This window comes from Pseudomonas sp. GD04058 (assembly GCF_029836855.1).
Lineage (GTDB): Bacteria > Pseudomonadota > Gammaproteobacteria > Pseudomonadales > Pseudomonadaceae > Aquipseudomonas > Aquipseudomonas bharatica.
This window is the reverse complement of record NZ_JAOECN010000007.1, coordinates 1-111,800: the sequence shown is the minus strand read 5'-3', so window position 1 is coordinate 111,800 and position 111,800 is coordinate 1. Positions and strand designations below refer to the sequence as shown.

Genomic DNA, 111,800 nt, shown 5'->3' with positions numbered 1-111,800 from the left:
GGCTGCGAGCCCTTTTCATAAAGGGCGCGGTTGTCGTGCGCCCTGCTGCGGAGCAAGCCAATGTCCGAAATCAATCTGTCCACCGACGAAACCCGCGTCAGCTACGGCATCGGCCGTCAGCTGGGTGGCCAACTGCGTGACAACCCGCCACCGGGTGTGAGCCTGGAAGCCATCCTGGCCGGCCTGACCGACGCTTTCAACGGTGCGGCCAGCCGCGTCAGCGAAGAAGACCTGTCGGCCAGCTTCAAGGTCATTCGTGAAGTCATGCAGGCCCAGCAGGCTGCCAAGGCCGAAGCCGCTGCAGCGGCCGGCAAGGAATTCCTGGCCCAGAACGCCAAGCGCGAAGGCATCACCAGCCTGGCTTCCGGCCTGCAGTACGAAGTGCTGACCGCAGGCGAAGGCGCCAAGCCGACTCGCGAAGACAGCGTGCGCACCCACTACCACGGCACCCTGATCGACGGCACCGTGTTCGACAGCTCCTACGACCGTGGCCAGCCGGCCGAATTCCCGGTTGGCGGCGTGATCGCCGGCTGGACCGAAGCCCTGCAACTGATGAACGCCGGCAGCAAATGGCGCCTGTACGTACCGAGCGAGCTGGCCTACGGCGCCCAGGGCGTCGGCAGCATCCCGCCGCACAGCGTACTGGTGTTCGACGTCGAGCTGCTGGACGTTCTGTAAGGCTTCTGGCCCGAGGGCAATGTCTTCATTGCTCTCCCGGGCCTCATCGCTGGCAAGCCAGCTCCCACAGGTTATGCGATCCCTGTGGGAGCTGGCTTGCCAGCGATGAGGCCCTGAAGAACAACACAGGAATCAGCTAGAACCCCGTATGCGGCGTGTTCGGGCGCAAGGCCCGGGCATAGCAGAACAGGAACAGGTTCCTCACCAGTTCCTTGAGCACGATCGGCTCACTCGAGTTCAGTCCGTTGAAATCCAGGTCGCCCTGTTCACGCAGTTCGTCCAGTGCCGCTTCTTCGAGCACGGCACAGACTTCGCCGGTTTCACGGTGGAGGATGCGCAGGTAAGGGTGGGGGCGGTCCAGCCAGGCGTCGATCAGATAAGTCATGGCTATTCTCCTTGAAAAACTCTCAGTGAGAATAATTCTTATTATCGAAATAGCAAGTGGCAATTGGGAATAGTTTGCATTTTCTGCCGAAGTGCGCGCCCGTATGGCAGCGCGCACCTGGAATGAGGCGGGGTTCAGACCTTGCGGACGAACTCGGACTTCAGCTTCATCGGACCGATGCCGTCGATCTTGCAGTCGATATCGTGGTCGCCATCGCACAGGCGGATGTTCTTGACCTTGGTGCCGACCTTGACCACCAGGGAGGTGCCCTTGACCTTGAGGTCCTTGATCACGGTGATGGTGTCGCCGTCCTGCAGGACGTTGCCCACCGCGTCCTTCTTCACTACGTCATCGTTGGCCGCCTCGGCGTCGCCGCCGGCCGACCACTCGTGGGCGCACTCGGGGCAGATCAGCTGGGTGCCGTCTTCATAGGTGTATTCGGAGTTGCATTTGGGGCAGGGTGGCAAGGTGCTCACTAAGTTTCCTCGGGTCATGCGTGCAGAAAGCCCACATTGTATAGGGTTTTGCCCAGCAGAGGAAAAGCAGGCCCGTCGAGCGACGGGCCGGAGGGGTGTCAGTGGGTGCGGGCTACGGCGAATTCGCTGAGCTCGACCAGCGCATCGCGGTATTCGCTGGCCGGCAGCACTTCGAGGCAGGCAATGGCGCGGGCCACGTAGTCGCGGGCCAGTTTTGCCGTGTAGTCCAGCGAACCCGAGGCTTCCACGGCTTCGCGGATGCGCTCCAGGTCCTCGATCCCGCCTTTCTGGATCGCCTGGCGAACCAGTGCGGCCTGTTCAGGGGTGCCTTCGCGCATGGTGTAGATCAGCGGCAGGGTCGGCTTGCCTTCGGCGAGGTCGTCGCCGACGTTCTTGCCCAGGGTCTGCGCGTCGCCCTTGTAGTCGAGCAGGTCGTCGACCAGCTGGAAGGCCACGCCCAGGTGGTCGCCGAAGGTGCGCAGGGCCTCGCGCTGCTCTTCGCTGGCATTGGCCAGGGCGGCGGCGCTGTGGGTCGAGGCTTCGAACAGCATCGCGGTCTTGCCGCGGATCACGTCCATGTAGATTTCTTCGGTGGTGCTGGCATCGCGCACCCGCGACAGTTGCAGCACCTCACCCTCGGCGATGACCCGGGTGGCCTTCGACAGGATCTGCATGACCGGCATCGAGCCGAGCTCGACCATCATTTCGAACGAGCGCGAATAAAGGAAGTCGCCCACCAGCACGCTCGGCGCGTTGCCCCACAGGGCGTTGGCGGTGGAGCGGCCACGGCGCATGCCGGACATGTCGACCACGTCGTCGTGCAGCAGGGTGGCGGTGTGAAGGAATTCGATGGTGGCGGCGAGCAAGCGCAGGTCGTCGCCTTCACGACCCAGGGCCTTGCCGCAGAGCAGTACCAGCAGCGGACGCAGGCGCTTGCCGCCGGCCGAGGTAATGTAGTCGCCGATTTTCGATACCAGCGGAACGCGCGAAGTCAGCTGTTTCTTGATGATCTCGTCAACGGCGCTGAAATCGTCCGCTACCGCGCGGTAGAAAGCTTGGGGTTGCATCGGCCACAGGTGCTCCATATAGGTTGCGCGGCATGCTAGGTTGCGGGTCCCGGCCTGTCAAGGCGCCCGGCCCGGCGGCCCCGGGCGCCACTTGCAAGGCCCGGCGGGCTTGCGTACAATCGCGCACCCTACTTCCTGGGCAGCACCTGCCTTACGCAATTGCACCGGGCCGTTCCAGCCTCGTGCAGCCATGCCAGCCAATACTCTTCCTATAAAGCGCTGGGTGAGCAGGATTATCGGAGAAATACCATGTCTTACGCAGTAATTGTTACCGGTGGCAAGCAGTACAAAGTCGCCGAAGGTGAATACCTGAAGATCGAGAAACTGGAAGTCGCCACCGGCGAATCCGTTACTTTCGACCGCGTTCTGCTGGTTGCCAATGGCGACGACGTGAACATCGGCGCTCCAGTCGTTGCTGGTGCAAAGGTTGTTGCTGAAGTGATCTCCCAAGGTCGTCACGACAAAGTGCGCATCATCAAGTTCCGCCGCCGTAAGCACCACATGAAGCGTATGGGCCACCGCCAGTGGTTCACCGAGATCAAAATCACCGGTATTCAGGCTTAATTCCAGCCTAATCCCCCTTCAGGAGAATTGAACTCATGGCACACAAAAAAGCTGGTGGTAGTACCCGTAACGGTCGCGACTCAGAAGCCAAACGCCTTGGCGTGAAGATGTATGGTGGCCAGGCTATCGTTCCAGGCAACATCATCGTCCGTCAGCGCGGCACCCAGTTCCACGCTGGCTACGGCGTTGGCATGGGCAAGGATCACACCTTGTTCGCCAAGATCGCTGGCAAGATCAAGTTCGAAGTAAAAGGCGCCTTCGGTCGTCGTTACGTGAGCGTTGTCGCCGAGTAATCGTGCGAACGCTGGGAAAGCCCTGTCTTGCGACGGGGCTTTTTCGTTTATGGAGTGAGTCTCTTGCAAAGCTGTCCGCATGGGCTGCCGGCGCTGTATTCGCTTGACGGGTTAGCCGCGCTCATTTTTGCAAGAGCCTTACGTATCTGGTCATTCAGCTCGTCGGTCTGACGAGAGGCGGTTTTTATGAAGTTTGTTGACGAAGTATCGATCCGGGTCAAGGCCGGTGATGGCGGGAACGGTTGCATGAGCTTCCGCCGCGAAAAGTTCATCGAGAACGGCGGCCCCAACGGCGGTGACGGTGGTGACGGCGGTTCGGTGTTCATGGTTGCCGACGAAAACCTCAACACCCTGGTCGACTATCGCTACACCCGTCACTTCGAGGCCCAGCGTGGCTCCAACGGCGGCAGCACCGACTGCACCGGCAAGAAAGGCGATGACCTGATCCTGCGCGTTCCGGTGGGTACCACCGTGATCGACGCCAGCACCCAGGAAATCATCGGCGACCTGGTCAAGCCAGGCCAGAAGCTGATGGTGGTGCAGGGCGGCTGGCACGGCCTGGGCAACACCCGTTTCAAATCCAGTACCAACCGTGCGCCACGCCAGACCACCCCGGGCAAGCCGGGCGAGCAGCGTGACCTCAAGCTGGAGATGAAGGTCCTGGCCGACGTTGGCCTGCTGGGCCTGCCGAACGCCGGCAAGAGCACTTTCATCCGTGCCGTCTCGGCCGCCAAGCCGAAGGTCGCCGACTACCCGTTCACCACCCTGGTGCCGAACCTGGGCGTGGTCAGCGTCGATCGCTGGAAGAGCTTTGTCATCGCCGACATCCCCGGCCTGATCGAAGGTGCTTCCGACGGTGCCGGCCTGGGCATCCGCTTCCTCAAGCACCTGGCGCGTACCCGCGTGCTGCTGCACCTGGTGGACCTTGCGCCGCTGGACGAAAGCAGTCCGGCCGATGCCGCCGAAGTCATCGTCAACGAGCTGGAGCGCTTCAGCCCGTCGCTGTGCGAGCGCGAGCGCTGGCTGGTGCTGAACAAGGCGGACATGATCCCGGAAGACGAGCGTGAAGCACGGGTCAAGGAAGTGGTCGATCGCCTGCAATGGGAAGGCCCGGTCTACCTGATCTCGGCTATCTCGCGCCAGGGTACCGAGCAGATCAGCCACGACCTGATGCGCTACCTGGAAGACCGCGCCGACCGCCTGGCCGCCGACCCGGCCTACGCCGCCGAGCTGGCCGACCTCGACCAGCGCATCGAAGACGAGGCCCGCGCCCAGTTGCAGGCCCTGGATGATGCACGCACCCTGCGCCGTACCGGCGTCAAGAGCGTCGACGATGTCAGCGACGACGATGACTTCTGGGACGACGAGGACGACGAGGACGGCCCGGAAATCATTTACGTGCGCGACTGATCCGTTGCAGTACACTGAACGCCGCTTTTTCAAGCGGCGTTTTGTTATCTACAGAATCTACAGAATCCACACAGATCGATAGGTTGGAAGAAGATGCGGAGCAAGGTGACAGGTGCCCAGCGCTGGGTCGTGAAGATTGGCAGTGCCCTGCTGACGGCGGATGGCAAGGGCCTGGATCGCGCGGCGATGGGTGTCTGGGTTGAACAGATGGTGGCCCTGCGCGAAGCGGGCGTCGAGTTGGTGCTGGTCTCCTCGGGAGCCGTGGCTGCCGGCATGAGCCGTCTGGGCTGGACCAAGCGACCGAGCGCGATGAACGAGCTGCAGGCCGCCGCCTCCATCGGCCAGATGGGCCTGGTGCAGGCCTGGGAGTCGAGCTTCGCCGAGCACGGCAAGCACACCGCGCAGATTCTCCTGACCCACGACGACCTGTCCGATCGCAAGCGTTACCTCAACGCCCGCAGCACCCTGCGCACCCTGGTGGAGCTGGGCGTGGTGCCGGTGATCAACGAGAACGACACGGTGGTCACCGACGAGATCCGCTTCGGCGACAACGACACCCTGGCGGCGCTGGTGGCCAACCTGGTCGAGGCCGACCTGCTGGTGATCCTCACCGACCGCGACGGAATGTTCGACGCCGACCCGCGCAACAACCCCGAGGCCCAGCTGATCTACGAAGCCCGCGCCGACGATCCGGCCCTGGACGCCGTGGCCGGCGGGACCGGCGGCGCCCTTGGTCGCGGCGGCATGCAGACCAAGCTGCGCGCCGCGCGCCTGGCGGCCCGGTCCGGCGCCCATACCATCATCATCGGCGGGCGTATCGAGCGCGTGCTGGATCGTCTCAAGGCCGGCGAGCGTATCGGCACCCTGCTGTCGCCGGAGCGCGGCATGCTGGCCGCGCGCAAGCAATGGCTGGCCGGCCATCTGCAGACCCGTGGCACCCTGGTGCTGGATGCCGGTGCCGTGCAGGCCCTGCGCCAGGCCAACAAGAGCCTGCTTCCGGTCGGCGTGAAGACCGTGCAGGGCAGCTTCCGCCGCGGCGAAATGGTGGTGTGCGTCGGGCCGGACGGCGCCGAGGTGGCTCGCGGTCTGGCCAACTACAGCGCCTTGGAAGCACAGAAAATCATCGGCCAACCGTCGGACGCCATCGAAGGCCTGCTGGGCTACAGTGCCGAGCCGGAGCTGGTGCACCGCGACAACCTGATCCTGGTCTGAGGAGTGAATTGCGTGTTCAAGGGACTGTTTGCCGCCGCCGTGCTGGCGTTGCCGCTGCTGGCATCGGCTGAAGAAATTGGCCAGGTATCCACGGTGTTCAAGTTCGTCGGGCCGAATGACCGGATCGTGGTCGAGGCGTTCGACGATCCCAAGGTGGAAGGCGTGACCTGCTACCTGTCGCGAGCCAAGACCGGTGGCTTGAAGGGCGGCCTGGGGTTGGCCGAGGACCGCGCCGAGGCTTCCATCGCCTGCCGCCAGGTCGGGCCGATCCAGTTCAAGGGCGAGCTCAAGGATGGCGAGGAAGTGTTCAAGGAACGCACCTCGCTGGTGTTCAAGACCATGCAGGTGGTGCGCTTCCTCGACAAGAAGCGCAACACCCTGGTGTACCTGGTTTACAGCGACCGGTTGATTGAGGGCAGCCCGCAGAATGCGGTGACGGCGATTCCGATCCTGCCCTGGGCCAAGTAAATCTTCAGTGTTCTCTCGGGCCCTATCGCTGGCAAGCCAGCTCCCACAGGTACAGCACAAGTCTCAAGGTCTGTGCTGAACCTGTGGGAGCTGGCTTGCCAGCGATAGGGCCCTGGAGAGCCCTGCCTCACTTTCAGGCTGAAGTCTCTTCCGCCTCCTCCCGCACCACCGCCTTCTCCACATCCCGCCGGCTGATGTATTTCCAGTCCGCCTCGTCGATGTAGATGCCGTTCGGGCCGCTACCCCCTTCCAGGTCGATCGCCACCCGCGCCGACACCTGCGGCTTCACGCTTGCCAGGATTGGTACGAAGCCCAGTTGCAGGCTGGTTTCCAGCAATGCGGCCTGGTTGCGTTCGTCGATGTCCGCCGCTTCGTCGAGGTAGTAGGGCAGGCGCACGCGACCGGCGAGGTCGCGGTCCATCAGGTGCAGCAACAGGTACATGTTGGTCAGCGCCTTGATGGTCATGGTGGTGCCGTTGGACGCCGCGCCATCGATATCGGTGTGGATCACCGGCTGGCCATTGACCTTGGTGATCTCGAAGGCCAGTTCGAACAGGTCCTTCAGGCCCAGCTGGTTGTGGTTCGCCGCAACGAGGCGGGCCAGGTACTCCTTGGCTTCCTCGTTCTTGTTGTCCTGCTCGGCGCTCTGGCTCAGGTCGAACACCGACAGGGTCTCGCCTTCCTCGTACTGGCCGGCGCTGTGGATGATCTGGTCGATGTGCTTGAGCGCTTCCTTGTTCGGCGCGAGGACGATGCGGAAGCTTTCCAGGTTGGACACCTGGCGCCGGTTGATCTCGCGGTTGAACAAGGCCAGCTGGTGTTCGAGGCTGTCGTAGTCGCTGCGGATGTTGCGCAGGGTCCGGGCGATATCGGTGACCGCCGCGCGGCGCGCCTTGCCCAGGGTCAGGGCTTCGTCGGTACGGTGCGCGTAGGCGTTGATCAGTAGTTGCAGGCGGCGCTCCATGTCGTCTTCGCTGTCGAACTTGGCCACGCCCTTGAGGCGCACCTGCGCGTACAGGGCTTCGATCTGGTTGTCGATGCGCAGCAGGCCCTGCCAGCTGTCCTGGTAGTCATTGAGCAGCGGCAGCAGGTTGTCCATGGAATCGTCCACCGGCTCCATGAACGGCGTGCCGAATGGCAGGTCCGCCGGCAACAATTGGCGGCGGCGCAGTGCGTCGTCGAGGGTGCGCTGCTTGGCTTCCATATCGGCGATCTGCCGGCCCACCAGCTGCAACTTGGCAGAGAGCTGCTGGACGCGCTCGGTGAAGGCATCGCTGGAACGCTTGAGCTCGTCCTGGGCGGCTTCCAGTTGCGCCAGCTGTTCCAGCTTGTCGCCTTCCTCGGCGCTCAGGGTCTGGCTGCGGCGGAAGTCCTCGAGGGCCTTCTGCGCATCCAGCACCTGCTGGTACAGGGCTTCGGTGCGGGTCTTGCTGGCGGCGCGGTCGGCGGCCACGGATTGCTGGGTCTTGAGCTGCTTGAGTTCTTTCTCCAGGCGCTCCTTCTGGTCGCGCAGGGCGGCGCGGTCGGCCAGGGCCTGCAGGGCCGGCGGCTCGATATGAGACAGGTCGACGGAGATCCCCGGCACTTCGAAGCGCTCGCTCTTGAAGCCGTCGAGCAGGGCTTCGAGGGTCTTGATCCAGACGTCGCTCTCGTCCAGCTCGATGCCGCGCTCGCCCAGCGGCAGGCTGAACAGCGCGCCGTTGAACAGGCGCATCAGGCGCTCGACGTCCTGCTGCGAGAACTCCTCGCGCAGGCGGGCATAGCTGTTGTTGTCGGCGTGATCGAGTTGCTGCTTCACCGATTTCAGGCGCTTTTCCAGCTCGCGCAGGCGCTCGTCGAGGTCCTCGGCGCTGAACTGGCGGGATTGGGCCAGGGCACCGGCCAGCTCGTCGTGGGCGTCCTTGGCGGCCAGCAACTGCTGCTCCAGCACCTTGACGTCATCGACCAGGGCGAAACGGTTCTTCAGCACCGACAATTCGCCGAGCCAGCGCTGGATACCGCTGATCTCGCGCTCCAGGCGCATCAGCTCCTGGGTACCGTTGCGCTGGTCGTTCTGCAGGGCGTCCTGCTCGTTGCGGTAGTGCTCGGCCTGGATGACCAGCTCTTCCTTGCGCGCGCTGGAGTAGTCCTGCCAGGTGCCCAGCAGCGAGTCGAGCAGCGGCGACAGGCGATGCAGCTTGCCGCGCAGGATGTCGCGCTGGGCCACGCCGTTGGCCAGGGCTTCGACCAGCGGTCCGGCGGCGACCAGCGAGTTGTAGTCCTGCTCCATCCGCCGTACGTCGCGGAAGGCTTCGTCGCAGGCGGCGATGTAGTCGACGCTGCCGGAGCGCAGGCTGTGCTCGAAGGCATCGAGGAACAGCTGCTTGAGCTTGGCCGCGGTGATCTCGCGCATGTGCAGCAGGTTGATGAACAGGGCGCGGAAGGTCTTCAGGCTCTGCTCGCTGGTGGAGCGCAGCGGGATCAGGGTCAGGTCCAGCGGGATCGAGGTGTGCCCGCCGACCAGCAGCCGGCGCAGTTCGTCAGGCTTGAGTTCGTAGGCCTTCAGGCCGTTGCGCTCGAGGTTGCTGAACAGTTCTTTCTGGCGCAGGCAGGTGTCGTTCTTCTGGTAGTGGCCCAGGTCCAGCTCGCCGGCATAGGCGAAGAACTGGTGGCCGAAGCCGCCGCCCGGGCCGCGCCCGACCACCCCGATCACATGCGGACCGTGGGGCAGGTTGACTTCGCAGAGGATGTAGCTGGTGTCGCTGGCGAAGTAGAAGCGCCGCGACTGCTCCAGGCTGTACTTGCCGAAGCTCATGTCCGACATGCGCGCCAGGATCGGGAACTGCAGGGCGTTGATCGAGGCACTCTTGCCCAGGTTGTTGGCGCCATAGACCGACAGCGGATGCTCCAGCGGGAACAGGCCAAGGCTGTAGCCGGCGGTGTTGAGCAATGCGAAACGGCGGATGCCGTAGCGTTCCTGGCTCATGCGTCAATCTCCTGTTGCTCTTCGGCGATGGCCCGGGCCAGCGCTTCTTCTTCGCTTTCCTCGGCGAAGGGCGCGAGGTCCAGCGGGTCGTCGGTACGGTTGAGTTCTTCCGGGGTTTCCTCGACCACCAGCACCGGGGTCGGCAGCGGCAGGTTGCTGTGCAGGCTGGCGGCCAGGTCGCGGTCCTGCTGGACCGACAGGCAGACATCGAGGAAGCGGTGCATCGGCGGCAGGAAGCGGTAGATGCCGTTCTCCTCGAAGGCGAAGCCGAGCTGGGTCATGCGGCGCATGATCTTTTCTTCCAGCTCGTCCGGGGTCTGTACCTCGGCCTGGAGGAACAGGTCGCGGTACTTGTCGAGCATCGATGGCAGTTCGTCGCGGCCGAGGCTGCCGCCGTCGAGCACCGACATCGGGTCGCGGCCCTGGTCGGCGAGGTGCTCGACCAGGATGAAGGTGAACAGCGCCAGGCGTTGCGCGGTCTTGTTGACCTGGGCGGCAGCCTGCTCGGGGACGAAGTAGTAGAAGCCGCGGGTATCGCAGACCAGCTCGAAGCCCAGGGCCTTGAACAGGCCGCGGTACTGGTCCTGGAAGTTCGACAGCTGGGCGTACAGCTCGGGGTCGCGCCGGCTGATGTGAAAGCCCTTGAACAGCTCGCGGAAGATCGGTGCGAGCTGGGACAGTTCGGAAAGATCAAGATGCATGGGCAGGGCTCGCAGCAGGTTCGGGCGAAAGTTGGGGCGAGGTTTCGCGGCTGGAAGTCAGGGCGAAGGAGCGCAGGCTGACCAGGTGTTCGCGGGTGGTGTACTCGCGGCGGTCGAGGCGTTCGCGGGTGAAGCGTTTTTCCCGCGAGAGTCGCGAGAACCAGTACAGCAATTCGTCGGTGGCGCCTTCCGGCTCCTGCTCCAGCAGCCAGACCATCAGGTCGGGCAAGGGCAGGGCGTCCTCGCAGCGCTCGAGCATTTCCTTGACCGTGCGCGGCGCGCGCGGCGGCTCGCCCTTCTGGGTCTTGTGCGCCTTGGGGAACCGCGCAGGCTTGGGCTCGAAGCGGGCCAGGGCATAGACGTAGGCCTCGACCTGGCTGGCGCTGCCGAGGAAGGTGCTCTGCGGCCGGGTGAACAGCGGCATGGCAGCCTGCGGCACGGCGTCGATGCCCTTGCGCCGGATCACCGACAGAGCCAGCGCGGCGCCGCGGGTCACGGCATTGTGCCGACGCGCCTCTTCACGCAGGGGCAGCAGCAGCTCGCGGGCGTGGCGCAGGGTCAGCTGGGCGCTGGTCTGCATTTCGAGGATGCGCGCGTGGGTGCGCAGGAGCATGTCGTCATCGACCAGGTGACCGAGCCGGGCCTGTTCGCCAAGCAGGCGCAGCAGCACCGTCTCGACCTTGCGCACGCCTTGCTCGAAGGCGCCGTCGGCGTTGACCAGCTGGATCATCGGCTCGACGTACTCGTCCCAGGTCGCCAGGACCTCGGCATAACGCTGGCGCAGGGGTATCTGCCGGTCGCTGGTCTTGGCCCGTTCGGCCACGGCGACCAGGGCCTGTTCGTCGTTGTCGAGCTTCTTCAGCACATCGCGCACGCGCATGTCGAGCAGGCGCAACTGGCGCGCCAGATCGTGGCCGTCGCGAATGTCGAAGGCGTCCTGGATATGCCCGGCCAGGCGCTCCAGGTGGCGCAGGTAGGCCTCGATCTCCAGGCACAGGCCGAGGCGGTGCTCGCGGCGCAGGTAGGCGAGGAAATCGTGGATCTGCGCGTTCAGTTCGAAGCGGTTGGGGCTTTTCGCCACCGGAACCAGGATGTCCAGGCGGATCCACACGTCGAGCAGGGCGGTGATGTCCTGCGGCGTGCTCTCCAGCTGCTGGGCGGCCAGTTGCTGGCGCAATTCGCCCAGGCTCAGGGTGCCGCCGTCAAAACGCTCCGACAAAGGTTCCAGCAGGTTCCAGTGTTCGGCCAGGGCGCGCAGGACGCGTTTGGGTTCGATCATTGGCGGGTCGACTCGCTGCCAAATAAAACGCCGGATTGTACTGCATTGAACCGCAATGGTTTCACCCTTGATCGATTCGGCGGTTGTCCGGCGGATTTGTGCGATCGACAGCGGCGCGACCAGCGCAACGGCGTTAGAATGTGCGCCCTGACTTATCCACAGATGGCCGAACTTCCTTGCTGACCGAGTCCCGCCGCCGCGCCTACCTCAACGCCATGCAAGTGGTGCACTGGCTGCCGCGTACCGAACTGCCGTTCGCCGCGCCGTCGCGGCCCGAGCTGTTGCTGCCGCTGGAGCCGGTGCCGGAAGCGCTGCCGGTGGAAATGCCGAGGCAGGCCGCACCGGCTGCCGTGCAGCCGACGGTGAAGCCAGCGGAACGGCCGAAGATCGAGATTCCGCGCCCGGGCGCCACGGCCAAGGCCGTCAGCAAACCGGTGGAAAGCGAGGAAGAGAAACCGGCCCCGGCCAAGGTGGTCGCAGCGCCGCCCCCGCGTTTTTCCCTGCAACTGCTGCGCGCCGGCAATTGCCTGCTGCTGGTGGAACTGGCCACCGGGCAGCCGTTCCAGAGCCGCGATCCTTCCTACCTGTTGCTCAAGGACATGCTGCGCGCCGCCGGTCTGCCGGACAGCCCGCAGATCCTTGGCGAGCCGATCCGCTGGCCGCTGCTGGCCCGCGGCAGCCTCGACCAGGGCCCGGACGCCGCCCGCGACTTCGTCCACGGTTTCACCCAGGTGCAACTGGAGCGCGAGCCTGCGGCCTGCCTGTGGCTGGTCGGCCTGCCCGCCATCCGCCATGCCGGCGAGCGCGACGAGTCTGTGTATTACCAAGAATTTCCGGTCGAGGGCCTGGGCACCGCCTGGGCGCTGCCCGGTCTTGAAGTGTTGATGGACGAGCCGCAGCGCAAGGCGGACGTCTGGAAAGCCATGCGCCGGCTGATGGCGCGCTGGAAAACGAGCAATGAGTGACACCCTCAGCTTCCGCCGGATGACCGAGGCAGACCTGGATGCCGTACTGAAGATCGAATATGCCGCCTTCAGCCACCCGTGGACCCGCGGGATCTTCCTCGACGGCCTGAAGAGCTACGAAATCTGGCTGATGTTCGAAGGCGAGCAGCAGGTTGGGCACGGTGTGATCAACGTGATCATCGACGAAGCCCACCTGCTGAATATCACCGTGAAGCCCGAGAGCCAGGGCCGCGGCCTCGGCTTGCGCCTGCTCGAACACCTGATGAAGCGTGCCTATGAACTCAATGGCCGCGAATGCTTCCTCGAAGTGCGTGCCAGCAACCAGTCGGCCTATCGCCTGTACGAGCGCTACGGTTTCAACGAAGTCGGGCGCCGCCGCGATTACTACCCGGCCCCGGGTGGGCGGGAAGATGCCCTGGTGATGGCCTGCACCCTGATCGACTAAGAACGGCAGCGACCCTGCGCAGGTCGCTGCCTGTCATAACAGCGCATCAATCCATGAGGCCTTGATCATGCACGACCTGCAGGAACTGATCGACAACAACGCGCGCTGGGCCGACGGCATCAAGCAGAAGGACCCGGACTTCTTCGCCAAGCTGGCCCGCCAGCAGACCCCTGAATTCCTCTGGATCGGCTGCTCGGATGCACGCGTCCCGGCCAACGAGATCGTCGGCATGCTGCCGGGCGACCTGTTCGTCCACCGCAATGTGGCCAACGTGGTGCTGCATACCGACCTGAACTGCCTGTCGGTGATCCAGTACGCGGTGGATGTGCTCAAGGTCCGCCATATCCTGGTGACCGGTCACTATGGCTGCGGCGGCGTGCGGGCCTCGATGCAGGACCGTCAGTTCGGCCTGATCGACGGTTGGCTGCGCTCGATCCGCGACCTGTACTACGAGCACCGGGTAGAGCTGGGCAAGCTGCCGACCGAAGAGGCGCGGGTAGACCGCCTGTGCGAGCTCAACGTCATCCAGCAGGTCGCCAACGTGGGGCATACCACCATCGTCCAGAATGCCTGGCATCGCGGCCAGGAGCTGTCGGTGCATGGCTGCATCTATGGCATCCAGGATGGTCGCTGGAAAAGCCTGGACGTGACCATCAGCGGGCTGGAGCAGTTGCCGCCGCAGTACCGGTTGCGCCCGCAGGAGTAAACTTCCGGCCACTGTGGGAGCTGGCTTGCCAGCGATGGGGCCGGTACTGACAAAGATGTGGTCTGTCAGGGCCCAATCGCTGGCAAGCCAGCTCCCACACAGGGTTTTGTGTTGTTTCAGAGGGTATCGGCAGGTTTCTGCAATGCTCTCAACTCCCGCGTCACCGACCCCGTATTGCACTTCGCACTGGCCTGCTCCGGCGTCATGTTGCGAATCGTCCGATAGAACAGTTCACAGGTCTGCTTCTTCGCCGTCACTTGCCACTTCTGCGTACAGGCATTGAGCGTCAGTTGCGGGTCGGCGCTTGGGTTACGCCCCATTCCGGCCTGCCAGCAGGCGGCGCTGAGGTCCTGGCCCATCATTTTCAGGCCCGCCGCATCGGCCTTGTCCTGGTCACCGCCATTGTTGTCCTTGTCTGCCGCATACCAGATCGCGCTCGGGTGGTTGGAGCCCAGTACCGGTACCTTTTGCCCGGCATTCGGGTTGATGATGGCCAGCCCCAGCACCTTGAGGTCGGCGCCGTACTGCTGCTTGATCCAGTTGCGCACCGGCGCGCCGAAGGCCACCATCGGCAGCGACTGGCCTTTCGAGGTCAGGGTAACGTCCTTGACCATGCGCACCTGGTAGTCCTGGAAGTAGCCGTAAGTGCCTTCAAGCGTCGAGCCCGCGCTGGCCGGTGCGGCGATCGGCGCGATATCGACGATGGTCTGGTAGGCCGGGGTCTGCTCGGCGGGGATGCCGTTGAAGGTCAGCAGGCTGGCCCAGCGGTCGGTGGTGTTGGAGCGCAGGTAGTCCTGGGCCTGGGTCAGTGAATAATCCGGCGGGAAGTGCAGCAGTTCGATGCTGCGGCGGTTTTCCAGGGCCATGCCCAGGGGCAGGAACAGGTACCAGTCGTACGCCCACTTGCCATCACTGTTGAGTTTTTTCGCACCGTTGTAGGCCAGTTCGCCGGCATCGAGCAGGGCGTCCAGGGGCTTGTGGTAGTCGCCGGGAACGCCGGCGATATCGGCGTAGTACCTGTCGTTGTCACGGCGGACCGTCACCGTCGCGGCCGGGTAGCCGTCGCGCTGTACGCTCTGCTTCAGGTAGTGCTCGACGGTCTGTTCCAGCGTCCAGTCGCGGAAACAGATCACGCTGCAATTGTTGGGGTAGGCGAACAGCCGGGTGACCCGGGCCTGGTCGCCCAATTCGATGCGGGCATCGGCGACGGACTGTCCGGCAATGCCGAGGGCGAGCAGGCCCAGGGCGATCGGTGCGATCTTCATGCTTAACTCCTTGTCAGATGGCTCCCTGCGCAGGGGAGGCTCGCCATACTGGAGGACATGCCATGGTCGTGGGAAGAGGGGCGGTGGCGCTGGTGACCCTGTTGATGCTTGGCGTCGTCCGTGCGGACGAGCGGGATCCATGGATGTTCGCCCAGTGGACCGGCGATCACGCCACCCGCGGCTTTCGTGAGATGCTGGTGGATGCGCGGCTGTATGGGGTAGTGCCGCTGTATCAGTTGCTGCGGTCGGCGAGTGACTGGCGCAAGTGCCGGGGCCAGCCGTTTGCCGTGCCGCCGCAGGCGCAGTGGGCGGATGTACGCAGTACCTTGCGCTTGCTCGATCTGTTGCAGGACGAGCGGGTTATCGGGGCGTTCGAGGTGGTGTCCGGGTATCGGGATCCTGCGCTCAACCGCTGTGCCGGCGGTGCTGCAGGCAGTGCCCATATGCGCGCCTTCGCGGTGGATCTGTTGCTGGCGAACAACGGCGATGCACAGGCGCTGTGCCATTTCTGGCAACACTACGGCAAGGCCTGGAACATGGGGCTGGGGCGGTATCCGACCGGCAGGATCCATATCGATACCGCCGGCTATCGCACCTGGGGAATGGAACCCGGTTGCAGCTGACTACAGCTCCCACAGGTTTATGTGTTGTGCTTGCTAGCGAGGCTTGGCCTGCTCCGTCACCCATTCGATGAAGCGCTGAACCTTCTCGGTCTCCGCCAGCACCTGCGGACACAACAGCACATACGCCGACCCATCCGGCACAAACCCATAAGGCGCTACCAACTGCCCGCTGGCCAGTTCATCGCTCACCATCAAACGCGATGCCATCGCCACTCCGAGCCCCGCTACCGCCGCCTGGATGCACAGGTAGAAATGTTCGTAATCCGCCCGCTCGGTACCACGCCCGGTCTTCCTGTTCAGTCGCAGCCAGGTCGCCCAGGCTCCCGGCCGGGTAGCGCTATGCAGCAGGCGCTGACCGGCAAAGCCCCTGGCCGGCAACACCAGGTTGGGGCTGGCCACCGGCCCGACCCACTCATCGCAGATCTTCTGCACATGCAGGCCGTCCTCCCACTGAAAATCATCCCGCCGCAGCGCCAGATCGACCCCGCTGCGGACGAAATCCACCGGCCCTCCGGCCGTCATCAGGTGCACCTGGATATCCGCATGGCGCGCCTGAAAATCCGCCAGCCGCGGGATCAGCCATTTCATCGCCAGGGTCGGTTCGCAGGACAGCACCAGCACGTTTTCCCGCGAGTGTTGCTGCAAGCGCGAAACCGTGCCTTCCAGTTGTTCGAAGATCGATTGGGTGGTGCCCAGCAAGGTGCGTCCGGCGGCTGTCAGGAAAATCGCGCGGTTGCGCCGCTCGAACAGTTCCACCCCGAGCGACGCCTCAAGCAGGCGCACCTGGCGGCTGACAGCACCATGGGTGACGTGCAGCAATTCGGCGGCACGGACGAAGCTTTCGGTGCGGGCGGCCGTGTCGAAATAGCGGAAGGCGGTGAGGGCGGGCAGTTTCATATTGGTGAGGAAAACTAGCGGATTTGTCGCACTATAAATCGCTTTTTCCAGGCCAGTAAGGCTTTCGATAATGGCAAACATCTAACCCATCTGCGTTATTTCATCGCTTATCGAAAACAGGGAAAGCCTGCGTGAACGAACTTATCGCCGTCGCTCTATTCACCGTGCTGGCCGTTATCAGCCCCGGCCCGGACTTCGCCATGGTCACCCGCGCCAGCTACGCCTTCGGGCGACGCAACGGACTGTTCGCCGCCCTGGGCATCGCCTGTGGCGTGCAGGTGCATGTGCTCTACACCGTGCTCGGCGTTTCCCTGCTGGTGCAGCATTCGCCTAAGCTGTTCCTGGTGATGAAGGTGCTGGGTGCCGGATACCTGATCTACCTCGGCTACAGTTCGTTGACCAACACCAGTCGGCTGTCGCTGGAAGGGGAAGGCGGGCACAAGGCCAGAGGCGCTTTCCTCTCGGGGTTCCTCACCAACGCTCTCAACCCCAAGACTCTGCTGTTCGTGGTCAGCGCCTACACCCAGGTGGTCGGGCCGGACAGCTCGCTGACCCGGCAATTCGCCTACGGGCTGTTCATGTCGGTGGCGCACTGGGTGTGGTTCAGCCTGGTGGCGCTGTGCTTCTCCAGCACCTCGTTGCGGCGCCTGATGATCGACCGCCAGCGCCTGGTGGACCGGGTGATCGGCATGGCCCTGCTGGGGCTCGGCGTGACGGTGCTGTTCGCCAGCGTGCGCTAGCGTGGCTGGTCGGGGCTCAGGTCGGCGGCCATGGCGGACGCAGCCTGCTCTGCGCCAACCGCAAACCATTCCGGCCACGAGCTACGCTGCCGTCCCTCTACCTCGACGCACGGAATCAACCGCTGCGTCAGCACCGCCGTCTGCCCCACCGACTTGGCCGTGCGGTACTTGATGCTGTGGATGCATTCGCGGTCGCCGAACTCGCAGCGGTTCAGCCGGGTGCCGCCGCAGGGGCCGTTGGCCAGGCCCTTGGGGCAGGTTTCCGGGCAGATATAGAGCGTGTCTTCGAGGCGGCAACTGCCACAGGTGTCGCAGCCCACCAGCGGGCGTTTCACGCCGCGTTCGAGGCGGTGCAGCCAGCGCTGTCCGGCCTGCGTAGACCACAGGGGCCGGCGCACCGTCCAGGCGAAAGCCCGGCTCAATAGCGTCGTGCGGTTGAACAGGGTCGAGTGGAGCGTGGAGAGCAGGTGATACCGAAGCTTTTCCTTCGGTGTAGCGCTCACCCTTGATTCCCCGGCTTTCCAATCCGACTCCGGCGGATTGAAGGTCACCGCGGGCACGCCCGGCAACTGCCAGCTTCGGGCCCAGGCCAGGGCCCACTCTTCATCGGTGCGGATCTTTTCCCGCCAGGCGTCCAGCGCCTGTTCGAGCGCCAGCAATTGCGCGATGTCATGCACGCCGGACAGGTTGATCCCGGCATAGCCCATCCGTTGCAGGCCGATGATCTGCAAGGCCAGGCGATCGACACTGCGAGCCTGGGCATGGGCTTTCGAAACCGCCTCTTCCGCCGCCACCAGTGCCAGCATTGACGGCGATACCGTCACGCCTGCCACATGCTCGAGCATTTTCGCCCGGCCATGGGTCAGGCCCATGATGCAGGCGAGCATCGGGCGCGGCGTTGGCTGGCGCTGCATCCAGTGCATGGCATCGCGGTACCTGGCCATGTCGAAACCCAGTTGCAGGATCAGGAAGTCGGCACCGGCGGCCAGTTTTTTCTGGGCCTTGAAGTACTGCGCGCCGCCTTCTTCCTCGCAATACTTGAATGGATTGAGCGCGGCGCCGAGCAGCCAGTCCGGACGTGCCCGGCGGACGATGCCGAGGGCCGCCACCGACTCCAGGTAGCGCACCGGTCGCTGGCCCGGTTCATGGCCGTGCAGGCGGTCGCCGGTGAGCAGCAGGAGCTGGTCGAGCCCCAGCCGGTCCATGCGCTCCAGTTGCGCCAGCAGGTCCTGGCGTTCGCGGTCCTTGCCGGAAAAATGCGGCATCACCGGCACGGGCGTGGAGAGGGCGGTGAAGGTATCCAGGGGCGACAGGTCGAGGTTGCTGCCTACCCGGTCGGCGATGCCGGCGAGCATCGGCCAGCCGCACAGGTGGCCGCGCTGCATCAGTTGCTCGAAGGCGGCGAAACGTTGTGGCTTGGGGACGAACTCCATCACGCAGACGAACTGACGGTCGCGGAGCGCCTGTTTCAACGAATTCATAAGCTGCGCCATGGGGTCAGGACATGACGGTGCATTGTGGGCCAGTGCATCGAGAGCCCCTTGTCCGGGAGCGCAGGAAAATGTCGTGAAAAAGACAGGGCGCGTCCCTGACAGGGAAAAGCCCGAACGACAGAAACGAAAAAGCCCGCGCTAGGCGGGCTTCTTCGTTTGCCATCGAATCCGGAGACTCTCTGGCGGTGTATGGTGGCTACACAGGGACTTGAACCCCGGACCCCAGCATTATGAATGCTATGCTCTAACCAACTGAGCTATGTAGCCAAGTGGCGCGCATTATTCGCTCGAAACGGGTATCTGTCAACACTCTTTTTCAAAAAATTTTACGCGCATTCAACCGCTTAGCCTGACTCACCGGCCGGGCGGCCTGCACAGGGCAGTTCCGCCAGGTTGCGCCGGATTTGCCCGCGAGGGCTTCGATCCAGTAACGTGGCGTTTTGCAATTGCCTGGTCGTTCGTCGAAGTCGCCTTCCATGCCCAACGCTTCCGTACCCGAGCCGCTCCCCGAGGAACAGGAAGTCCTTCGTCTGCGGGAAATCATCGCGCACAACTCCGACTGGCTCTGGGAAGTCGATAGCCAGGGCCGCTACACCTTCTGCTCCGAGCACAGCCGGCAGATGCTCGGTTACGCGCCGAGCGAGGTGCTGGGCAAGACACCCTTCGATTTCATGCCGGCCGAAGAGGCGGCGCGGGTCGGTGCGATCTTCGCCGGCATCGTCGCCGAGCAGCGGCCGTTCGCCGGCCTGATCAATCGCAACCTGCGTGCCGATGGCCGTCTTGTAGTGCTGGAGACCAGCGGGGTTCCGCTGTTCGATGAGCGGGGCAGCTTGATCGGCTATCGCGGCATCGACCGCGACGTGACACCGGCCATCGGTCCCCTGGACCGTCGCGAAGTGCAACTCGAAGCCTTGTACGCCGCGGCCTCGGTGGCGCTTGGGCTGGTGGACCGGCAAGGGATACTGGTCAATGTCAACCATGCCCTGGGCCAGTTGCTCGGTGGTGATGCGACGCAACTGGTGGGGCAGCCCCTGCTGATGCCGCAGCTCGATCTGGCGCAGTGCCTGGCCGAGCTGGAACTCGGCCGGACCGTTGCCGATCGCGAACTGGACTGGCGCGAGCGCACCTATCTGCTGAGTATCGGCGCGGTCCGGGACCTGGACCAGCAGATCCTCGGCATGACCCTGGCCTTCAGCGACATCACCGAGCAACGCCTGATGCGCGAAGCCCTGGCACAAAGCAACGCGCAACTGGCCGAGGCCAATGCGCGCCTGCAGGCCCTGGCGAGCGAGGATTTCCTCACCGGATTGCCCAATCGCCGACGCTTCGACGAAGCGCTATTGCAGGAAAAGGCCCGCGCCCGCCGCGAAGGCCGGCCGCTGTCGCTGCTGATGGTGGACGTGGACCACTTCAAGGTGTTCAACGATCACTATGGGCACCAGGCTGGAGACGAATGCCTGCGGCGTATCGCCGTGCTCCTGGGCCAGTCCTTGCAAAGGCCGGGCGACCAGGTCTGCCGCTACGGCGGCGAAGAATTCGCGGTGATCCTGCCGGACACCGACGTCCATGGCGCTCGCAGCGTTGCCCGGGATCTTTGTCGGGAGGTCTTCGATGCCCATCTGGAACATCTGGCGAGTCCGCTGCAGCGGGTGACCCTCAGCATCGGCAGTGCCAGCCACGACCCTGACCGCCCCGATAACAGCGTCGCCCTCGGTGCCTTGTTGCGCGTGGCCGACCTTGCGCTGTACCGGGCCAAGCAGGGCGGACGCAACCGGCTGGTGCAGGGCGGGCAGGAAGAGCCCGCTGCGCCTCACTGAGTCATAGGTACCGGGCAGCCCACGTTGGAAGGTACCAGCAACTCGCTGGCCAGTGGCGAGCGGGAAATGCTCAGGAAGGCGTCCACTCCCAAGTGCACCCAGGCAACCGTCGTTGGCCGCACCCACAGCAGGCAAGAGCCGCTACGGGCATTGAAGCGGTCGCCCAGGGTGCCTTCGAGCATCAGGCGGCCATCGGCCTCAAGCTCCAGCGACAAATGGGTCACATCGCGGGCAACATCAGCAGCGATACGCTGGATACCGGCGTCGCCGAAGGTTTCGTCCAGTGCGCCATTCTTCAGATGGCGAGCCAGCATGAAGGCCTCGGCGTCCCGGTCGATGCCGGCCATGAGGATCTTGCCGTCGGGCAGCCGCACCGACTGTTCCCAGTGCGTGTTGGACGGCAGCGGCAGGAAATCGGCGGAAGCGAACGCGGCTTGGTTGTTGTTTTGGGTTGCCATGGTCGGGCCTGCGGAGCTTGGGTACGGAGTCTGTTTTTTAAGCCTTGGAATGATGGCCGTCTACTGACAGAAATATCAGGTAGGCCTGCCCGCTTGTCCTTCAGCCAAGGTAACGTGCTACGAAGTAAGCGGTTCCATTCGGGTTCAGGCGGCTTGCTCCGCTGGCCAGGATCTTGCCGTCACGCTGGATTTCCACCTGGTAGCATTCATCCACTCCACCCAGGTTGGTCATTACCTGGCCATTGTTGCCGAAGCCGTTGTCCAGCTCGCCGTTGGCCAGGAAGCGCATCAGCACAACGTTGTAGGTTTCCAGGCTGCCCAACGAGTGACCACCCGTTACGATCTTGCCGTCGCCTTGCAGTGCACAGGCCAGGCTGATGGTTTCGTACCCCGGAAACGCCGTAAGCCTTGGATTGCCATTGTTGAAGCTTTCATCCCGACTGCCATGGGGATTAAGGCGCGTGGTCAAGGTGTACAGGTCGGCGCCATAGTCGCCTGAGCCCGCAGCCAGCAGTTTTCCATCGGCTTGTCGCACCAGGCTCTGGATATCCACATGGCCGTCGGCCAGGGTCAGGCTTGCCATGCCATCGTCGCCGAATGCCGGATCTGGGCGTCCATCGGCGAGGAATTGCAGGAGCAGCACTTTTACGTAGTCGAAGTCCGTTGGGGCGACCAGCATCACGCCATCGTTCGGCAGCACGATCACGCTGCTCACCAGGTCTTCGCCGACATGGATCAGCCCCGAACCGTTGTCGCCGAACGACGGGTCCAGATGCCCGTTGTCCAGACGCGCCAGATAGATCCACGGGGAGGGAGAGCCAGGCCTCTGGGCCAGCAAGGCAAGAATAATCCTGCCATCGCTCAGAACACCTCCGCCGGCGATGTTGGTAGTCCCGCCGCCCAGGTTGAGGACGCAGTACCCGGCAACGCCAAAGCTGGTGTCCAGGTCACCATTGGGTGTTACCCGCAGGACGAGCGCGTCGTTCTGTACGAGATTGCCAACGCCGCAATGGACCAAGGCGCTGCCGTCGGGCAGCAGCCAAAGCCCTTTGGGCAGGAGGTCTCGCGCAAAAGGCGGAGTGATGTACGCGATGCCCTGCTCGGCGTACGAGGTGTCGAGCAGGCCGGTAGTCAGGTGGCGAACCAGCACGAGGGTCTGGCCGTCCCTGCGCGAGCCGGCGGTCAGGATCCTGCCGTCCTGCAGCAATCTCGACTGGCCAAAGTCAAGGTGCTCGGGGAAGGGCATGAAGCCGTTCTGGCCGAAATCGATGTCGAGGTCTCCGGGATTTTTGCCGCTGTGTTGATTCGCCATGATCGTTCCTTGTTCTGGAGTAGGGGCTTGTTTACAGGGTGCCGGGAAGAAATGACCGGCGACCTCGCTCCGTCAGCCCAGATACCGGGCAAGGAACATCGTCTTGTTCGGCGTTTCCCGGTTGCGCTGTCCGGAAGCCAGGATCTTGCCGTCGTCCTGCAGCTCCACGACTTCGCAAATCTCCTGCCCGCCGAGGTTGCTGACTACCTGGCCGCGGATACCGAAGTCCATGTCGAGGTTGCCGTTGGCTTCCATGCGCATCAGGATCACGTCGCGCGGATCGTAGGTATGGCCGGCTACCAGGAGTTTGTCGTCAGGCAGAAGGGCAACGCAGGTAGCAAGGGTTTCGTATCCCTGAAACACCATGATCTTCGGTTCGCCGTTGTTGAACGTGCTGTCCAGGCTGCCATCGGTGTTCAGGCGGGCGACCAGTGTATGTGCGCCCAGACCAACACTTGCACCGCCGACGCCGACGATCTTGCCGTCCGCGCGCACCTTGACCTGGAAGATTTCCGCCTCGCCGGGCGGAAGCGGGAGGGCGACTTCGCCGTTTTGTCCGAAACCGAGATCGGGGCTGCCGTCGGGGTGGTATTGGCGAAACACGGCCTTGCTGAAGTCATCGGAGTGACCGGCTAGCAGGTAGCCGCCGTTGGCGGTCACTGCCAGCCTGCGCAGTGGGGTGTCGCTGGCCTCTACGTAGCCCAGTCCGTTGTCTCCGAAGCCAGGGTCCAGAATCCCGTTATTCAGCATGACCAAATAAGTGCCATAGAACGGCGGGTTGTTCCGTTGCGAAATCACGCAGGCGATAGCCTTGCCGTTATCCAGCGGCTCCAGGGCCGTGATGAGGTTGCTGACGTCGCCAAGGCCGAAGATGCAGAAGCCGTTCACGCCGAAGCTGCGGTCCAGTTCTCCACTGGGTAACAGCTTGCAGACGAAGGTGTTGTGGTCGCCCAGCCGGCCCAGCGCGCCATAGACCAGGACGCTGTCGTCGGCCAGCACACGCAGTTGCAGCAGCTCGAACATATCCCATTCCTGCAGGCGGATCCGGACTACGCCTTCATCACCGAACGACGTATCGGGCGCACCGTCCTGCAGGTGGCGCAGCACGATGAGGAGGTCGGCTTCGAGGCCATTGCAGACGCTGAGGATCTTGCCGTCGCTAAGTCGCTTCGACTGGCCAGTGCGGGTGTCGAGTGGGAAGAAGAGCTGGCCCAGGGTGCCGAAATGGAGGTCCAGATCCCCAGGTTTGCGGGTGTCTTGGGTGGCGTTCATGAGAGGTTCCTTTGCGGAGTTGGATAGAAATCCAGTTTCTACGCCCAGGCTTCGCTTTCATCTACTGACAGAAATATCAGGTCTGCCGGCCCTTGCCTTGTTGCAACCGGGCAAGGGCCGGCGTTACAGACGAGTCAGCCGAGATAGCGGGCAAGGAACAAGTGGTTGAATGGCAAGTCGGTGATACGTCTACCGGATGCCAGGATCTTGCCATCGTCCTGGACCTCCACGCCCTCGCAGGTTTCCTGCCCACCCAGATCGCTTATGACCTGGCCGTTGATACCGAAGCTCATGTCCATCATGCCGTTGGGTTCCATGCGCATCAGAATCACGTCGATCGGGTAGGTGGTGTAGCCTGCTGTCACGATCTTGCCGTCGGGCAGAAAATCGACGCCGGTACTCTGTGTTTCGTGGCCCTGGAAGACCATGATCTTCGGTTCGCCGTTGTTGAACGTGCTGTCCAGACTGCCGTCGGGATTCAGTCGGGTGGTCAGCGTGTGATTGCCGAAGCCGACGTTGGCCATGCCGACCCCGACGATCCTGCCGTCCGTTTGCACTTTCACCTGAAGGATTTCCGCCTGGCCCGGGGGAAGGGGCAGAAGCACCTGGCCGTTTTCACCAAAGGCGAGATCAGGGCTGCCATCGGCGTGATACTGGCGGAACTCGGCCTTGCCGAGGTCATCGGAACGGCCGGCCAGCAGGTAGCCGCCATCTGCGGACACTGCCAGATGGCGCAGTGGATGGTTGCTGGCCTCGACGTAGCCCATGCCGTTATCGCCGAAGGTGGTGTCCACGACCCCGTTATCCAGCCGTACCAGGTAGCTGCCGTGAAATGCGGGGGCAGTGGTTCTGTGCGAGATCACGCACGCCATGATCTTGCCGTCATCCAGCAACTCCAGCGCGGTGATGATGGCGCTTTGGTCGCCAAAATCGAGGATGCAGAAGCCGTCCACGCCAAATGCGCCGTCCAGTTCTCCGTTGGGTAATACCCGGAACACGAACGACTTCTCCTTATCCATGGCCCGTAATGCGCCATACACAAGGGCGCTATCGTCGGGCAGTACCAGGAGCTCGACCAGATTGGCCGTGTTCGGGGCCGGACCCTCCGGTAGCTGGATGTGGACAAGGCCCGATGGGCCGTATGAAACATCAAGGTCGCCGGTCCACAGATGGCGCGCCATGGTGATCATCGGGGTCACGGTGTCGGAGCAGGCGCTAAGAATCCTGCGGTCACCGAGGAGTTTCGATTTGCCGCTGCGCATGGCTGGCGGAAAGGGGGCCCTGCCCGAAAATCCGAAATCGACATCGAGATCGCCTGGGTTTCTGGTGGTTTGGGGAGCGTTCATCAGCAGTTCTCGTAGAGATGGGTTGAGATCAATTTTCTACGCCCGCAAGCCAACACCATCTACTGGCAGAAATATCAGGTCCTCCGAAGTTGCCGGTGTGGGGCGAGGGCGATTGACGGGCGTGTCAGCCATGGCCTAGAGTGCCGACCCTCTTTTCCGTCCTTGCTGTTGCCGAACATGAACGCCGTTGTCCGTCCTTTCACTGCCAGGCTGCCCCTTTTCCGGGCCCTTCGCCGTGCCTGGCCGCAGGACACCGTGCTCAAGCGCCGGCGCAGCGTGCTGTTCGCCTTCACCTTCTCGCCACACCGCCTATTCGCCTGACCTCTGCGGGCCTTTCGGGCTCGTTCGTCTTCTTTCGATTTCAGCGTCTGTGCGCCCACGCGCAAGGCTTCGAGCCTGCGCGTCGGCGGTGGTGGAGTGAGTTGTGAACAAGCGTTTTCTCGTGGGTGTGCTGTTCGTCGTTTCCGTGGTCGGTTTCTCGCTGGGGGCGACCTTGCCGCTGGTGTCCCTGCGTTTGCTGCAGGCCGGTGCCAGCAGTCTGCAGATCGGCATTCTTTCGGCGATGCCGGCTGCCGGCATGATGCTCTCGGCGTTTCTCGTCGATGCCTGCTGCAGGCACCTGACCCGGCGCACTATCTACCTGCTCAGTTTCAGTGTCTGTGCCCTTAGCGTCGGCCTGATCGAGTGGGCGTTTTCCTCGATCTACCTGTTGGCCGGGCTGCGCCTGGCGCTGGGCCTGGGCATGGGCGTGGCGATCATCCTGGGCGAGTCCTGGGTCAATGAACTGAGCGAAGAACACAACCGCGGCAAGATCATGGCCCTGTACGCCACCGCTTTCACCGGCTGCCAGATGCTCGGCCCGGCCATGCTCTCGCTGCTCGGGGCCGAGGGGCCGTGGCTGGTGCTGATGGTGTCGGTGGGCTATGCGCTGGCGCTGGCCTGCATCGTCTGGACGGTGCCCAACGACCATGTCGAACATGGAGAGGACGGCGAAAAGAGTTTCTCCCTGGCCGGCTTCTTTCGCGTCGCCCCGGCGCTGTGCATGGGCGTGCTGTTCTTCTCCTTCTTCGACGCGGTGATCCTCTCGCTGCTGCCGGTCTACGCCACCCACCACGCCTACGCGGTCGGCGTCGCGGCGCTGATGGTGACGGTGATCCTCACCGGCGACATGCTGTTCCAGTTGCCCATCGGCTGGCTCGCCGACCGCTGCGAGCGAACCACGGTGCACCTGGTATGTGGCGTGCTGGCGATGCTGATCGGCCTGGCCCTGCCGTGGCTGATCCAGGTGCAATGGCTGCTCTGGCCGGCGCTGGTGTTGCTCGGGGCGGTGGCGGGTGGGGTTTATACGTTGGCGCTGGTGCTGATCGGGCAGCAATTCAAGGGGCAGGACCTGGTCACGGCCAATGCCAGTGTCGGCTTGTTGTGGGGCGTGGGCAGCCTGGTCGGGCCGCTGGTCAGTGGCGCGGCGATGGACGTGGCGCCGGAAGGGCTGCCGATGGCGCTGGCGGTGATGGCGGCGTTGTTCGTGTGCTTTGCGCAGTCGGCGAGCAGGAGGGTTTGGCGGGTTTCGGCGGTGGAGTGAGCCGCTGGACGGCGGGATCAGCGGCTGTCTTGCCCTAATGTTTCCACTGATCGTCTATCTGCTTGAGGAGCTCCGCTTGTTCGACCGTGGTAAGAGAATCCAGACCCTGAATGTCCTTTAACGTGCTTGTGTTGGTGCTTTCACGGATAGATATGTTGGCCTCTGCGGAGGCCACATTCCTCAGTGCGCGTTCGGCTGTCTGAAGGTCGGGGGCAGTCAAGGTCCCGTTATTTATGACGGTTCCGCTCTTTGTGGTTATTTCATAGATAAACTCCGGCATTTTCTATCTCCTGGCGTTCGTATCATTTGTTTACTGACCTGCTGTACGCGTCGTAAGCACAAGCTGGCCGGTTTTCCATAATGAATGCCTGATAAGAGTTGTCTACTGGCATAAATAACAGGTTGCCTGTTGGGAGTTAAGCGTGGGCATTACCAGGCAGAGATCGACCTGGTCGCTCGTAGGATGTTGCATAAAGCCACGAAAAACCGGACATTTCCGTCCTCTGTGTAGGTAATTTCCCAAGTGTACTTCCGCGCCTGATTGACCGTTGCGCTCTTGGAGATCAGTGCCTAGTCTTGAGCGGTCGTTGCGCAAGTGACGATGGGCTTTGACAGGCCCTGTGGATCTAAGACGCTGGTTGTCCTTATGGCGGCTGTGCGTGTGGGCACCTTTTGGTGCGCCGGGTTCTTAGTCCCTGGTCTGTCAGCCCGCGCACAGTTGCCATCCTCGTGTGACGGCTACTGCACGATTCATCGCTTACCAGCGGTCAGCAGATGCTGATCGATGGATTGATCCAGGTGGAGAAGCGGGTAACGTCCAATGTCGGTGTTACAAACCAAGTTTCAACGCCGGACCGTCTCCATGCCAGTGAGGTCCGTTACATGGGCGAACGTGTCGTCGAAGCTGGCGAAGATATGGGCAACGCCGAAGCCTATTTCTGATCTGCTCCATTCTTTCAAAGTGACTTCCAATTCCTGGGCGAACAAAGACTCGCTTCGCGTTTGCGCGTCTTTCTCATCGACGGCTGATTTGGTTTTGAAGCGTCGATTCCCGTTTTTTGCGGCGCGTTTGGAGTTACGCATTTCCAATCTCCGTGATGGGGACGTGGTCGGTACTGCTTTGGATGAGCGATCAGGTTCCTATCTTGGGCGCATGCAGCCTGCTGTCTACTGGCAGAAATATCAGGTCGGTCGTTCGGCGGCGCGTTGGGGATTGTCTGGCGAACGCCGCCCTGTTTGAACGAAAGGTGTCGTATTCAGCTACGAAAAGCCGGACATTTCCGTCTTTTGTGTAGGCAATTTCCCAAGCATACTTCCGCGCCTGATTGTCCGTTGCGCTCTTGGAGATCAGTGCCTAGTCTTCGGCGGTCGTTGCGAAAGTGACGACCGGCTTTGACAGGCCGAGGAATACTTCAGTTGACGCAAACGGTCGTTATGGCGGCTGTGCGTGTGGGCACCTGCGGGTGCGCCGGGTTAATTCTCCTGAAGTCCCTGGTCTGTCAACCCACGCACAGTTGCCACCCTCTCGTTTGACAGCGAGCCGATGGCAGCCCCGATGACTTCAGGAGATGCCCATGAAAAGCTCGTCCCCGATCCACCCCCGGTCCTCTGCATCCGCGAAGGGCTGTCCCTCGACGAGGCGCTGTACCTCGCTCGCCAGCATTTGACCAGAGCCATCGATAACGCCCGCGAGGCAGCGGAAGACGCGCCGCTCAAGCAGGAAACCCTGATTGGCGATTCCGTGTTGCAGATAAGGATTGCGCAGGCGTTGCTGAACGTGTGCGTAAACCACCGGGCGGTGGTGGTCTGATCCCAAGATCAAACGCATCATCATTGATTGGCGCAAAACCCTGTAGGAGCTGGCAAGCCAGCTCCTACGCGATTCATCGCTTACCGGCTGCTGCCCTATAGATGCTGATCGGTGATTGATCCAAGTGCAGGCGGCCACTACAGATTTCGGGAAGTCGTGGGGCGTGGGCAGCCTGATCGGGCCGCTGGTCAGTGGCGCGGCGATGAACGTGGCGCCGGAAGGATTGCCGATGGTGCTGGCGGTGATGGCGGCGTGTGCGTGTGCTTCGCGAGTCGGCAGGCCGGAGGGTGTGGCGGGTTTCGGCGGCGGAGTGAGCCGCTGGACCGCGGGATCAGCGGCTAGGCGTGGGAGGATCTAGGCATCAAGAGCCGTTGACTATTCGCTGCCACCCACCGGGTCGCCGGAGAGATACGGTTTTGTAAGGGGGGAGGGGGTGTCAGCCATGAATACGACATTCACTTCACCACTACCAGAGGGAAACAGGGCTATGACCTTTTTTTCCGCTTCTTCCTTGTTGGCGGCCGTCAAGGTTCCATATTTTCTTTGACCGCTCTGCAGTGCTACTGCTGAGTAAGTGAAATCTGGCATTTTGTATCTCCTTGGGCATGTGAGTTCTAGGTCTTGTCCATTGACTTGGACATGACGCCTCCATATTGAATGCCAGACATCCGTTGTCTACTGGCAGAAATGTCAGGTAATGCGGTTCGATTGGGTGTGGGAATCGTTTGGCAGATATTGTCCCCGATCCACCCCGGTCCTCGGAATTCTCGAAAGGCTGTCCCTCGACAAGGCGCTGTACCTCGCTCGCCAGCCCGGCAGCCATCATTCCGGCGATAGATTGCGTAACAGCAGATCCAGCGCCGCTCCGGCCTGCTCCAGTCGCGCTGCATCATCTTCCCCGCGAGCAATCCAGAACGCTGCTTCGGTGAGGCTTCCATGGACCATCCTTGCCAGCGCCTCGGCATCGACGCCGACGATTGCGCTTTGCTCGATCAACTCCCGCATTGACGCAATGCAGCGCTCCTCCTCCCGGGCGCCCAGCACCACCCGCGCATCGCGCAAGACGATGCGCTGGATCTCCGGCTCCAGGGCCATGCGCAGGTACGCCCGGCAGCGTTCGAGAAACCCGTCCCACGGTGTTGGCGCCTGGTCGGAAAGCGCTTTCAAGCGTTCATCCATTTCTGCGTCGATTTGCGCCACGACCGCCGCCAGCAAGCCCTGCTTGTCGCCGAAATGGTGATACAGCGCACCCCGGGTCAGCCCGGCACGGGCGGTGAGGTCGTCCATCGAGGCCTCGGCATAGCCGGTTTCGCTGAAGAGCTGACGGGCCACGGCCAGCAAGGTGGCGCGGGTTTGTTCCATATCGGCGCGGGTGCGACGGGCCATTGGCACACTCCTTTGGGGGTTTACATACGTACCGTATGTAAATAGGCTTTTAAACATACGCGTTGTATGTATCTTCCCCGCATGCCTGTTCGAAGGCAAGCGGACAGGCAAAGGAGCGCAAGATGGCCAACCCTTACCGATCACTGTTCAACCTTCCCGGCACCCGCGGTTTTGCCCTGGCTGGATTGCTGGCGCGGCTGCCACTGCCGATGACCGGAATCGGCATCATCACCCTGGTTTCCCAGTTGCGCGGCAGCTATGCGTTGGCCGGCGCGCTGGCCGCGACCTTCGTGATGACCTATGCGCTGCTGTCGCCGCAGATCTCGCGGTTAGTGGATCGCCAGGGGCAATCCCGGGTGTTGCCTTTGGCGACGCTGGTCAGCGTTAGCGGATCGGCCTTGCTGCTGGCCGGGACCTGGTGGCCGCTGGGGGATTGGAGCCTGTTCCTCGGCGCATTGCTGGCCGGCGCCATGCCCAGCCTGTCGGCAATGGTGCGGGCGCGCTGGACCGTGCTCTATCGCGGCCGAGCGGAGTTGCAGACCGCCTATTCGCTGGAGACGGTGCTGGATGAACTGACCTTCATCGTCGGGCCGCCGTTGTCGGTGGGCCTCTGTGTCGCGCTGTTTCCCCAGGCCGGGCCGTTGCTGGCGGCGCTATTACTGACGCTGGGCGTGAGCGCGCTGGTGATGCAGCGAGGCAGCGAGCCGCCGGTCCTGGCACCCGGGCAGGGCGAGCGTACTTCACTGATCCGTGTTGCCGAGGTTCGCCTGCTGACCCTGTTGATGATGGCGATGGGGGTGATCGTCGGCACCGTGGATATCGCCAGCGTGGCCTTCGCCAGTGGGCGCGGGCAAGCGGGGGCGGCGAGCCTGGTGTTGTCGGCGTATGCGATGGGGTCGTGCCTGGCGGGGTTGGTGTTCGGTGCGTTGAAGTTGAACCAGCCTTTGCCGCGGTTGCTGTTGATCGGAGCCCTGGCGACGGCGGCGAGCACCTTGCCGGTGTGGTTCGCCGGGTCGATTCCGGGCCTGGCGCTGGCGGTGTTCATTGCCGGACTGTCTTTCGCGCCGACCATGATCGTGGCGATGTCGCTGATCGAGCGCAGTGTGCCGGAGCAGCGCTTGACCGAGGGCATGACCTGGTTGCTGGCGGGGTTGAATATCGGCGTGGCAATGGGCGCGGCGCTGGCGGGGCAGGGGGTGGATCTGGGGTGGTCGGGGTTCGAGGTCGCGGTGATTGCAGGGGTGATGGTGGTGCTGGTTGGTGGGTGGGGATTCAGACGCCTGGGAGGGTAAACTCGAGGGCCTAATCGCTGGCAAGCCAGCTCCCACAGGTGTGGCGAAGACCCTGTGGGAGCTGGCTTGCCAGCGATAGGGCCATCAGCAACAGCACAAATTCGGAAGATCAGACGTGCTGCAGAATCGCCCCGATCAACCCCGGGAAACGCCCGTCCAGCGCCTCGATGCGCAGGGAGTTCATGTGGGTGGTGCCCACCGCGCGCGTTTGCACCAGCCCCGCATCGCGCAATACCCGGAAGTGGTGGGACATGCTCGACTTCGGCCGCCCTCCGTCCAGGTCGCCGCAACTGGCTTCGGTGCAGTTGGCCAGGGTCCGGACGATTTCCATGCGCACGGGATCGCTCAGCGCATAGAGCACGCGCTCGAGGACGAAGTCTTGTGGGTCTGGATGTTTGTAGGCACGCATGGGGCGGATCATACCGGAGGCTTCACTAAATGCCAAAGTTCGAATACTATCGAACAATCGTAACTATCCATGTCCTCTCCCAGGAGCTTCCGCATGACTGCACTTTTCCAGCCTTTCACCCTCAAGGACGTCACCCTGCGCAACCGCATCGCCATTCCTCCGATGTGCCAGTACATGGCCGAGGACGGCGTTATCAACGACTGGCACCAGGTTCATTACGCCAGCATGGCCCGTGGCGGCGCTGGCCTTGTCGTGGTGGAAGCCACGGCGGTCGCCCCTGAAGGCCGCATCACCCCGGGCTGCGCCGGGATCTGGAGCGATGCCCATGCCCAGGCCTTCGTGCCGGTAGTCAAGGCGATCAAGGCGGCAGGCTCGGTGCCGGGCATCCAGATCGCCCACGCCGGGCGCAAGGCCAGCGCCAACCGCCCATGGGAAGGCGACGACCATATGGCCGAGTCCGACGCCCGCAGCTGGCAGACCATCGCCCCGTCCGCCATTGCTTTCGGTCATCATCTGCCGAAAACCCCGCGTGAAATGACCCTCGACGATATCGCCCGGGTCCGCCAGGACTTCGTCGATGCCGCGCGCCGTGCCCGCGACGCCGGCTTCGAGTGGATCGAGCTGCACTTCGCCCATGGCTACCTGGCCCAGAGCTTCTTCTCCGAGCACTCCAACCAGCGCACCGATGCCTATGGTGGCAGCTTCGACAACCGCAGCCGTTTCCTTCTGGAAACCTTGGCCGCCGTGCGTGAAGTCTGGCCCGAGCACCTGCCGCTGACTGCCCGTTTCGGGGTGATCGAATACGACGGCCGCGACGAGCAGACCCTCGCTGAGTCCATCGAACTGGCCCGTCGTTTCAAGGCCGGTGGGCTTGACCTGCTGAGCGTCAGTGTCGGCTTCACCATCGCTGAAACCAACATTCCGTGGGGGCCGGCCTTCCTCGGTGAAGTATCGCGCCGGGTGCGTGACGAAGCCGGTATCCCGGTGACCTCGGCCTGGGGCTTTGGTACCCCGCAACTGGCGGAAGAAGCGGTCAGCTCGCGGCAACTGGATATCGTTTCGGTGGGCCGCGCCCATCTGGCGGATCCGCATTGGGCATACTTCGCGGCCAAGGAGCTGGGTGTGGACAAAGCGTCGTGGACCCTGCCGGCGCCTTATGCGCACTGGCTGGAACGCTATCGCTGATCACGGTTGGTGCAACCGCTCTAACCTAGGCAGAGTAAGCGTCCTGTGGGGGTTTACCCGCGATTGCTGTAGTGAATTCACTATAGCCATCGCGGGTAAACCCGCTCCCACAGGGTACGCGTTGTGCCTTGGAACTGTTCTCTGTGCGACAGCGCAGCCCGAAAAGGCTGGGCGGATTCCCACAAGTACTCGTCAGTCCACCGCGACCAGGGGAATGGTCGTCACGGCGTGCTGGTGCTGCAGATAACTACAGATCTCCAGGTTCAGCCGCACAAACTCATCCCAACTGTAGTCACGGGCATAACGCTCGGTGAACTGCAGGTCCACCCGACAGATATCCGGGCGGTCCTGGTAGATCCCGCACCCCTTGCTGTTGGCGTCGTAGTGCCGGCAGGTGCCGTCGCCACGGTCGAGGAAACGGGTTTCATCGGCCATGTCCACGTGCTGGCAGCACAAGCCGCACTGGGTGCAGGGGAAGGGCGAGGTGATCTGGCAAGGCATGGCGGTCGCTCGAAGTGGCCCGCGCCAGGCGCGGGCCATTGCCTTACGCGACAGGTGCGTCGAGGCTGGCTTTCTGTCCGCTGGCTACCGCGGCGACATCCTTGATGCGCTTCTCGGTCGACAGCACCAGGTTGCCGGCTTCGTCGAGGATGGCGGTGTCGATCATCGCCTTGATCAGCTGGGCGAACTTGACCGCGCGGAACACCACTTTCTTGCTTTCTTCAGAGAAGGCGCGGTAGTCGACGCCGTTGTTCTCGATCACCTTCTTCAGCTCGCTGACGCTACGCCGCAACTGCGAGCTGATGTTGGAGAAGGTGGTGTTGGCCAGCGAGGTCACCGCATCGATGGCTTGCAGCTTGCCGGCCATCAGCTTGGCCTGCTCGTGGATGGTCCGGGCCTGTTCCATGTTGCTGCGCGCAGTGTTCAGGGCTTCCTCGCCCTTGCTGCCGAGCACGTGGCCGAAGATCGCGAGGGCCGGGCCGGCGACGATGCCGCCCAGTACCATCATGCCGCCGGCCATGCCATAGCCACCGGCCGCCAGCGACCCGCCACCCAGCCAGGCCAGGGTGGCGTTGGTCGCGGCTACGCCGCCCAGGGAGGAGATGGCGGTACCGGTGCTCGCCGTGGCCAGCAGCATGGTGCCGTTGTAGGCGCCGAAGGCCAAGGCCGCGCCGCCGGTCATGCCGGCACCGAGGCCGAGGCCGGCGTCCTTGAGGGCCTGGTAGTCCTGGCGCAGGCCGGCCAGGGTCTTGCCGGTGAAGTCGCCAGCGTTGAGCTTGTCCAGTTCCGGGCTCTGGCTGAGCTCGACGTTCTTCAGGCGTTCGAAGGTTTCGATGAACTCGTCGACCACGCCGTTGAAGGCACGCAGCTTGCGCTGGCCGTAGTCTTCGAGGGTGGCGTTGGTCTTGGTGCGCTGCTCCTCGACCTTGGCGTTGGCGGCATCGACCATCGAGCCGGCACTGGCATTGAGGTCCTTGGCTTCGCTGTGGTCCATGGCGCCGCTGACGCCTTTGACCGCGCCGTAGATGCCGGCCGCCGCAGCGACCGCACCGATGATGAGTGGAATTGGCATGGGCTCGTGTCCTTATTCGAGAATGAGCGAGATGGTTTTGCTGACTTCACGGTTCATGGTTTCGGCACGTTCCAGGAGGTCGTCGAAGATGAAGTCTTCCAGCTTGTGGTGCAGTTGGAATTCCTTTAGCAGGGCCCATTCCACGCTGGAAATGTGGCCGTCGCGCAGGGCCACCAGGAACAGTTCGAACAGCACCACCTTCGATGTGGACGGCAGTTCGAACCTGGTCGCATTGAGCAGCTCGCGCAGTACGCTGGTGGCTGCCTGGACGCGATATTCCGGTTTCTCGGCGACGATCATCGGCAGCTTCTTCAGCGCATCGATCAGGCGCCGTTCCACGTTGCAGGACGAGGAGAAGAAGCTATCGAAGGCCGAAGCACTGCCGGTGGACTGCACCAGTTCGTCGATCAGCTCGCGTTCGGCATCGCCGGTGACGATGGTCAGGGCGTCGAGGTTGCTGCTGGAGGTGAGCTGGTCACGGGTCTTGCCATCCCAGCGCAGCGGCTTGTCGGCGATGGCGAGCAGTTTCGCCAGGTCGATGAGGTGTTGCTTGTCCGATCGGGACAGGAACTTCATGAGCATTGCATAGGGTCCTTTTTCCGGGAGCAGGCGTAGGGTCAGAGCACCAGAGGGGCATCGCTGTCCATGAAGGTGTCGAATTCGCTCTGCGAGCTGAACGCCAGCTGTTTGCCCAGCAGGGTGGCGTACTGGTTGATGGCGACGGCGAAGGCATCGCTGTCCGCGCCGTTCACCGCGACGAACAGCTGCGCGGTTTCCGTGCGCAACTGCGGGATCTCGCGGCGGGTGAATTCATCGAGACGGGCTTGTTCCTCGGCGATACGCTCGCGGGCGGCTTCCTGGATCATCTGCACGCGGGCCAGTTGCCGGCGGGACAATTCCACGTCGCGGGCGGCCTCGAAGGCGCACTGGTAGAAGCTCGACGACAGGGTGTAGCCGATCATGCCGCCAATGGCAGCGCCGACGAAGGGAATCGGCACGGCAATCTGGCCCAGCACCGCCATCATGCTGCTCGACAGCATGCCCGCGCCTTTCTCGCCGATTTCTTCGAGCAGTTGCGCTTCGCTGATCTCATCCTTGATGTAGCGATGAATGGAGGTCGTCAGCGACAGGCAGATGTTCACCACCAGCGCGGGCGCGTTGGTGCCGGCGAGGGTGCGCAGGGTCTGGCTGCTGGACTGCTGCATGGCGCCCTTGAGTGCGGAGCCGGCGAACGCGGTGCCATAGCCCAGTGCCGCTGCCTTGGCGGTGTCCAGCACTACGTCCTGGGCGGCCTCGCCCAGCTCCTTGGTGTCCTGGGCCACCTTGAATGCGTTGGTCAGCAAGGAGATGCTGCCGCCGATCAGCGCACCATACTTGGCCCCTTCGACACCGGCGCGGTGGCTGGTACGGGCGATGTCCTTGAGGGTTTCGCGCAGCGGACGCTCGGCGTAGTCGATGGCCTGGGCGGTATCCAGGCCGAGGTCGACGATGTCTTCGTCGGCCAGCTTGTCGAAGCGCTCGGCGCGCTCGCGGAACTTGGCGGCCACTTCGGGCTTGCCTTCGCTATCGAGCTTGTCGGCGCGGTTTCGCAGGTTCTGCGCACGGGTACGGCAGTAGGTCTTGGCTTCCTCCACCTGTTCGGTGGGCAGTTCGAGCTTCTTGCCGAAGTACTTGCTGTACTTGTGGTCCTCGTGGCTGACCTGGTTGGCCACCCGGTTGCCGTTGGCCTCGACCTTGGTCTGGGCTTCGTAGACGATCTCGCCGTCCTTCACCCGTACCCGGTCCACCGCCTCGCGGTACTTGCCGTCGGTCTCGATGCCGTAGTGCTTGAGATCATCGCTGCGAATGCTGCGCTCGCTCGACTTGTTGATGATCGCCTCGGCGTTCTCGCGGCTGGTGCTGGAGACTTCCGCCGCCCAGCCGGCGCGGTGCTTGACCCCGGTGTTCTCCTGGCTGATGCCCTTGAGGCCCTTGCTCAGCTTGACGCCGTGTTCGTTGTCGACGCCGGTGTAGGCCTTGACGAATTCGGCGTTGGCGCTGCCGTAGCGCGACACGGTTTCGCTGGCCGACAGCGCGGTGGCGGTGTTGGCCCGGTCGCGGGCGATGGCCTCGCGATCCGCTGGCGCGAGCGGTTGCTCCTCGGTGTCCGCGGTAGGCACGGGGGCAATGTCATTGAAGTTCATGCGCGCTCCTCAAAACGGGTCGCAGGTGGAAGAGGGCTGGCCGGGGTTGGCCGGCGTTGCATACAGGGCGGTGACTTTGTCCAGCTTGTCCTTGATCGCGTCGATCCAGGGTTGCGGCTCGTGCAGGCGGATGCTCTCGCCGAGGCCAAAGACCCACCAGAAGGTTTCCTGGTCGTCCGGTACCGTGGCCTGCAGGCGCTGCCAATCGCTGCCCGCAAGCGGCGTGAGGGACTGTTCGGCGCTCAGCGGGGTTTCGTGCAGCATCCAGGCGATCGACGGCGCGACATCGGCAACCAGGCGCTGCTGGCCGATCTGGCCCTTGTGGTTGAAGCCGCTGCGGATGAAGGTGTCCAGCTCGAAGCCGGCCGGCTCGACACAGGCCTGGTCCAGACAGGTCGCCTGCTGGATGCGGTGCATCGCGAACTGGCGCACGTCGCTGTAGCCTTCGACCCGGCCGACCAGGTAGCTGACCGCATGGCGCGACACGATGCCGCTGGGGTGAATGCGCAGGGCCTTGTGCTCGGCCTTGCTGCGGCTGTGGTAGCGGATGTCCAGTTGCCGCCTTTCGAGCACTGCCATGGCCACCTCGCTCCACACCGTGGCTTCCACGGCTGCCGGCAGCAGGGCCTTGCCGTTCGGGATCACCCGCACGCGCCCGGGCCAGTTGGCCAGGGGGTTGTGCTCCAGGCCCTGCAATTGCCGGTGGGCCAGGTCGAAGTGCGGCGCGAGCAGCTCAAGGATGCTCGGCGGCAACACCTTGTTCAGGTGGCTTTGCGCGAGGGCGAAGGCCAGTGCCGTCGGGGTGTCCAGCGCCGGGAAATCGAAGCGCGGCATGTCGCTGGGAAAGCTCCAGCGAAACGGCTTGCGGCTTTCATCGCAGTCGAGGGGGAAGTCCAGGCCCAGGCGTCCGATCAGGTCGCGTTGCAGGGTTCGCTGGTCGATATCGAAATTTTCGGCCTTGAGCTTTTTCAGCAGCTCGGTGGTGGAGATGCTTTTCGGCGCACGGGGAATCAGGCGTAGCAATGCCAAATGCCTGAACAACCGGTCCTTGGGATCTGACATGGGGGAAGAATCCGATCTGCCTTGAAAGTTCGCGGGTGCGACGAACATTCCTTTGTGGCCTTTTAACATCATCTTGTGCACTCCGCCAATAGTTCATCCGTCGAAGGTTCAGGCTGCGCCGTGTTGTCCGGCGCTATTACGGGACTTTTCCCGCTCCAGTTCCTTTTCCAGCTCGCTGAAGGCCTGGCGGTTTTTCATGGTGATCACGCCGATGACCACGCCGAGGGTGAAGCAGATCAGTTCTTTCATGACGGTTCGCTCGTTGACCGGGGTTGAGGCGATCATCCGGCGGGGCTGCGACAGCCTGCGTCGCACCTTGCAAAAAAAGCGAAAAAAACCACGACCGGACCAACCGGCTTTGCGCACGGCGCACCGCAGTTTTGCCGTGCGGACGGATTCCGTGGTGGCGCCAGGCCCTCTACTCTGGTGCCATTCCGTTCAGCCCTTTCGATGAGGTCCGCCATGTCCCTTGGCAATCCTGTCGCTGCCGAGTCCCGCTCGGCATTGGCGACACCCACGCTGTCCAGTTCCCTGGTGATCTTCCTGGCCATCTGCTGTGGCGCGGTGGTCGCCAACCTGTATTACGCCCAGCCGATCGTCGAGCTGATCGCCCCGTCGATCGGCCTGTCCAGCGCCAATGCCAGCCTGATCGTGTCGCTGACCCAGTTCGGGTACGCGATCGGCCTGCTGTTCCTCGTGCCCCTGGCCGACCTGCTTGAGAATCGCCGCCTGCTGGTGGGCTTCACCCTCGCGGCAGCCGTGTGCCTGGCGGGCGCAGCGCTGAGCACCACGCCATCGCTGTTCCTGATCAGTTCCTTGCTGATCGGCCTGACGTCGGTGGCGGTGCAGATCCTCGTGCCACTGGCTGCGCATATGGCGCCGGAAGCCTCTCGCGGACGGGTGGTCGGCAACATCATGAGCGGCCTGCTGCTGGGCATCCTGCTGTCGCGGCCGATCTCCAGCACCCTGGCCGAAGCGTTCGGCTGGCGCGGGGTGTTCTTCGGCGCTGCTGGCCTGATGGCGTTCATGGCCGTGGTCATGGGCCTGCTGTTGCCGCGCCGGGTGCCGACGCACCAGGCCAGCTACGCGCAACTGATCGGCTCGGTGTTCACCCTGGCCCGGCGTTACGCGGTGCTGCGCGAGCGCTCGCTGTACCAGGGGTTGTTGTTCGCCGCGTTCAGCAGCTTCTGGACCATCGCTCCGATCGAGCTGGTGCGGCATTACGGCTTCAGCCAGACCGAAGTGGCGATCTTCGCCCTGGTCGGCGCGGTGGGCGCGATCGCGGCGCCGATCGCCGGGCGCCTGGCCGACGCCGGACATGGCGTGCGCGGCACCCTGGCGGCCTTGCTGCTGGCGCCGCTGTCGCTGATCGCCGGTTCGCTGTCCGGGGCTGGCTGGTTGTGGATGGTGGTCACGGCGGTGGCCCTGGACTTTGCCGTGCAACTGAACATGGTGCTTGGCCAGCGCGAAATCTATGCCCTGGATCCGCATAGCCGGGCCCGACTGAATGCGGTGTACATGACCAGCATCTTCGTGGGCGGCGCCCTGGGCTCGCTGATCGCCAGCCCGCTCTACGAGCACGTCGGCTGGCCATTGTTCGCCTGCATGGCGGCCCTGCCACCGCTGGCCGCGCTGATCCTGTTCATCCTCCGTCCGCGTGGCTGAGCACGCTCATGCAAGCGCAGCGCGACGCTTTGCGGCACACTGCCCGGCCAGAGACATCAGCCGAAGCCAGGAGCCGGGCCGTGGACAAATTGCAGGCGTTGAGCATGTTCGTCGAAACCGTGCGCTGCGGTGGCTACTCGGCGGCAGCGCGCAAGTTGGGCGTGGCGACCTCTTCGGTGACCCGCCAGGTCGCCGCCCTCGAAGCCCAGCTGGGCACCACGCTGCTCAACCGCACCACCCGCCACAGCAGCCCGACGGTGGCCGGCCAGGATTACTACGACAAGGCCGTGGCCATTCTCGAAGCCCTGGCCGAGGCGGATGGCGCGGTCTTCGATCGTGGCAGCGAAGCGCGAGGGCGGTTGCGGGTGAACGTGCCGGTGGAGTTCGGTCGCCGGGTTATCGCGCCGCACCTGGGTCGTCTGCTGGCGCGGCATCCGGAACTGGAGATCAGCCTGACCCTCAGCGACCAGATGACCGACCTGCTCACCGAGCGGGTCGATTTGTGCGTGAGACTGGGCTCGACCCTCGGCAGCGAGGACGTGATCAGCAAGCCGATCGGGCGCTTCGAGCGCTGGCTGGTAGCAAGCCCCGCCTATCTGGAGCGAGCCAGCATCCCACGGCATCCGCTTGATCTGCTGGAGCACCAGTGCCTGGTGTTCGATTACGGCCCGGCGGTACAGAACTGGGTGTTCCGTGAAGGGGGCGACAGTATTCCGATCAATGTGCAGGGGCGCTTGCGCAGCAACAACGCCGATGTCCTGCGCGAGGCGGCAATTGCCGAGGGTGGCCTGGCGCTGCTGGCGGACTGGCTGGTTGCCGAGGACGTGCGGCGGGGCAGGTTGCTAAGGGTGCTGGAAGGGTTCGAGGCGAGTCCGGGCAGTGCCAGTTGTGCGATCAATGCGCTGTATCTGCCGAGCCATCGGGATTCGAGCCGGATTCGGGCGTTCGTGGGGTTTCTGGAGGAGATTCTCGCAACAGGTGCACCGTCGAGCTGAGAAGAAAGTTGACGGCCGGACACGGACTCTGTGGGAGCTGGCTTGCCAGCGATGGCGATAGTGAATTCACTACAGCTATCGCTGGCAAGCCAGCTCCCACAGGGTACGCGTTCGGCCATTTACCGCCTGCTTAATCCAGATGTTTCCCACGGTTCAGGCAGAATCCCCTCATTGCTGGGGAAATGCCCCCCAACGAGCATGCACGTCCCTCATTCAAGGAGACGTCCATGTCCAATCTTTCACTGCCAAACGTCGATCTACCCCGCGTCAGCCGCAAGACCATCGCCCTGGCCGCTATTCCCCTGATTGCCATCGGTGCCTGCGCCGCGTTGTTCAACCAGGTGTTCTTCTACAACGAAGCCGGCCAGATGGCCCACGTGCGCACGATCTTCGGCGAGGAGAAAGTGGTCGAGGACGTCGGTTACGCCACCCAGTGGTTCGGGCGCACAACGGTGTGGAAGCGCACCATTGGCGTCCAGTCGGCGTTGCAGGGCGATACCCATGCCAGCGGCAATCCGACGGTGACGGTCGGCACCTTGCCGATCGTGTTCCTTGGCAACGTCGATGCCAAGGCCGAGTTCAGCACCCAGTTCCGCATGCCGAGCGGCGAAGCCTTCCTGACCATCGCCCATGAGTACCGCACGCCGGAGAACTTCCTGCAGCGCGCCTTGCTCCCCGCGGTCAAGGAAACCCTGCAGGCCACCGCCTCGCTGATGAGTGCCGACGATTACTACGCCGGCGACCGCAACCAGTTTGGCGCCGAGTTCGAGAACCAGTTGCGTGATGGCCTGTACCTGACCAAACGCAAGGAAGTGCGGGTCCAGCGTGACCACTCGCCGGCGCAGACGGCGATCCTCCAGGCCGGCACCGATCAGGGGCAATACGGCGACAGCATCTCCACGCGCTTCGTCATCGAGAAGCTGCGCGACGAGCACGGCGTGGAAATCCGCAAGCAACAGCAGTTCCGCCTGTTCGGCGTGGATGTGGTGGACGCCCGGGTCACTCACATCGACCCAAATCCGCAGTATCAGGAGCGTATGGTCCGTGTGCAGCAGGCTCTTGCCGAGCTGGCCGTGGCCCGGCAGAACCGGCTCAAGGAAGAGGAGGAGAAGCAATTGGTCTCCGCCCGCGGTGCCAAGGATGTCGAAGCCAAGCGCCAGGAAAGCCTGCGCCAGCAGATCGAGCGCACCACCCAGGCCGAGACCGAAAAACAGCTCACCCTGATCAATGCCGAACGCGAGCAGCGCCGCGCCGAGATCGAGAAGAAAACCGCCGAACTGCTGCGGGACAAGGCCCGGGTGACAGGTGAAGCGACCAAGATAACCGCTGATGCCGAAGCCTATGCCCGGGCGGCGTCGATCAAGGCCGACGGTGCGTTGCAGGCGAAGCTCGATGCGTTGGTGCGGATCAACCAGGCGTGGGCCGAGGCGGCAGCTCGTGCACCGGTGCCGTCTGTCATGATGGGCGCCGCTGAAGGCGGAGTCGGACGCCAGGATGAGATGGGCAATCTGATGAGCGTGCTGGCGACCAAGGCGGCGCGGGATCTGGCGGTGGATCTGCGAACCGAGTAAGTCTCGGTACTGGCAATTGACCCTTCCCACACAGGCATGCTTTGCTCCGAAGGCTTGCAAGCAACCAACGGCTACGCGGTCACTGTAGGAGCTGGCTTGCCTGCGATGGACCGCAAGGCGGTCCCGAAACCTGCCGTATCGGATCGGCTGTCCAAGCGCGATCAGATCGGCGCTGAATCCAGAGTTGCTGGCTGGCTCCTGCTCGTGCTGGAGGGTTCCAAGACCGCTTTGCGGTCCATCGCAGGCAAGCCAGCTCCTACCTGGAACGCGTCGTTTTCCAAGGGGAAAGGGAGCGTCATGTCAGAGTTCAAATTGCATTGTTTTGCCGAGTCCGGGAACGCCTACAAGGCTGCGTTGATGCTCGAACTGAGTGGCCTGGACTGGGAGCCGGTGTTCGTCGATTTCTTCCACGGACAGACACGCCAGGCTGGCTGGCGCGACGAGGTCAACGAGCAGGGCGAGGTGCCGGTGCTGGAACATGCCGGGCAGACGCTGACCCAGTCGGCCTTGATCCTCGACTACCTGGCCGGGTACAGCGGTCGTTTCGGGCCGCAAAGCGAGGAGGAGCGCCGCGAGATCTGGCGCTGGATGCTCTTCGACAACCACAAGTTCACCTCCTACTACGCCACCCTGCGCTTTATCTACGGGCTGAAGCACAGCGGCGAGACGCCGGTCACCACCTTCCTTCGCGAACGCGCAAAGGCGGCCTACGAGATCGTCGATGCGCACCTGGCCAAGCGTTCCTTCATGCTCGGCGAGCGCCTGACCATTGCCGACCTGTCCCTGGCGGGCTATGTCTTCATGCCGGAAGACACGGGCATGGACCTCGCCGTATACCGTCATATCGAGGCGTGGAAAGACAGGATCCGCGACCTGCCGGGCTGGAAGTCACCCTATGAGCTGATGCCGGGCCGGTCGGCGCAGGCCTGAAAACGAAAAGCCCCCTGGAGCCGAGGCTCACAGGGGGCTTTTCATTTCAGCGCAGGAATCAGACGTTGAAGCGGAAGTGCATCACGTCACCGTCCTTGACGATGTAGTCCTTGCCTTCCAGGCGCCATTTACCGGCTTCCTTGGCACCGCCTTCACCCTTGTACTGGATGAAGTCGTCGTAGGCGACCACTTCGGCGCGGATGAAGCCTTTTTCGAAGTCGGTGTGGATCACGCCGGCAGCCTGTGGCGCGGTGGCGCCGACGCGCACGGTCCAGGCGCGGACTTCCTGCACGCCGGCAGTGAAGTAGGTCTGCAGGTTGAGCAGGGCGTAGCCGGCACGGATCACGCGGTTCAGGCCAGGCTCTTCCAGGCCCAGGGCCTCGAGGAACATGTCCTTCTCTTCGCCTTCGTCCAGCTCGGCGATTTCAGCTTCGATCTTGTTGCATACCGGCACCACCACCGCGCCTTCTTCTTCGGCAATGGCACGCACCACGTCCAGGTGCGGGTTGTTGTCGAAGCCGTCTTCGGCCACGTTGGCGATGTACATCACCGGCTTGCTGGTCAGCAGGTGGAAGCCGCGGATCACCGCCTTCTCGTCGTCAGCCATGTTCTTCATCAGGCTGCGCGCCGGCTTGCCTTCGGTGAAGTGCGGAATGAGTTTCTCGAGGATGGCTTTCTGCGCCAGGGCTTCCTTGTCGCCGCCCTTGGCGTTGCGCGCGACCTTCTGCAGTTGCTTCTCGCAGCTGTCGAGGTCGGCGAAGATCAGTTCCAGGTCGATGATCTCGATGTCGCGCTTGGGGTCGACGCTGTTGGAAACGTGGATCACGTTCTCGTCTTCGAAGCAGCGCACCACGTGGGCGATGGCGTCGGTCTCGCGGATGTTGGCGAGGAATTTGTTGCCCAGGCCTTCACCCTTGGACGCGCCCGCCACCAGGCCGGCGATGTCGACGAACTCCATGGTGGTCGGCAGGATGCGCTGTGGCTTGACGATGGCCGCCAGGGCGTCCAGGCGGGCGTCCGGCATCGGCACGATGCCGCTGTTCGGCTCGATGGTGCAGAAGGGGAAGTTCTCCGCCGCGATGCCGGATTTGGTCAAGGCGTTGAACAGGGTGGACTTGCCGACGTTGGGCAGGCCGACGATGCCGCAATTGAATCCCATGGTGAATCCCTCTTCGTGAAGTCAGGCCTTCTGGCTGTGCAGCTCTCTCATCGCACGCGCCCATTCGCCGGCGAGGATGTCCGGCAGCACGCCGAGGGCAAAATCGATACTGGCGTCGAGCTTGTCCTGTTCGGCGCGGGGCGCCTTGCCCAGGACGAAGTTGGACACCAGCTTGGCATCACCCGGGTGGCCGATGCCAAGCCGCAGACGGTGAAAGTCGTTCTTGTTGCCGAGCTGCGCGATGATGTCGCGCAGGCCGTTGTGCCCGCCGTGGCCGCCACCCTTCTTGAGTTTGGCGACGCCGGGAGGCAGGTCGAGTTCGTCGTGGGCCACCAGGATGGCATCTGGCTCGATACGGAAGAAGTTGGCCAGAGCGGCAACGGACTGGCCGCTGCGGTTCATGTAGGTGGTGGGGATCAGCAGGCGAACGTCGTGGCCCTGATGGCTGAATTTTGCCGTCAGGCCGAAATACTTGCGGTCAGCGGTCAGGTTGACGCGCTGGGCGCTGGCAATGCGTTCAACGAAAAGAGCCCCTGCGTTATGCCGGGTCTGTTCGTATTCGGGGCCCGGGTTTCCCAGGCCGACGATCAACTGGATGGCGGTCACGTCAGGGGCTCTTCCTTGGAGTTGGGGATTGCGGCATCAGCACCGCAATCCGGGCAACACCGGCGAACCGAGTGGGTTACTCGGCAGCGCCTTCTGCTTCAGGAGCAACGCGCGGAGCGTGAACGTTGGCAACGGCCTTGTCATCACCGTGGGCCAGAGCAACGAACTCTACGCCTTTCGGAGCTTTCAGGTCCGACAGGTGGACGATGGTGCCGATTTCAGCGTTGGCCAGGTCAACCTCGATGAACTCAGGCAGGTCCTTGGCTTCGCAGGAAACTTCGATCTCGTTCAGGGTGTGGGAGATCTCGCCGCCTTTCTTGACCGGAGCTTCTTCGTTGATGAAGTGAACCGGAACAACGGCGGTCAGTTTCTGGCCGGCAACGACGCGAACGAAGTCAGCGTGCATGATGAACTGCTTGGCTGGGTGACGCTGCATTGCCTTGACAATGACGTTCTGCTTTTTGCCATCGACGTTCAGTTCGATAACGTGGCTGAAGGCAGCTTCGTTTTCGAACAGCTTGGCGATTTCCTTGGCCAGGATGGTCACGGACTCGGCGTCCTTGTTACCACCGTAGACAACGGCAGGGATGCTGGCGGCATGACGCAGGCGGCGGCTCGCACCTTTCCCCAGGTCAGTACGCGCTTGGGCGTTCAGGATGAAATCGGTCATTTTGTATCTCCAAAATTAGCCTGTTCCGAATGGGGCTTGCGACCAGCGCCAAAGCGGAAAGGGCAAAAAAGCCCCGCCCCAACAACCGGTGTTGGGGCGGGGCGCTTTACGTCAACGGATGTTCGCGAGGCTGATGCCTTAGCGGAACATCGCGCTGATCGATTCTTCGTTGCTGATGCGGCGAACCGCTTCGGCGACGACCGGTGCGATATCCAGTTGACGGATACGGTCACAGGCTTGTGCAGCGGCGGACAGCGGGATGGTGTTGGTCACCACCAGCTCGTCGAGCACGGAATTCTCGATGTTCTCGATCGCGCGACCGGAGAGTACAGGGTGCGTGCAGTAGGCGTAAACCTTGGCAGCGCCGTGTTCTTTCAGGGCCTTGGCCGCATGGCACAGGGTGCCGGCGGTATCGACCATGTCGTCGACCAGAATGCACGTACGTCCTTCGACGTCACCGATGATGTGCATCACTTCGGAGTGGTTGGCCTTCTCGCGGCGTTTGTCGATGATACCGAGATCCACGCCCAGGGACTTGGCGACGGCGCGTGCACGCACGACACCACCGATGTCCGGGGAGACGATCATCAGGTTCTCGAAACGCTGGTCTTCGATGTCATCCACCAGGACGGGGGAGCCGTAGATGTTATCTACCGGAATATCGAAGAACCCCTGGATCTGGTCAGCGTGCAGGTCGACGGTGAGAACACGGTCGATACCTACGACGGTGAGCATGTCAGCGACGACTTTGGCGCTGATTGCAACACGCGCCGAACGCGGACGGCGGTCCTGGCGGGCATATCCGAAGTAAGGAATCACAGCGGTGATTCGGGACGCTGAGGAGCGGCGGAAGGCGTCGGCCATCACTACCAGTTCCATCAGGTTATCGTTGGTTGGCGCGCAAGTCGGCTGAATGATGAAGACGTCCTTACCGCGAACGTTTTCATTAATCTCAGTGCTGATTTCGCCGTCGGAGAACTTGCCGACAGAAACATCACCCAGTGGGATATGCAGCTGACGTACGACACGCCGAGCCAGATCGGGGTTGGCGTTCCCCGTAAAGACCATCATCTTGGACACGCGCAGTACCTGAAGGCTGAGGGTATACCTGGATGAGTATAAGGAAAATGGCAGGGGCGGCTGGATTCGAACCAACGCATGGCAGGATCAAAACCTGCTGCCTTACCGCTTGGCGACGCCCCTGTATCTGTTGCTGCGAGTACCTGGTACTCGATTCCTAGCGCAGACTTCGTAGCTTGCGATGCAACATCGAAACATTGCTTCCCTTTGCCACGAACCCTGTTTGGGTCTCTGCAAGAAGGGCCAAAACTCTATCAGCTTCAGCTTTGTCTGGGAAGGCCCCAAACACACAACTTCCAGTGCCGGTGAGTCTTGCTTCAGTGAATTTGTTTAACAAATTCAAGGCGTTACGTACTTCTGGGTAACTTTGCTCAACTACCGCTTGACAGTCATTTCGACTGTTTCCCTCGGGAACGGGGCGCACTTTAATGGGCTTTGAATTACGTGTCAACAAAGGATGCGAAAAAATTTCCGCCGTACTTACAGACACTTGCGGAACCAGCACGACGTACCAGGGCTCGTGCGGATCGACGGGCGTGAGCTTTTCCCCCACGCCTTCGGCAAAGGCCGCATGGCCGCGAACGAACACCGGCACGTCGGCGCCCAGGCCCAGGCCGAGCTCGGCGAGCCGGTCTTCACCGCAGCCGGTCTGCCACAGATGATCGAGGGCGAGCAGGGTGGTCGCCGCATCCGAGCTGCCACCGCCGATGCCGCCGCCCATGGGCAGCACCTTGTGCAGCCAGATGTCGGCACCCAGCGTGGTGCCGGTCATTTGCTGCAGCTTGCGCGCGGCACGGACGATCAGGTTGCTGTCGTGGGGAACGCCGGCGATGTCGGTGTGCAGGCGGATCTGGCCATCCTCGCGCACGGCGAAGTCCAGTTCGTCGCCATGGTCGAGGAACTGGAAGAGGGTTTGCAGCTCGTGATAGCCATCGGCGCGGCGCCCGAGGATATGCAGCATCAGGTTGAGCTTGGCCGGGGCCGGCAGGGTCAGGCGCTCGCTCATTTCAATGCCCCAGCTGGCGCGGTTGCCATTCCTTGAGGACCACGGTCACGTCCAGATCCTGGCCGTGCATCTTGATCCGCTCGGGCAGCCAGTAACCATTCTGTTCGGTGTAGCGGGTGTATTCCACTTGCCAGCCGTCCTGCTCCAGGCTGGCCAGGCGGCTGTCGCCGTCGAGGGTCAGCCGGCTCTTGCTGTCCGGCGCAGGCAGGCCGCGGACCCACCAGACCAGGTGCGATACCGGCAATTCCCAGCCGAGTTGCTCGGCCAGCAGGGTTTCCGGAGTCGGTGCCTCGAAGCGGCCCTGGTTGGCGACTTCCAGCACCACCTGGCCCGGGCGCCCGGTCAGGCGTGCGGCGCCGCGGCCCAGCGGGCCGGACAGGCGGATATCGTAATAGTCCTGGCGTTGCAGCCAGAACAGTGTGCCGCTGCCGGAGTCCTTCGGCGCGCGGATGCCGACCTTGCCGTTGATCTGCCAGCCGTCGAGGGTGCTCAACCGGGCTTTATGTTCTTTCCACAGTTGTGGACTGCCCTGGCCCTGGACGGCTTCCTTGGAACCGAAGCCGGCGCAACCGGCGAGCAGGGCGATCAGGCTGAAGGTGAGCAGGTGGCGCAAAAACATAGGCTTAAAGGGTCTCGGATCCGGTCAGGCGCAGGATGGTCTTGCGCAGGATAGGGCTGTCGGGCTGGGCTTCGAAGGCCTTGGCCCAGACCTGGCGGGCTTCGCGTTGCTTGCCGTTGGCCCAGAGCACTTCGCCCAGGTGGGCAGCGACTTCGTGGTCGGGGAAGCGCTCCAGGGCACGGCGCAGCAGGCGCTCGGCCTCGTCCAGGTTGCCCAGGCGGTAATTGACCCAGCCCAGGCTGTCGAGCACGGCCGGGTCGTCGGGGGTCAGTTGGTGGGCTTTTTCGATCAGTTGCCGGGCTTCGGCGTAGCGCGTGGTGCGATCGGCGAGGGTGTAGCCAAGGGCGTTGAGGGCCATGGCGTTTTCCGGCTCGCGGGCGATGATGGCGCGCAGGTCTTTTTCCATCTGCGCCAGATCGTCGCGCTTTTCGGCGAGCATGGCCCGGGTATAGAGCAGGTTGAGATCGTCCGGATACTGCTTGATGGCGCTATCGAGGACGCGTCGGGCCTGGTCTTCCTTGCCGTTGTTGCCCAGGGTCTCGGCTTCGATCAGGTACAGCTGGATGGCGTAGTCGGGCTGGCTGTCGCGGGCCTGGTCGAGGCGGCGGATGGCTTCGTCGGTGCGGCCGTTGGCGATGAGGATATCGGCCTGGCGCAGTTGCGCCGGCAGGTAATCGTTGCCGGCGCCGACCTGGGCGTATTCGCTGAGGGCACCTTCGAGGTCGTTGCGCTCTTCGCGGATGCGCCCGAGGTTGAGGTGCGCGGCATCGACGTGGCTGTCACGGTCGATCAGGTCCTGCAGGTAGCCGGACGCCTCGTCGTAGGCCTTGGCCTCGAGGCTGACGAGGGCCAGGGAATAACGCAGTTCGTCGTCGTCCGGGTATTGCTGGAGCAGGCTGGCGAATTCGTTCTTGGCATCGTCGATGCGGTCCTGCTCGACCAGCATGCGGGCGTAGGTCAGGCGCAGGCGCTTGTCGTCGGGGTTGCGCGCGATGCTCTTGCGCAGCAACGGCAGGGCTTCACCGCCGCGGTCGAGGCTTTGCAGCAGGCGTGCGCGCAGCAGGACCGGGGCGATTTCGCTGTCCTGCTGCGGCGGATGGGCTTCGAGCAGGGCCAGGGCCTCCTCGGATTTGCCGTCCTGTTGCAGAAGCAGGGCCTTGCCGAATACCAGCTGGCTGTTGTCGGGGTATTTCTGCAGCAGGCGATCGAAGCTCTTGAGCAGGCCGTCGCGGGTGTCCTGGTCGGTTTCCGCGGCCGACAGGGCAAGGAAGTCGAAATGGGTATCGCCTTGGCCCTGCAGGACCTTCTCCATGTAACTCATGGAATCGTCGTAGCGCCCTGCGCGGGCAAGCTGGATGGCCGCGGCGCGCTGCGCATCGATGTTTTCCGGGTCGTTCTTCGCCCACAGCAGCGAAGCCTCCAGCGTCGACTGGTCGGCGCCCAGGTATTCGGCAATGCGGAAGGCGCGCTCGGAAACGCCGGCGTCCTGGGTCTTCTCGGCCTGGACCATATAGTTGTCCAGGGCGATGTCGAAGCGATTGCGCTGCCCGGCCAGTTCCGCGACCAGCAGGCTGTAGAGCGTGTCCTGGGTGAACGAGCCGTACACCGTCGGCTCTGGCCTGGCCGCCGGCGCGGCGGCTTGCTCGGCGGCAGGCGACGAGGCCTCCCCGGAACCCGGCAGGGCCTGGCAGCCCTGGAGCAGGGCGAGGGCGAGCAGCAACGCGGAAGATCTATTCATAATGAGGATTTTGAGCGACTAACCTGCGGTCGGGCCATCATGACACAAGCGCCTGGGCAAACCCACTTCGCGATGGCGTTATGCATACAGTCTATAGAGACAATCGCGAGCGGTGGTTGTTCTCGATCCAGCGAAGTAGGACAATTATCGGCTTCACGTCACAACCAGCGACCTTGAATGGCCTTTCTTGCCCTCGGTATCAACCATAAGACTGCCTCGGTAGACGTACGCGAGCGCGTGGCGTTTACCCCCGAGCAGCTGGTCGAAGCCTTGCAGCAGCTCTGTCGACTGACCGCCAGCCGCGAAGCCGCGATCCTTTCGACCTGCAATCGCAGCGAACTGTACATCGAGCAGGACCACCTGGCGGCCGACAGCGTCCTGCGCTGGCTGGCCGATTATCATCAGCTGAGCGTCGAGGAGCTTCGGGCCAGCGCCTACATCCATGAGGACCACGACGCGGTCCGGCACATGATGCGGGTCGCATCCGGGCTCGACTCGCTGGTGCTCGGCGAGCCGCAGATCCTCGGCCAGATGAAGTCGGCCTACGCCGTGGCGCGCGAGGCCGGTACTATCGGCCCGCTGCTGGGGCGCCTGTTCCAGGCCACCTTCAACGCGGCCAAGCAGGTACGCACCGACACCGCGATCGGCGAGAACCCGGTATCGGTAGCCTTCGCCGCGGTGAGCCTGGCCCGACAGATCTTCAGTGACCTGGGGCGCAGCCAGGCGCTGCTGATCGGCGCCGGCGAAACCATCACCCTGGTCGCCCGCCACCTGCATGAGCAGGGCGTGCGGCGCATCGTCGTGGCCAACCGGACCCTGGAGCGTGCCAGCACCCTGGCCGAGCAGTTCGGCGCCCGTGCGGTGCTGCTGGCGGACATTCCGCAGGAACTGGTCAACAGCGATATCGTCATCAGTTCCACCGCCAGCCAGTTGCCGATCCTCGGCAAGGGCGCGGTGGAGAGCGCCCTGAAACAGCGCCGGCACAAGCCGATCTTCATGGTCGACATCGCCGTGCCCCGGGATATCGAGCCGGAAGTGGGGGAACTGGACGACGTCTACCTCTATACGGTCGATGACCTGCACGATGTCGTCGCGGAAAACCTCAAGAGCCGCCAGGGCGCTGCCCAGGCCGCCGAGGAACTGGTCTGCGCCGGCGTCGAGGACTTCATGTCGCGCCTGCGCGAACTGGCGGCGGTGGATGTGCTGCGCGCCTATCGCCAGCAGAGCGAACGGCTGCGCGACGAGGAATTGCAAAAGGCCCAGCGCCTGCTGGCCAACGGCGCCAGCGCCGAGGACGTGCTGGTGCAGCTCGCCCGCGGCCTGACCAACAAGCTGCTGCACGCTCCCAGCGTGCAACTGAAAAAGCTCTCCGCCGAGGGCCGCGTCGATGCGCTGGCCATGGCCCAGGAACTCTTTGCCCTCAACGAGGGCCCCACGGATAAAACCCCGCAATGAAAGCGTCGCTGCTGAAAAAACTGGAGATCCTCCAGGACCGCTTCGAGGAACTGACCGCGCTGCTCGGCGATGCCGAGGTCATTTCCGACCAGACCCGCTTCCGCGCCTATTCCCGGGAATATGCCGAAGTCGAGCCGGTGGCCGCCGGGTATGTGCAATGGCGCAAGCTGCAGGATGATCTCGAGGGCGCGCAGGCCCTGCTCAAGGACAGCGACCCCGACCTGCGCGAGATGGCCATCGAGGAAGTCCGTGAAGCCAAGGAGCAGTTGCAGGCGCTGGAAGACCAGTTGCAACGCATGCTCCTGCCGAAAGACCCGAACGACGGACGCAACGTATTCCTGGAAATCCGCGCCGGCACCGGCGGCGACGAGGCGGCGATCTTCTCCGGCGACCTGTTCCGCATGTATTCGCGCTACGCCGAGCGGCGCGGCTGGCGCCTGGAAATCCTCTCGGAAAACGAGGGCGAACACGGCGGCTACAAGGAAATCATCGCCCGGGTCGAAGGCGAGGCGGTGTACGGCAAGCTCAAGTTCGAGTCCGGCGCGCACCGCGTGCAGCGGGTTCCCGAGACCGAGTCGCAGGGCCGCATCCATACCTCCGCCTGTACCGTTGCCGTGCTGCCCGAGCCCGACGAGCAGGTCGCCATCGAGATCAACCCGGCCGATCTGCGTGTGGATACCTATCGCGCCTCCGGTGCCGGTGGCCAGCACGTGAACAAGACCGACTCGGCGATCCGTATCACCCACTTGCCCACCGGTATCGTGGTCGAGTGCCAGGAAGAGCGCTCCCAGCACAAGAACCGTGCCCGGGCGATGTCCTGGCTGTCGGCCAAGCTCAACGACATGCAGACCAGCGCCGCGCAGAATGCCATGGCGTCCGAGCGCAAGCTGCTGGTCGGCTCCGGCGACCGCTCGGAACGGATCCGTACCTACAACTATCCACAGGGCCGGGTCACCGACCACCGCATCAACCTCACCCTGTATTCGCTGGACGAAGTCCTGGCGGGGGGCGTTGATGCCGTGATCGAACCGTTGCTGGCGGAATACCAGGCCGATCAACTGGCCGCACTGGGTGATTGAATGACCATTATCGCCAGCCTGCTCCGCAGCGCGGAGCTTCCCGACTCGCCGACACCGCGCCTCGACAGCGAATTGCTCCTGGCCGCAGCCATCGGCAAGACCCGCAGCTACCTGCACACCTGGCCGGAGCGTATCGTCGCCAGCGAGGCGGCGCAGACCTTCGCCGGGTATCTGCAACGGCGCCGTGCCGGTGAGCCGGTGGCCTATATCCTCGGCCAGCAAGGCTTCTGGAATCTTGATCTGGAAGTTGCCCCGCATACCCTGATCCCGCGTCCGGAAACCGAGCTGCTGGTAGAAACCGCCATGGCCCTGCAGCCTGCCGCCAAGGCCCGCGTCCTCGACCTCGGCACCGGCACCGGCGCCATTGCCCTGGCCCTGGCCAGCGAGCGTCGTGAATGGCAGGTCACCGCCGTGGATCGCGTGGCCGAGGCCGTGGCCCTGGCCGAGCGCAACCGCGAGCGCCTGCAACTGGACAACGTCAGGGTGCTGCAAAGCCACTGGTTCAGTGCCCTGGACGGACAGCGTTTCGAGCTGGTCATCAGCAATCCGCCCTATATCGCTGCCGAAGACCCGCACCTGGTTGCCGGAGACGTGCGTTTCGAGCCGAGCAGTGCGCTGGTGGCCGGCGCCGATGGCCTGGACGATCTGCGCCAGATCGTCGACGAAGCGCCTGCGCACCTGGTCGAAGGCGGCTGGCTGCTGCTGGAGCACGGTTACGACCAGGCTGCGGCGGTGCGCGAGTTGCTGGCTCGACACGGCTTCGAGCAGATCGAAAGCCGCCTTGACCTCAATGCGCACGAGCGCATCACCCTGGGGCGCCTGCCGTGCTGACCGACGAGGAACTGCTGCGCTACAGCCGGCAGATCCTGCTGGCGCAGATCGATATCGACGGCCAGTTGCGCTTGAAGAATGCCAGCGCCCTGATCGTCGGGCTCGGCGGTCTCGGTTCGCCGGTCGCCTTGTACCTGGCAGCGGCGGGAGTCGGGACCTTGCACCTGGCGGATTTCGATACGGTCGACCTGACCAACCTGCAGCGGCAGATCATCCATGACGGCAGCACGGTCGGCCAGCCCAAGGTGGACTCAGCGTTGGCCCGCTTGCGCGCGCTGAACCCGGATATCCGGCTGGTCGCCCATCCTCGCGCGCTGGACGCAGACTCCCTTGCCGCAGCGGTGGATGCAATCGACCTGGTGCTGGATTGCTCCGACAACTTCGGCACTCGTGAAGCGGTCAACGCGGCCTGCGTCAAGGCCGGCAAGCCACTGGTCAGCGGCGCTGCGATCCGTCTGGAAGGACAGTTGTCGGTGTTCGACCCACGGCGCGCGGATAGTCCCTGCTATCACTGTCTTTACGGCCACGGCAGCGACGCGGAACTGACGTGCAGCGAAGCTGGCGTCGTCGGGCCGCTGGTCGGGCTGGTCGGCAGCCTGCAGGCGCTGGAAGCGTTGAAACTGCTCGCCGGATTCGGCGAGCCGCTGGTGGGGCGCCTGTTGCTGGTGGATGCCTTGGGCACGCGTTTCCGCGAGCTGAGGGTCAAGCGCGATCCGGGTTGCACGGTGTGCGGGAGCCAACATGGTTGATGCCTCGGCGCCGGTCGGCGTATTCGATTCCGGCGTTGGCGGCCTCTCGGTCCTGGCCGAGATAGCCCGGCTGCTGCCCAACGAGTCGCTGCTGTATGTCGCCGATTGCGGGAACATTCCCTACGGGGAAAAATCCCCTGAGTTCATCCGTCAGCGTTGTCGCACTGTTGCCGGTTTCTTCCAGGAGCAGGGCGTCAAGGCCCTGGTGTTGGCGTGCAATACCGCGACGGTGGCCGCCGCCGCCGACCTTCGCGAGCAATTCCCGCACTGGCCGCTGGTCGGCATGGAGCCTGCGGTCAAGCCGGCGGCCGCAGCGACCCGCAGCGGCGTGGTCGGCGTGCTGGCCACTACCGGTACCTTGCAAAGTGCCAAGTTTGCGGCATTGCTCGATCGCTTCGCTACCGATGTCCAGGTGGTGACCCAGCCATGCCCCGGCCTGGTGGAGCGCATCGAGTCGGGTGACCTGAACAGCCCGGCGCTGCGCCAGTTGCTGCAAGGCTACGTCGAGCCTTTGCTGGCTGCCGGTTGCGACACCATTATCCTCGGCTGCACCCACTATCCCTTCCTGCGTCCGCTGCTCAGCCAGATGGTTCCGCCCAGCGTGGCAATCATCGACACCGGGGCCGCAGTCGCCCGCCAGTTGCAGCGCCTGCTGGCCGAGCGCGAGCTGCTTGCCACCGGTCCCGCCCGGCCGGCGGAGTTCTGGACCAGCGCGGATCCCCAGCATCTGAAAAACATCCTGCCGTTGTTGTGGAAAAAATCGGACCTTGTGCGAAGCTTCTGCCGGTAATCGACAAATTTTTCACAAAAAGTCGAAAATCCACTGAACTCCTTTGTAAGCGCTGATTTCTGATACGTTGTCTGATGGGACAAAAAACCAACAAGCAGGATTTCTATAAAGGACGTTTCTCATGAAGAAACTGATTTGCGCGGCTGCATTTGCAGTTGCAACCCTGGGGCAAGCATTCACCGCACAAGCTGCGGACATTACCTTCGCAGTCGGCCAGACCAGCGATTCGACCATGACCTATCGTCTCGGCCTGGAGTCCAACTGGGACGCCAGCTGGTGGCAGACCAGCGTCGGTCGCCTGACCGGCTACTGGGATGCTGGCTACACCTACTGGGACGGTGACGAAACCTCGAGCAACCACAGCCTGTCGTTCGCGCCGGTGTTCGTCTACGAGTTCGCTGGCGGTTCGGTCAAGCCTTATATCGAGGCGGGGATCGGCGTCGCGGCATTCGCCCACACCAAGCTGGAAAGCAACAACCTGGGCGGCTCCTTCCAGTTCGAGGACCGCATAGGCTTCGGTCTGCGCTTTGCTGGAGGGCATGAGGTCGGTGTCCGGGCAATCCATTACTCCAACGCCGGCATCAGCCAGCCCAACGACGGTGTCGAAAGCTTTGCCCTGCATTACCGCATGGCGCTCTGAAGATTGATGAACTGAAAGAAACCCCGCCGGATATGGCGGGGTTTCTTTTTTTGTGTCGTTTTTACGGGCCTCATCGCTGGCAAGCCAGCTCCCACAGGGATCGCGTGCACCGCAAACCCTGTGGGAGCTGGCTTGCCAGCGATGAGGCCCTCAGGTTCGCCGCAAAGGCCACAGGCTGCTTACCGACATGGCTTCCAGCACCATCTCCGGCATTCGCTGCGGCAGCCGGTCGATGATTGCCAACGCCGCCGTGTCTGCCGTCCACCGCTGCGGCAGAGCGATCGTCGAGATCACCGGCTTCTTCACGGTTTGCGGCGTAACCAGGGTCAGGTCTATTTCCTGTGGCGCCAGGCGACTGCGCATTTCGCTGAACCACTGGCCCAGGCTGTTATGTGCCGTGGGACTTTGGCTGCCTTCATGCTGCTGAAGCGCGGTGATGCTGCTGAGGATCCCCACGACATGCGGCTTCCTGCCGGCCAGCAGCAGCGGCACGGCGTTGCCCAGGCAATAGGTGCTGGCGCTGACGTTGCTGGTGATCAGCGCTTCGAACATCGCCGTACCGCTGGACGCTCCGTCGAGGTAATCGCAGGTACCCGCATTGAGGATCAGCAGGTCCAGCGCAAACCATTCTTGCTGGATGCGCACGCTCATGGCTTCGGCGTCGGTGGCCTCGGCGAGGTTGCCGTGCAGCTCCAGGCAGCCGGGGATCAGGTGCTCTGGCAGGGGCTCGAAGGGCGTCCGCCCGCTGATTGCCACACGGTGACCGAGGGCAAGCAGGTGCAAGGCCAATGCATGACCGAGGCCGTTGCTGGCGCCGGTGACCCAGATTCGTTTGCTGTGCTCGGTTGTCACGTTAGTACTCTACTTCTTGTTCTTTCGGGAGTTGTTTGAATGCCTCGATGGCCCTGCGGCGGCTCATGCCCAGATCGACAATGGGTTGTGGATAACCCTTTACCGAAAACAGGCCGCCAGGGCTGTGGATTTCCTTGTCGTCGAGGTCTTTCAGCTCCGGCAGCCAGTGTCGCAGGAAGCGCCCCTTTTTGTCGAAGCGTTCCGACTGACTCACCGGATTGAATACCCGAAAATATGGCACTGAATCGGTTCCGGTCGAGGCGCTCCATTGCCAGCCACCGTTGTTGGCGGCGAGGTCGCCGTCGATCAGGTGGCGCATGAAGAATGCTTCACCCTTGCGCCAGTCGATCAGCAGGTTCTTGCTCAGGAACATCGCCACGACCATACGCAGACGGTTATGCATCCAGCCCGTGGCGAGCAGTTGCCGCATGGCGGCGTCGACGATCGGCACGCCGGTGCGGCCTTCCTGCCAGGCCTTGAGATCTTCGGGGGCATCGCGCCATTGCACTGCCTCGGTGGCCGGACGGAAGGCGCGGTGACGGGAAACCCGTGGATACCCCGTCAGCACATGCTTGTAGAACTCGCGCCAGAGCAGTTCGTTGATCCAGGTAACCGCGCCGGGGTTGCCGCTCTCGAACTCGCCGTGATTGTGCGCCAGCGCCGCGTGCAGGCACTGGCGCACCGAGACCACGCCGGCCGCGAGATAGGGCGAAAGCTGGCTGGTGCCGTCCACCGACGGTATATCGCGCTGCTCGGGATAGTCGGCCATGGCGTCCTGGGCGAAATCCTCCAGACGCTTGCGGGCGTGGCGTTCTCCTGCCGGCCATAGATCGCGCAGCGTGTCGCAGGGGAGCGCGAAGCCTTCGATGGCTTCGGGAATGGCATCATTGGTTGCTGCTGGCCTGTCCTGCTTGCGCGGTAGCCGCTGCAACGGGGGCAGAGCATGGTGCAGGCGCTGGTAACAGGCCTTGCGGAACTGGGTGAAGACCTTGAAGTAACCATCGTTCCTGGTCAGCACCGTGCCCGGCTTGAACAGCAACTGGTCGAGGTGGCTGTGCAGGCGAATGTCGTGACGCTGCAGCAGCTCGCCAACCTGGCGGTCACGCCGGGTTTCGTTGATGCCGTATTCCTCGTTGACGTGCACATCCTGCACGCCGTGTGCCTGGCAGACCTCCAGCACCACCTGCGGCGCGTCTCGCCAATGCTCGGCATGGCGGATCAACAGCGGGATATTGTAGTGGGCCAGTGCTCCCTGCAGTTCGCGCAGGTTGCGCAGCCAGAAATCCACCTTGCACGGCGCGTCGTCGTGTTCTTTCCATTGCCCGGGGCTGACCAGCCACAGGGCCAGGGTCGGCCCGCGTTCGCTGGCGGCGCACAGTGCGGTGTTGTCATGGATTCGCAGGTCGTTGCGCAGCCAGATCAGTTGCATTCAGGGTTTCCGTGGAGATAGGGGCAGCAAGCGCTCCCAGGCCGTGCAGGCAACGCTGTGCCGCCAATGGCGTATCGAGCAGATGCCAGCCTGGGTCGTCGCCCAATGCTTGCTTATGAAGGATGACAGCAGCGCCGAACAGGAGTTTCGGCACCTCGAGCGGGTTCAGGTCGCGACGCAGTTGCTCGCAGTCCGCAACTGTATTGACGCTGAGCAGCAATGCCCCGGCGCCGAGGCGTTCTGCTGCCATGGCCAGGTCGCGCCCATGCAGCGGGAGATCGAAGACCTCCACCGGGCAGCCAGCATCGCTGACCAGCCAGGCGCACAGCCACAGGTGCGGATCGATGGCCTGATTGCCGGTGCTGAGCAAGAGCACCGGTACGCCGTTGAGCTGGCGGTTGTTGTGGTAGACCCGCAAGCCCAGCTTGCTGCGCAGCCAACTGTGGAAAAATGCCCGTTCCACCTGGGCGTAGGGATGGACCTGCCAGCGTACTTCCAGTTGGTCCAGCAACGGCAGCAGCAGTTGTTCGCACAGGGTGGCCGCCGGATACAGCGCCATGGCCTGGTTGAACTGCTGGTCGAGCTGACGCTCGCCAAGGTGGGCGATGCAGTTGGTCAGGTGTGCCGACAGCACGGACCAATCGTCTCCCGTATTGCGCCCTGCCGGTGGCGGATCGGCTTCCAGCAACGGCAAGACCTGGCTGACCGCGACACCGCGGTTTAGCCAGGACACGATCGCCTGGATCCGCTGTACCTGGTCGCTGCTGTACAAGCGATGGCCCTTGCTGGTGCGCTGCGGCACCACCAGGCCGTAGCGCCGTTCCCAGGCGCGCAGGGTGACCGGGTTGACCCCGGTGAGGCGGGCGATTTCGCGGATTGGCAGCAGTTGATCAGATGGCATTGCGCAGGCTCAGGTTTTCCGGATGCGGTTGCAGGTAGACCTGGGCCAGCAGGTAGGGATCGGGGTGATGTCGCAGATGATGCTTGAGCAGGGTCATCGGCACTACCAGCGGTACCACGCCGGCCATGTACTGATCGATCAGGCGGCGGATTTCCTGCTTGTCCTGTGGCCCGAGGAAGTCCCGCAGATAGCCGCTCAGGTGCATCAGCACGTTGCCATGGGTGCCACGGCTGGCACAGCGTGACAGGGCGCTCATCAATTGGCTGAAATAGCGCGTGCCCAGTTCCTCGGGATCGTCCTGGCGCGTCATGCTGCCCAGCAGCTTGCCGAGTACCTTGTACTGTTCGGGGTTGTGCGCCATCAACTGGTACTTGTAGCGCGAGTGGAAGGCGATCAGTGCATGCCTGCTCAGCCCCTCGCTGCGCAGACGCTGCCAGTCGGCATAGGCCAGTACCCGGGTAATGAAGTTTTCCCGCAGCACCGGGTCGTGCAGGCGGCCTTCTTCTTCCAGCGGCAGGTCGGGGCGCAGTTCGCGAAAGCGCGCGGCATAAAGGCCACTGGAGAGCTGCCGTGCCGGATAGCCGTTGGCCTGGTAGACCTTGATGCGCTCCAGGCCGCAGGACGGAGATTTCTGCATGAAGATGTAGCCGCAGATGTCGTTCAGTCCCCCGGCGGTTTGCTCAGCGTAGGCGCGCAGCGCGTCGGAAACGTCCAGGGACGGATCACGGCTGCCAACGGCCCGGGGATTTTCCGGGTCACCGCTGAGATGGATCGCCGCGCGTGGCGTGCCAAGGCCAATGGCCACTTCCGGACAGACGGGCAGCAGTTCGAAGTGCTCGGCCAGCACATCGGTGCACAAACGGGACTGCTTGTGGCCGCCATTGAAGCGGACTTCTGCCCCTGCAAGGCAGGCGCTGAGGGCTATTTTCGGCTTGGTGTGGGACATGCGCTGACAACCTTTCTTGTACAAAGATAAAAACATGTACAACTTACGCCTAGCATAGGCTCAAGGTTGTACAAGTCAATATCCCTGTAGAGGTCGCAATGCCCTCGCGGTTTACTCCAGGTGTTCGATCAGCCGACGCGCCGCTTCCTGGCCGCTGAGCCAGGCCCCCTCGACCCGACCGGACAGGCACCAGTCGCCGCACGCATATAGGCCTTGGTCGGCATCGGCCAGCACGCCCCATTCATGGCTGCCGGCGGGACGGGCGTACAGCCAGCGGTGCGCCAGGGTGAAGCTCGGGGCGGGCACGGCGCAGCCGACCAGTTCGGCGAAGTCGCCCAGCAACTGCTCGATCACGGCCTCCTTGTGCAGGTCGATGTGCTGCTTGCTCCAGCTCGAAGTGGCATGCAGGACCCAGGTGTCGAGGTGCTCGTCGCGGCCCGGCTTGCTGCGGTTGCGCGCCAGCCAGTCGAGGGCGCAACCCTGGACGAAGCAGCCTTGCATCGGCGTATCGAGCGGCGTGTCGAAGCCGAGGGCGATGGCCCAGGTCGGCTCCATCTGCACGCCTGCCACGACAGCGGCGAGTTTCGGCGTGGCTGCCAGCAACGGCGTGGCCTGGGGGGCGGGAACGGCAACGATGACCCGGCTGAACGGGCCATGGCTGCAGCCGTCGGTGTCCTGCAGGTGCCAGTAGTGCTTGCCGCGAAACACTTCGCTGATACGGCAACTGAAGTTCACCGTGACATCCTTGAGCAGGCCACGGGTGATCGCACTCATGCGCGGCACGCCGACCCAGCGCGTCTGTTCGTCGGGGGACGGGGTCAACTGGCCGTCGCGATAGTTGTACAGCTGCGGTTTCCACTCGGCGACCCAGCCCTTGTCCTGCCAGTGCTGGACCTGCTCGACGAAGCGCCGGTCGCGCGCGGTGAAGTATTGCGCGCCGAGGTCCAGCGCGCCGGCGTCGCTGCGCTTGCTGGCCATGCGCCCGCCGCTGCCGTGGCCCTTGTCGAACAGGTGAACGGCCAGCCCCTGCTTCTGCAATGCCTGCGCTGCGGAGAGTCCGGCGATGCCGGCACCGATGATGGCGATAGGTACAGTCATGATGGCCTCTTCGAACCCGTGATGTGTACGGACAGCCTCGCTGTCAATAAAACCTGTACAACCCTGGCATTGTGTATAAGATTAACCGGCTCGTTACAACAGGTTGGCCTATGTTTATCCCAGAGTGAACGGTCAAAAAAGTGCCTTGCTCTTAAAAATAGACCAGCCCACGCCACAGAGAGGACACGGCCATGAATATATTGCTGACCGGCGGTACAGGCCTTATTGGACAGCGGTTGTGTCGTCATTGGCAGGATCAGGGGCACACCCTGACCGTCTGGAGCCGGCGCCCCGATGAGGTTGGAAAGCTTTGTGGCGCAGGAGTTCGGGGCATTGGCCAATTACCCGACTACGGCGACGGGACGCTGGATGCGGTGGTCAACCTGGCCGGTGCACCGATTGCCGATCGCCCTTGGACCGCGGCCCGGCGCGCACAGCTGTGGGGAAGCCGGATCACCCTGACCGAGCACCTGCTCACCTGGCTCGAGCGGCGACAGCAGCGACCGTCGGTGCTGCTGTCGGGCTCGGCGGTGGGCTGGTATGGCGACGGTGGCGAACGCGAGCTGACCGAAGCGTCGCGACCGGTGAAGGAAGACTTCGCCAGCCAATTGTGCATCGCCTGGGAAGAAACCGCCCTGCGTGCCGAGGCCCTGGGCATTCGCGTGGCATTGCTCAGGACCGGGCTGGTGCTGTCCGCCGAGGGCGGCTTTTTGTCGCGCCTGCGCCTGCCGTTCAAGCTCGGGCTGGGCGGGCCTATCGGTGATGGTCGGCAATGGATGCCATGGATCCATATGGACGACGAAATCGCCCTGATCGATTTTCTCTTGCAGCACGAGGACGCCAGCGGTCCTTATAATGCCTGCGCTCCGGAGCCGGTGCGCAATCGCGAGTTCGCCCGGCGCCTGGGGCGGGCGCTGCATCGTCCGGCCTTCATGCCGTTGCCGGCGCTGGTGCTCAAGGCCGGGCTGGGCGAGTTGTCCACGCTGCTGCTCGGCGGCCAGCGGGCCCGGCCGGTCCGGGCGCTGGCGGCGGGTTTCACCTTCCGTTTCAACGATGTGCAATCGGCGCTGGACGACTTGTCTGCGCGCCTCTGAAAAGGATGTTGCATGACCGATCATGCTCTGCTGCTGGTCAACCTGGGTTCACCGGCGTCCACTTCCGTCGCCGATGTGCGCCGTTATCTCAACCAGTTCCTGATGGACCCGTATGTCATCGACCTGCCGTGGCCGGTTCGGCGTCTGCTGGTGTCGCTGATCCTGATCAAGCGCCCGGAACAGTCGGCCCACGCCTATGCCTCCATCTGGTGGCCGGAGGGTTCGCCGTTGGTGGTGCTGACCCGGCGCCTGCAGGAGGCGATGCGTCCTCATTGGCGTCATGGCCTGGTTGAAATCGCCATGCGCTACGGCGAGCCGGCGCTGCCGACGGTCCTGCATCGCCTTGCCGCCCAGGGCGTGCGCAAGGTGACCCTGGCGCCGCTTTATCCGCAGTTCGCCGACAGCACGGTGACGACCGTGGTGGAGCAGGCCAGGGCCACCATCCGCGAGCAGAAACTGCCGCTGGAGATGCGCGAGTTGCGTCCGTTCTATGACCAGCCCGAGTACATCGATGCGCTGGTCGCCAGTGCCAGGCCGTACCTGCAACAGGCGTTCGACCACCTGTTGCTGAGTTTCCATGGCCTGCCGGAACGGCATCTGAAAAAAGTCGATCCTACCGGCAATCACTGCCTGCAGAATGCCGACTGCTGTCGCAACGCCTCGGCCGAGACCCTTGCCGTCTGTTACCGTGCCCAGTGCTTGCGCACCGCCGAGGCGTTCGCCCGGCAGATGGGCCTGCCGGACGGCAAATGGTCGGTATCGTTCCAGTCGCGCCTGGGCAGGGCCAAGTGGATCGAGCCTTACACCGAAACGCGCCTTGATGAGCTGGCCAAGGGCGGAACCAGGAAGCTGCTGGTGATGTGCCCGGCCTTCGTCGCCGATTGCATCGAGACCCTGGAGGAGATCGGTGACCGCGGCCGCGAGCAGTTCATCGAGGCGGGCGGCGAGGAGCTTACCCTGGTGCCGTGCCTCAATGACCATCCGCAATGGATCGAGGCCCTGACCACGCTCTGCGAGCGGGCCTGACCTGAAACGAAGAAGGGGCTGCATATGCAGCCCCTTCTTCGTTTAACGGAGGATCAACCGGCTCACGGCAGGTGATCGTCCATCACTTTCTTTTTCCAGCTATCGTTGCCCGGCAGCAGCAGGTTCAGGCCGATGGCCACGATGGCGCACAGGGCGATGCCCTTCAGGCCCCAGTCGTCCGGGCCGTCGCCGCTGCCGACCAGCACGCCGCCGATACCGAACACCAGGGTCACCGAGACGATCACCAGGTTGCGTGCTTCGCTCAGGTCGATCTTGTGGCGGATCATGGTATTCATGCCCACCGCCGCGATGGAGCCGAACAGCAGGCAGAGGATCCCGCCCATCACCGGTACCGGGATGCTTTGCAACAGCGCACCGAACTTGCCGATGAAGGCCAGGACGATGGCGAAGATCGCCGCCCAGGTCATGATCTTCGGGTTGTAGTTCTTGGTCAGCATCACCGCGCCGGTGACTTCGGCGTAGGTGGTGTTGGGCGGGCCGCCGAACAGGCCGGCAGTGGTGGTGGCGATGCCGTCGCCCAGCAGCGTGCGATGCAGGCCCGGGGTCTTCAGGTAATCGCGACCGGTCACGCTGCCCACTGCGATCACTCCGCCGATATGCTCGATCGCCGGAGCCAGGGCGACCGGGACGATGAACAGGATGGCCTGCCAATTGAACGCCGGGGCGGTGAACTTCGGCAGTTCCAGCCAAGGCGCCGCGGCGATCCTGGCCACATCGACCACGCCAAAGGCGAAGGACAGCGCGAAGCCCACCAGCACGCCGGCGATGATCGGCACCAGGCGGAAGATGCCCTTGCCGAACACGGCGACGATGAGGGTGGTCAGCAGCGCTGGCATGGAAATCATCATCGCCGTGCTGTACGGCATCAGGACGCTGCCGTCACCGGCCTTGCCCATGGCCATGTTCGCCGCGATCGGCGCCATGGCCAGGCCGATGGCGATGATCACCGGGCCGATCACCACCGGCGGCAGCAGGCGGTCGATGAAACCGGTGCCCTTGATCTTCACCGCTAGGCCCAGGAAGGTGTAGACGAAGCCGGCGGCCATCACCCCGCCCATGGTCTCGGCCAGGCCGAACTGGCCCTTGGCGAGGATGATCGGGGTAATGAAGGCGAAGCTGGAGGCGAGGAACACCGGGACCTGACGGCCGGTCACCACCTGGAACAGGATGGTTCCCAGGCCTGCGGTGAACAGTGCCACGTTCGGGTCCAGGCCGGTGATCAGCGGCATCAGCACCAGGGCGCCGAAGGCCACGAAGAGCATCTGCGCGCCCGAGACGATCTGCCGCCACAGCGGGTCGTTGAACTCGTCCTGCATGCTCAGGCGTCCTTCTGCTTGGTACCGAAGATCTTGTCGCCGGCGTCGCCCAGGCCGGGAATGATGTAGCCGTCTTCGTTCAGGCGCTGGTCGATCGAAGCCGTGAAGAGTTGTACGTCGGGGTGGGCTTTTTCCACCACGGCGATGCCTTCCGGCGCCGCGACCAGGACCATCGCACGGATGTCCTTGCAGCCGGCGCGCTTGAGCAGGTCGATGGTGGCGACCATGGAACCGCCGGTGGCCAGCATCGGGTCGATGATCAGGGCCAGGCGCTGGTCGATTTCCGGCGCGAGTTTTTCCAGGTAGGTGTGCGCTTCGAGGGTTTCCTCGTTGCGTGCCACGCCCACGGCGCTGACCTTGGCGCCCGGGATCAGGCTCAGCACGCCGTCGAGCATGCCGATGCCGGCGCGCAGGATCGGAACCACGGTGATCTTCTTGCCGGCGATCTTCTCGGCCTGGACCTTGCCGCACCAGCCATCGATTTCATAGCTTTCCAGGGGCAGGTCCTGGGTGGCCTCGTAGGTCAGGAGCGCGCCGACTTCCTGGGCGAGTTCGCGAAAGTTCTTGGTGCTGATATCAGCGCGGCGCATCAGGCCGAGCTTGTGGCGGATCAGCGGATGGCGGATCTCACGGATGGGCATAGGGGAGGGCTCCGGAATGCGGGCAAAAAAACCGCGCTAGATTAATCTATTCGTCCACGTGCTCCTATAGGCATACAGGACGTTAGTCCATAAATGCTTGATCTGGTGCGTGTGGATGCGTACCTTTGCCCGCTTTTCCAAAACCTGACCACCTGGAGAGCATTCATGTCCGCTGATCTCGAGCACATCCGCCAAGTCATGCGGGAAGCCGACTGCCTGCACAGCGAAGCCGAAGTCGAAGCGGCGATCGTCCGCGTCGGTGTGGAAATCAGCGAAAAGCTCGCCGAGAGCAATCCGGTGGTGTTCTGCGTGATGAATGGCGGCCTGATCTTCGCTGGCAAACTGCTGACCCAGCTGCAATTCCCGCTGGAAGCCTCGTACCTGCACGCCACCCGCTACCGCAACCAGACCAGCGGCGGCGACCTGTTCTGGAAGGCCAAGCCGGAAGTCTCGTTCATCGACCGCGACGTGCTGATCATCGACGACATCCTCGACGAAGGTCATACCCTCAGCGCGATTCTTGATTTCTGCCGCCATGCCGGGGCGCGCAACGTCTATACGGCGGTATTGATCGACAAGGACCATGAGCGCAAGGCCAGCCCTGGCCTGAAGGCCGATTTCACCGGGCTGAGCTGCGTCGATCGCTACGTCTTCGGGTATGGTATGGATTACAAAGGCTACTGGCGCAACGCCAATGGCATCTATGCCGTCAAAGGACTCTGAAACCGTGAGCAACACCCAGTTCCTCGATCAAACGCTGTTTGCCGATGTCGCGCAGAAGGCCGGGCAGAGCCCACGCGGACGTCAGCACCATAATTTCCATGCAATGGAAGATCCGTGCCACCGGATGGCGGTCGGCCTGCAGCCCGAAACCTACATCCCGCCACATCGCCACCAGGCGCTGGACAAGGCGGAAACCCTGATCGTGCTCAAGGGCAAGCTGGGCCTGTTGATTTTCGACGAGGCGGGCACGGCCATCGACAAGCGTATCCTGGAGCCGGGTGGGAACTGCCTGGGCGTCGACCTGCCGCCGGGGATTTTCCATGGCCTGGTGGTGCTCGAACGCGACAGCGTGATGTTCGAGTGCAAGGCCGGGCCTTATCGTCCGGTGGCCGACGGCGACATGGCGCCTTGGGCGCCGCGGGAAGGCGAGCCGGAAGTGGCAGCCTATCAAGCCTGGATGCTTGCGCAGTTCGATTGACCCACAAGGGCCCCGCCGGGGCCCTTTTGCCATGCTAGAGTGCCAGGCCGCCTTTAAGGAGCCTGTCATGCGTGCGATCCTCCCGCTTCTCCTGTTCCTAGCTCTTCCTGTTGCTGCTGCACCGATGCATGGCCAATTCCTGCCGCCGGATGAACTGGCCGTACGCCAGGATGCTCCGGAAAGCCAGCAACTGTTGCAGGTCACCAGCTATTCGGTGGTGGTGGGCAACCAGCGCCAGTCCAGCCAGCAGCCGTTGCCGATCACCTCGTCGCTGACCATGCGCCTCAAGGGCAAGCCGCTGAACCAGGGCGCCAGCATCAGCCAGGTGGTCATCAGCTTCGACGGCGAGGGCAAGAGCCTGCGCAAACCGGCCTACGACAGCATAACCCGCACCCTGACCCTCAACTATGCGCCGGCGCAGTACCAGGTGATCCTCGACCTGCTGCGCAACGACATCGTCTACGTCCAGTTCCTCAGCTACGCCAACGGGCATATCTGGGCCGACCTGCATACCGGAACCCTTCGCACGCGCTGAGCGGCGGGGTACACTCCCGGCCCATTGGAAAATGTCCTTGATGGTTCAGTTGGAGTCGGTAATGCGTAAAGACAAGAAGCAGGTGATTGGCGACGAGATCAGCGACGACTACGTCAAATCCTTCCTCCAGTACGAGCCGGCCGAGGGCCAGGGCTCCCCTTCGCATCACAAGCTGATCAAGGGCTACCGCGGCATGCGCATCGACGACTTCGAGCGCTTCGTCGGTTTCTTCGTCGAGGCAGGTTATGACCTGGACGGCAAGGACGAGCACGGCAAGACCTTCGTCGAGGTAATCGCCGACCAGCGCAATGCGCCGGAATATATCGAGATCATCGACAAGGCCCGGGGTTGATCTCCAGGGGCCTGAATTTGTGGTGTGGCTGATGGCCTCATCGCTGGCAAGCCAGCTCCCACAGGTCCGGCGGAGCACTCGATCACTGTGGGAGCTGGCTTGCCAGCGATGAAGTTTCCATGAATCCCAGGCATGAAAAAACGCCCAGATGGGCGTTTTTTCATGGGAGCAGATCAGGCGTAGCTAGGCGCCGGACTGCTTTCGACCAGGCCCAGGGCCTCGTCGTTGTAGGCCGCGACCTTGTGGTACAGCTCGGCGTCGGCCGCCAGGACTTTCTCCCGGGCGGGGAAGATTTCCTTGAGCTTCTCGGCCCAGGCACCCTTGGCCTTGTCGGCGAAGCAGCGCTCGATCAGTTCCAGCATGATCGACACGGTCACCGAGGCGCCTGGCGAAGCACCCAGCAGCGCGGCGAGCGAGCCGTCCTGTGCAGCCACCAGTTCGGTACCGAACTGCAGGATGCCGCCTTTCTTCGGGTCCTTCTTGATGATCTGCACGCGCTGGCCAGCCACTTCCAGGCGCCAGTCCTCGGCTTTCGCTTCCGGATAGAAGCGGCGCAGGGAGTCCAGGCGCTGTTCCATCGACTGCATCACTTCACTGACCAGGTACTTGGTCAGGTCCATGTTGTCGCGGGCTACGGCCAGCATCGGGCCGATGTTGCCCATGCGCACCGACAGCGGCAGGTCGAGGAACGAGCCGTGTTTGAGGAACTTGGTGGTGAAGCCGGCGTATGGGCCGAACAGCAGGGATTTCTTGCCATCGACAACGCGGGTATCGAGGTGTGGTACCGACATTGGCGGAGCGCCCACGGCGGCCTGGCTGTAGACCTTGGCCTGGTGCTGCTTGACGATTTCCGGATTGTCGCAACGCAGCCACTGGCCGCTGACCGGGAAGCCACCGAAGCCCTTGCTTTCCGGGATGCCCGACATCTGCAGCAGCGGCAGGGCCGCGCCACCGGCGCCGAGGAACACGAAGCGGGCATCGACGTCACGGCTGCTGCCGCTGTTCACGTCCTTGACGGTGACAGTCCAGCCGCTGCCGTTACGGCGCAGGCCGGTAACCTTCTTGGAATACTTGACCTGCGCGTCCGCAGCGTTGCCCAGGTGCTTGAGCAGCTTGTTGGTCAGGGCGCCGAAGTTGACGTCGGTGCCTTTCATGACGCGGGTCGCGGCGATCTTCTGGTCCGCCGGGCGGCCCGGCATCATCAGCGGCATCCAGTCCTTCATCACCGCATGGTCTTCGGTGTATTCCATTTCGGCGAAGGCGTGGTGCTGCTTGAGCAACTCGTAGCGCTTCTTGAGGAAGGCCATGCCTTTCTCACCCTCGACGTAGCTCAGGTGCGGCACGGGGTTGATGAACGCCCGCGGCGAGCTGAACGCGCCTTTCTTGCTCAGGTAGGCCCAGAATTGCCGGGAAACCTCGAACTGGGTGTTGATGTGCACCGCTTTCTTGATGTCGATGCTGCCGTCGGCAGCCTGAGGCGTGTAGTTCAGTTCACACAGCCCGGCATGGCCGGTACCGGCGTTGTTCCACGGATTGGAACTTTCCGCGGCACCCGAATCCATCAACTCGACGACTTCCAGCCTGATCGCCGGGTCGAGTTCCTTGAGCAGCACGGCCAGGGTGGCACTCATGATGCCCGCGCCCACCAGTACTACATCGACTGCTTCGTTCTGCGCCATTAACGCATCTCCAAAATCATCAGCACCTAATTGACAGCATAGGACCCCGGACCCGCCGGAATGCCCTATCCGCTACTTCACAGTTTTTCCAACGTTCACGGACACTGCCAACCGGGCTCTCTACGTTGCATATGAACGCATCCAGCGGCCGGTTCGGCAATTCGACTTATGGTCGAGGTGCCCGTCGTGCGCTGTGGACCGGCCTCAGTCGTTCACCTCGGATGAGGGCCGATACCCACTGCCTGAAGCTGCCAGGGGTACTGATGATGCTTTTGCACATACCAGACTGTTCATGCTCGCCACACTCTTGTGAAGTTGTGAAAACCCGTTTTTTCACGCTCTTTTGGAGTCGTGAACCTCAAAAAGGAGCCGTGCAGGGCAGGCTCGTCAGGTTCAGTGCAGAGCGTGGAGGGCCAAAAAGCGGGCACACCGGCTGCGCAAGACCTGTGTGAACGGCTCTCTGTGGGCGATCTTGGGAATGCCGATGCATGACATTGGCGGTGTTGCGGGGCCCGATCAGGAGACGTCCTTATAATCGGGGGCAGATTATAACGATGTCGCGGGCAGAAATGGCCTTTATTGCAGACTTTTCTTGCGCGCCCGTCAGGCGGCCAGCGTGCGCTGCAGCAGATTGCCACGACGACGCTGCACCAACCGGGCGCTGGCGGGCAGGGGGCGGTTCAGCCAGCACAGCGCGGGCTCGTTGACTTCGACCCAGCCGGCGCCGACGGGCGGCAGCTCGCAGCACTTGAATGCCTGGCACAGGCCACTGGCATCGAGGCGGGCGAAGTGGCGTTGTGGCTGGCGCTTGAAGAGCAGGGACCAGAAGCTGTTCATGGCGAAGTACCTTGTGGGGACTGGCGCAAGGATAAGCCGGTGATGATGAAGTACGTATGACAGCGGAATCCGTGGATGAAAGAAGGGTCTTACCCTGCAGGGATCCGATGACTGGCGCCGCGGGCGCTGGGTATACTGGCGCCCTTTGTCGCCATTCCAGGAGAGATGAGCATGTTGCAACGTTTGTTGTTCGGTTTGATCGCTGTGACCAGCCTGACCCTGGTGGGTTGTGCCCATAGTCCGCAACAACTCAGCCCGCAACCGAAACTCACCGCCCAGCTCGCTCCCGTCGGCCATGGCCAGCCGGTGGTGGTGCGGGTTGTCGATGGGCGTGGCACCCAGACCCTCGGCACCCGCGGCGGCCTGTACCCGGAAACCAGCGCCATCACCGTGACCGGCAATGATGTACTGCCCAAACTGCAGGCCCAGGCCGAAGCTGCCGTGCGTCTGCTCGGCTTCACTCCGACGCCGAATGCCTACAATGCGCCGCAGCTGACCGTGACCCTGGCGGAACTGAAATACCAGTCGCCGAAAGAGGGCATGTACGTCACCGAAGCGACCATCGGCGCCACCTTCAAGGCCGACGTGAACAACGCCAACCGTCGTTACAGCGGCCGTTACGGTGCGTCTCTGGATCAGCGCTTCGGCATGGCGCCGAACCAGGAAACCAATACCAAGCTGGTCAGTGACGTGCTCAGCGATGCGCTGACCCGCCTGTTCAAGGACCCGACCATCGGTCAGGTGCTGGGCGAGTAAGCCTTACCGCAGAAATGCAAAAGCCCGCGTCCTGTTATCAGGGCGCGGGCTTTTTATTGCGGCTTGTGCGGCCCCTGTGGGTGCTGGCTTGCCAGCGATTACCGCTATCGCTGGCAAGCCAGCTCCCACATGGTCGGTGTCGTCAGGCTGCCTCGACGTAGAAATCGAGCACGCTGATGCCGGTCTGACTGTCGATCTCCGGCAAATGCTCGTGCTGGTGGCCGCCCAGCGCGCAATAGACCAGCCATTGGCGGTCCTGGACATTGAAGGCCAAACCGTCGATCAGCGCTTCCTGCTCCTCGCTCTGGGCAATCAGATAGAGGCGATCCTGGTTTTCGGCGTGCAGCATGACAAGCTCCTGTGCGTTGCGAGTGCGACAGGGTGGCCCGGGATCATGACGAGCGTATGACGGTGTCGGTCATTTGGTCGCAAAGCACGAGCGCGAGCCGGGCGCTTGGGTAGAATGCGCGCGTTCCGATGCAATCGTGGTCATTTCGAGGTAAGGCGATGTCGCTGCAAATGCTCTGGGGGCTGTTCGTTGCCCACCCGGCCAAACTCATCAACCTGTTTGCCCTTGTGCTCACCTGCCCGGCGGGTCTGCTCCTGCACGGAGCCCGCCGCCGCGCGGCGCGGGCCATGAACAGCCTGCCCGCGGGTGAAGCGGCGATCGACCTGCTGACCCAGCGGGTCAATCGCTTCCACTACAGCATGGGCTTTGCCTTTCTGGCGATGGCCCTGCTGTTGTCGTGGGTCAGTACCTGGATCTGAGCCTTTGAGGGCCTCATCGCTGGCAAGCCAGCTCCCACAGTGCTGATGAACCTGTGGGAGCTGGCTTGCCAGCGATGAGGCCCTGACGCCTTACAAAGGCAACCCGGCCTTGACCCGATACTGATTGCGCACCGGCATCGCATACTGCAACACCAGGTATGGCCGGTGCTCTTCAGGGCAAGCCTCAAGCCGCCGTTGCCACTCCGCCTGGGCCTTGGCCAGCTCTTCGGCACCGAACACCTCGTTGGCCTTCGGTACCTGCAATTGCGGATCCGCGTCCGCCCATTGCGCATACGCCAGGTAGTGCACCGGGAACAACCGGTAGCCGCCGAGAATCTGCCTGTCGATATGCGCCGCCAGTTGCTTGGTGTCCTCGAACAGCGCAGTCACCGGCGCGTTGAAGTTGATATGCACGCGGCCCTTGTAGCCGGTGATGCCCAGGCCGATGCTCAGGTCGTCCTCGCCCGGCGCCTTGGTGTAGGTACCGGTGGTCGCGCGGATATACAGCTCGCGGGCCTTGGCCTGGTCGCACGGGTCGTATTCATAGCTGATCGACACCGGGCTCAGGTTCAACGACTGGATCACCTCGCCGAACGGCTCGTCCTTGCGGCTCATGTGGAACATCTTGAGGATCGCCGAATCGGTACGGTCGTCGCCGTCCTTGGCCCGACCCTCGGCCTGGGCGATCCAGATCGACGCACCGTCGTTGCGGATCGAGTGGTTGATGTAGGCCGAAAGCAACTGGTAGGCCGCCAGCTTCTCGCGCCGGCCGCTGATGGAGCGGTGCACGATGAAGCTCTTGTTCAGGCGCATCATGTCGCTGACGAACGGCTTCTGCAGCAGGTTGTCGCCGATGGCGATGCGCGGGGTCGGCAGGCCGGCGTGGTACACGGCGTAGTTGACGAAGGCCGGGTCCATGACGATGTCACGGTGGTTGGCCAGGAACAGATAGGCGGTGCCCGACTTGAACTGCTCGACGCCGGTGTAGGTAACACCGTCGGTGGCCCGTTCGATGGTGTGATCGACGTAGAACTCGACCTTGTCCTGCAGGGTTGCGACGCACTTCACCCCGGCGAACTCCTTGCGCAGGCGCCGGGCGATCAGCGGCTTGAGCAGCCAGCCGAAGCCATTGGCCATCCGCGGAAAGCGGAACCGGGTCAGGATATCGAGGAATGCCGGATCGCTGAGCAGGCGTGCCAGAACGGCAGGGACTTCAGCGTCGTCATAGGGTCGGATGGCATCGAATTCGCCCATCATGCTCTCTTGTTGTGAAACGACTAGGGTAAAGGGTAGGGCTGCGCCGCAAATCCGGGCTCGGGGCGCAGGACCGGCAATTATACGCATAAGTAACCGCGGAGGCCGCGATGCTCGAAACTGCGATCTACGATTGTCCCTATTGCGGTGAAGAAGTGGAAACCACCGTCGACCTCTCGGGCGGCGACCAGCAGTACATTGAAGATTGCCAGGTCTGCTGCAAGCCGGTCCTTTTCATCCTGCAGGTGCACGGTGACGAATGGATGCTCGACGTGAAAGCCGAGAATGATTGATGCAGCGAATCTACGATCCGGAAAACCTGTTGGAAGCCGAAGTCCTGCTGGGCATGCTCGGCAACGAAGGCGTGGATGCCCATCTGGTCGGCCGCGACCTGATGGGCGGTATAGGCGAGCTGCCGTTGCAGGGCTTGCTCGGCCTTGCCGTGCCGGATGACCAGGCCGAGTACGCACGGCAACTGATCGCCGCGTACAATGCTGCCCAGCCGCTTCCTGGCGACGAGCCGGAGAGTTTCCCCGGAATCCTGATTTGCTAGGTTTTGCCTGATGTGTGGACGCTACGCTCTCTTTCGCTGGTCGCCGGCCTTCGCCGCGCTGCCCGGCTTCCCTGCTGACCAGAAGGCGCAGTGGAATATCTCCCCGGGTGCCCAGGTACTGATCCAGCGCCGCGAAGCCGACCGCTTGACCCTGGCCCGTGCCCGCTGGGGCTTGACGCCGTCCTGGCTCACCGACCTGACCCGCACTCCGGCCCACGCTCGCGCCGAAACCCTGGCCGACCAGCCGATGTTCCGCGACGCCTTCGCCAAACGCCGCTGCCTGCTGCCGGCCAACGGTTTCTACGAGTGGCGCGGCACCGCGCGCAAGCGCCCGTACTGGCTGACGCCAGGGGAGGGCGCGTCGTTGTTCTTCGCGGCGATCTGGGAAGCGTATCCGGTGCAGGAGCAGGTCTGGCTGAGTACGGCGGTGGTGACCCAGCCGGCCATGACCCAGCGCCGTCCGTTGATCCTCGATGCAGCAGGGCAGGCCGCCTGGCTGGATCCCGAGACCCCGCTGGCCGACCTCCATGCCCTGCTGGCCAGTCCGCCCGCCGCCTTGCGCGAGCGGGTGTTGGCCAACTTCGTCAATGATCCCAGGCTCGATGCGCCGGAGTGCCTGACCCCGGCCTCTTGAAGCTGCAAGCTTTAAGCTTAAAGCGGTAAGAAAGAGCAGTATGCGGCGCTTTTTCTTGCAGCTTATGGCTTGCAGCTTGCGGCTGAATCAAACGCGGAACTGGTTGATCAGCCGGCGCTGCTGCTCGGCCAGCTTGGTCAGCTCGGCACTGGCGCTGCTCGACTCGTCGGCGCCGCCGGCCACTTCGTTGGCGACCTGGCCGATATTGATCACGTTGCGGTTGATATCCTCGGCCACCGCGCTCTGTTCCTCGGCGGCACTGGCGATCTGGGTGTTCATGTCATTGATCACCGACACTGCGCGGGTGATGCTTTCCAACGCATCCGCAGCCTTCGCCGCCTGCTGCACGCTGATGTCGGTCTTGCCCTGGCTGTCCTCCATCACTCGCACGACATCGCGTGTGCCCTGCTGCAGTTGCTGGATCATCTGCTGGATTTCTTCGGTGGCCTGCTGGGTTTTCTGCGCCAGGTTGCGCACTTCGTCGGCGACCACGGCGAAACCACGCCCCTGCTCACCGGCCCGGGCTGCTTCGATGGCGGCGTTGAGAGCCAGCAGGTTGGTCTGTTCGGCGATGGCGCGGATCGCCACGAGGATCGCATTGATGTTCTCGCTGTCCCGGGCCAGGGTCTGCACCACGCCCACGGCGCGGCCGATCTCGTCGGCCAGCGCGGTGATGGACTGCGAGGTGTCGCGCACGATCGACAGGCCCTGGTTGGCCGCCTGGTCGGCGTTGCTCGCGGCCTGCGCGGCGTGGGTGGCATTGCGCGCGACGTCCTGGGCGGTGGCGGTCATTTCATGGACGGCGGTAGCGACCAGATCGATCTCCGCCATCTGCTTGTGCACGCCCTGGTTGGTGCGGATGGCGATGTCGGCGGTGTGCTCCGACGAGTCGCTGACCTTCTGCACCGAAGTCACCACCTGGCTGATCATGGTCTGCAGCTTGCCAAGGAAGGTGTTGAAGCCCTTGGCGATCGAGCCCAGTTCGTCGGCGCGGTCGCTGTGCAGGCGGCGGGTGAGGTCGCCTTCGCCCTGGGCGATATCGTCGAGCATCGCCACCATCTGCCGCAGCGGGCGGGCTATGCCGTGGGCCAGCAGCCAGATGACCAGCAGGCCGAGGGCGGCGATGGCCAGACCGACCAGGGTCATGCCGGTGAGGTCGGTGCGGCGTTGTTCGCTCAGTTCGTTCTGCATCTTCTCGGCGTCGGCCATCACCGCGCTCAGCGGCAGGTCGATCAGCAGGGTCCAGCGCTGCGCGGTATCGCCAATCTGGAAGGGCAGGAACAGACGGATCTGCCCGGCATCACGGTCCAGTTCATAGCGCAGCGCGTCGCCGCTCAGCTTGCCCAGGCCGGCGGTGTCGGCGGCGGGCAGGACATCGCTGGCCTTCTCGCCGAACTTGCCCTCGTCCCTGGTGTAGGCGACCAGGCGGCCGTTATTGGCGACCAGCGCCAGCTCGCCGGCACCGTCGTAGAGCTGGGCGTCGGCTGCCTTGAGCAGGTCCTGGATGAAGTTCACCGACAGGTCGGCGCCAACGATGCCGTGGAACTGACCGTCGACCAGGATCGGCTGGATAAAGGAGGCGAGCATCACCATCTTGTCGCCGACCTTGTATGGCGCCGGGTCGATGACGCAGGCCCGCTTGCTTTCCTTCGAGCACAGGTAGTACTCGCTGGCGCGCACGCCGGTGGAGAGCAGGGTGTCGTTGCTCAGGTCGACCAGCTTCTCAAGGGCGAGGCTGCCGTCGGTATTGCGGTACCACCAGGGCTGGAAGCGGCCATTGGCTGGATCGATGCCTTCGACCGTGGTCCCGACATAGCTGCCGTCATTACGGTCGACGCCATTCGGCTCCCAGGCGACATAGGTGCCCAGCAGCAGCGGGTTATCCACCAGGGTCTGCTTGAGCAGGCCGATCAACTGCTCGCGCTCGATCTTCAGGCGCGAGTTGCCGGCTTCGTCCTTCAGGCCGATCTGGGCATTGGCGGTCGCGATGCCGCGGGTGATCAGCAGTGGCGCTTCCAGGCGCCGGAGAATCTGGCTGGCCTGGGTCTGGGCCAGGGCGGTGAGGCGCTGTTCGATCACCGCATCGAACTGCTCCTGGGTCCGGCGTTCCACCAGGTCCTGGGTCCGGGCCCCGGAAATCACTGCATACAGCACCAGTGCCGCGACGATACTCAACACGATAGCGCCCGCCAGGGCGGCAACGGAAAACTGGATCGACTTGAACTTCATGGGAGCTCCGAACGCAGGGGAAGGTCGCCTTGCTCCGCTGTTATCGGCGCGAAACCACTAAATCATTAGGCGGTCTGAGAGAAATCTTTGCTTACGGTTGTGGCGCGATCACTGGCACCGTCCTAGGATACGGCCCATGTCAGAACGGAGTTTTTTCATGCGTAGATTGATTGTTGTCGGTGCTTTGGGCGCTTCGATCCTGGCCGGTTGCCAGGCGGTGAACACCACCAGCGGCGGCGCGGTCGGGGTCGAGCGCAAGCAGTACATGTTCAGCATGCTGTCGACCGACCAGGTCAACCAGATGTACGCCCAGTCCTACCAGCAGACCCTCGGCGAGGCGTCCGGCAAGGGTGTGCTGGACAAGACCAGCGCCAATGCCAAGCGGATCCAGGCCATCGCCGATCGCCTGATCGCCCAGGCGCCGAAATTCCGCCCGGATTCGGCGCAATGGCAGTGGGAGGTCAACCTGATCAAGAGCGACGAGCTCAACGCCAACTGCGGCCCTGGCGGCAAGATCATTTTCTATACGGGCCTGATCGACAAGCTGAAGCTGACCGACGATGAAATCGCCGCGGTGATGGGCCATGAAATCGCCCACGCCTTGCGTGAGCACGGGCGCGAAGCGATGTCCAAGGCCTATGGCATCCAGATGGCGCGTTCCGGCGCGGGAGCCTTGCTCGGCCTGGGTGAAGACAGCCTGCAGCTTGCGGACACCGTCGTGCAGTACAGCCTGACCCTGCCCAACAGCCGCAGCAACGAAAACGAGGCCGATCTGATCGGCCTGGAGCTGGCGGCCCGTGCCGGCTACAACCCGAACGCCGCGATCACCCTGTGGAACAAGATGGCCCAGGCCTCGGGAGGCGAGGCACCGCCGGAGTTCATGAGCACCCACCCGGCCTCGGATAGCCGCATTGCCTCGTTGCAGGCGGCGATTCCGAAGGTGATGCCGCTGTACGAGCAGGCGAAAAAATAAATCTCCCAGCCTACTCTGCCCTTGTGGGAGCTGGCTTGCCAGCGATGAGGACGGCCCGGGCAATGATGTTGCCGGGTCGGGCCAAATCGCTGGCAAGCCAGCTCCCACAGGGTTTTGTGCAGCCCGTCAGATCGCCTCAGCCCACCCAGCCACTGGCCTGCATCGCCGAATACACGGCGATCAGCGCCAGCACCGCGAACGCGCTCGCCGCCAGTCGGCGGATCAGGGTCAACGGCAGTTTTTCCGCGGCGAAGTTGCCCGCCAATACCACCGGCACGTTGGCAATCAGCATGCCCAGGGTGGTGCCGATGATCACCATGATCAGATGCGGATACTGCGCCGCCAGCATCACCGTGGCGACCTGGGTCTTGTCGCCGATCTCGGCCAGGAAGAACGCGATCAGCGTGGTCAGGAACGGCCCGTAGCGCTTCGCGGTACTGGCTTCGTCATCGTCCATCTTGTCCGGAATCAGCGTCCAGGCGGCGGTTGCGAGGAAGCTCGCGGCCAGGATCCAGTGCAGGGTGACATTGCTGAAGAAGCTGCCCACCCAGGCCCCGACGGCACCGGCGGCGGCATGGTTGGCAAGGGTCGCGGCAACGATGCCGGCGATGATCGGCCAGGGCTTGCGGAAGCGCGCGGCGAGAATGAGGGCAAGCAGTTGCGTCTTGTCGCCGATTTCAGCGAGGGCAACGATTCCGGTGGGGACGAGCAGCGATTCCAGCATCAGGATTCCTACGGGGGCGGGTCGACACGGCTATGACACGTACGACCTCCCCGCCCCGGGTAAGGTGTGCGTGTCATAGGTCTTGTCAAACCCTGGATCCGTCTGGTGCGGATCGTGGGTCGTGCGCGCCATGGTCTGTGGACCAAGTATGTTGACGTCGCACCATGCGAGCAGGGCGCTCGCGGGAGACTACTCCCCTAGGACGGGGCGGATTCTGCCCGCGCCGATCGGTTTGTGCAAGCGCTGTTTCTCAGTTGCGCAATGCCCGGTAGATCTTGAATCCGTCGGCCTGGACCAGTGTCTCGCAGTTGCCCAGGGCCGCTTCGATCAGCGGCGGATAGCGCAGGAAGCTGTTCGCCACAAGGCGCATTTCCCCACCTTTTCCCAGATGATCGGCAGATTTTCTCAACAGGTTTTCCGAGGCCTGGTAATTGGTGTGGACGCCGGTGTGAAAGGGCGGATTGCTCAGGATCACATTCAGCGCACGCGGGGCTGCGTCGATGCCGTCGCCACTGATGACGTCGCCCTCCAGCCCGTTGGCGGCCAGGGTCAGGCGGCTGCTGGCGACCGCAAAGGCATCGACGTCGAGCAGGGTGACCCGGCTCTGTGGATAACGCCGCTTGATGGTCGCGCCAAGCACCCCGGCACCGCAGCCGAAATCCAGCACATGGCCCGTCGGCAGGCCGTCCAGATACTCCAGCAACAGGGCCGTGCCCCGGTCCAGGCGGCCATGGCTGAATACCCCCGGCAGGCTGACCACCTGCAGCGGACCATCGCTTAGCGGCAGCTCGAAGCGCAGGGCCAGGCTGTCCAGCGGCTGCGCCACCGGTGGGTTATCCACCGTCACCTGCCAGAGCTGGCAGTGCCGGGCGCTGTCGAGCTTGCGTGGCTTGCCGAAGGCATGCAGTTGCTTCGCCGCGCCCTCGATGCCGCCGCGTTTCTCACCGACCAGGTACAAGGTGCGCCCGCCCAGGCGCGAGGCGAGGGCGTTGAGCAAATAGTTGGCGAGGTCCCGGGACTTGGGCAGGAACAATACGGCCGCCTCGAAGGCGACGTCCGGTACTTCCACCCCGTAATGGCTGCGCCCGGCGAAACGTGCATCGAGCAGTGCCTGGTCGCCCGCATGCCAGCTCCAGCCATGCGCCTGGGCAAAGCTGCCCAGCAGGCTGTCGGCGGGCAAGCCGGCGAGCAGCAGCGGGCCGGTGAACAGATCGGCCTGACGAAGCAACACTTCACTGCGCGGGTCCATGGACGGCGGCTCCTGAGAAAAAAGGGGGCGAATTCTAGCAGAAGCCGGCCTTTGTCAGCTGACCACGCGGCGCGGCGCTCCGGCGAGGAAGGCCCGGGCGTTCTCGGCCAGTTGACCGACGATACGCTGGCGCGCTTCCACCGCGCCCCAGGCGCTGTGCGGAGTAACGATCAGGCGCGGGATATCGGCTGCCAGCAGCGGATTGCCGTTGACCGGCGGCTCCACCGTCAGCACATCGGTGGCCGCTCCGCCCAAGTGCCCGGAACGCAGGGCGTCGGCCAGGGCCTGTTCGTCGATCAACCCGCCGCGGGCGGTATTGACGACGAAAGCCCCGGGCTTGAGCAAGGCCAGTTGCGCGGCGCCGATCATGTTGCGCGTGTTGTCGTTGAGCGGGCAGTGCAGGGTCAGGGCATCCACCTGCGGCAACAGTTCTTCGAGGCCCAGGCGGTCATTGCGCGCCGGGCGGCCGGGCAACTGGCCCATCAGCACGCGCATGCCGAAGGCCTCGGCCAGGCGCGCCACTGCGCCGCCCAGTTCGCCATGGCCGAGCAGGCCGAGGGTCTTGCCTTCCAGCTCGACGATAGGGAAGTCCAGCAGGCAGAACTGTTTGGCCTGGCTCCACTTGCCGTCGGCCACCGCTCGCTGGTAATCCGGCAGGCGGGTCGCCAGGGCGAGCAGCAGGGCCAGGGTGTGCTGGGCCACCGACGGCGTGCCGTAGCCCTGGCAATTGCTGACGACGATGCCGCGCTCGCGGGCGGCCTGCAGGTCGATATTGTTGGTGCCGGTGGCAGCCACCAGGATCAGCTTCAGGTCGGGACAGGCCTTGATCACCGCCGCGTCCAGCAGCACCTTGTTGCTGATCGCCACGCTGGCGCCTTGCAAACGCTCCACCACCTGTTCCGGCGCGGTGGCGGCGTGCACGTCCAGGCGGCTGAAACTCTCGCGCAGGCCACTGAGGTCGAGATCGCCCAGGTCCAGCGAGCTGTGGTCGAGAAAGACGGCGTGGGTCATGGCGGGGCTCCTGGAAAATTCAGAGATGGAAACAGCTGTCGGGAATCTGCTGGAGACTAGCGTCGAAGGCATGCAGGTCGGCGAGCTGGCGTTGCAGTTGGTCGATCCGCTGCTGCACCTGCGCGCTCTTTGCCGCAATGGCCGCGCGGATGCTGTCGCGGCCGGTCTGGTCGTTGGCCATTAGAGCCTGCATCTCCCTGAGGGTAAAGCCGAGCTTCTGCGCGCACTTGACCAGCACCAGCAACTCGACGGCGTGCTGGTCATAGATCCGGTACTTGCCATGGCGTCGGGGCTTGGGCAGCAGGCCGATGCTTTCGTAATGGCGGATGGTCTTGACGGTGGTCGCGGACAGGCGGGCGGCTTCGCCGATATACATCGAAGATCCTTTTCAACGCTGGGCCAGGGCGTGCGTCTTCGCAAGCCAGGCCTGGCGCCGCTGGGGTGTGGACGAGAGAAGAGGGCCGAACGTTAACGTCTTTTCCGGGCGGATACCACAGAAGGCCAGGGTGGTGCGGCGCATCTGGTGCAGGCCGGGCATCGCGTATATCCAGCGGTAATACCAGGGTGGCGTGTCCATGGTCACCAGCAAATGGGCGTGGCGGCCGGCGAGCAGTTTTTCCGGGAAGGGTGATCCGGATTTGTAGCGGAAGGCAAAGCCCGGGAGCAGCACGCGGTCGAGAAAGCCCTTGAGCAACGCCGGAATGCCGCCCCACCAGATGGGAAAGACCAGGACCAGGCGGCTGGCCCGGGTGATGGCCTGTTGCGCGTCGAGCAGGTCCGGCTCGAGAGGCTGGGGCTTGCGGTAGCCCTGGCGCAGGATGGGATCGAAGTCCAGTTCGCCGAGGCTGATCAGGCGCACTTCGTGGCCGGCCTGCAGGGCTGTGTCGCGGTACTGCCGGGCGAGAGCGGCGCAGAAGCTGTCGCGGGACGGGTGGCCGAGGAGAATGAGGATGCGTTGGGTCATGATGGGTTCCTGCTGGAAAGCAGGGCAGGATGGAGGCTGACCCATGGGGGAGAGTCAAATTTTGTAGTGACTTCACTGGCCTCATCGCTGGCAAGCCAGCTCCCACAGTGGAGCGGTGCACACGGACCCTGTGGGAGCTGGCTTGCCAGCGATGACGTCAGTGAAGTCACCCTTACCACCGATGTTGTAACAAAGTGTTAAGGTAAGCACCCTCTTCCTCACCAGGAGCCTCCGTTCGTGTACTGGGCAGAATTCCTCACCGTCGCACTCATCCACCTGCTCGCCGTGGCCAGCCCCGGTCCCGACTTTGCCGTGGTAGTGCGGGAAAGTGTTACCCACGGCCGCCGCGCCGGTACCTGGACCGCCTTTGGCGTCGGCACGGCGATCTTCCTGCATGTCGGCTATTCGCTGCTGGGCATCGGCCTGATCGTGTCGCAGTCGATCATGCTGTTCAATGCGCTGAAATGGGCCGCCGCGGCGTATCTGGTGTACATCGGGTTCAAGGCCTTGCGCGCCCGTCCGGCCGCCGCCGGCGAGGCGGTCCAGGTCTCCACGGTCGAGCGCACTCCACGGGCGGCCTGGATCGCCGGTTTCATGACCAATGGCCTCAACCCCAAGGCGACCCTGTTCTTCCTGTCCCTGTTTACCGTGGTCATCGACCCGCACACCCCGCTGCTGGTCCAGGCCGGTTATGGCGTCTACCTGGCCCTGGCCACCGGCCTCTGGTTCTGCCTGGTCGCGATGCTGTTCAGCCAGGCCCGTGTGCGCGCCACCTTCGCCCGCATGGGGCATTGGTTCGACCGTGCGATGGGGGCGGTGCTGATCGCCCTGGGAATCAGGATCGCCTTCAGCGAAATGCGCTGACCGAAGCGCCCGACGGCGTGCCCGTCGGGTCGGGAGGCGGCCAAATCATTCCTTTGGCTGATTTTGCCGCCGCAGCCCCGTTCTAGAGTAAGGACCCTGTGTCCAATGCCTCGTGCAACTCCAGAAAAGGGATTCCCATGTTGCAGACTCGTGTCATTGCCCCCGCCCAGGGTGCCTACCAGTTCCCGCTGCTGATCAAGCGCTTGCTGATGTCCGGCAGCCGCTACGAGAAAACCCGCGAGATCGTCTATCGCGATCAGCTGCGCTACAGCTACCCGACCCTCAACGAGCGCATCGCGCGCCTGGCCAACGTCCTCACCGAGGCCGGGGTCAAGGCCGGGGACACCGTGGCGGTGATGGACTGGGACAGCCATCGCTACCTGGAATGCATGTTCGCCATCCCCATGATCGGCGCGGTGGTACACACCATCAACGTGCGGCTGTCGCCCGAACAGATCCTCTACACCATGAACCACGCCGAAGACCGCTTCGTGCTGGTCAACAGCGATTTCGTCGGGCTCTACCAGGCCATCGCCGGGCAACTGACCACGGTGCAAAACACCCTGCTGCTGACCGACGGCGAGGAGAAAACCGCCGAACTGCCCAACCTGGTGGGCGAGTACGAGCAACTGCTGGCCGCCGCCAGCCCTCACTACGATTTCCCGGATTTCGACGAGAATTCCGTCGCCACCACCTTCTACACCACCGGCACCACCGGCAACCCCAAGGGGGTGTACTTCACCCATCGGCAACTGGTCCTGCACACCATGGGCGTGGCCACTGTTACCGGCAGCATCGACAGCGTGCGCCTGCTCGGCACCGACGACGTGTACATGCCGATCACCCCGATGTTCCACGTGCATGCCTGGGGCATTCCCTACGTCGCCACCATGCTCGGGCTCAAGCAGGTGTATCCCGGGCGCTACGAGCCGGACATGCTGGTCCGGCTATGGCGCGAGGAGAAAGTCAGCTTCTCCCACTGCGTGCCGACCATCCTGCAGATGCTGCTGCACTGCAAGACCGCGCAGAACGAAGACTTCGGCGGCTGGAAGATCATTATCGGCGGCAGCGCGCTGAACCGTGCCCTGTACGAAGCGGCGAAGGCCCGTGGCATCCAGCTGACGGCGGCCTACGGCATGTCGGAAACCTGCCCGCTGATTTCCTGCGCCCACCTCAACGAAGAGCTGCTTGCCGGCAGCGAGGACGAGCGCATCACCTACCGGATCAAGGCCGGCGTGCCGGTACCCTTGGTCGAAGCGGCGATCATCGATGGCGACGGCAACTTCCTGCCCGCCGATGGCGAGTCCCAGGGCGAACTTGTATTGCGGGCGCCGTGGCTGACCATGGGCTACTTCCGCGAGCCGGAGAAGAGCGAGGAACTGTGGGCCGGTGGCTGGCTGCATACCGGTGACGTCGCCACCCTCGACGCCATGGGCGTGATCGATATCCGCGACCGCATCAAGGACGTGATCAAGACCGGTGGCGAGTGGATCTCGTCACTGGACCTGGAAGACCTGATCAGCCGCCATGCCGCAGTGCGCGAGGTGGCAGTGGTGGGCGTTGCCGATCCGCAGTGGGGCGAGCGCCCGTTCGCCCTGCTGGTGGTGCACGAAGGGGCCAGCATCGACGCCCGGGTCTTGAAGGAGCACCTCAAGCCGTTCGTCGAGCTGGGGCATATCAACAAGTGGGCGATCCCCAGCCAGATCGCCGTTTTTACCGAAATTCCCAAGACCAGCGTCGGCAAGCTGGACAAGAAGCGCATCCGCGTCGACATCATCGAATGGCAGGCCAGCAACAGCGCATTTCTTTCCACCCTCTGAGCCGCTCCGGCTCGCGCCCTGGCCGGCGCGAGCCGTGTTGCAGACGCTTCGCGGCCTTGTGAAATGAAAAATATCAGCCATTCTTTGCCCGGCCAGTCCTCGTGTCGTCCGCTCTGGCAGCAGCACGGGCGAGGGTGATGTGCAAATCACACTTTAGAGGGATCAAGCACTACTACCTGCTGGCTATAGTCGGGTCAGGGGATTTTGAGGAATGGGGACCGCGCAACTGCGCAACCGACACGCCCTGCCAACTGGCGACCGATCGGCCTCGTTTCTTTGAAGGACTCACTGCCATAAAAATAAAGTACATGGAGTAGCGTCGATGACATCAGTAAATCTGTTCTGGCGCCGGGCAAAACTGCCCCTGGCCGTCAGCCTCGCTTCTACGCTTGCAAGCCCTGCATTCGCGGTCAGTTTCAACATCGGGGAGATCGAGGGCAGCTTCGACTCGTCGCTGTCGGTCGGCGCCAGCTGGTCCACGCAAAGCCCGAACAAGAACCTGATCGGGGTGAACAACGGCGGCAAGGGTCTGTCCCAGACCTCCGACGACGGTCACCTGAACTTCAAGCGCGGTGAAACCTTCTCGAAGATCTTCAAGGGTATCCATGACCTGGAGCTGAAATACGGCGACACCGGTGTCTTCGTGCGCGGCAAGTACTGGTATGACTTCGAGCTGAAGGACGAGCACCGCGAGTTCAAGGACATCAGCGACTCCAACCGCAAGGAGGGGGCACAGTCCTCCGGCGGGCAGATTCTCGACGCATTCGTCTATCACAACTACTCCATTGCCGATCAGCCGGGCTCGGTACGTTTGGGCAAGCAGGTGGTGAGCTGGGGTGAAAGTACCTTCATCGGCAGCGGCATCAACGCCATCAACCCGATCGACGTGGCCGCGTTCCGTCGCCCGGGTTCCGAGATCAAGGAAGGCCTGATCCCGGTCAACATGTTCTATTTCTCCCAGAGCCTGACCGACAACCTCTCGGCCGAGGCCTTCTACCAGCTCGAATGGGACCAGACCGTAGTGGACAACTGCGGCACCTTCTTCTCGCAGCCGGACGTGATTGCCGATGGTTGCTCCGACAACCTGCGCGTACTGTCCAGCAGTCGTGCCCTGTCGGCACCCGTGCAGGCGCTGTTGCGCAGCCGGGGCATCGATGTCAACGAAGAAGGGGTGAAAGTCGCCCGCGGACCTGACCGCGACGCACGCGACAGCGGGCAGTTCGGTGTGGCGTTGCGCTACATGTTCGAGCCGTTGAACACCGAGTTCGGCCTGTACGCCATGAACTATCACAGCCGGGCGCCGATCTTCAGTGCAACCGGCGCGCCGCAGGCGGCCTACACGGCAGCGGCAGCATCGGGGGCCCTGGCTCCGGTCATCGTCGCCGGCAACTCGAAGTACTTCGTCGAGTACCCGGAAGACATCCGTCTCTACGGCCTGAGCTTCTCCACCACGCTGCCCACCGGTACCGCCTGGAGCGGCGAGATCAGCTACCGTCCCAATGCTCCGGTACAGCTGAACACCACCGACATCCTGTATGCCGGCGTCACCGCCTTGCCACCGGCATTCGGCCTGAGCAACGCATCCCTGCTCAAGGGCCAACCGGGCCAGGACCTGCACGGTTACCGCCGCAAGGAAGTGACCCAGTTGCAAACCACCTTCACGCACTTCTTCGACCAGGTGATGGGCGCCAGCCGCCTGACGCTGGTGGGTGAAGTCGGCATGACCGTGGTGGGTGGCCTGGAAAGCAGCGACAAGGTGCGTTACGGCCGTGACCCGGTCTTCGGCCCAGGCCCTCTGCCAGCCACCGCGGGCCGCAATACCTGCGCGGTGCTCAACACCAACACCATCGCCGGTGCCGCCAACGGAGCGTCCACGGCCAACCTTACGCGCAACTGCGAAGACGACGGCTATACCACCCGTACTTCCTGGGGCTACCGCGGCCGTGCGATCTGGGACTACCCGGACGTGTTCGCAGGCGTGAACCTCAAGCCGAGCGTGGCCTGGTCCCACGACGTCGACGGCTACTCGCCTGGCCCTGGCGGCAACTTCGAGGAAGGTCGCAAGGCGATCAGCCTCGGCCTGGATGCCGACTACCTCAACACCTACAACGTCAGCCTGTCGTACACCAACTTCTTCGACGGCAAGTACAGCACCGTGGATGACCGCGACTTCGTCGCCCTCAGCTTCGGCGTGAACTTCTAAGCGCATTTTCCAGGAAGAAGCACATGACCATGAAAAGCACCAAGACTTTGCTGAAAGCCGGCGTACTGGGCCTGTCCCTGCTGGCGAGCAGCGTGATGGCCGCAGTTTCCGCCGACGAAGCCGCCAAGCTGGGCACTACCCTGACTCCGATGGGTGCGGAAAAGGCCGGTAACGCCGATGGCTCCATCGGCCCGTGGGAGCCGCTGTCGAAAACCGCCGGCAGCGCCGATGCCCGGGGCTTCCTGTCCGATCCTTACGGTACCGACAAGCCGCTGTTCACCATCACTGCGCAGAACGTCGAGCAGTACAAGGACAAGCTGGCTCCTGGGCAGATCGCCATGCTCAAGCGCTATCCAGACACCTTCAAGATCCCGGTATACAAGACCCACCGCGGCGCCACCGTACCGGACGACGTCTTTGCCGCGATCAAGAAGAACGCCACCGCGACCACCCTGGTCGAAGGCGGCAACGGCCTGAACAACTTCCAGGTCGCCGTGCCGTTCCCGATTCCGAAAAGCGGTGTGGAAGTCATCTGGAACCACATCACCCGCTATCGCGGTGGCAGCGTGTCCCGCCTGGTAACCCAGGCCACGCCGCAGCAGAACGGCAGCTACAGTCTGGTGTACTTCGCTGACCAGTTCGTTTTCCGCGACCGGATGAAGGACTTCGATCCGGCCAACCCGGGCAACGTGCTGTTCTACTTCAAGCAGGAAGTGACCGCCCCGGCACGTCTGGCCGGTACCGTGCTGCTGGTCCACGAGACCCTCGACCAGGTCAAGGAGCCACGCAAGGCGTGGATCTACAACGCCGGCCAGCGTCGGGTACGCCAGGCACCGCAAGTGTCGTACGACGGTCCGGGTACCGCCGCCGATGGTCTGCGCACCTCCGACAACCTAGACATGTTCAACGGCGCGCCGGATCGCTACGACTGGAAACTGGAAGGCAAGAAGGAGATGTACATCGCCTCCAACGCCTACAAGCTGGACTCGCCGACCCTCAAGTACGCCGACATCATCAAGCCGGGCCATATCAACCAGGACCTGACCCGCTACGAGCTGCGCCGTGTCTGGCACGTGGTCGCCACCCTGAAGCCGGGCCAGCGGCACATCTACGCCAAGCGTGACTTCTACATCGACGAGGACACCTGGCAAGCCGCGGTGATCGACCAGTATGACGGCCGTGGCCAGCTGTGGCGTGTGTCCGAGGCCCATGCCCAGGACTATTACAACGTCCAGGTCCCGTGGTACACCCTGGAGGCCATCTACGACCTGCAATCGGGCCGTTACCTGGCACTGGGCATGAAGAACGAAGAGAAGAAAGCCTACGACTTCGGCTTCACCGCCTCCAAGGCTGACTTCCAGCCGGCGGCCCTGCGTCAGAGCGGTATTCGTTAAGTTTCACCTACTCCGTGTGATCCCCCAGAACGCCCCGGCTTGCCGGGGCGTTTTGATTTGTGTGGGGCTCTCGGGCCTCATCGCTGGCAAGCCAGCTCCCACAGGACCTGTGGGAGCTGGCTTGCCAGCGATGAGGCCATCAGCAACACCCTCGATCCTCCCTGCAAGGCAATCATCCCTTGCCCCCCATCAATGTCATTCCTGTTGCTTCTTGTTGTAGTCTTTTTTGGCTTACCTGCTGCAATCGCCTTCAAATGTGCCGGGTAAACCGCTAGTCTCCGGCAATCCCTGTCGCCGAGACTTCCAACAAACGAGCCGGCCATGACCGATCTGTCCAGCACGCAAGGATTCCCCGGCCAGACCGTATCTGCGCTGGAGGGGCGTTTCTACCGGCCGCCGCTGCCTGAAGGGCATGTGCCGCGGGCACGCCTGTGCCAGCGACTGCAGGCCGGCCTTGGCGGCCGCCTGTTGTTGGTCAATGCGCCGGCCGGCTTCGGTAAAAGCTCCCTCGCGGTGGAGTTCTGCCAAAGCCTGCCCACGCAGTGGCGCAGCCTGTGGCTGGGCCTGAGCAAGCGCGATGCCGATCCCGGCCGTTTCCTCGAGCGCCTGCTCGAAGGCCTTCAGCAGCACTGCCCGAGCCTGGGCGCCCAGGCGCTCGGCCTGCTGAAGATGCGTCAGCGGCATCAGCCCTTCGCCTTCGAAGAGTGGCTCGACGGGCTGCTGGACGAGCTGGCCGTCCATCTGCAAAACGCTGCGCCGATCCTGCTGGTCCTCGACGACTATCACCTGGCGCAGGGCCCCGTGCTCGATCGCTGCCTGCAGTTTTTCCTCAATCACTTGCCGCCGGGCCTGGTCCTGCTGGTCACCAGTCGCCTGCGTCCGGACTGGCACCTGGCACGCCTGCGCCTGTCGCGCCAGTTGCTGGAACTGACCGAGCAGGACCTGCGCCTGACCCCCGACGAATCCTTCGCCGTGCTCGGCCAGCATCCAACCCTGCTGCGCGGCCAGGCCCTGGACAACCTGGTGCAGCGCAGCGACGGCTGGGTCGCCGGCCTGCGTTTCTGGCTGCTGGCGGCCAACGAGTCGGGGACCGACAACCATCTGCCCCAGGCGCTGCACGGCGGCGAAGGGCTGATCCGCGATTACCTGCTGGAAGAAGTCATCGACTGCCTGCCACCCGAGGTCCAGGCCTTCCTCAACGACACCGCCTGCCAGGACCGTTTCTGCGCCGACCTTTGCGACGCCCTGCGGGAAAGCCATGACAGCAGCGAGATCCTGCGTTTCCTGCAGTCGCACCAGGTGTTCCTGGTGCCGCTGGACGAGCATGGCTACTGGTTCCGCTATCACCATCTGTTCTCCGACCTGCTGCGCACCCGCCAGGCCAGCCTGCCGCTGTCGAGCCTGCACCTGCGCGCCTGCCGCTGGTTCCACAGCCAGGGCCTGCTCGACGAAGCGGTGGAACAGGCCCTGCGGGCCGGGCACCTGGACGTGGCCGCCAACCTGGTGCAGAACCTTTCCGAAGAGCAACTGCTGGCCGAGCAGAACGTGGGCATGCTCCTGCGCTGGAAGATGGACCTGCCCGACAGCCTGCTCATCAGCACCCCGCGGCTGATCGTCCTGTACAGTTGGGCCCTGGGCCTGGCCTGCCAACTGGATGCCGCCGAAGAGCTGGCCAGCCACCTGAGTCGTTTCCTTCCGGCGCCGTCGGCCACGGCGCAGAAATCCATGCTCGCCCAATGGCTGGCCCTGAGCGGGATCATCGCCCGCGGTCGCGGTGACCGCGAGCGCACGCGGTCCTACTGCGAGCAGGCCCTGCAGAGTCTGCCGCACAAGCGCTACGGGCAGCGCCTGATGTGCCTGTCGACATTGTCCAATCTGGCCATCGCCGAAGCCGATTTCTGGCGTGCCCGCGGCTGGAACCGCGAAGCCCTGGAGCTGGCGCAACGGGTCGGCAACCCGCTGTTCGAAGCGCTGGCCCATTACGACCGCGCTCGCGTCCTGCATGCGCGGGGCGAAGTACTGCGGGCAATGGACGAGGTGAGCCAGGGCCTGCAGCGGCTGCGTGGCCTTTCTTCCCAGCGGTTGTACGCGGTGCGTGCGCGGTTGATGCTCTACGAAGGCTACCTGCTGATCGGACGCCTGCAGCCGGAGGCCGGTCGCAGCCGCCTGCGCGCCGGGCTGATCGAGGCCCGGGCCTGTCGCGACATCAGCGTGCTCATCGGCCATTGCGCCCTGGCGACCCTCGATGGTCGCGAAGGGCGCTTCGCCGAGGCCTTCGCCGAACTGGCCGAGGCCGAACGGTTGATGCACATCTGGGACGTGCCGCCGATCTTCTACCTGGCGATGATCACCCTGGTGAAATGCGAGCTGTGGCTGGCTCAAGGGCGCAACGATCTCGCCGAGTCCTGGTTGCTGCGCCTGAGCCAGACCTATGGCGGCCAGCAAGCCGCAGCGGCGCCGGAATTCCACCCGCTGTTGCCGTTGCATATCGAGTTACAGCAGGCCTTGCTCGAACAGGCCCAGGGCCGGAGCGCCCAGGCCGGGCAGCGGTTGCAGGCCCTGGTCAATCGTGGGCAGGCCAGTGGCGGGCAACTGCTTTGCGTGACCGCTTTGTGCCAGCAGGTCGGCCTGTTGTTGGCACAGGGCGATCAGGTGGAGGCGCGCGAGCGCTTGCTGCAGGCATTCGAAGCAGCGCGGGGCGGGGCGTTGCAACCCTTCCAGCGCCTGCTTGCCGGGCATCCGCAGTGGCTGCGCGAGCAGCTTCAGGCCCAGCCGGCGGGGCCGGTCCAGGCCAGCCTGCTGGGATTGCTGCCCAACCAGGAAAGCGCCGGAGCCGACACCCTGAGCGCGCGCGAAAGGTCGGTCCTCAAGTTGATTGCCCAGGGTTGTTCCAACCAGGAAATCAGCGAGCAACTGTTCATCTCGCTGCATACGGTGAAAACCCATGCCAGCCATATCAACAGCAAGCTCGGAGTCGAACGGCGCACCCAGGCCGTGGCCCGGGCCAAGGCGCTGGGGCTTTTGTAACGGGGTTATACTCGTACTTTTGTGGTGGCCCAATCGCTGGCAAGCCAGCTCCCACAGGTACAGCGCTGCTCGTAAGAACAGTGCTAACCCTGTGGGAGCTGGCTTGCCAGCGATTGGGCCATCAGCAACACCACAAGCCCTCAAGGAAGTGTTACCCGCCTGATCTGGCGCAGGTCTTGCTTGTATCGGATATCCGACCCGGAGCCGCCGATGAGCACAATAAAAACCGCCCCGACCTCGAACCCGCGTCTTGCCAGGGAACGCCTGTCGATCGAGGGCCGCTTGCCCGACGGTTTTCTTCGGGCCGAAATCGATGCCTCCTGGCGTCGCAGCCTCGGTCATGGGGTTACCGGTAACGCCGGGCAGGAAGTCGCCCTGACTTCGGCCGCCAGCCTCGACCTGCTGCTGGCCAACAACCGCCCGCTGCTGGACGCCGCTACCGCCGAACTGGACTATCTCGGCGCACGGCAGGGCCAGGACAGCCTGGTGATCCTCGCCAACGCCGACGCCACCATCCTCACCATCCAGGGCGAGTCCGCCGTGCTCAAGCAGCGCGGCCTCGGCGATATCGCACCCGGCACCTGCTGGAGCGAGGCGGCCCGCGGTACCAATGCCCTGGGCACCGCGCTGGTGGAAGCGCGCACGGTACAGATCGATTGCGGCGAGCATTTCCTCGAGCGCCTCAGCGACTTTTCCTGCACCTCGGTGCCCATCCATTGCCCGCAAGGGGAATTACTGGGCGTGCTCGACCTGACCCGCCAAGGCCCCCTCGGCCGCTTGCCGGATCGCACCGCGCTACTGGCCCTGGCGGTGATGCAGATCGAGAGCCGCCTGTTCATGAACAGCTTCCCGGAGCAGATCGTCCTGGCGTTCCACAATCGCCGGCAGTACCTCGATTCCTGCTGGCAGGGCCTGCTTGCGGTCAGCCTCGACGGACGTATCCTTGCCGTCAGCAACCAGGCCTGCCAATTGCTGCGCAGCGACCGCGCCGGCCTGGTCGGACAATGCTGCGACAGCCTGTTGGGCCTGCGCATCGAGCAGTGGCTGGCGCGCCTGCAGCAGGGGCAGTGCGACAGTGTCGAAACCGCCAAGGGCGCCTTCCACTACAAGACCCTGCACGTGCCGCAGCGCCCGCTGGCGCTGTCGGTACCGGCGACGGCCCGGCGCAATGCCCCGGCATCCACCACGCCGTCCCTGGAAGTTCTTGGCGCTGGCAACGCTCGCTTCGCCCGCGCCCTGCGCATGGCCTGCCAGGGCCTGGCCAACGATCTGCCGGTGGTGCTGCTGGGCGAGACCGGCAGCGGCAAGGAAGTGGTCGCCCGCGCCCTGCATCAGGAAAGCGCCCGTGCCGGCAAGCCCTTCATCGCGGTGAACTGCGCGGCGATTCCCGAGGGGCTGATCGAGTCGGAACTGTTCGGTTACCGCGAAGGCGCCTTCACCGGCTCGCGCCGCGGCGGAATGGTCGGGCGCCTGCAACAGGCCCATGGCGGCACCCTGTTCCTCGATGAGGTCGGCGATATGCCCCTGGCCCTCCAGGCCCGACTGCTGCGGGTGTTGCAGGAGCGCAAGGTGGCACCGCTGGGCGCGGCCCAGGAGCAGGACCTGGACATCGCCCTGATCTGCGCCACCCACCGCGACCTCAAGCGCCAGGTCCAGGACCAGCATTTCCGCGAAGACCTCTACTACCGCATCAACGGCATCAGCGTGAATTTGCCGGCGCTGCGCGAGCGAGACGACCTGCCGGCGTTGATCGACAGCCTGCTGTCCCGCCTCGGCGGGCAGGGCGTGGGCCTGTCCGACGAGCTGGCGCAGTTGCTCCACGGCTATCACTGGCCGGGCAATATCCGGCAACTGGAAATGAGCCTGCGCCTGCTGCTGGCCATGCGCGAGGCGGGTGAGCAGGTGCTTGGTCTCGATCATGTCCCCGACAACCTGCTCGACGAACTGCGTGGCGGCGAACGACCGGCCAGGCACGAGAGCCTGCGCGATAATCAGCTCGAGCTGATCCGCCAGGCCCTCGATCGTCACCACGGCAACGCCACGGCCGCCGCGACTGCCCTGGGCATCAGCCGCGCCACGCTGTATCGCAAGCTCAAGCAGATGAATCCGTGATGCAACGCCTGCTCAGCCGTCTGATCGACCATCAGGACCGGCCCGCCCTGCAGGATGCACTCCACTGGCTGTATGGATTCATTCGCCCCCATCGCCTGGCGATCCTTGGCCTGCTGGGCCTGTCGATGTGTGCCACGGCCGTGGTGCTGGTGCAGCCCTGGCTGACCAAGCTGCTGATTGACGACGGCCTGCTGGCGAAGGATTTCCCGAAGCTGGTGCTGATCGCCGGGGCGATGATCCTCGCCGGTATCCTCGGCACCCTGTTGTCAGGGCTCAACCGCTACCTGCATACCCGCCTCTCGGGGCGCATCCTGTTTGCCCTGCGCGATGAACTGTATCGCCACCTGCAGCGTCTCTCGCCGGGCTTCTTCGCCCAGCGCCGCCTGGGCGACCTGATGTCGCGGCTGGATGGCGATGTGGCGGAGATCCAGCGCTTTGCCGTGGACTCGCTGTTTTCCGCCGTGTCCAGCGTGCTTGGACTGGTCTGTGCCCTGGGCATGCTGCTGATGCTGTCGTGGAAACTGTCGCTGCTGGCCTTGCTCCTGATTCCGCTGGACGTGCTCTGGCTGCGCTGGATGCGGCGCAAGGTCGAGCGCGAGGTGCGGCAGTTGCGCGAGCGCTCGGCGGACGTCTCGTCGTTCCTGGTGGAGACCCTGCCGGCGATGAAGTTCATCCAGTCCGCCGGGCAGCAGCAGCGTGAGGCGCGCCGGCTCGATGGCCTGGGCCAGGGCTACATGAGCCAACTGCTGCGCCTGCAGGTCACCGAGTTCTTCACCCAGGCGGTGCCCGGAACCTTGACCTCGCTGTCCCGGGCCTGCGCATTCCTGGTGGGCGGTTACTGGGTGGTGCAGGGCACCTGGCAACTGGGTGCCCTGATTGCCTTTTCGACGTACCTGGGAATGGCGGTCGGCCCCGTGCAGAGCCTGCTTGGGCTGTATGTAGCGATGCAGCGCATGAGCGTCAGCCTCGGCCGGGTCATGGAGTTGCGCGGGGTGCTGCCGGAAGTGGAAAGCCCTGCCCAGGCCTGCCCGGTGCCCGGCCGTGGAGATCTGCAATTGCGCGGAGTGTGCTTCGCCCATTCGGGGCGGCCGCCACTGTTGCAGAACGTCGAGGTCAATATTCCCCATGGCTGCAAGGTCGCCTTGAGCGGCATGTCCGGTGCCGGCAAATCGACCCTGATCGACCTGTTGCAACGTTTCCATGATCCCCAGTCCGGCCGGATCCTGCTGGGCGGCACGGACCTGAGAGATTTCGATCTGCATGACCTGCGTCGGTGCGTGGCGGTGGTCAGCCAGGATATCGTGCTGTTCCGCGGCAGCCTGGCCGACAACATCGCCTACAGTGTTCCGCATGCCAGTCGCGAAGCCGTTGCCGAAGTGGCCCGGCTGGCGCGACTGGACAGCCTGGTCGCCAGCTTGCCGCAGGGCCTGGACAGCCCGCTGGGCGAGCGCGGGCAACAGCTTTCCGGTGGTCAGAAACAACGTATCGCCATTGCCCGGGCATTGCTCCAGAATCCCCTGCTGCTGGTACTGGACGAAGCCACCTCACAAGTCGATGAAGACACGGAGCGCGAAGTGATAGCCGCAATAGACCAACTCTTTTCTGACCGCACACGGATCCTGGTCAGCCATCGCCCCTCGACCCTGGCCAATGCCGATCTGCACCTGGTCCTGCACGACGGCCAGTTGCGCGCACGGGAGGCCGGGCATGTCTGAGGTGCGCATTGGCGTGGTGGACAGCGGCGCGCCCCTGGCGCGGGTGGCCGAGTCGCGGCGCTTCCAGTTGGCGGCTGTCGGCGTCAGCGAGCAGCCGGTTCGCGACGATGCCCTGGGCCATGGCAGCGCGGTGGTCGAGCTGATCGCTGCCGGGGCTGGCGACATGCCGATCCATGTCGCCCAGGTCTTCGACGAGCGCGGTGTTACCAGTGCCTTGCAGGTCGCTGCCGGAATCGAATGGCTGGTGATGCGCGGTGTGCGCCTGATCAATCTCAGCCTTGGCCTGCGCGAGGACCGCCCGGCCCTGCGCGAGGCCTGCGAGGCAGCGCAGAATGCCGGCGTGCTGATCTGCGCTTCGACGCCTGCGCAGGGGGCGCCGGTCTATCCCGCTGCCTATCCCGGCGTGCTGCGCATTACCGGCGATGCCCGTTGCCAGCGCGACGAGTGGAGCTGGCTGGACACGCCCCAGGCTGATTTCGGCGCCTGCGTGCGGGCCAAGGAAAGCCCGCTGTCCGGCGCCAGTTTCGGTTGTGCGGCGCTCACCGGGCATATCGCCGCCTTCCTGCGTGACCAGCCCCATGCAAGCAATGCCCTGGTCATGGCCTGGCTGCTGCACAACGCTCATTACCGTGGTCGTGAATATCGAGGACGTGCTTGAAATCCATTGTCGTATTAGGTGCCGGCCCGGCGGGCGCGGCGGTTGCCCTTGGTCTCAAGCGGCTTGGCCATGATGTCAGCGTGGTCAGTGAATGGCGGCGTTTTGCGGCGCTCGAGGGCGTCTCGCAAAGAGTGCTGGAGGCGTTGCGTGGCGTCGGTCTGACTCAGGCGCTGGCGGTGGCGGGCGAGCCGTCGCGGCGCCATTCGCGCTGGAACAGCGAGGCGCAGAACCGCAATGTCGAATTCCTGCTGGATCGTCCGCGCTTCGATCAGGGGTTGCGGGACGACCTGCATGCCGCTGGTATCGCCGTGATCGAAGCGCGGGTGCTGGGTGTCCGGCAGGAGGCGGGGCGCAGCCTGATCGAGCTTGAGGGTGCGCCTTCGCTGGTCGCTGATTTTCATGTCGAAGCCCGTGGCCGCCAGGCCCCGCAGCACGACAGATCTCATGGGCGTGCCGCCCGTGGCCCGGAGACCCTGAGCCTGCTCAATCGCTGGCAAGGCCCGCCCGGCAAAAGCGCCAGTGCGGTGGAAAGCCAGCCTGATGGGTGGATGTGGATGGCCCGGCAGGCGGATGGCCGGTGCTACTGGCAATGGACCCTGGATGTCAGTGCCACGCCGTTGCCGGAGAAGGCGGCGCTGCTGGATTTCTGTCGAGAGCGGCGCTGGGAATCTGTGTTGGCCCGGGCGTTCTTCGACAACGACCAGGAGCAGGATCTTGAGCTGCATGCCCGCAGCAGTACGGCGATCCTCACGCCCGTGTGTGGCGGGGAGAACTGGTTGCGGGTGGGGGATGCGGCAATGGCGGTGGATCCGCTGTCGGGCAACGGCATCTTCCAGTCGCTGTCCTCGGCGCTGCAGGCGCCGACGGTGATCAACACCCTGCTGGTTCATCCCGAGCGGCGTGAGCTGGCGTTGCGGTTCCACCAGCAACGGGTCGAGCACCTGTTCTGGCGCTTCGCCCGGCTGGGGCGGGATTTCTATCTGGAGGAACGGCGCTGGGCGCAGGAGCCGTTCTGGCAGGTGCGTCGGCAATGGCCGGATGGCGAGCCGGTGCATGCCGAGGCGTGTTTCGATGACCTGCGGGTCGAGCAGGCGCCGGTGTTGCGGGATGGGTTTGTCGATCTTGCCCAGGTAGTGATCAGCCCGGACCAGCCGTTGGGGATCTGGCATTTGAACGGGGTGGAGCTGGCGCCGTTGGTGAGTCGCTTGCACAGCGAGCCGGCAGACCAGGTATTGGCCCATCTGAGCCCGGAACAACAGCGATACCTGCGCAGCTGGCTCCTGAGCCAGGGCTACCGCCCCTGAGAGCACCCCGCCCCCTGTGGGAGCTGGCTTGCCAGCGATGAGGCCGGCAAGGGCAATGATGTTGCCAGGTCGGGCCTGATCGCTGGCAAGCCAGCTCCCACAGGTCCGTGTCCGCTTGAATGGATCAGGTACCAGACCACCCTTGCATGTGATGATCAGCCCCGATCAGCCACCGGGCATCTGGTACCTGAATTTGCTTAAAGCTTGATCAATACCGACTTCAGCTCGGTGTAATGCTCGATCGCCGCGGCGCCCATCTCACGGCCGACGCCCGACATCTTGTAGCCGCCAAACGGCAGCGCCGGGTCCAGGGCGCTGTGGCAGTTGACCCAGACCGAGCCCGACTTGATTCGCGGAATCATGCGGTGCACCGCGCCCAGGTCGTTCGACCAGATACTTGCCCCCAGCCCATAGGGACTATCGTTCGCCAACCGCAGCGCCTCGGCCTCGTCATCGAACGGCATGGCCACCAGCACCGGCCCGAAGATTTCCTCCTGTACCAGTGGGTGCTTCTGGTCCACATCGACGATCACCGTCGGCTTGACGAAATACCCCGGGCCGAACTGCTCGCCGCCACAGGCAATGGTGGCGCCGCTGCTACGCCCTTGCTCGATGTAGTCGAACACGCGTTTCTGCTGGCGCGCGGAAATCAGCGGGCCCATCTGCACGCTCGGATCAAGGCCGTTGCCCAGTTTCATGCCGTTGGCGATCCCGGCGATGTCCGCGACTACATTGTCGAAGTGCTTGCGGTGTACATACAGGCGCGAGCCGGCGCAGCACACCTGGCCCTGGTTGAAGAAGATCGCCGTGGCGGCGCCGGCGGCAGCGCTGGCGAGGTCGGCGTCGGGCATGACGATGGTCGGCGATTTGCCGCCCAGTTCCAGGGTGACCCGGGTCATGTTGTCCATGGCGATGCGGCCGATGTGCTGGCCGACGGCGGTCGAGCCGGTGAAGGTCAGCTTGTCCACGCGCGGGTCGCGGGTCAGGGCATCGCCGGCAATGGCCCCGGTGCCGGTGACCACGTTGAACACCCCGGCCGGGTATCCCGCTTCCAGCACCAGTTCGGCCAGTTTCAGGGCGCTGAGCGGGGTTTCGTCGGCCGGCTTGAGGACTACGGTGCAGCCGGTGGCCAAGGCCGGGCCAAGCTTCCAGCATGCCAGCAGAAGCGGGAAGTTCCAGGCGACGATGGCGCCCACCACGCCTACCGCTTCACGCCGCACGAAGCCGTGGAATTCATCGTTCGGCATCAGTGGCATGGAGACATCGACCGTATGCCCCTCGACCTTGGTCGCCCAGCCGGCCATGTAGCGCAGGAAGTCGATGGACAACTGCACGTCCATGGCCCGTGCCACCACCGCGCTCTTGCCATTGTTCAGGCATTCGAGCTGGGCGAGGATCTCGGCGTCGCGCTCCATCAGGTCGGCCAGCTTCCACAGCAGGTTCTGCCGTTCGCGGGGGCGGCTACGGCTCCAGGCCGAATCGTCGAAGGCCTGGCGCGCCGCACCCACCGCCCTGGCCACGTCGGCCGCGGTCGCTGCCGGCACCTGGCACAGCACGTCACCGTTTGCCGGGTTGCGCAAGGTCAGGCGTTCGCCGTTCGCGGCCTCGGCCCAATCGGCGCCGATCAGCATGGTGGGCGCGCGCCGGACGAAAGCCTCGACGGCCGGGTGCAAAGGGGCAGTGGTGGACATGGCAAACCTCGTTCTTGTGAGTGATTGCCAGGGCCATCGCAACCGCTGTGCCAAGCCTGCCGATGTCGGCGCCAGCCCACGCAATCCAAGGCCGGATCACTGGCGCGGCAACGTCATGTCTGATGCCGGCAGTCGCAAAATGCGACAGCGGGCGAGACAGTCCCAGCGCTGTGAGACAGCTGTCTCACGTCGTCTCGTTCGTCGCGAAAAGTAGCGCAGGGCCCGCCATTCATGGCCTGCAAGCCGCGTAAAACGGCGCTTCCGGCTCTTGGCACACAATATGTATCGAGCCCTGCAAGCGGCTCTTCGGTGCGCGCTCTGCCGCTGTACGGCCGACGGAAGAGACCTATAAGAAGTGTACGAACAATAAGAAGAACCCCGTGGGAGGTCAGTCATCGATGAAGAGAACACTCAGGTTCGCCAGCGCCGGTGGCCTGCTGGCAGTGGCCGTCGGCCTTGCCGTGCAGCCGCAGGTCAGTGAGGCCCGCGAGGGCAAGCAGATTCTTATGGAGACCTGCCAGGGCTGCCACCTTCCCGAAGGTAACGACGCCCTGAGCCGCATCAGCCACCAGCGCAAGACGCCGGAAGGCTGGCTGATGACCATCGGCCGCATGCAGACCATGCACCAGTTGCAGATCAGCGACGATGACCGTCGCACCCTGGTCAAGTACCTCGCCGACACCCAGGGCCTGGCTCCCAGCGAGACCGACGGCGTGCGCTACGCCCTCGAGCGTCGGTTGAACACCGTCGAGAACATCGAGGAACCCACCCAGCAGATGTGTGCCCGCTGCCACTCCGGCGCGCGGATCGCCCTGCAGCGGCGACCGGCCCAGGAATGGGAGCGCCTGGTGCATTTCCACCTCGGCCAGTGGCCGTCGCTGGAGTACCAGGCACTGTCCCGCGACCGCGACTGGTTCGAGCTGGCGAAGAAGGACATGGTCCCGCTGCTGGCGCAGAAGTATCCCTTCGACAGCAAGGCCTGGAGCGACTGGCAGAAGTCCATGCCGAAGTCCGCGTCCTTGGCCGGCGACTGGAGCTTCAGCGGCCATCTGCCGGGCAGGGGGGAGCTGAACGGGGTGATGAAGGTCACCGCCGAGGACGGCGATCGCTTCAAGGTCAGCCTCGACGGGCAGTACGCCGATGGCAAACCGTTCAAGGGCGAGGGCTCGGCGGTGCTGTACAGCGGCTATGAATGGCGCGGCACGGTGGACGTGGATGGCGTGAGCATGCGCCAGGTGCTCGCCGCTAACAACGGCCAGCTCAGCGGCCGCATGTTCGACAAGGCCCATGACGAACGCGGCCTCGATTTCACCGCCGCGCAGCAGGGCAGTGCGCGTTTGCTGGCGGTACAGCCGGGCTATGTGAAGGCCGGCGGCGAAAGCGAACTGACCCTGGTCGGCAGCGGCCTGAGCGGCACGCCGTCGTTCGGCAAGGGCGTCGAAGTGGTCGAGGTGCTGGAGAACACGCCGCAGCGTATCCGCGTGAAAGTGAAAACCGCCGCCGATGCCGCCAGTGGTCTGCAGGAGGTGTCCGTCGGCACGCTCGGCGGCCAGCAACTGGCCGTGTATCGCGAGATCGCCGAAGTGAAGGTGGTGCCGGCCTTCTCGGTCGCCCGGGTAGGCGACAACGGCGGCTCGACGCCGAAGGTGCAGGGGCGCTTCGACGCCGAGGCCTGGGGCCAGGGCGCCGATGGCAAGGCCTACCGCATCGGCGTGTTCCCGGCCAAATGGAAGGTTGAGCCGTTCGACGAGCGTGCCCGCGAGGACGAGGACGTCAGGTTCGCCGGCGTGATGCAGGCCGATACCGGCGTGTTCACCCCGGGTGATGCCGGGCCGAACCCGGCGCGCAAGATGTCCACCAACAACGCCGGCAACCTCAAGGTGATCGCTGCAGTGGACGATGCCGGCACCGCGCGTACCGGCGAGGGCCAGATGATCGTGACCATCCAGCGCTGGAACAACCCGCCTATCCCTTGATGAGCGGATCGACCGGACCACATTCGAGTTTTCGAGGAGGTTGTGATGGGTGCCATCCTGAATCTGGTAGAACGCAATCTGCATGAAGTGCGGGTCGACGATGCCCGCATGCTGTTCCATATCCCCAGCAGCTCGCTGTTCGCCAGCGATGCCCTGACCGGGGAAATCATCGACAGCCTGCGCGGCGCCGGCTGTTCCAGCGAAGCGCTGGTGCAGCGCCTGGCCGAGCGCTTCGATGGTGACGAAGTCAACGAGGTGCTGCGCGAGCTGATCGCCCTGGAGCTGGTCAGCGATGGCTCGCCGCTGACCCCGGAAATTTCCGCCAGGCGGGTCGAGCGCACGGCGCTGAACACCGTGGTGCTCAACGTCAACACCGGCTGCAACCTGAGCTGCACCTATTGCTACAAGGAAGACCTGGACAAACCGTCGGCCGGCAAGCGCATGGACGTCGAGACCGCCGTGGCCTCGGTGGAAATGCTGCTCAAGGAGTCGCCGGACGAGCCGGTCTATACCGTGGTGTTCTTCGGCGGCGAGCCGCTGAGCAACCGCAAGCTGATCGAGTACATGGTCGACTACTGCGAGCGGCGTTTCGCCGAGGCGGGCAAGCGCGTGGAGTTCGTCATGACCACCAACGCCACCCTGCTCACCGAGGAGATCGTCGACTACCTCAATGCCCACCGCTTCGGTTTGTCGGTGAGCATCGACGGGCCGAAGACCGTGCACGACCGCAACCGCATCACCGTGGGCGGGCAGGGCACCTATGACGTGGTGCGGCGCAAGGCCGACATGCTGCTGTCGCGCTACGACAGCCGTCCGGTAGGCGCGCGGGTGACCCTGACCACCGGGGTCACCGATATCGAGACCATCTGGAATCACCTGTTCAACGAAATGGGTTTCGCCGAGGTGGGCTTCGCGCCGGTGACATCCGGCGATATCAGTGCCTACAACCTCACCGGTGAGGAGCTGGTGCAAGTCTTCGCCAACATGAAGGCCCTCGGTCGGCGCTATCTGGAGGCGGCGCTGGAGCATCGCAATATCGGCTTCTCCAACCTGCACCAGTTGCTCACCGATATCCACGAGGGCCACAAGAAGGCGCTGCCGTGCGGCGCCGGCTTGAAGATGCTGGCGGTGGACCACAAGGGCGAGCTGAACCTCTGCCACCGGTTCACCGGCTCCAGCCTGCCGACCTTCGGCAACGTGCACAGCGGGGTGAAGCAGGTCGAGCTCAACGACTTCCTGTCACAGCGCCTGGACCGCACAAACACCGGTTGCGACAGCTGCCGCATCCGCAACCTGTGTTCCGGCGGCTGCTACCACGAGAGTTATGCCCGCTATGGCGACCCGACTCATCCGACCTATCACTACTGCGAACTGATGCGCGACTGGGTGGACTTCGGCATCGAAGTCTACAGCCGGATCATGGCCGAGAACCCGGCCTTCATCACTCGCTACATCACTGCGCGCAAGGTGCACTGACATGAAACATCTCAAGCCGATCAACAACAAAGCCCTCAAGCTGGACCAGGCCGCCGAGGAGAACCGCATCGAGGAAGTGGTGGCGATGAACTCGGTCGCCGGCTGCGCCTCGACCACCGACCCGGGCTGGGAAATCGACGCCTTTGGTGGTGTCTCGTCGCTGTGCCAGCCGATGGAGTCGGACCTGTATGGCTGCTCCGACCCTTGCTGGTGGCCGGCCCAGGTGCCGGACATGATGAGCACCTTCCCCGACTGGAACAAGGACGCGCAGTCCTCCGGTGATGGCTGGCGCAACCTCGGGACCGTGTTCCCGGACGACAAATGAGCCCCCAGGCGAACAAGAAGAGGGATAACCGCATGCTCCAGATTGCAACCCGCGGCCTGGCCGCCCTGGTGGCGCTCGGCGCCGGTACGGCGATGGCCGCCGACGAAGGCAAGGCCCTGAATGCCGGCCACGAGTACATGGTGGTCACCAACTACCCGAACAACCTGCACGTCATCGACCTGAACAGCGAGAAGCTTTACAAAACCTGCGCCATGCCCGACGCCTTCGGCCCGGGTTCGGTGCAGCTGTCCCCGGACAAGCGCATCGCCTACGTGCTCAACAACCACTATGCCGATATCTACGGCGTCGAGCTGGACAACTGCAAGCAGGTGTTCCATGCCAGCATCACCCAGTTGCCGGGCGAGAAGGCACGGTCGATGTTCTCCTTCACCGTCAGCCACGACGGCAAGGAGATCTACACCGTGGCCAATCCCACGAAGATTTTCAGCGACCACTACGAAGTGCAGGCGCCGCGTCTCGACATCTACGCCACCGATGACGGGTTGAACGCCAAGCCGCTGCGCAGCTTCCCGGCCCCGCGCCAACTGACCATCATGCAAAGTGGCGACGACGGCGCCCTTTACGTGGCCGGGCCGGATATCTACAAGGTGGACGTGAAGACCGGCAAGTTCGATGTGCTGGTCCCCAGCCGGCACTGGAAGCGCCCCGGCTACAGTGCGCCGGACGTGCTCTACGTGTGGAACCAGCAGACCTACCGGCATGACTTCTCGCTGCTCTACACCACGGCGAAATTCACCGACAACAAGCAGGATCCGGCCACGGCGGAGAACCTCTACGGCTTCTTCAACATCGATCTCAAGACCGGCAAGACCCAGACCGTCGACTTCGGCCCGCTGACGGAAATCTACTTCAGCGGCATGCGCTCGCCGAAGGATCCCAACGTGGTGTATGGCGTGCTCAACCGGCTGGCGAAGTACGACATCAAAGCGAAGAAACTGGTCAAGGCGGCGGCGCTGGACCACTCGTACTACTGCATTTCGCTGAACAAGGCGGGGAGCAAGGTGTACCTGGCGGGGACGTACAACGATGTGGCGATCTTCGATGCGGACAGTTTGAAGCCGCTGGGCAAGATCAAGCTGCCTGGGGGGGATATGGCGATTACTACGGCGCAGGTGTTCGTCAGGTAATCCTGCTTCGTTGTTGAGGGCCTCATCGCTGGCAAGCCAGCTCCCACAGGTATTGCGCTGCTCTCAGGAACGGCAGTGAACCTGAGGGAGCAACTGTTTTGCTCAATTTCTAAAAGCTGGCGCGATCCCTGTGGGGGCTTGCCAGCGATGGGGCCCTTAAGCGCACCCCCCGCGGCCGGAAGTCTGGACTTCAATAGTGGCAATTAGCTATTGTTGCCTGGCATCACCTCCCGGCCCTCGTTTCACCTCCGTCGACGCCCTGGCGTTCGCCGGCTCAAGCAAATGTCGCGTGCTGCCGATAGCGTTACGACGATCGGCGGCGACGATTTCGTCCTGGTTTCCTCCAGGCGCCTGTCCTTGTGTGTGTTCGTGTGCGTTTCATTCAATTCCAAGACAGGTTTTGCGGATGTTGGTCTACAGCCAGAAAAGTTTTCTCATCGTCGATGACTTCACCGATTTCCGTACTTCGCTGCGCTCGATGCTGCGCGAGATGGGGATCAAGGACGTCGACACCGCCGAGAGCGGCGAGACGGCGATCCGCATGTGCGGGCAGAAGCGCTACGACTTCATCCTCCACGACTTCCACATGGGCGACGGCCGCAAGAACGGCCAGCAGGTGCTCGAAGACCTCATGCTCGACAAGCTGATCAGCCACGAAGCGATCTTCGTCATGATCACTGCTGAAAGCAGCCAGGCCGTGGTCCTCAGTGCACTGGAACACGAACCCGATGCCTACCTGACCAAGCCGTTCAACCGTGTCGGCCTGACCCAGCGCCTGGACAAGCTGGTGCAGCGCAAGACCCTGCTCAAGCCCATCCTCCAGGCGCTCGACCGTGGCAACCCGGCGCAAGTGCTGGTGGCCTGCGAGCAACTGTGCCGCCAGGATCCGCGCTTCGCCCCGCTGTGCCTGCGCTACCGCGCCGACGCCATGGCCGCGCTGAACCGGCATGAAGAACTGGAGCGCTTCCTCAAGGCCATCCTCGCCAATCGCCCGACCCCCTGGGCCTATTCGGCACTGGGCAAGCTGCTGTTCAAGCGCGGCCAGACCAGCCAGGCCAAGGACGTCTACGAGCAGGCGATCAAGGCTTTCTCGATGATGCCCGGGCTGTACGACGGCCTGGCCGAGGTGCTGGTCGCCCTGGGTGAAAGCCGTCGTGCCCAGCATGTGCTGGAGGATGCGGTGCGTCTGTCGCCATTGGCGGTGAAACGGCAGATGCTGCTGGGTAAGCTGGCCCTGGCCAATGCCGACTTTGACGGTGCATCGCGGGCCTATCGGCAGGCGGTGAGCCAGGGCCAGAATTCGCGTTTCAAGGACCCGGAAAGCAACCTCGGGCTGGCCCAGGCGCTGATCCAGAAAAACACCGGCAATGGCCTGGACGCGCGCACCCGGGTCGAGATCAACCAGGTGCTAGGCGACGTCGCCAAGGAGTACGCCGAAGACCAGGGCCTGCAGGTGCGTGCCCGGCTGATCAAGGCCACCGGCGTGGCCCAGGCCGGCGATGCCGAGACGGCGGCCAAGCTCACCGAAGCGGCCCTGGCGCGTCTGGAAACCATGGACCAGTTCTTCTCGGCCGAGGCCGCCCTGGCCGTTGCCGCACAGCTCAAGCAACTGGGCCAGGAAGATGCCGGCAAGACCATCCTGAAGAACTGCGTCGAGGTCTACGGTGACGACAATGCGGTCATGCAGAACATCGCCAAGCTTACCGACGACCCGGCCATCCTGAGGGCCGGCAACGAGGCGGTCGATCTCAATCGCCAGGGCGTGCGCAGCTACCAGGCCGGGCAGTTGAACGAAGCGCTGGAGCAGTTCCGCAAGGCATTGAAGCTGCAACCGAAGAACATCAGCATCGCCCTCAACACCGCCCAGGCCCTGCTGCGTATCGGCGGGGAAAGTCCGGCGGCGGCGCTGCTGCAGGAGTGTCGCGATTGCCTGGCCAAGGTGGCCGGCATTCCCGATACCGATCCGCGCTATGAGCGCTACCGCAAACTGCGCATTCGCGCTGTGGGGTCATGATGTCCAGGGACAAGGAATCGGGGCTGGATTTTTCCACGGTGATCGCCTCCACCGTGCACGACATGAAGAACTCGCTGGCCATGCTCATGCAGGCCCATAGCCAATGGCTCTCGCGCCTGCCGGACAGCCACCAGCAGGGGCCCGAGCAGGTGGTGATCGAGCACGAGTTCGTTCACCTGAACGGCATGCTGGTACAGCTGCTGGGCCTGTACAAGCTCGGCATCAACCAACTGCCGATGCTGCCGGATTACCACGAACTCGACGACTTCATCGGCGGGCTGCTGGCCGGTTACCAGGAGATCCTCCACAGCCGCGACATCGTTGCCCGCTACGAAATCGACGAGGCCACCCCCCTCGGCTTCTTCGATCGCGAGCTGGTGGGGTCGGTGATTTCCAACATCATCAACAACGCCATTCGCTATGCAGGGCACGCATTGCTGGTCACCGTGCGCGAGGAAAACGAGGCGCTGGTGATCAGCGTCAACGACGACGGCGCGGGTTTCCCGGCGGCGATGATCGCCCAGCAGCACGAGTATGTGCAGGGCATCGAGCACAGTACGGCGAGTACCGGGCTGGGGTTGTATTTCGCTGCGAGAATCGCTGCGCTGCACGCGCGCAACGGCGTGCCGGGGCGGATCGAGATTGCCAATGGCGGGGCCTTGGGTGGTGGATTGTTCAGGCTGTATCTGCCCTAGGCTTTCGGGTTAATGACTTCCGACAATTGACAGCCTGTTCGCACGGGACGAGCGTGGTCCCGTGCGAGGTGAGCGGTGCACATCGATTTTCTTTACGGGAGAAGCCGATATGAACCGTTCCAACTCCGTTTCTTCGATCACCCTGGGCGCAGCACTGCTGGGCGGGGTGGCGATGTCGATAAATGCCCTGGCGGCCGATGCCTGTCATGAACAGTGGATCAAGTCTTCCGCCTATAAGACGTGCCACAAGCTGATGTCGGTAGAGGGGCCCAAGGGCGTGTGCACCCTGACTGTTTCCTGTGACGAAGCCGACGGGGTTCCGGGGGATGACGAAAGCTCGATCTGGACGCTGGACAGCGTGCCGAAGCTGACCAACAGCAATGGGCACCTGACGGGCGGGGTGGTGCCGCAGGCCGCAGCTCCGGCGCCGAAGGTTTTGCTTGATCAATAGGTGCGGGTGGCGGCTGTATGTGGGTTGACAGACCGAGGGTAGAGAAGCCCGGCGTGCACGAATGCACCCCTCGCATACAGCCGCCATGAAGCTTGCGACCTAACGATGCAACTCGATATTCCCGTCTTCCACCTGGCGATAGATCGTGTACGGCAATGCCAGGGTGTCCAGCGCACCGGACAAGGCGATATCCACTATGGTGAAGGGAATCGCGGCAGGTGAGCCCGGCGCGTCGGTGGAATAGTTCGGCTCGCCGTTGAGAATGCAGAAGTTGTACACCGCACCGCTGTAGACCCGTGGCAGGGAGGCGCAGTGGGTGCGCCATTCGCGGAGGTTCTTTGCCGTTACCTGGTCGCCACGGACCACCGTGTTGAAGGTGCCGCAGCCGGTCAAGGTCAGGGCGAGGAGTAAGAGGAATGGCTTGCTGAAATTCATGAGGGCTGCTCCTTGGCGAATACCGGTATTTAATCGCAAGGGCCGGGGGGGGGCTATCAGCTGCCGGCGAGGGAACGGTAGGAGGGAAATGATACCGCGGTAGGCCGGGGACTACTTCTGTCAGTACCGGCCTCATCGCTGGCAAGCCAGCTCCCGCAGTGGGGGCCGGCCTTGCCGGCGATGAGGCCGGCAGCGGTAACCTCAATCCTCAGGCTTCAACCCGAAGCCTGCATTAGCGAAATCCCGCTCGCCATCGACTCGGCCAGCGCCTGCGATGGCCTGTCAAAGCCGGTCGCCAGACATCAGCGACGGCAGCAAGACTAGGCAGCGTTTCCCCGGCATGCAACGGCAAACAAGCGGCGGAACTATGCTTGGGAAATTGCCTACCAGAAAGTCAGAATCAGCTGAAGTTCGTCGCCCTTTATGACCGAACTTCCCACTTACTGATTAGTCGTATTTGAGCATTGACGCGGTCGAACTCCTGTCGGAACTTGACCCCTGTGCGAGGTGAGCGGTGCACAGTCAGCTTTCTCATCAGGAGTCGCCACCGTGGCTAGATCATGTTCACCTGCACTTTTGAAATGTTTTTTCGCGTTGTGCCTGCCGGCGTTTGTCTCTGCTGCATCACTCCAAAGCGATGAGGCCTGCGATGCCCAGTGGAAGGCGTCTTCGGCCCAGGAATCCTGTGGGTCTGCGTTCACCTGGCAATACGAGACGGGGTCGTGCGAAATCAATGTCACATGCAGGAATTGGTACGGCAAAGAAACCAAAAATCTCATTCATAGAAAGCTCGACAGCGTGTCGAAGTTGGTCAACAACGAAGGTGTCCTGCAGGGCGGAACGGAATCCGTGCCGCCCAAACAACCGCTACTGACACCGCCAAAGCCGACCTTCCCCCACATACCTCAGTCGGCTGGTAGCTAATAGGCGCTCACGTCACGCGTAAAGAAGGCTCATATTTCTTGACGCCTGACCAACGCCATCCCCACCCTACCCAGCGCGGTAAGCAACCGCAGTGAACGAGTGAGGGGGGGGGGGCGCAGTTGGGCAAAACTGGTGAAAACGCTCTGCAATCTGTATGGCCAGTGCATAGTGGGATCTGTATCTAACGCTTTGCCGGGGTGGGGCCCAGAATCGACGCTCCGACCAAGGTATGAGTGTGATGACTGAAATTCCCGGTGATATCGATTTCGTGCCCTTCACCGTTCGCCGGTTGCTGCCGGAAGACAGTGAGCAGATTTGCATGCATCGCGAGGCGATGTTCCTTGAGGCCGGCGGTGATCCGGCGACCTTGCGGGTGATGACCGAGCACTTCCGCCCCTGGCTGCTGCCGCGCCTGGAAGACGGGCGTTATTACGGGTTCGCCGTGGTCGATGGTGGCACGGTAGCCGCGGCGATCGGCCTGATGAGCATCGACTGGCCACCGCATCCGGCGCATCCGCAGGGGGATCAGCGTGGGTATGTGTTGAATGTATATGTCGAGCCGGCGTATCGGCGGCGGGGTTTGGCTTCGAAATTGATGAAACTGGGCGAGGCGGAGTTCACGCGACGCGGGCTGGGGTTTGCGGTGTTGCATGCTACCGAGGTGGGGCGGCCGGTTTATGAGGGGCTGGGGTGGGAGAAGACGGCGGAAATGGCCAAGGTTCTCGGGTGAGTTTCAGCGCGTCATCGCTGGCTTGCCAGCGATGACGCCCGAGAGACAACACTGAATCACTCAGACCCGGCAAACTTCCCCACATCCACCGGCATCGGCTTGAATTCCGGGCCCTGGCCGGATACCCGCCAGCGCACATTGGTGATCCCATAGCGCTCGGCCATCGGCCGGCTGACCTTTTTGATTTTCTGCTGCCCGAAGCGGGGAATCACGCCGACGCCGGCATCGCAACTGGCCCAGTGCCAGGCCTCGGCGTTGTTCATGTTTTCCAGGCGAATGATAAAGGTGCGTGGCTGCCCCTGAAGTTCATAATCGATCACGTACAACTGTTGTCCCGCCATTGGTGGAATCCCTCCGTTTTCTTGCCGGCCGTCGACGCAGCCGTGATGCGCCGAGGCATCGGATGTGAGGGACAGTTGCGAATGCCGTGCCCGATCCTGGACATGCATTTGACCCAGCAAACATTGGAAGGGGCAGGACGCACGCGGTGCATTTTGCATGAACGGCCCTCGCCGGGCCGTGCAAAACGCGCGGTTCAGCTGGCGCACAGGGCCGGGAGTTGACGCATCATCAGCGCTGCGGCGTTGGGGGTGAGCAGCTTGCCGTTCAGCTGTTCGCGACGTACCCATTTGCAGGCGACGATTTCGTTGTCTGCCACCGCTTCGGTGTAGTCGTCGAACTGGGTGGTGAATACGTGGTGGACGATATTGCCCACTTCCACCGAACATAATTGCAACAGGCCCAGGCTGCGCAATTTCGTCTCTTCCTTCAGTTCCCGGGCTGCCGCCTGGATCGGCTGCTCACCGGCCTCCACGGTACCGCCTGGGAAGTTCCATTTGCCGCCTTTCTTGCGCACGAGCAGTACCTTGCCGCTACGCAGGCAAATGATGGTGGCTCTGGCTTTGTATCTGCGGCTTTTTCCTGACATCGGGGCAATCCTGTAAATCGGTGTTCTTTTGCGGGAGACTTGTGTACTTCCGGTCAGGTTCAATTAAACGTAGTTGAATTCGGAAGCATCTGGCGTGCCAGCCAGATGTGCTGTCAGACCATTCATCATTTCCTACGGACCCCGGCCCATGTCCCTGCGTGCCCTGCGAACCTTGGTCGCCATTGCCCAGCACGGCTCGTTCGCCCGTGCTGCCGAGGCGGTGCACCTCACCCAGTCGGCGGTGAGCCTGCATATTCGCGGGCTGGAAGAGGAGTTCAACGCGCCGCTGTTCGACCGTTCGCGGCGCCTGCCGGTGCTGACCGAAGCCGGATACCTGGCGCTGGAGCGGGCGCGGGAGATCCTGGCGCTCTACGACGGCATCGCCGCCGAGCTTGGCGAGGACAGCGAGCTGCGCGGGCGCTTGCGGGTGGGCGCTATCCATACGGCGCTGGCGGGTGTCCTGCCGGCGGCCCTGGCTGCGTTGAGCGCGGAGCATCCGCATGTGCGGGTCAACGTCCTGTCGGGAATGTCGGCAGAACTGGCTACCCGGGTCGAGGCGGGGGAGCTGGATGCGGCGGTCACCACCGAGCCGGTCAAGCCACATCCCTACGGCCTGGTGAGCACCGTGCTGTACGAGGAGGGGTTCTGGATCATCGCCCCGCAGCGGCTCGCCGATGCCGACTCGCGCAGCCTGTTGCAGGACCAGCCGTTCTTTCGCTTCGACCGTCGCGCCTGGGCCGGCCGCACCATCGAGCGTGAACTGCGGCGCATGCGTCTGCGGGTGCGCACCACCATGGAGCTGGATAGCCAGGAAGCGCTGATCCGCATGGTCGCTAGCGGCCTCGGGGTGTCCATCGTGCCGTCGTCGGAACGGGTGCTGGGGAAGATCGAGCAACTGACCTACCGCCCTTTCGGCGATCCACAACGCACCCGCAAGGTGGTCCTGATCGAGCGCGAGGACCGCCCGCGGGGCCGTCTGGCCGCGGCGCTGGCGCAGGCGATTCGCCGACAGGCCGCGCTGACCGATGAGTAAAACTTGAGGGTGGCTCGATAATTCATCGTTTTTAATCAAGCTACCGGGTCTTTATCGTGACGCTCATCTGTTGATCGTGCGGACCCTGCCATGACCCTTTCCCTGTTGCTGGCCCTTGTGCCCATTGCCCTGCTGATCGCACTGGGTACCTGGCTGCGCAGCAGCCATTTCCTGGCCGACAGTTTCTGGCCCCAGGCCGAGCGCCTCGGCTATTACGTCCTGTTGCCCGCGCTGTTCGTGCATGGCCTGGCCACGGCGAAACTGGAAGGCGTGCCGGTAGTGGGCATGGCCTTGGCACTGGTCTCCTCCACGGTACTGGTGGCGTTGCTGCTGGTGCTCTCGCGCCGCTGTTTCGCCGTGAGCGACGCGGCGTTCACCTCGGTCTTCCAGGGCGGGGTGCGGTTCAATAACTACGTCGGCGTTTCGGCGGCGGCAGGCCTGTTCGGCGCCCAGGGCATTGCCCTGGCAGCGGTGGCGAATGCGGCGATCGTGCCCACCGTCAACGTCCTCTGCGTACTGGTGTTCGCCCGATACGGCTCGGCAGGGCGCATGAGCTGGAAAGGCGTGGCCCGGCAGATGGCCGTCAACCCGCTGTTGCTGGCCTGTGCGCTCGGGATCCTGTTGCACGCAACGGAGCTGGGCCTCCCGCCAGCAATCGAGCCGTTGCTGAAAGCCCTTGGCCAGGCCTCGCTGCCCTTGGGCCTGCTGTGCGTGGGCGCGGCGCTGGATCTCAAGGCGGCGCGCAGTTGGCTACGGCCGGTGGGCATGGCGTCGCTGGCGAAGTTCGTGGTGATGCCCATCGTGACCCTGGCCGCTTGCCATCTGTTCGGCCTCAGTGGCGAAGCAGCTATCGCGGCGCTGCTGTTCCAGGCGCTGCCCACCGCCTCGTCGTCCTACATCATGGCCCGGCAACTGGGTGGGGATGCGCCGCTGATGGCGGGGATCATTGCCGGGCAGACATTGCTGGCGGGTGTGGCCTTGCCTTTGGCGGTGAGCAGTTTATTGCCTTGGGTTTGAAGGTCTCCTTCAGGGCCCTCTCGTTGACAGGCCACCTCCCGCAGGGAACCGCGGGAATGGCTAGAATAGGCGATTCGCCTGAGAGGACGCTGTCATGAATCCCGCCCCATCTACGCTTATTCGCGAAACCTTCCCCGTCGGCCCGCTGCAGTGCAACTGCAAAATTTAGCGTCCTCATCTTAGCTGAAAATCCAGCCATTTAGGTCTGTATCCCTTTGTTTATTGGGGTTTGCTCGTTTAATGCGATAACCGTCGATCACGTTGAATCATCATGATTCACAGCCTAAGTGTGACAAAAGTGTGCCAAGGTGGTTGAGGTAATGACCGCCGATGATTAAGCTAGAGGTAATCGAACTGGCGGGGTCCGAAAATGGCCCTGGTCTCTAGGTGCTTGGCAGCTGGCCTGCAGGGTACTGATGATGAGTCGCAGGGTGCCTCGGTCCAGTGCCACCCACGCAAAAAGCGGATGTAGTGCGGGTGGAAGAAAGGATACCTCTTAGAGGTGGTCGCCTGACGACGCGAAGCTGCCAGCTTTGATGGGGCTGGATTCCAATCAGTGGAGCGCGGAGGAGAGCGAGAAGCAGATGAGGGCACAACCCCGCATCCGAATGGATCCCGTCTGATGTGCTGAGCCAGAAAGCCACAGACGGTCAATCATCGGTGCTGCCGCGAACCCATCCAATCCTGACCTAACGGTTGGGGGAGGATGTTGTCGTGTCTCTCGAAAAACTACTCACCGTTGATGACCTTGCGCTAATCCTTGATCGTGCCCCGGGTACGATTAAAAACCAGCACTCAAAAAATCCCTCCAAATTACCTCCTGTCTGTCGTATCCCTGGTGCTAAGCGTTTGCTGTGGCGTCGAGCGGATGTTGAGATTTGGCTGCAGCTGCATGTTGTTCGGCTCGACTTAATTGACTCTGATGGGCCTGTCACAAGAAGAAAACCTGGTCGGCCGCGGAAGTCTGAGCGAATGGCTCGTCAAGGAGGCACTTATGCGTAAGTGCCATACGATCACAAAGTCTAATAGCCTGATTAAAGCAAGCTATAGATTAACTCTCAATGAGTATCGCCTGGTCTTGGCTGCTATTAGCCAAATTGATCCGCGGAAGCCGTTGCCTCGTCCGATTCGGGTCTGCGCCCATGACTTTGCAGAGTTGTATGGTCTTCCTGTGAAACAAGCATATGAGGCGATTAAGGAAGCGTGTAATTCTCTGTATGAACAGGATGTAAAGACTTTTGATGGTCGATATAGAGACCGCTTTAGGTGGGTTGACAAAGTTTCTTATTTGGACGGTGGTGGTGAAGCAAAACTGTATTTTACAATTCATGTCGAGCCATATCTTGTTCACATGAATAAAGAGTTCACTGTCTATAAGTTAAGGCGTGTTGTGCTGTTAACTTCGGTGCATTCAATTAGGTTTTTTGAGCTGTTTCAACGGTTCAGGTCTACTGGGTTTTATACGGTGGGGGTTGATGAGCTAAAAGAGTATTTGAGACTCGGTTGTTCCTATGATAGGTACTCCAACTTAAAGGATAAGGTGATTGTTCCTGTAATACGTGAGCTTAGAGAAAAGTCCGCGCTTCATGTCAGTCTCCGCACTGAGAGAAAAGGGAGGTCAATCAAGCGACTTATTTTCACATTCAGGGATATTACGGATATTGCGGCAGATCCTGGCGGCCTGGAACGCCCCGATGCCGGGGGAAGATTTTTTGATAGTCAGCTGTTGGAGAATGGCTGATTCGGTAATGGGCGATTAGCGAAAATCCGGGTGTGGATAACACCCGGAATCTTTAGCTGTTTAGCCCGGAATCTTTAGTCAGTCACCCGGAACCTTTAGCGCTATGACCCGGAATTCTTAGCTGATAAGAATGTGTCAGGCCGCTTGGTTTCTGGTGTTCAGCGGGTCTAAAAA

Annotated in this window: 112 protein-coding genes and 2 tRNA genes; 59 read left to right on the top strand and 55 right to left on the bottom strand. The window is 63.4% G+C overall.

Features of this window, described 5'->3' with window-relative positions:
- Nucleotides 1–60: 60 nt before the first annotated feature.
- Nucleotides 61–678, top strand: coding sequence for an FKBP-type peptidyl-prolyl cis-trans isomerase (locus tag N7650_RS08725; RefSeq protein ID WP_009398986.1), 618 nt, complete (start codon nt 61–63; stop codon nt 676–678).
- Nucleotides 679–814: 136 nt separating this feature from the next.
- On the opposite strand, the gene N7650_RS08720 is transcribed toward N7650_RS08725, so the two are convergent.
- From N7650_RS08720 to N7650_RS08710, 3 genes are all read right to left on the bottom strand, one after another.
- Nucleotides 815–1,063: a hypothetical protein gene (locus N7650_RS08720; protein WP_279897885.1), complete on the bottom strand. Its 249-nt coding sequence runs from the start codon at nt 1,061–1,063 to the stop codon at nt 815–817.
- Nucleotides 1,064–1,197: 134 nt separating this feature from the next.
- Nucleotides 1,198–1,539 carry a zinc ribbon domain-containing protein YjdM gene (locus tag N7650_RS08715; RefSeq protein ID WP_064304826.1) on the bottom strand — a complete coding sequence of 114 codons (342 nt, stop codon included), beginning with the start codon at nt 1,537–1,539 and terminating at the stop codon, nt 1,198–1,200.
- 98 nt (nt 1,540–1,637) lie between these two features.
- On the bottom strand, nt 1,638–2,606 hold the full coding sequence (locus N7650_RS08710) for a polyprenyl synthetase family protein (protein WP_009398989.1): 969 nt from the start codon (nt 2,604–2,606) through the stop codon (nt 1,638–1,640).
- A 249-nt stretch (nt 2,607–2,855) separates the two neighbouring features.
- Between N7650_RS08710 and rplU the strand changes: the two genes are divergently transcribed.
- The 5 genes from rplU (at nt 2,856) to N7650_RS08685 (ending at nt 6,553) form a co-directional block, all read left to right on the top strand.
- Entirely contained in the window at nt 2,856–3,170 is a 315-nt protein-coding gene (gene rplU / locus N7650_RS08705; protein WP_009398990.1) for a 50S ribosomal protein L21, read from the top strand.
- A 35-nt stretch (nt 3,171–3,205) separates the two neighbouring features.
- A complete protein-coding gene (rpmA, locus tag N7650_RS08700) occupies nt 3,206–3,463 on the top strand; it encodes a 50S ribosomal protein L27 (protein WP_009398991.1) in 258 nt (85 codons plus the stop codon).
- Nucleotides 3,464–3,649: 186 nt separating this feature from the next.
- Nucleotides 3,650–4,873, top strand: a complete 1,224-nt coding sequence (cgtA, locus tag N7650_RS08695; RefSeq protein ID WP_064304825.1) for an Obg family GTPase CgtA — start codon at nt 3,650–3,652, stop codon at nt 4,871–4,873.
- Between the two features lie 93 nt (nt 4,874–4,966).
- Entirely contained in the window at nt 4,967–6,085 is a 1,119-nt protein-coding gene (gene proB / locus N7650_RS08690; protein WP_009398993.1) for a glutamate 5-kinase, read from the top strand.
- A gap of 12 nt (nt 6,086–6,097) precedes the next feature.
- Nucleotides 6,098–6,553, top strand: coding sequence for a CreA family protein (locus N7650_RS08685; RefSeq protein ID WP_009398994.1), 456 nt, complete (start codon nt 6,098–6,100; stop codon nt 6,551–6,553).
- A gap of 133 nt (nt 6,554–6,686) precedes the next feature.
- Here the strand turns inward: N7650_RS08685 and mksF are convergent, their stop codons facing one another.
- From mksF to mksB, 3 genes are read right to left on the bottom strand one after another with little or no spacing between them, the layout of a single operon-like run.
- Nucleotides 6,687–9,518, bottom strand: a complete 2,832-nt coding sequence (mksF, locus tag N7650_RS08680) for an Mks condensin complex protein MksF (protein ID WP_279897883.1) — start codon at nt 9,516–9,518, stop codon at nt 6,687–6,689.
- Nucleotides 9,515–10,219, bottom strand: coding sequence for an Mks condensin complex protein MksE (mksE, locus tag N7650_RS08675; protein WP_009398996.1), 705 nt, complete (start codon nt 10,217–10,219; stop codon nt 9,515–9,517). The genes mksF and mksE overlap by 4 nt, the downstream gene beginning before the upstream one ends.
- A complete protein-coding gene (gene mksB, locus N7650_RS08670) occupies nt 10,209–11,498 on the bottom strand; it encodes an Mks condensin complex protein MksB (RefSeq protein ID WP_279897882.1) in 1,290 nt (429 codons plus the stop codon). The genes mksE and mksB overlap by 11 nt, the downstream gene beginning before the upstream one ends.
- A gap of 176 nt (nt 11,499–11,674) precedes the next feature.
- On the opposite strand from mksB, the gene N7650_RS08665 reads away from it, so the two are divergent.
- From N7650_RS08665 to can, 3 genes are all read left to right on the top strand, one after another.
- Nucleotides 11,675–12,463 carry a hypothetical protein gene (locus N7650_RS08665; RefSeq protein WP_009398998.1) on the top strand — a complete coding sequence of 263 codons (789 nt, stop codon included), beginning with the start codon at nt 11,675–11,677 and terminating at the stop codon, nt 12,461–12,463.
- Nucleotides 12,456–12,908 carry a ribosomal protein S18-alanine N-acetyltransferase gene (rimI, locus tag N7650_RS08660; protein WP_064304820.1) on the top strand — a complete coding sequence of 151 codons (453 nt, stop codon included), beginning with the start codon at nt 12,456–12,458 and terminating at the stop codon, nt 12,906–12,908. The genes N7650_RS08665 and rimI overlap by 8 nt, the downstream gene beginning before the upstream one ends.
- A gap of 67 nt (nt 12,909–12,975) precedes the next feature.
- Nucleotides 12,976–13,614, top strand: a complete 639-nt coding sequence (gene can / locus N7650_RS08655; protein WP_064304819.1) for a carbonate dehydratase — start codon at nt 12,976–12,978, stop codon at nt 13,612–13,614.
- A gap of 116 nt (nt 13,615–13,730) precedes the next feature.
- On the opposite strand, the gene N7650_RS08650 is transcribed toward can, so the two are convergent.
- Complete coding sequence (locus tag N7650_RS08650; protein ID WP_279897881.1) at nt 13,731–14,879, bottom strand: hypothetical protein; 1,149 nt, start codon at nt 14,877–14,879, stop codon at nt 13,731–13,733.
- A gap of 62 nt (nt 14,880–14,941) precedes the next feature.
- On the opposite strand from N7650_RS08650, the gene N7650_RS08645 reads away from it, so the two are divergent.
- Nucleotides 14,942–15,502, top strand: a complete 561-nt coding sequence (locus tag N7650_RS08645; protein WP_279897880.1) for a D-Ala-D-Ala carboxypeptidase family metallohydrolase — start codon at nt 14,942–14,944, stop codon at nt 15,500–15,502.
- 33 nt (nt 15,503–15,535) lie between these two features.
- On the opposite strand, the gene N7650_RS08640 is transcribed toward N7650_RS08645, so the two are convergent.
- On the bottom strand, nt 15,536–16,399 hold the full coding sequence (locus N7650_RS08640) for a LysR substrate-binding domain-containing protein (protein ID WP_279897879.1): 864 nt from the start codon (nt 16,397–16,399) through the stop codon (nt 15,536–15,538).
- 131 nt (nt 16,400–16,530) lie between these two features.
- On the opposite strand from N7650_RS08640, the gene N7650_RS08635 reads away from it, so the two are divergent.
- Complete coding sequence (locus N7650_RS08635) at nt 16,531–17,139, top strand: LysE family translocator (RefSeq protein WP_279897878.1); 609 nt, start codon at nt 16,531–16,533, stop codon at nt 17,137–17,139.
- Here the strand turns inward: N7650_RS08635 and N7650_RS08630 are convergent.
- From N7650_RS08630 to N7650_RS08620, 3 genes are all read right to left on the bottom strand, one after another.
- Nucleotides 17,136–18,620 (bottom strand): methylenetetrahydrofolate reductase C-terminal domain-containing protein, encoded by a 1,485-nt coding sequence (locus tag N7650_RS08630; protein WP_279897877.1) that lies wholly within the window; start codon nt 18,618–18,620, stop codon nt 17,136–17,138. The two genes, N7650_RS08635 and N7650_RS08630, sit on opposite strands and share 4 nt — an antisense overlap.
- A 202-nt stretch (nt 18,621–18,822) precedes the next feature.
- Nucleotides 18,823–18,899: transfer RNA gene (locus N7650_RS08625), tRNA-Met, on the bottom strand.
- 49 nt (nt 18,900–18,948) lie between these two features.
- Nucleotides 18,949–19,110: a hypothetical protein gene (locus tag N7650_RS08620; RefSeq protein WP_158487742.1), complete on the bottom strand. Its 162-nt coding sequence runs from the start codon at nt 19,108–19,110 to the stop codon at nt 18,949–18,951.
- On the opposite strand from N7650_RS08620, the gene N7650_RS08615 reads away from it, so the two are divergent.
- Nucleotides 19,109–20,449, top strand: a complete 1,341-nt coding sequence (locus tag N7650_RS08615) for a sensor domain-containing diguanylate cyclase (protein WP_009406515.1) — start codon at nt 19,109–19,111, stop codon at nt 20,447–20,449. The two genes, N7650_RS08620 and N7650_RS08615, sit on opposite strands and share 2 nt — an antisense overlap.
- Here N7650_RS08615 and N7650_RS08610 read toward each other — a convergent pair.
- From N7650_RS08610 to N7650_RS08595, 4 genes are all read right to left on the bottom strand, one after another.
- Nucleotides 20,443–20,907 (bottom strand): hypothetical protein, encoded by a 465-nt coding sequence (locus N7650_RS08610; protein ID WP_009406516.1) that lies wholly within the window; start codon nt 20,905–20,907, stop codon nt 20,443–20,445. The two genes, N7650_RS08615 and N7650_RS08610, sit on opposite strands and share 7 nt — an antisense overlap.
- 100 nt (nt 20,908–21,007) lie before the next feature.
- The gene (locus N7650_RS08605) at nt 21,008–22,219 is read right to left on the bottom strand and encodes a hypothetical protein (RefSeq protein ID WP_279897875.1); all 1,212 of its coding nucleotides are present in this window, start codon (nt 22,217–22,219) and stop codon (nt 21,008–21,010) included.
- A 72-nt stretch (nt 22,220–22,291) separates the two neighbouring features.
- Nucleotides 22,292–23,491 carry an RTX toxin gene (locus N7650_RS08600; protein ID WP_009406518.1) on the bottom strand — a complete coding sequence of 400 codons (1,200 nt, stop codon included), beginning with the start codon at nt 23,489–23,491 and terminating at the stop codon, nt 22,292–22,294.
- A gap of 134 nt (nt 23,492–23,625) precedes the next feature.
- Entirely contained in the window at nt 23,626–24,837 is a 1,212-nt protein-coding gene (locus tag N7650_RS08595; protein ID WP_279897874.1) for a hypothetical protein, read from the bottom strand.
- 177 nt (nt 24,838–25,014) lie between these two features.
- On the opposite strand from N7650_RS08595, the gene N7650_RS08590 reads away from it, so the two are divergent.
- Nucleotides 25,015–25,158, top strand: coding sequence for a hypothetical protein (locus tag N7650_RS08590; protein ID WP_170394987.1), 144 nt, complete (start codon nt 25,015–25,017; stop codon nt 25,156–25,158).
- Between the two features lie 103 nt (nt 25,159–25,261).
- Nucleotides 25,262–26,419 carry an MFS transporter gene (locus N7650_RS08585; protein WP_279897872.1) on the top strand — a complete coding sequence of 386 codons (1,158 nt, stop codon included), beginning with the start codon at nt 25,262–25,264 and terminating at the stop codon, nt 26,417–26,419.
- Between the two features lie 34 nt (nt 26,420–26,453).
- Here N7650_RS08585 and N7650_RS08580 read toward each other — a convergent pair whose 3' ends face one another.
- Both N7650_RS08580 and N7650_RS08575 read right to left on the bottom strand, forming a co-directional pair.
- The gene (locus N7650_RS08580) at nt 26,454–26,699 is read right to left on the bottom strand and encodes a hypothetical protein (protein ID WP_009406522.1); all 246 of its coding nucleotides are present in this window, start codon (nt 26,697–26,699) and stop codon (nt 26,454–26,456) included.
- 563 nt (nt 26,700–27,262) lie between these two features.
- Nucleotides 27,263–27,502, bottom strand: a complete 240-nt coding sequence (locus N7650_RS08575; protein WP_279897870.1) for a hypothetical protein — start codon at nt 27,500–27,502, stop codon at nt 27,263–27,265.
- A gap of 472 nt (nt 27,503–27,974) precedes the next feature.
- On the opposite strand from N7650_RS08575, the gene N7650_RS08570 reads away from it, so the two are divergent.
- Nucleotides 27,975–28,229: a hypothetical protein gene (locus N7650_RS08570; RefSeq protein ID WP_009406524.1), complete on the top strand. Its 255-nt coding sequence runs from the start codon at nt 27,975–27,977 to the stop codon at nt 28,227–28,229.
- 375 nt (nt 28,230–28,604) lie between these two features.
- On the opposite strand, the gene N7650_RS08565 is transcribed toward N7650_RS08570, so the two are convergent.
- Both N7650_RS08565 and N7650_RS08560 read right to left on the bottom strand, forming a co-directional pair.
- A complete protein-coding gene (locus N7650_RS08565; RefSeq protein ID WP_279897869.1) occupies nt 28,605–28,817 on the bottom strand; it encodes a hypothetical protein in 213 nt (70 codons plus the stop codon).
- Between the two features lie 234 nt (nt 28,818–29,051).
- Nucleotides 29,052–29,615: a helix-turn-helix domain containing protein gene (locus N7650_RS08560; RefSeq protein WP_279897868.1), complete on the bottom strand. Its 564-nt coding sequence runs from the start codon at nt 29,613–29,615 to the stop codon at nt 29,052–29,054.
- A gap of 122 nt (nt 29,616–29,737) precedes the next feature.
- Here N7650_RS08560 and N7650_RS08555 point away from each other — a divergent pair, with 122 nt between their 5' ends.
- Entirely contained in the window at nt 29,738–30,907 is a 1,170-nt protein-coding gene (locus tag N7650_RS08555) for an MFS transporter (protein ID WP_279897867.1), read from the top strand.
- A gap of 109 nt (nt 30,908–31,016) precedes the next feature.
- Here the strand turns inward: N7650_RS08555 and N7650_RS08550 are convergent, their stop codons facing one another.
- Complete coding sequence (locus N7650_RS08550; RefSeq protein WP_080604809.1) at nt 31,017–31,352, bottom strand: helix-turn-helix domain-containing protein; 336 nt, start codon at nt 31,350–31,352, stop codon at nt 31,017–31,019.
- A gap of 57 nt (nt 31,353–31,409) precedes the next feature.
- Between N7650_RS08550 and N7650_RS08545 the strand changes: the two genes are divergently transcribed.
- A complete protein-coding gene (locus N7650_RS08545; RefSeq protein WP_279897866.1) occupies nt 31,410–32,501 on the top strand; it encodes an NADH:flavin oxidoreductase/NADH oxidase in 1,092 nt (363 codons plus the stop codon).
- Nucleotides 32,502–32,693: 192 nt separating this feature from the next.
- Here N7650_RS08545 and N7650_RS08540 read toward each other — a convergent pair whose 3' ends face one another.
- The 6 genes from N7650_RS08540 to N7650_RS08515 all read right to left on the bottom strand — a co-directional run bounded on the left by N7650_RS08540 (nt 32,694) and on the right by N7650_RS08515 (nt 37,568).
- Nucleotides 32,694–33,002 carry a YkgJ family cysteine cluster protein gene (locus tag N7650_RS08540; RefSeq protein WP_279897865.1) on the bottom strand — a complete coding sequence of 103 codons (309 nt, stop codon included), beginning with the start codon at nt 33,000–33,002 and terminating at the stop codon, nt 32,694–32,696.
- Between the two features lie 43 nt (nt 33,003–33,045).
- Nucleotides 33,046–34,074: a hypothetical protein gene (locus N7650_RS08535; RefSeq protein ID WP_279897864.1), complete on the bottom strand. Its 1,029-nt coding sequence runs from the start codon at nt 34,072–34,074 to the stop codon at nt 33,046–33,048.
- A 12-nt stretch (nt 34,075–34,086) separates the two neighbouring features.
- Nucleotides 34,087–34,656: a hypothetical protein gene (locus N7650_RS08530; protein WP_009406533.1), complete on the bottom strand. Its 570-nt coding sequence runs from the start codon at nt 34,654–34,656 to the stop codon at nt 34,087–34,089.
- A 35-nt stretch (nt 34,657–34,691) separates the two neighbouring features.
- Nucleotides 34,692–36,257, bottom strand: a complete 1,566-nt coding sequence (locus N7650_RS08525) for a hypothetical protein (RefSeq protein WP_279897863.1) — start codon at nt 36,255–36,257, stop codon at nt 34,692–34,694.
- 9 nt (nt 36,258–36,266) lie between these two features.
- Nucleotides 36,267–37,319 (bottom strand): WYL domain-containing protein, encoded by a 1,053-nt coding sequence (locus N7650_RS08520; RefSeq protein WP_037062133.1) that lies wholly within the window; start codon nt 37,317–37,319, stop codon nt 36,267–36,269.
- A gap of 108 nt (nt 37,320–37,427) precedes the next feature.
- Nucleotides 37,428–37,568, bottom strand: coding sequence for a hypothetical protein (locus N7650_RS08515; RefSeq protein ID WP_279897861.1), 141 nt, complete (start codon nt 37,566–37,568; stop codon nt 37,428–37,430).
- A 213-nt stretch (nt 37,569–37,781) separates the two neighbouring features.
- Between N7650_RS08515 and N7650_RS08510 the strand changes: the two genes are divergently transcribed.
- The 4 genes from N7650_RS08510 to N7650_RS08495 all read left to right on the top strand — a co-directional run bounded on the left by N7650_RS08510 (nt 37,782) and on the right by N7650_RS08495 (nt 42,480).
- Nucleotides 37,782–38,984 (top strand): MFS transporter, encoded by a 1,203-nt coding sequence (locus tag N7650_RS08510; RefSeq protein ID WP_009406537.1) that lies wholly within the window; start codon nt 37,782–37,784, stop codon nt 38,982–38,984.
- Nucleotides 38,985–39,064: 80 nt separating this feature from the next.
- Nucleotides 39,065–39,979: a LysR family transcriptional regulator gene (locus N7650_RS08505; protein ID WP_009406538.1), complete on the top strand. Its 915-nt coding sequence runs from the start codon at nt 39,065–39,067 to the stop codon at nt 39,977–39,979.
- A gap of 227 nt (nt 39,980–40,206) precedes the next feature.
- The gene (locus N7650_RS08500) at nt 40,207–41,550 is read left to right on the top strand and encodes an SPFH domain-containing protein (RefSeq protein ID WP_279897856.1); all 1,344 of its coding nucleotides are present in this window, start codon (nt 40,207–40,209) and stop codon (nt 41,548–41,550) included.
- A 297-nt stretch (nt 41,551–41,847) separates the two neighbouring features.
- Nucleotides 41,848–42,480 (top strand): glutathione S-transferase, encoded by a 633-nt coding sequence (locus N7650_RS08495; RefSeq protein WP_009405970.1) that lies wholly within the window; start codon nt 41,848–41,850, stop codon nt 42,478–42,480.
- Nucleotides 42,481–42,538: 58 nt separating this feature from the next.
- Here N7650_RS08495 and ychF read toward each other — a convergent pair whose 3' ends face one another.
- From ychF to N7650_RS08455, 8 genes are all read right to left on the bottom strand, one after another.
- On the bottom strand, nt 42,539–43,639 hold the full coding sequence (gene ychF, locus N7650_RS08490; RefSeq protein ID WP_009405968.1) for a redox-regulated ATPase YchF: 1,101 nt from the start codon (nt 43,637–43,639) through the stop codon (nt 42,539–42,541).
- Between the two features lie 21 nt (nt 43,640–43,660).
- Entirely contained in the window at nt 43,661–44,245 is a 585-nt protein-coding gene (gene pth / locus N7650_RS08485) for an aminoacyl-tRNA hydrolase (RefSeq protein ID WP_009405966.1), read from the bottom strand.
- 76 nt (nt 44,246–44,321) lie between these two features.
- Nucleotides 44,322–44,915 (bottom strand): 50S ribosomal protein L25/general stress protein Ctc, encoded by a 594-nt coding sequence (locus tag N7650_RS08480; protein WP_279897852.1) that lies wholly within the window; start codon nt 44,913–44,915, stop codon nt 44,322–44,324.
- A 138-nt stretch (nt 44,916–45,053) separates the two neighbouring features.
- Nucleotides 45,054–45,995, bottom strand: coding sequence for a ribose-phosphate pyrophosphokinase (locus tag N7650_RS08475; protein WP_009405962.1), 942 nt, complete (start codon nt 45,993–45,995; stop codon nt 45,054–45,056).
- A 48-nt stretch (nt 45,996–46,043) separates the two neighbouring features.
- Nucleotides 46,044–46,118 (bottom strand) — tRNA-Gln (locus N7650_RS08470).
- A gap of 34 nt (nt 46,119–46,152) precedes the next feature.
- A complete protein-coding gene (gene ispE / locus N7650_RS08465) occupies nt 46,153–47,001 on the bottom strand; it encodes a 4-(cytidine 5'-diphospho)-2-C-methyl-D-erythritol kinase (protein WP_009405960.1) in 849 nt (282 codons plus the stop codon).
- A 1-nt stretch (nt 47,002) separates the two neighbouring features.
- Nucleotides 47,003–47,620 carry a lipoprotein insertase outer membrane protein LolB gene (gene lolB / locus N7650_RS08460; RefSeq protein ID WP_009405958.1) on the bottom strand — a complete coding sequence of 206 codons (618 nt, stop codon included), beginning with the start codon at nt 47,618–47,620 and terminating at the stop codon, nt 47,003–47,005.
- 4 nt (nt 47,621–47,624) lie between these two features.
- Complete coding sequence (locus tag N7650_RS08455; protein ID WP_279897849.1) at nt 47,625–49,358, bottom strand: tetratricopeptide repeat protein; 1,734 nt, start codon at nt 49,356–49,358, stop codon at nt 47,625–47,627.
- Nucleotides 49,359–49,535: 177 nt separating this feature from the next.
- Between N7650_RS08455 and hemA the strand changes: the two genes are divergently transcribed.
- The 6 genes from hemA (at nt 49,536) to N7650_RS08425 (ending at nt 54,902) form a co-directional block, all read left to right on the top strand.
- Nucleotides 49,536–50,813: a glutamyl-tRNA reductase gene (gene hemA, locus N7650_RS08450; RefSeq protein WP_009405954.1), complete on the top strand. Its 1,278-nt coding sequence runs from the start codon at nt 49,536–49,538 to the stop codon at nt 50,811–50,813.
- Nucleotides 50,810–51,892 carry a peptide chain release factor 1 gene (gene prfA, locus N7650_RS08445; RefSeq protein WP_009405952.1) on the top strand — a complete coding sequence of 361 codons (1,083 nt, stop codon included), beginning with the start codon at nt 50,810–50,812 and terminating at the stop codon, nt 51,890–51,892. The genes hemA and prfA overlap by 4 nt, the downstream gene beginning before the upstream one ends.
- Entirely contained in the window at nt 51,893–52,723 is an 831-nt protein-coding gene (gene prmC, locus N7650_RS08440) for a peptide chain release factor N(5)-glutamine methyltransferase (protein ID WP_279897845.1), read from the top strand.
- Nucleotides 52,717–53,472: a molybdopterin-synthase adenylyltransferase MoeB gene (locus N7650_RS08435; protein ID WP_009405949.1), complete on the top strand. Its 756-nt coding sequence runs from the start codon at nt 52,717–52,719 to the stop codon at nt 53,470–53,472. The genes prmC and N7650_RS08435 overlap by 7 nt, the downstream gene beginning before the upstream one ends.
- Complete coding sequence (gene murI, locus N7650_RS08430; RefSeq protein WP_064303606.1) at nt 53,465–54,262, top strand: glutamate racemase; 798 nt, start codon at nt 53,465–53,467, stop codon at nt 54,260–54,262. Before N7650_RS08435 ends, murI begins: the two co-directional genes overlap by 8 nt.
- A gap of 121 nt (nt 54,263–54,383) precedes the next feature.
- Complete coding sequence (locus N7650_RS08425; protein WP_064303607.1) at nt 54,384–54,902, top strand: acyloxyacyl hydrolase; 519 nt, start codon at nt 54,384–54,386, stop codon at nt 54,900–54,902.
- 150 nt (nt 54,903–55,052) lie between these two features.
- Here the strand turns inward: N7650_RS08425 and N7650_RS08420 are convergent, their stop codons facing one another.
- From N7650_RS08420 to N7650_RS08400, 5 genes are all read right to left on the bottom strand, one after another.
- Complete coding sequence (locus tag N7650_RS08420; protein ID WP_279897842.1) at nt 55,053–55,754, bottom strand: SDR family NAD(P)-dependent oxidoreductase; 702 nt, start codon at nt 55,752–55,754, stop codon at nt 55,053–55,055.
- Between the two features lies 1 nt (nt 55,755).
- Nucleotides 55,756–57,183 (bottom strand): deoxyribodipyrimidine photo-lyase, encoded by a 1,428-nt coding sequence (gene phrB, locus N7650_RS08415; RefSeq protein ID WP_279897840.1) that lies wholly within the window; start codon nt 57,181–57,183, stop codon nt 55,756–55,758.
- Nucleotides 57,143–58,084: a MerR family transcriptional regulator gene (locus N7650_RS08410; RefSeq protein ID WP_279897838.1), complete on the bottom strand. Its 942-nt coding sequence runs from the start codon at nt 58,082–58,084 to the stop codon at nt 57,143–57,145. The genes phrB and N7650_RS08410 overlap by 41 nt, the downstream gene beginning before the upstream one ends.
- Nucleotides 58,074–59,030 carry a DUF523 and DUF1722 domain-containing protein gene (locus N7650_RS08405; RefSeq protein WP_279897836.1) on the bottom strand — a complete coding sequence of 319 codons (957 nt, stop codon included), beginning with the start codon at nt 59,028–59,030 and terminating at the stop codon, nt 58,074–58,076. The genes N7650_RS08410 and N7650_RS08405 overlap by 11 nt, the downstream gene beginning before the upstream one ends.
- A 111-nt stretch (nt 59,031–59,141) precedes the next feature.
- Nucleotides 59,142–60,128: an NAD(P)/FAD-dependent oxidoreductase gene (locus tag N7650_RS08400; RefSeq protein WP_009405936.1), complete on the bottom strand. Its 987-nt coding sequence runs from the start codon at nt 60,126–60,128 to the stop codon at nt 59,142–59,144.
- Between the two features lie 191 nt (nt 60,129–60,319).
- On the opposite strand from N7650_RS08400, the gene N7650_RS08395 reads away from it, so the two are divergent.
- Nucleotides 60,320–61,222 carry a TIGR01777 family oxidoreductase gene (locus tag N7650_RS08395; protein ID WP_037062077.1) on the top strand — a complete coding sequence of 301 codons (903 nt, stop codon included), beginning with the start codon at nt 60,320–60,322 and terminating at the stop codon, nt 61,220–61,222.
- A gap of 12 nt (nt 61,223–61,234) precedes the next feature.
- Nucleotides 61,235–62,248 (top strand): ferrochelatase, encoded by a 1,014-nt coding sequence (gene hemH, locus N7650_RS08390; protein ID WP_279897832.1) that lies wholly within the window; start codon nt 61,235–61,237, stop codon nt 62,246–62,248.
- Between the two features lie 62 nt (nt 62,249–62,310).
- On the opposite strand, the gene N7650_RS08385 is transcribed toward hemH, so the two are convergent.
- On the bottom strand, nt 62,311–63,585 hold the full coding sequence (locus N7650_RS08385) for a uracil-xanthine permease family protein (RefSeq protein ID WP_009405930.1): 1,275 nt from the start codon (nt 63,583–63,585) through the stop codon (nt 62,311–62,313).
- A 2-nt stretch (nt 63,586–63,587) separates the two neighbouring features.
- On the bottom strand, nt 63,588–64,226 hold the full coding sequence (gene upp, locus N7650_RS08380; protein ID WP_009405928.1) for a uracil phosphoribosyltransferase: 639 nt from the start codon (nt 64,224–64,226) through the stop codon (nt 63,588–63,590).
- Between the two features lie 165 nt (nt 64,227–64,391).
- On the opposite strand from upp, the gene N7650_RS08375 reads away from it, so the two are divergent.
- From N7650_RS08375 to N7650_RS08360, 4 genes are all read left to right on the top strand, one after another.
- Nucleotides 64,392–64,949 carry a hypoxanthine-guanine phosphoribosyltransferase gene (locus N7650_RS08375; RefSeq protein WP_009405927.1) on the top strand — a complete coding sequence of 186 codons (558 nt, stop codon included), beginning with the start codon at nt 64,392–64,394 and terminating at the stop codon, nt 64,947–64,949.
- A 4-nt stretch (nt 64,950–64,953) separates the two neighbouring features.
- On the top strand, nt 64,954–65,427 hold the full coding sequence (locus N7650_RS08370; protein WP_279897827.1) for a WbuC family cupin fold metalloprotein: 474 nt from the start codon (nt 64,954–64,956) through the stop codon (nt 65,425–65,427).
- A gap of 67 nt (nt 65,428–65,494) precedes the next feature.
- Entirely contained in the window at nt 65,495–65,962 is a 468-nt protein-coding gene (locus tag N7650_RS08365; RefSeq protein WP_279897825.1) for a hypothetical protein, read from the top strand.
- A 61-nt stretch (nt 65,963–66,023) separates the two neighbouring features.
- Complete coding sequence (locus N7650_RS08360; RefSeq protein ID WP_009405919.1) at nt 66,024–66,314, top strand: PA4642 family protein; 291 nt, start codon at nt 66,024–66,026, stop codon at nt 66,312–66,314.
- A gap of 173 nt (nt 66,315–66,487) precedes the next feature.
- On the opposite strand, the gene mqo is transcribed toward N7650_RS08360, so the two are convergent.
- Both mqo and N7650_RS08350 read right to left on the bottom strand, forming a co-directional pair.
- Complete coding sequence (gene mqo / locus N7650_RS08355) at nt 66,488–67,993, bottom strand: malate dehydrogenase (quinone) (RefSeq protein WP_009405917.1); 1,506 nt, start codon at nt 67,991–67,993, stop codon at nt 66,488–66,490.
- A 603-nt stretch (nt 67,994–68,596) separates the two neighbouring features.
- Nucleotides 68,597–68,830 (bottom strand): hypothetical protein, encoded by a 234-nt coding sequence (locus tag N7650_RS08350; RefSeq protein ID WP_009405914.1) that lies wholly within the window; start codon nt 68,828–68,830, stop codon nt 68,597–68,599.
- A 171-nt stretch (nt 68,831–69,001) separates the two neighbouring features.
- On the opposite strand from N7650_RS08350, the gene N7650_RS08345 reads away from it, so the two are divergent.
- Nucleotides 69,002–69,586 (top strand): YajG family lipoprotein, encoded by a 585-nt coding sequence (locus N7650_RS08345; protein ID WP_009405912.1) that lies wholly within the window; start codon nt 69,002–69,004, stop codon nt 69,584–69,586.
- Between the two features lie 142 nt (nt 69,587–69,728).
- Here N7650_RS08345 and N7650_RS08340 read toward each other — a convergent pair whose 3' ends face one another.
- Entirely contained in the window at nt 69,729–69,935 is a 207-nt protein-coding gene (locus tag N7650_RS08340) for a hypothetical protein (protein ID WP_009405910.1), read from the bottom strand.
- Between the two features lie 158 nt (nt 69,936–70,093).
- Here N7650_RS08340 and N7650_RS08335 point away from each other — a divergent pair, with 158 nt between their 5' ends.
- Nucleotides 70,094–70,354: a hypothetical protein gene (locus tag N7650_RS08335; RefSeq protein ID WP_009405908.1), complete on the top strand. Its 261-nt coding sequence runs from the start codon at nt 70,094–70,096 to the stop codon at nt 70,352–70,354.
- Nucleotides 70,355–70,444: 90 nt separating this feature from the next.
- On the opposite strand, the gene N7650_RS08330 is transcribed toward N7650_RS08335, so the two are convergent.
- Nucleotides 70,445–71,611, bottom strand: coding sequence for a 1-acyl-sn-glycerol-3-phosphate acyltransferase (locus N7650_RS08330; protein ID WP_064303619.1), 1,167 nt, complete (start codon nt 71,609–71,611; stop codon nt 70,445–70,447).
- 107 nt (nt 71,612–71,718) lie between these two features.
- Between N7650_RS08330 and N7650_RS08325 the strand changes: the two genes are divergently transcribed.
- Genes N7650_RS08325 through N7650_RS08315 form a run of 3 tightly spaced genes read left to right on the top strand, consistent with a single transcriptional unit; the run spans nt 71,719 to nt 72,795 of the window.
- Nucleotides 71,719–71,901, top strand: a complete 183-nt coding sequence (locus N7650_RS08325) for a CPXCG motif-containing cysteine-rich protein (RefSeq protein WP_009405904.1) — start codon at nt 71,719–71,721, stop codon at nt 71,899–71,901.
- Nucleotides 71,901–72,161 (top strand): DUF2007 domain-containing protein, encoded by a 261-nt coding sequence (locus N7650_RS08320; protein ID WP_009405902.1) that lies wholly within the window; start codon nt 71,901–71,903, stop codon nt 72,159–72,161. Before N7650_RS08325 ends, N7650_RS08320 begins: the two co-directional genes overlap by 1 nt.
- Nucleotides 72,162–72,171: 10 nt before the next feature.
- Entirely contained in the window at nt 72,172–72,795 is a 624-nt protein-coding gene (locus tag N7650_RS08315) for an SOS response-associated peptidase (RefSeq protein WP_009405900.1), read from the top strand.
- An 87-nt stretch (nt 72,796–72,882) separates the two neighbouring features.
- Here the strand turns inward: N7650_RS08315 and N7650_RS08310 are convergent, their stop codons facing one another.
- Nucleotides 72,883–75,024, bottom strand: a complete 2,142-nt coding sequence (locus N7650_RS08310) for a methyl-accepting chemotaxis protein (protein WP_279897818.1) — start codon at nt 75,022–75,024, stop codon at nt 72,883–72,885.
- Nucleotides 75,025–75,181: 157 nt separating this feature from the next.
- On the opposite strand from N7650_RS08310, the gene N7650_RS08305 reads away from it, so the two are divergent.
- Nucleotides 75,182–75,997 (top strand): M48 family metallopeptidase, encoded by an 816-nt coding sequence (locus N7650_RS08305; protein WP_037062075.1) that lies wholly within the window; start codon nt 75,182–75,184, stop codon nt 75,995–75,997.
- Between the two features lie 136 nt (nt 75,998–76,133).
- Here the strand turns inward: N7650_RS08305 and N7650_RS08300 are convergent, their stop codons facing one another.
- The 5 genes from N7650_RS08300 to N7650_RS08280 form a co-directional block, all read right to left on the bottom strand.
- Nucleotides 76,134–76,718, bottom strand: a complete 585-nt coding sequence (locus N7650_RS08300) for a TMEM165/GDT1 family protein (RefSeq protein ID WP_170395132.1) — start codon at nt 76,716–76,718, stop codon at nt 76,134–76,136.
- A gap of 253 nt (nt 76,719–76,971) precedes the next feature.
- Nucleotides 76,972–77,970 (bottom strand): class I SAM-dependent methyltransferase, encoded by a 999-nt coding sequence (locus N7650_RS08295; protein ID WP_279897814.1) that lies wholly within the window; start codon nt 77,968–77,970, stop codon nt 76,972–76,974.
- A 54-nt stretch (nt 77,971–78,024) separates the two neighbouring features.
- Nucleotides 78,025–78,981 carry a 2-hydroxyacid dehydrogenase gene (locus N7650_RS08290; protein ID WP_279897811.1) on the bottom strand — a complete coding sequence of 319 codons (957 nt, stop codon included), beginning with the start codon at nt 78,979–78,981 and terminating at the stop codon, nt 78,025–78,027.
- 19 nt (nt 78,982–79,000) lie between these two features.
- Entirely contained in the window at nt 79,001–79,357 is a 357-nt protein-coding gene (locus tag N7650_RS08285; RefSeq protein WP_279897810.1) for a MerR family transcriptional regulator, read from the bottom strand.
- 12 nt (nt 79,358–79,369) lie between these two features.
- Entirely contained in the window at nt 79,370–79,945 is a 576-nt protein-coding gene (locus N7650_RS08280) for an NAD(P)H-dependent oxidoreductase (RefSeq protein ID WP_279897808.1), read from the bottom strand.
- Between the two features lie 237 nt (nt 79,946–80,182).
- Between N7650_RS08280 and N7650_RS08275 the strand changes: the two genes are divergently transcribed.
- From N7650_RS08275 to N7650_RS08235, 9 genes are all read left to right on the top strand, one after another.
- The gene (locus N7650_RS08275) at nt 80,183–80,809 is read left to right on the top strand and encodes a LysE family transporter (RefSeq protein WP_009405884.1); all 627 of its coding nucleotides are present in this window, start codon (nt 80,183–80,185) and stop codon (nt 80,807–80,809) included.
- Between the two features lie 137 nt (nt 80,810–80,946).
- Complete coding sequence (locus N7650_RS08270; RefSeq protein ID WP_279897805.1) at nt 80,947–82,629, top strand: fatty acid--CoA ligase; 1,683 nt, start codon at nt 80,947–80,949, stop codon at nt 82,627–82,629.
- Between the two features lie 322 nt (nt 82,630–82,951).
- Nucleotides 82,952–84,832 (top strand): DUF1302 domain-containing protein, encoded by a 1,881-nt coding sequence (locus tag N7650_RS08265; protein ID WP_009405880.1) that lies wholly within the window; start codon nt 82,952–82,954, stop codon nt 84,830–84,832.
- A 29-nt stretch (nt 84,833–84,861) separates the two neighbouring features.
- Complete coding sequence (locus tag N7650_RS08260; protein ID WP_037062082.1) at nt 84,862–86,226, top strand: DUF1329 domain-containing protein; 1,365 nt, start codon at nt 84,862–84,864, stop codon at nt 86,224–86,226.
- 321 nt (nt 86,227–86,547) lie between these two features.
- Nucleotides 86,548–89,253 carry a LuxR C-terminal-related transcriptional regulator gene (locus N7650_RS08255; protein WP_009405876.1) on the top strand — a complete coding sequence of 902 codons (2,706 nt, stop codon included), beginning with the start codon at nt 86,548–86,550 and terminating at the stop codon, nt 89,251–89,253.
- Nucleotides 89,254–89,463: 210 nt separating this feature from the next.
- On the top strand, nt 89,464–91,365 hold the full coding sequence (locus tag N7650_RS08250; RefSeq protein WP_279897801.1) for a sigma-54-dependent Fis family transcriptional regulator: 1,902 nt from the start codon (nt 89,464–89,466) through the stop codon (nt 91,363–91,365).
- The gene (locus N7650_RS08245; protein WP_279897799.1) at nt 91,365–93,080 is read left to right on the top strand and encodes an ABC transporter ATP-binding protein; all 1,716 of its coding nucleotides are present in this window, start codon (nt 91,365–91,367) and stop codon (nt 93,078–93,080) included. Before N7650_RS08250 ends, N7650_RS08245 begins: the two co-directional genes overlap by 1 nt.
- Entirely contained in the window at nt 93,073–93,738 is a 666-nt protein-coding gene (locus N7650_RS08240) for a S8 family serine peptidase (RefSeq protein WP_279897796.1), read from the top strand. The genes N7650_RS08245 and N7650_RS08240 overlap by 8 nt, the downstream gene beginning before the upstream one ends.
- A complete protein-coding gene (locus tag N7650_RS08235; protein WP_279897795.1) occupies nt 93,735–95,042 on the top strand; it encodes an FAD-dependent monooxygenase in 1,308 nt (435 codons plus the stop codon). The genes N7650_RS08240 and N7650_RS08235 overlap by 4 nt, the downstream gene beginning before the upstream one ends.
- 197 nt (nt 95,043–95,239) lie before the next feature.
- On the opposite strand, the gene N7650_RS08230 is transcribed toward N7650_RS08235, so the two are convergent.
- Nucleotides 95,240–96,733, bottom strand: coding sequence for an aldehyde dehydrogenase family protein (locus N7650_RS08230; RefSeq protein WP_279897792.1), 1,494 nt, complete (start codon nt 96,731–96,733; stop codon nt 95,240–95,242).
- A gap of 398 nt (nt 96,734–97,131) precedes the next feature.
- Here N7650_RS08230 and peaA point away from each other — a divergent pair, with 398 nt between their 5' ends.
- From peaA to N7650_RS08195, 7 genes are all read left to right on the top strand, one after another.
- Complete coding sequence (peaA, locus tag N7650_RS08225) at nt 97,132–98,709, top strand: quinohemoprotein amine dehydrogenase subunit alpha (protein ID WP_279897791.1); 1,578 nt, start codon at nt 97,132–97,134, stop codon at nt 98,707–98,709.
- 45 nt (nt 98,710–98,754) lie between these two features.
- On the top strand, nt 98,755–100,185 hold the full coding sequence (gene peaB, locus N7650_RS08220) for a quinohemoprotein amine dehydrogenase maturation protein (RefSeq protein WP_009405862.1): 1,431 nt from the start codon (nt 98,755–98,757) through the stop codon (nt 100,183–100,185).
- 1 nt (nt 100,186) lies between these two features.
- Nucleotides 100,187–100,510, top strand: a complete 324-nt coding sequence (qhpC, locus tag N7650_RS08215) for a quinohemoprotein amine dehydrogenase subunit gamma (protein ID WP_009405860.1) — start codon at nt 100,187–100,189, stop codon at nt 100,508–100,510.
- Between the two features lie 32 nt (nt 100,511–100,542).
- Entirely contained in the window at nt 100,543–101,658 is a 1,116-nt protein-coding gene (peaD, locus tag N7650_RS08210; protein WP_279897788.1) for a quinohemoprotein amine dehydrogenase subunit beta, read from the top strand.
- 406 nt (nt 101,659–102,064) lie between these two features.
- Nucleotides 102,065–103,672 (top strand): tetratricopeptide repeat-containing response regulator, encoded by a 1,608-nt coding sequence (locus N7650_RS08205; protein WP_064303636.1) that lies wholly within the window; start codon nt 102,065–102,067, stop codon nt 103,670–103,672.
- Nucleotides 103,672–104,367: a HAMP domain-containing sensor histidine kinase gene (locus tag N7650_RS08200; RefSeq protein WP_037062070.1), complete on the top strand. Its 696-nt coding sequence runs from the start codon at nt 103,672–103,674 to the stop codon at nt 104,365–104,367. The genes N7650_RS08205 and N7650_RS08200 overlap by 1 nt, the downstream gene beginning before the upstream one ends.
- Nucleotides 104,368–104,476: 109 nt before the next feature.
- Complete coding sequence (locus N7650_RS08195) at nt 104,477–104,818, top strand: hypothetical protein (protein WP_279897786.1); 342 nt, start codon at nt 104,477–104,479, stop codon at nt 104,816–104,818.
- 99 nt (nt 104,819–104,917) lie between these two features.
- Here N7650_RS08195 and N7650_RS08190 read toward each other — a convergent pair whose 3' ends face one another.
- On the bottom strand, nt 104,918–105,253 hold the full coding sequence (locus N7650_RS08190; RefSeq protein ID WP_279897785.1) for a YceK/YidQ family lipoprotein: 336 nt from the start codon (nt 105,251–105,253) through the stop codon (nt 104,918–104,920).
- Nucleotides 105,254–106,415: 1,162 nt separating this feature from the next.
- On the opposite strand from N7650_RS08190, the gene N7650_RS08185 reads away from it, so the two are divergent.
- On the top strand, nt 106,416–106,907 hold the full coding sequence (locus N7650_RS08185; protein WP_279897784.1) for a GNAT family N-acetyltransferase: 492 nt from the start codon (nt 106,416–106,418) through the stop codon (nt 106,905–106,907).
- Between the two features lie 56 nt (nt 106,908–106,963).
- On the opposite strand, the gene N7650_RS08180 is transcribed toward N7650_RS08185, so the two are convergent.
- Together N7650_RS08180 and N7650_RS08175 are read right to left on the bottom strand one after the other, a co-directional pair.
- Nucleotides 106,964–107,248, bottom strand: a complete 285-nt coding sequence (locus N7650_RS08180; RefSeq protein WP_009405842.1) for a DUF6555 family protein — start codon at nt 107,246–107,248, stop codon at nt 106,964–106,966.
- 194 nt (nt 107,249–107,442) lie between these two features.
- Nucleotides 107,443–107,835 carry an NUDIX domain-containing protein gene (locus tag N7650_RS08175; protein WP_009405840.1) on the bottom strand — a complete coding sequence of 131 codons (393 nt, stop codon included), beginning with the start codon at nt 107,833–107,835 and terminating at the stop codon, nt 107,443–107,445.
- Nucleotides 107,836–107,983: 148 nt separating this feature from the next.
- Between N7650_RS08175 and N7650_RS08170 the strand changes: the two genes are divergently transcribed.
- The 3 genes from N7650_RS08170 (at nt 107,984) to N7650_RS08160 (ending at nt 111,626) form a co-directional block, all read left to right on the top strand.
- A complete protein-coding gene (locus N7650_RS08170) occupies nt 107,984–108,868 on the top strand; it encodes a LysR family transcriptional regulator (protein WP_009405838.1) in 885 nt (294 codons plus the stop codon).
- A 90-nt stretch (nt 108,869–108,958) separates the two neighbouring features.
- The gene (locus tag N7650_RS08165; protein ID WP_279897781.1) at nt 108,959–109,885 is read left to right on the top strand and encodes an AEC family transporter; all 927 of its coding nucleotides are present in this window, start codon (nt 108,959–108,961) and stop codon (nt 109,883–109,885) included.
- 994 nt (nt 109,886–110,879) lie between these two features.
- A complete protein-coding gene (locus N7650_RS08160; protein ID WP_279897780.1) occupies nt 110,880–111,626 on the top strand; it encodes a replication initiation protein in 747 nt (248 codons plus the stop codon).
- Nucleotides 111,627–111,800 lie beyond the last annotated feature (174 nt).

Coding starts and splice junctions, on each gene's coding strand:
- N7650_RS08175 (WP_009405840.1), bottom strand. CDS start 107,835: ATGTCAGGAAAAAGCCGCAGATACAAAGCCAGAGCCACCATCATTTGC.
- N7650_RS08500 (WP_279897856.1), top strand. CDS start 40,207: ATGTCCAATCTTTCACTGCCAAACGTCGATCTACCCCGCGTCAGCCGC.
- N7650_RS08590 (WP_170394987.1), top strand. CDS start 25,015: ATGAACGCCGTTGTCCGTCCTTTCACTGCCAGGCTGCCCCTTTTCCGG.
- N7650_RS08200 (WP_037062070.1), top strand. CDS start 103,672: ATGTCCAGGGACAAGGAATCGGGGCTGGATTTTTCCACGGTGATCGCC.
- N7650_RS08480 (WP_279897852.1), bottom strand. CDS start 44,915: ATGACCGATTTCATCCTGAACGCCCAAGCGCGTACTGACCTGGGGAAA.
- N7650_RS08400 (WP_009405936.1), bottom strand. CDS start 60,128: ATGACTGTACCTATCGCCATCATCGGTGCCGGCATCGCCGGACTCTCC.
- N7650_RS08240 (WP_279897796.1), top strand. CDS start 93,073: ATGTCTGAGGTGCGCATTGGCGTGGTGGACAGCGGCGCGCCCCTGGCG.
- N7650_RS08375 (WP_009405927.1), top strand. CDS start 64,392: ATGTCCGCTGATCTCGAGCACATCCGCCAAGTCATGCGGGAAGCCGAC.
- N7650_RS08535 (WP_279897864.1), bottom strand. CDS start 34,074: ATGCCAATTCCACTCATCATCGGTGCGGTCGCTGCGGCGGCCGGCATC.
- peaB (WP_009405862.1), top strand. CDS start 98,755: ATGGGTGCCATCCTGAATCTGGTAGAACGCAATCTGCATGAAGTGCGG.
- hemA (WP_009405954.1), top strand. CDS start 49,536: ATGGCCTTTCTTGCCCTCGGTATCAACCATAAGACTGCCTCGGTAGAC.
- N7650_RS08310 (WP_279897818.1), bottom strand. CDS start 75,024: ATGAAGTTCAAGTCGATCCAGTTTTCCGTTGCCGCCCTGGCGGGCGCT.
- N7650_RS08255 (WP_009405876.1), top strand. CDS start 86,548: ATGACCGATCTGTCCAGCACGCAAGGATTCCCCGGCCAGACCGTATCT.
- N7650_RS08610 (WP_009406516.1), bottom strand. CDS start 20,907: ATGGCAACCCAAAACAACAACCAAGCCGCGTTCGCTTCCGCCGATTTC.
- N7650_RS08395 (WP_037062077.1), top strand. CDS start 60,320: ATGAATATATTGCTGACCGGCGGTACAGGCCTTATTGGACAGCGGTTG.
- N7650_RS08530 (WP_009406533.1), bottom strand. CDS start 34,656: ATGCTCATGAAGTTCCTGTCCCGATCGGACAAGCAACACCTCATCGAC.
- upp (WP_009405928.1), bottom strand. CDS start 64,226: ATGCCCATCCGTGAGATCCGCCATCCGCTGATCCGCCACAAGCTCGGC.
- N7650_RS08195 (WP_279897786.1), top strand. CDS start 104,477: ATGAACCGTTCCAACTCCGTTTCTTCGATCACCCTGGGCGCAGCACTG.
- N7650_RS08515 (WP_279897861.1), bottom strand. CDS start 37,568: ATGAAAGAACTGATCTGCTTCACCCTCGGCGTGGTCATCGGCGTGATC.
- N7650_RS08170 (WP_009405838.1), top strand. CDS start 107,984: ATGTCCCTGCGTGCCCTGCGAACCTTGGTCGCCATTGCCCAGCACGGC.
- rplU (WP_009398990.1), top strand. CDS start 2,856: ATGTCTTACGCAGTAATTGTTACCGGTGGCAAGCAGTACAAAGTCGCC.
- N7650_RS08620 (WP_158487742.1), bottom strand. CDS start 19,110: ATGGAAGGCGACTTCGACGAACGACCAGGCAATTGCAAAACGCCACGT.
- N7650_RS08455 (WP_279897849.1), bottom strand. CDS start 49,358: ATGAATAGATCTTCCGCGTTGCTGCTCGCCCTCGCCCTGCTCCAGGGC.
- N7650_RS08630 (WP_279897877.1), bottom strand. CDS start 18,620: ATGAATTCGTTGAAACAGGCGCTCCGCGACCGTCAGTTCGTCTGCGTG.
- N7650_RS08165 (WP_279897781.1), top strand. CDS start 108,959: ATGACCCTTTCCCTGTTGCTGGCCCTTGTGCCCATTGCCCTGCTGATC.
- ychF (WP_009405968.1), bottom strand. CDS start 43,639: ATGGGATTCAATTGCGGCATCGTCGGCCTGCCCAACGTCGGCAAGTCC.
- N7650_RS08575 (WP_279897870.1), bottom strand. CDS start 27,502: ATGCGTAACTCCAAACGCGCCGCAAAAAACGGGAATCGACGCTTCAAA.
- N7650_RS08330 (WP_064303619.1), bottom strand. CDS start 71,611: ATGATGGGCGAATTCGATGCCATCCGACCCTATGACGACGCTGAAGTC.
- N7650_RS08570 (WP_009406524.1), top strand. CDS start 27,975: ATGACTTCAGGAGATGCCCATGAAAAGCTCGTCCCCGATCCACCCCCG.
- N7650_RS08335 (WP_009405908.1), top strand. CDS start 70,094: ATGTCGCTGCAAATGCTCTGGGGGCTGTTCGTTGCCCACCCGGCCAAA.
- can (WP_064304819.1), top strand. CDS start 12,976: ATGCACGACCTGCAGGAACTGATCGACAACAACGCGCGCTGGGCCGAC.
- mqo (WP_009405917.1), bottom strand. CDS start 67,993: ATGGCGCAGAACGAAGCAGTCGATGTAGTACTGGTGGGCGCGGGCATC.
- N7650_RS08710 (WP_009398989.1), bottom strand. CDS start 2,606: ATGCAACCCCAAGCTTTCTACCGCGCGGTAGCGGACGATTTCAGCGCC.
- N7650_RS08315 (WP_009405900.1), top strand. CDS start 72,172: ATGTGTGGACGCTACGCTCTCTTTCGCTGGTCGCCGGCCTTCGCCGCG.
- proB (WP_009398993.1), top strand. CDS start 4,967: ATGCGGAGCAAGGTGACAGGTGCCCAGCGCTGGGTCGTGAAGATTGGC.
- phrB (WP_279897840.1), bottom strand. CDS start 57,183: ATGCAACTGATCTGGCTGCGCAACGACCTGCGAATCCATGACAACACC.
- rimI (WP_064304820.1), top strand. CDS start 12,456: ATGAGTGACACCCTCAGCTTCCGCCGGATGACCGAGGCAGACCTGGAT.
- prmC (WP_279897845.1), top strand. CDS start 51,893: ATGACCATTATCGCCAGCCTGCTCCGCAGCGCGGAGCTTCCCGACTCG.
- N7650_RS08180 (WP_009405842.1), bottom strand. CDS start 107,248: ATGGCGGGACAACAGTTGTACGTGATCGATTATGAACTTCAGGGGCAG.
- N7650_RS08560 (WP_279897868.1), bottom strand. CDS start 29,615: ATGGCCCGTCGCACCCGCGCCGATATGGAACAAACCCGCGCCACCTTG.
- N7650_RS08520 (WP_037062133.1), bottom strand. CDS start 37,319: ATGTCAGATCCCAAGGACCGGTTGTTCAGGCATTTGGCATTGCTACGC.
- N7650_RS08345 (WP_009405912.1), top strand. CDS start 69,002: ATGTTGCAACGTTTGTTGTTCGGTTTGATCGCTGTGACCAGCCTGACC.
- cgtA (WP_064304825.1), top strand. CDS start 3,650: ATGAAGTTTGTTGACGAAGTATCGATCCGGGTCAAGGCCGGTGATGGC.
- prfA (WP_009405952.1), top strand. CDS start 50,810: ATGAAAGCGTCGCTGCTGAAAAAACTGGAGATCCTCCAGGACCGCTTC.
- N7650_RS08525 (WP_279897863.1), bottom strand. CDS start 36,257: ATGAACTTCAATGACATTGCCCCCGTGCCTACCGCGGACACCGAGGAG.
- N7650_RS08540 (WP_279897865.1), bottom strand. CDS start 33,002: ATGCCTTGCCAGATCACCTCGCCCTTCCCCTGCACCCAGTGCGGCTTG.
- mksB (WP_279897882.1), bottom strand. CDS start 11,498: ATGATCGAACCCAAACGCGTCCTGCGCGCCCTGGCCGAACACTGGAAC.
- mksF (WP_279897883.1), bottom strand. CDS start 9,518: ATGAGCCAGGAACGCTACGGCATCCGCCGTTTCGCATTGCTCAACACC.
- qhpC (WP_009405860.1), top strand. CDS start 100,187: ATGAAACATCTCAAGCCGATCAACAACAAAGCCCTCAAGCTGGACCAG.
- N7650_RS08545 (WP_279897866.1), top strand. CDS start 31,410: ATGACTGCACTTTTCCAGCCTTTCACCCTCAAGGACGTCACCCTGCGC.
- N7650_RS08580 (WP_009406522.1), bottom strand. CDS start 26,699: ATGCCGGAGTTTATCTATGAAATAACCACAAAGAGCGGAACCGTCATA.
- lolB (WP_009405958.1), bottom strand. CDS start 47,620: ATGTTTTTGCGCCACCTGCTCACCTTCAGCCTGATCGCCCTGCTCGCC.
- N7650_RS08600 (WP_009406518.1), bottom strand. CDS start 23,491: ATGAACGCCACCCAAGACACCCGCAAACCTGGGGATCTGGACCTCCAT.
- N7650_RS08555 (WP_279897867.1), top strand. CDS start 29,738: ATGGCCAACCCTTACCGATCACTGTTCAACCTTCCCGGCACCCGCGGT.
- N7650_RS08565 (WP_279897869.1), bottom strand. CDS start 28,817: ATGCCAGATTTCACTTACTCAGCAGTAGCACTGCAGAGCGGTCAAAGA.
- peaD (WP_279897788.1), top strand. CDS start 100,543: ATGCTCCAGATTGCAACCCGCGGCCTGGCCGCCCTGGTGGCGCTCGGC.
- N7650_RS08320 (WP_009405902.1), top strand. CDS start 71,901: ATGCAGCGAATCTACGATCCGGAAAACCTGTTGGAAGCCGAAGTCCTG.
- N7650_RS08495 (WP_009405970.1), top strand. CDS start 41,848: ATGTCAGAGTTCAAATTGCATTGTTTTGCCGAGTCCGGGAACGCCTAC.
- N7650_RS08595 (WP_279897874.1), bottom strand. CDS start 24,837: ATGAACGCTCCCCAAACCACCAGAAACCCAGGCGATCTCGATGTCGAT.
- N7650_RS08605 (WP_279897875.1), bottom strand. CDS start 22,219: ATGGCGAATCAACACAGCGGCAAAAATCCCGGAGACCTCGACATCGAT.
- N7650_RS08205 (WP_064303636.1), top strand. CDS start 102,065: ATGTTGGTCTACAGCCAGAAAAGTTTTCTCATCGTCGATGACTTCACC.
- N7650_RS08350 (WP_009405914.1), bottom strand. CDS start 68,830: ATGAACAGCTTCTGGTCCCTGCTCTTCAAGCGCCAGCCACAACGCCAC.
- N7650_RS08265 (WP_009405880.1), top strand. CDS start 82,952: ATGACATCAGTAAATCTGTTCTGGCGCCGGGCAAAACTGCCCCTGGCC.
- N7650_RS08260 (WP_037062082.1), top strand. CDS start 84,862: ATGAAAAGCACCAAGACTTTGCTGAAAGCCGGCGTACTGGGCCTGTCC.
- N7650_RS08185 (WP_279897784.1), top strand. CDS start 106,416: ATGACTGAAATTCCCGGTGATATCGATTTCGTGCCCTTCACCGTTCGC.
- N7650_RS08230 (WP_279897792.1), bottom strand. CDS start 96,733: ATGTCCACCACTGCCCCTTTGCACCCGGCCGTCGAGGCTTTCGTCCGG.
- hemH (WP_279897832.1), top strand. CDS start 61,235: ATGACCGATCATGCTCTGCTGCTGGTCAACCTGGGTTCACCGGCGTCC.
- N7650_RS08340 (WP_009405910.1), bottom strand. CDS start 69,935: ATGCTGCACGCCGAAAACCAGGATCGCCTCTATCTGATTGCCCAGAGC.
- N7650_RS08250 (WP_279897801.1), top strand. CDS start 89,464: ATGAGCACAATAAAAACCGCCCCGACCTCGAACCCGCGTCTTGCCAGG.
- mksE (WP_009398996.1), bottom strand. CDS start 10,219: ATGCATCTTGATCTTTCCGAACTGTCCCAGCTCGCACCGATCTTCCGC.
- N7650_RS08645 (WP_279897880.1), top strand. CDS start 14,942: ATGGTCGTGGGAAGAGGGGCGGTGGCGCTGGTGACCCTGTTGATGCTT.
- peaA (WP_279897791.1), top strand. CDS start 97,132: ATGAAGAGAACACTCAGGTTCGCCAGCGCCGGTGGCCTGCTGGCAGTG.
- N7650_RS08280 (WP_279897808.1), bottom strand. CDS start 79,945: ATGACCCAACGCATCCTCATTCTCCTCGGCCACCCGTCCCGCGACAGC.
- rpmA (WP_009398991.1), top strand. CDS start 3,206: ATGGCACACAAAAAAGCTGGTGGTAGTACCCGTAACGGTCGCGACTCA.
- N7650_RS08190 (WP_279897785.1), bottom strand. CDS start 105,253: ATGAATTTCAGCAAGCCATTCCTCTTACTCCTCGCCCTGACCTTGACC.
- N7650_RS08285 (WP_279897810.1), bottom strand. CDS start 79,357: ATGTATATCGGCGAAGCCGCCCGCCTGTCCGCGACCACCGTCAAGACC.
- N7650_RS08425 (WP_064303607.1), top strand. CDS start 54,384: ATGAAGAAACTGATTTGCGCGGCTGCATTTGCAGTTGCAACCCTGGGG.
- N7650_RS08295 (WP_279897814.1), bottom strand. CDS start 77,970: ATGGACCCGCGCAGTGAAGTGTTGCTTCGTCAGGCCGATCTGTTCACC.
- N7650_RS08290 (WP_279897811.1), bottom strand. CDS start 78,981: ATGACCCACGCCGTCTTTCTCGACCACAGCTCGCTGGACCTGGGCGAT.
- ispE (WP_009405960.1), bottom strand. CDS start 47,001: ATGAGCGAGCGCCTGACCCTGCCGGCCCCGGCCAAGCTCAACCTGATG.
- N7650_RS08325 (WP_009405904.1), top strand. CDS start 71,719: ATGCTCGAAACTGCGATCTACGATTGTCCCTATTGCGGTGAAGAAGTG.
- N7650_RS08720 (WP_279897885.1), bottom strand. CDS start 1,063: ATGACTTATCTGATCGACGCCTGGCTGGACCGCCCCCACCCTTACCTG.
- N7650_RS08365 (WP_279897825.1), top strand. CDS start 65,495: ATGCGTGCGATCCTCCCGCTTCTCCTGTTCCTAGCTCTTCCTGTTGCT.
- N7650_RS08510 (WP_009406537.1), top strand. CDS start 37,782: ATGTCCCTTGGCAATCCTGTCGCTGCCGAGTCCCGCTCGGCATTGGCG.
- N7650_RS08725 (WP_009398986.1), top strand. CDS start 61: ATGTCCGAAATCAATCTGTCCACCGACGAAACCCGCGTCAGCTACGGC.
- N7650_RS08385 (WP_009405930.1), bottom strand. CDS start 63,585: ATGCAGGACGAGTTCAACGACCCGCTGTGGCGGCAGATCGTCTCGGGC.
- N7650_RS08405 (WP_279897836.1), bottom strand. CDS start 59,030: ATGTCCCACACCAAGCCGAAAATAGCCCTCAGCGCCTGCCTTGCAGGG.
- N7650_RS08615 (WP_009406515.1), top strand. CDS start 19,109: ATGCCCAACGCTTCCGTACCCGAGCCGCTCCCCGAGGAACAGGAAGTC.
- N7650_RS08160 (WP_279897780.1), top strand. CDS start 110,880: ATGCGTAAGTGCCATACGATCACAAAGTCTAATAGCCTGATTAAAGCA.
- murI (WP_064303606.1), top strand. CDS start 53,465: ATGGTTGATGCCTCGGCGCCGGTCGGCGTATTCGATTCCGGCGTTGGC.
- N7650_RS08640 (WP_279897879.1), bottom strand. CDS start 16,399: ATGAAACTGCCCGCCCTCACCGCCTTCCGCTATTTCGACACGGCCGCC.
- N7650_RS08360 (WP_009405919.1), top strand. CDS start 66,024: ATGCGTAAAGACAAGAAGCAGGTGATTGGCGACGAGATCAGCGACGAC.
- N7650_RS08245 (WP_279897799.1), top strand. CDS start 91,365: ATGCAACGCCTGCTCAGCCGTCTGATCGACCATCAGGACCGGCCCGCC.
- N7650_RS08410 (WP_279897838.1), bottom strand. CDS start 58,084: ATGCCATCTGATCAACTGCTGCCAATCCGCGAAATCGCCCGCCTCACC.
- N7650_RS08305 (WP_037062075.1), top strand. CDS start 75,182: ATGCGTAGATTGATTGTTGTCGGTGCTTTGGGCGCTTCGATCCTGGCC.
- N7650_RS08270 (WP_279897805.1), top strand. CDS start 80,947: ATGTTGCAGACTCGTGTCATTGCCCCCGCCCAGGGTGCCTACCAGTTC.
- N7650_RS08650 (WP_279897881.1), bottom strand. CDS start 14,879: ATGAAGATCGCACCGATCGCCCTGGGCCTGCTCGCCCTCGGCATTGCC.